Origin of the sequence: Maribacter sp. 1_2014MBL_MicDiv (genome assembly GCF_001865655.1) — a bacterium.
GTDB classification, from domain to species: domain Bacteria; phylum Bacteroidota; class Bacteroidia; order Flavobacteriales; family Flavobacteriaceae; genus Maribacter; species Maribacter dokdonensis.
Genome location: NZ_CP011318.1, coordinates 2,710,562 through 2,825,904, shown reverse-complemented (window position 1 = coordinate 2,825,904; position 115,343 = coordinate 2,710,562). Strand labels below are relative to the sequence as shown.

Below are 115,343 nucleotides of genomic sequence, written 5' to 3'. Positions count from 1 at the left end.
AATCTACCTGAGATCTGAATCTTAATACCTTCGGCATTCATACGCATTGCTGCAGCGATTGCCATCTTTATCGCTCTTCTAAAAGAAATTCTACTTTCTATTTGACGAGCTACACTTGCTGCAACTAAATTAGCATCAAGTTCTGGTCTTTTTATTTCAAAAATGTTGATTTGAACCTCCTTATTGGTGATTTTTTTCAACTCTTCTTTTAACTTATCAACTTCTTGACCACCTTTACCAATAATGATACCAGGTCTTGCAGTTGTTACTGTTACAGTTATAAGTTTTAAGGTACGTTCAATTATAACTCTTGAAACACTAGCTTTAGAAAGTCTCGCATGAATATACTTACGTATTTTATCATCCTCAGCCAATTTATCTCCGTAATCGTTTCCACCGTACCAGTTAGACTCCCAACCTCTGATGATTCCTAGACGATTTCCTATTGGATTTGTTTTCTGTCCCATTCTAGTTTTCTGTTATATTTTTTGACCCCAAAACCAATGTAACATGGTTTGAACGTTTTCTAATTCTATGCGCTCTACCCTGTGGAGCAGGACGCAATCTTTTAAGCATAGCACCGCTATCAACTCTAATCTCAGCAACTACCAAATCAGCATCCTCTAAATTTGCATCTTCGTTTTTTGCCTGCCAATTAGCCAAAGCAGAAAGTAATAATTTCTCTAACTTTCTTGAAGCTTCTTTTGGATTGAATCTTAATATAGCTAATGCCTGCTCTACCTTTACACCACGAATTAAATCAGCAACTAAGCGCATTTTTCTAGGTGAAGTAGGACAATTGTTCAACTTAGCGAAAGCTACTTTTTTCTTCTCGGCCTTAATTCTTTCGGCCATCTGTTTTTTACGAACTCCCATAGCTTACTTTTTTCCTTTGTTTTTTGCACCAGCGTGACCTCTAAAAGATCTAGTTGGCGAAAATTCCCCAAGTTTATGTCCTACCATGTTTTCTGTTACAAATACAGGTACAAATTGTTTTCCATTATGAACCGCTATAGTCATCCCAACAAAATCAGGAGTAATCATAGAAGCTCTTGACCAAGTTTTAATTACCGATTTCTTACCGGATGATACACTTTGCTGGATTTTCTTCTCCAAGCTATAGTGTACGTATGGTCCTTTTTTTAGTGAACGTGCCATTTCTTTCTACTTTTTTATTTCTTTCTACGTTCTATTATATACTTATTGGTGCTCTTGGTCTTCGTACGAGTTCTGAAACCTTTAGCAGGTATTCCGTTTCTCGATCTTGGATGACCACCTGAAGCTCTACCTTCACCACCACCCATTGGGTGATCGACAGGGTTCATAGCTACTGGTCTTGTTCTTGGCCTTCTACCCAACCATCTACTTCTACCTGCTTTACCAGATACCAATAATTGATGATCAGAGTTTGAAATAGCCCCAATGGTCGCAACACAACCAGAAAGAATTAATCTTGTTTCACCAGATGGCATTTTTACAGTAACAAACTTACCATCCTTTGCCATTAATTGAGCAAATGTACCAGCACTACGCGCCATAACAGCACCTTGACCAGGTCTTAACTCAATACATGAAATTATAGTTCCCAAAGGAATCTCGCTTAATGGAAGAGCATTTCCGATCTCAGGAGCTACAGTAGCACCCGCAGAAACCTGCTGACCTACTTGTAAACCATTTTGAGCGATTACATAACGCTTTTCTCCATCTACATATTCCAAAAGAGCAATAAATGCAGTTCTGTTTGGATCGTACTCAATAGTTTTAACAGTAGCAGTAACATCTTGCTTATCTCTCTTAAAATCTATTACACGATACCTTCTTTTATGACCACCACCTTTTTGGCGCATGGTCATTTTTCCTTGACTGTTTCTACCTCCGGACTTTTTTAACGGAGCAAGCAAGCTTTTTTCCGGCTTATCAGCAGTAATGGCGTCAAATCCGTTTACTACTCTAAAACGCTGCCCTGGAGTGATTGGTTTTAATTTTCTAACTGACATTTCTTGTCTTTATAGATTACTGTAAAAATCGATAATATCACCTTCTACAACATCAACGATCGCTTTTTTAATTGCATTCGTCTTACCATGTTGCACACCAGTTTTTGTATATCTGGATTTTCTTGAAGGACCGTAATTCATAGTACGAACCTTCTTCACAGAAACACCATAAGTAGCTTCAACCGCATCTTTAATCTGCAATTTGTTAGCCTTAGGGTCAACTACGAATCCATAACGGTTGTTCAACTCGCTATCAGCAGTCATTTTTTCCGTTATAATTGGTTTTATCAACACACTCATGATATTATTGTTTATTTAAATTCGATTCAATTCCCTCTAAAGAGCTCTCTAACAATACCACACTATTAGCGTGAAGAATTTTGTAAGTACTTAATTCTGAGTTAGTTACAACTTCTGACCCTTTAAAATTACGCGAAGACAAATATACACCTTTATTTGAATCACCCAACACTATTAAAGACTTTTTATTCTCAAGACCTAAGGTCTTTAAAACACCAACAAAATCTTTAGTTTTTGGAGTATCAAAATCGAAGTCTTCGACTACTAAAATTGCATTTTCTTTAGACTTTAAAGTCAATGCAGATTTTCTTGCCAAACGCTTTAAGTTTTTATTCAACTTTTGGCTATAATCCTTAGGTCTAGGACCAAATATTCTACCACCACCTCTAAATACCGGCGATTTAATACTACCTGCTCTTGCAGTACCTGTACCTTTTTGTTTTTTAATCTTTCTTGTACTACCAGCTATCTCTGCCCTTTCCTTAGCTTTATGCGTACCTTGTCTTTGATGTGCCAAATACTGCTTAACATCAAGGTAAACTGCATGCTCGTTAGGCTCTATAGCGAAAACATCATCAGAAAGGTTTGCCTTTCTACCTGTGTCTTTTCCTTTAATATCTAAAACTGCTACTTTCATTACATCTACCTTTGTATGGTTACATAAGCATTCTTATGGCCCGGAACACAACCTTTAACTACTAAAAGATTTTTTTCTGGAACTACTTTTAAAACTCTAAGGTTTTGAACCGTAACACGATCCGTACCCATTCTACCGGCCATTTTCATACCCTTGAATACTCTTGCAGGATATGATGCAGCACCAATAGAACCTGGAGCTCTAAGTCTGTTATGCTGACCGTGCGTTGCTTGACCAACACCACCAAAACCGTGACGTTTTACAACACCCTGAAAACCTTTACCTTTAGATGTACCTATTACATCTACAAACTGTCCTTCAGCAAAAACATCAACACCAACGGTGTCACCTAATTTAAAATCACCTTCAAAATCTTGAAACTCAACGACTTTTTTCTTAGGAGAAGCACCTGCTTTTTTAAAATGGCCTAATTCAGCCTTATTAGCACGATTTTCTGCCTTGTCATCGAAACCAAGTTGAAGGGCACTATACCCGTCTACCTCTTCGGTTCTGACTTGGGTAACTACACATGGTCCAGCCTCAATAACGGTACAAGGAATGTTCTTTCCGTTCTCGTCAAAAATACTAGTCATGCCTACTTTCTTTCCTATTAACCCAGACATACTTATTTATATTAATTATTACTTATTAAATTCTTATCAAAAAAATAGGGTCAAAATAATTTAACCCTAAATTATTTTTATCCGTTTTTCCCTCGCACGCAGCTTAGGACATGTAGCCCAACTCTATAAAAAAGATGGACGATGATTATACCTTAATCTCTACTTCAACACCACTTGGAAGCTCTAACTTCATAAGTGCATCAATAGTCTTAGATGAAGAGCTATAAATATCCAACAATCTCTTGTAAGAACTTAATTGGAATTGCTCTCTAGATTTTTTGTTCACGTGAGGTGAACGTAAAACCGTAAATATCTTTTTATGCGTTGGTAAAGGAATTGGTCCTGTTACAACAGCACCGGTAGTCTTTACCGTTTTTACAATCTTCTCAGCAGATTTATCCACTAAATTATGATCGTAAGATTTTAGTTTTATTCTAATTTTCTGACTCATGTCCTAAATTTATGCTGTTATACCTTTTGCTGCTTTAATAACTTCCTCCGAGATATTAGAAGGAGTTTCCGCATAATGTGAAAATTCCATTGTTGAAGTTGCACGACCTGAAGATAAAGTTCTCAATGAAGTAACATAACCGAACATTTCAGATAAAGGAACAGTACCTTTAACCACTTTTGCTCCAGCTCTATCACTCATATCGCCAATAGTACCTCTACGTCTATTTAAATCTCCAACGATATCACCCATATTTTCTTCAGGAGTAATAACTTCCAATTTCATTATAGGCTCCATAATTACAGCACCGGCAGCTTTACCCGCAGCTTTGTAACCCATTTTAGCAGCCAATTCAAACGAAAGTGCATCTGAATCCACAGGGTGGAAAGAACCATCCTTAAGTACAACTTTCATTGAATCCATTTCATATCCAGCTAAAGGACCATTTTGCATAGCAATCTGGAAACCTTTCTCTACAGATGGTATGAATTCTTTTGGAATACGACCACCTTTAATTTCATCAACAAACTGCAATCCATCACCTTCGAAATCATCATCAGCAGGTCCCATTTCAAATACAATGTCACCAAACTTACCACGACCACCAGATTGCTTTTTATAAGTTTCTCTATGAGCAGCAGTTTTTGTTAACGCTTCTTTATATTCAACTTGAGGCTCACCTTGACTAACCTCTACCTTAAACTCTCTTCTTAAACGGTCAACAATAATATCTAAGTGAAGCTCACCCATACCAGATATAATAGTTTGTCCTGAAGCTTCGTCCGTTTTAACCTGGAAAGTTGGATCCTCTTCAGCCAATTTAGCCAAAGCCATACCTAACTTATCAACATCCGCCTTTGTTTTAGGCTCAACAGCAATACCGATTACTGGCTCTGGAAAGTCCATACTCTCCAAAACAATAGGATGCTTCTCATCCGACATTGTATCACCGGTTTTAATATCCTTAAAACCAACAGCCGCACCAATATCTCCCGCTTCGATAAAATCGATAGCATTTTGTTTATTGGAATGCATCTGATAAATACGAGAGATACGCTCTTTCTTACCTGATCTATTATTCAATATATACGAACCAGCATCTAGACGACCTGAATATGTTCTAAAAAATGCCAATCTACCCACAAAAGGATCAGTAGCAATTTTAAATGCAAGTGCAGAAAAAGGCTCCTTTACACTTGGCTTACGCTTTTCAACAACGCCAGTATCAGGATTAGTACCAGCAATATCGTCCTTATCTACAGGAGAAGGCAAATATCTACATACCGCATCCAACAAAAACTGAACACCTTTATTCTTAAATGAAGAACCACAGATCATAGGTATAATTGCACGATCCATAACAGCCGCTCTTAAAGCAGCATGTACTTCTTCTTCAGTAATAGAGTCTTCATCCTCGAAGAATTTCTCCATTAACTCCTCATCATACTCAGCAACAGCTTCAATCAAGGCAGCTCTATACTCCTTAACCTCTGCTTTCATATCTTCAGGAATATCAATAACATCGAAAGTAGAACCAAAGTTGTCATCATGCCACACAATAGCCCTATTCTTTGCTAAATCTACAATTCCTTTAAAATCAGCCTCTTCTCCAATTGGCAAAACAATAGGAACTGCATTTGAACCCAACATTTCCTTAACTTGCTTACAAACCATAAGGAAGTTAGAACCCTGACGGTCCATTTTGTTTACAAATCCAATTCTTGGAACTTTGTAATTATCCGCCAATCTCCAGTTTGTCTCTGATTGAGGCTCAACACCATCAACAGCACTAAAAAGGAATACCAAACCATCCAATACACGCAAAGAACGATTTACCTCAACGGTAAAATCAACGTGTCCCGGAGTATCAATAATATTAAAGTGATAATCTTTAGTATCAGCTAATTCCTTAGCATTTTCCAATGGAAACTTCCATGTACAGGTTGTTGCAGCAGAAGTAATTGTAATACCTCTTTCTTGCTCCTGCTCCATCCAGTCCATAGTTGCAGCACCATCATGTACCTCACCTATTTTATGACTAACACCCGTATAAAAAAGAATACGTTCTGTAGTAGTAGTTTTTCCAGCATCAATATGAGCTGCAATACCAATATTTCTTGTAAATTTTAAATCTCTTGCCATGTCTATTTAGAATCTAAAGTGCGAAAATGCTTTGTTTGCCTCAGCCATCTTGTGCGTATCGACTCTTTTCTTAACAGCAGCACCTTCTTCTTTTGCCGCCGCTAAAATTTCTCCAGCTAGCTTTTGCGCCATACCTTTCTCATTACGCTTTCTTGCATAACTAATCAACCATTTCATAGCAGTTGATATCTTACGGTCCGGTCTAATCTGCATTGGAATTTGAAATGTTGCACCACCAACTCTTCTACTTCTCACCTCAACATGGGGCATAACATTACTTAATGCATCCTTCCAAAGCTCTAAAGCTGTTTTTTCTTCATCGGTCTTTTTAGCATCTACGATATCTATTGCATCGTAAAAAACACCAAAAGCAACTGATTTCTTACCATCCCACATCATCATATTGACGAAACGCGTCACCAACTGATCATTAAATCTTGGATCTGGTAAAAGTGGTCTTTTCTTTGCCTGTCTTTTTCTCATTACTTCGTTTTAAACAAGTTTAATTACTTCTTAGGGCGTTTTGCACCATATTTAGATCTACGTTGTGTTCTACCGGCCACACCTGCTGTGTCCAATGCACCACGTACAATATGATACCTAACTCCTGGTAAATCCTTAACTCTTCCGCCTCTTACTAATACTATCGAGTGCTCTTGCAAATTGTGACCCTCACCAGGTATGTAAGCATTTACTTCCTTACCATTGGTCAACCTAACCCTTGCTACTTTTCTCATAGCTGAATTTGGTTTCTTTGGCGTGGTAGTATAAACACGTGTACAAACACCTCTTCTCTGAGGACACGAATCCAAAGCAGCCGATTTACTCTTCTTAGTAATCGTCTCTCTTCCTATTCGTACTAATTGTGATATTGTTGGCATACTATAATAATATATAAAAATTACCCCTACTTTAAGGGTCGGCAAATGTAGTCATATTTCGGTAAAATTCAAATCATTATGAATTTATTTTTATTTTTTTTCAATTCAACAGAATTCAACACAAAATTCATTGGTTAAAACTGTCTTAATATTTTAAAAACTTCAAGTAAAAACCCATACAATTTTCACTTTAAATTAAATGCAGGTTTTTTAGACTTTTTCTGAAGAATTATGAATATGATAAAAAAAACCGTGTTGAATTATATAACTTTAAATATGGATCGTGTTTAATATGTAACTCCGAATTTTATAACAAGTTCTTAAAGTTTTATTAAAATTATCTTGCATTATTAACACATTATTGTGAAGTTTGTCGCTAGCTAATTCAAATAATTTAAAAATGAGAACAAAACTAAATGGATTGTTAACGCTACTATTGGCGTTAGTTGTGCATATTTCTTTTGCACAGCAAAAAACAGTATCCGGTACGGTTACTGATCAGGGAGGGCTTCCTTTGCCCGGGGTTAACATTGTAGTTGAAGGCACCACAACTGGTACTCAAACAGATTTCGATGGTAACTATTCCATTATGGCCTCACAAGGCGAAACATTATTATTTACTTACATTGGTCAAAAAGCCGTTAGAAAATCGGTTGGTGCTGGCAGTACAGTAAATGTGCAAATGGAAGAAGATGCACAAGCGCTGGAAGAAGTAGTTGTAACCGCTCAAGGTATTAAGCGTGAGAAGAAAGCTTTAGGTTTCGCAGTATCATCTGTAGACGAAGAAGATTTGGAATCACGTGCTGAAGGTGATGTTGCCCGTGTATTATCAGGTAAAGCATCTGGTGTACAGATTACTTCCGCAGGTGGTATGTCTGGTTCTGCAACGAATGTTGTTGTTAGGGGATTAAGTTCCTTTAGTGGTAGTAACCAGGCCCTTTTTGTTGTTGATGGTGTACCATTTAGTAGTGATACTAATGCACAAGACACAAATGGTGGTGGTTCTAACTTCTTAACCGGTAACACTGGTTCTTCAAGATTTTTAGATTTAGACCCAAACAACATTGCAAAAATTGAGGTATTAAAAGGTCTTGCGGCAGCAACACTTTATGGTTCACAAGGTAAAAATGGTGTTATTTTGATTACCACTAAGGCAGGTTCTTCTGTAGGTGGTAAAAAGAAAACTGAAATCACAGTAAACCAATCTTACTTTGTTAATGAGTTTGCTTCTTTACCTGACTATCAAGATGAATATGGTAATGGTTTTGATCAAGCATTTGGATGGTTCTTCAGTAACTGGGGACCAAGTTTTGAAGAAAGCGGCCTTTCAGGTTGGGGAAGACAATCTGCGATTGACGAAAATGGCACTTTAGAGCACCCATATAGTAGTACTGCAGTTGCTGCTACTCGTGAAGCTTTTCCTGAATTACAAGGAACAAGATATGACTGGAAACCTTACGATTCTGTAGAAGATTACTTCAAACCAGGTTCTGTAAGCTCTACTTCTGTTAACATTAACGGTGCATCAGAAGATGGAAATACGACCTTTAATGCGAACTTTGGTTACTTAGATGATGAATCTTTCGTACCTGGAAACGGTTTAACAAGAGCTAATGTTTCTTTAGGTGGTAGATCTAAATTATCGAATAAATTCACAGTTTCAGGAGCTATGAACTACTCGAGAACAGATTACAGTTCACCTCCAATTGCAGCGAGTGAAGGTAATGGTACTACAGGTCTTTCAATTTTTGGAAACATTTACTTCACACCTCGTAGTGTTGATTTATTAGGATTGCCTTACCAAAACCCAATTGATGGTTCTAGTGTATACTATAGAAATGGTAACGATATCATTAACCCACGTTGGACTGAAAATAACGTAAAATACTCTCAGTTAACAACACGTGTTTTCTGGAATGCTTCTGTACAATATGACATCAATGATAACCTAAACATGACCTATAGAGCAGGTTTAGATTATTATAACGAAAGAAATGAACAATACTCTAATAAGGGTGGTGTTGCATTTACAAGTGCAATATTTGGTTTCTTGAATACCTATGATAACAATAATACGATTTGGGACCACTATTTAGCCCTTAATGGTAATTATGATTTATCTGAAAAATTAGGTTTGTCATTCAACGCAGGTGCTACAACAAGATCTACAACTTTTGATCAGCAGGGTGTTGCTAGTACAGGTCAAATTGTATTTGACATACAGAGACATTTTAACTACTCTAACCAATCCCCTATTCAATATTCTGAAAAAAGAAATATTGCTGGTTTATTAGGACAGGTTACTTTGGACTACGACAACATGTTATTCCTTACAGCATCTACTAGAACTGACTGGGTTTCTAACTTAACTACAGAAAACAACAGTCAAACATATCCAAGTGCTAGTGCATCTTTCTTACCTACTGCTGCTTGGCCTGGTATTAAATCTGAAAAAGGTCTTAACTTCTTGAAATTAAGAGCTGGTTTAGGACAGTCTGCGACTTTCCCAACTGCTTATCCAACTGTTAGTGTTGTTGAGCAAAATACGCAAGTATATGGTGAAGGCGGTGAAGTTACAACCAACCAGGTTGCAGCTTTTAAAGCTAATCCTGACTTAAAACCTGAGCTATTATCCGAATTTGAAGTAGGATTTGAATCTAAATTCTTTAACAATAGAGTTTCTTTAGATTTCACATATTTTGACAGAACTACAAAAGACTTAATCGTAAGAGAACCTCTTTCTCCTTCAACCGGTTTTACTTTCACGCAAAGTAACGTAGGTAAAATAGAAGGTGATGGTATTGAAATAGATTTAGGTGTTGACTGGGTAAGAGGTGACAACTTCAACTGGAACACAAGAGCTAACTTCACTAAAAATAAATTTATAGTAACTGAGCAAGAGCAAGATATCATTATCTATGCTGGTAGTTCAACTTTATCAGTTGGTGGTAACGCCGCAATTAAAGGTGAGCAGTTAGGTGTTATTGTAGGTGATGCAATTGCAAGAGATGCAGATGGCAACTTCTTAATTGATGATGGTGGTGATTATGTAACTACAGAGGTAGATGCTAATGGTAATGTTCCAATTATTGGAAATCCTAACCCAGACTATATTATGAACATCATAAACTCTCTTTCTTACAAGAATTGGAATTTAGGTTTTCAATTTAGTCATACCAAAGGTGGTGACATAGTTTCTAACACTATTGGTACATTATTAGGTAGAGGTTTAATTACTGAAACTTTAGATAGAGAGAACACTTATATTTTACCTGGTGTATCTCAGAGCACTGGAGAAGTAAACAATAAGCAGATCAATAACTCTACTTACTACTTCAATAACATCTTATTCGGACCTACAGAATTAAAAGTATATGATGCTTCTGTAGTACGTTTACAAGAACTTTCTTTAGGATACACTTTCCCTGCAAAAGCATTAGAAAGAACTCCTTTCGGTTCATTGACGATCACTGCCCAAGGATTTAACCTTTGGTATGATGCTTACAACACACCAGATGGAGCTAACTTCGATCCAAACATTCAAGGTGCTGGTGTTGGTAACTCTCAAGGTTTTGACTTTATCAACGGTCCTAGTTCTAGAAGATATGGAGTTAGTATTAAAGCAACCTTTTAAAAATTGCTAATCTTAATTAATAGAAATATTATGAAAAAAATAATTAAATATATAACCGTTGTTTTTGCAGCTGGAGTGTTATTCAACTCTTGTGAAACAACAGATCTAGATCTTAGGACTAGCCCTAATGATCTTGCTGCTGATCAAGCAGATCCTAACCTATTATTGAATTCAATTCAATTAGCATATGTTGCTAACATGTATACAATAAATGATATTGGTTCTGAATTAACTAGAATTGATTACATGCTTGGTCGTAACTACTTTAACACATACCCTGGTGATACGTTTGATGACATCTGGGAACGTTTGTACAGTAGTACAGATGGAAATGGTGATGTTTTTAGCACTGCAGTTGACCTAGGTATTTTCCCTAATGTTGACAACTTGCAAACTATAGATGCTGAAAGTGATATTGATTACTCTTTCCATATTGCGGTAGGTCAAACGCTAAAAGCTCATATGCTTTTATTGTTAGTTGATTATCTTGGTAAAGCGACATTGAGTGAAGCAGGTAATCCAGTAGATTTCCCTGCTCCTATGTTAGATGATGGTCAAGATGTTTATACAGGAGCGTTAGCTCTTTTAAGCGAAGCAGAAGCATTATTTGCAGCTGACCCTTCTACCCAAGGTGGAGAAGATTTCTTTTATGGTGGTGATACTGAAAATTGGATTAAATTAATTAACACCATTAGATTAAAAGCTGCTGTTACTACCGGTGACACAAGTACATTTAATTCTATAATTGCTGGAGGTGAATATATTGCTGATTCTGCAGATGATTTTCAATGGCAATATGGAACTAGAGAATTACAACCAGATACACGTCACCCAGATTATCAAGATGATTACACCACTAGTGGTGCAAACATTTACCAAAATAATTGGTTAATGAACAACATGATGGTGAAAAACGATCCTAGAATCAGATATTATTTCTATCGTCAAGAAAGCGCTACTCCTGGTGCAGCGGGTGAACCAGCCAATGAAGAGCTATTAGCTTGTTCTTTAGCTACACCACCGGCACATTATGACGGTTTCATCTATTGTTCCGTACCTAACGGATACTGGGGTAGATCTCATGGTAACAATGAAGGTACTCCTCCAGATGGTTTCCAAAGAACGGCTGTAGGTGTTTACCCTGCAGGAGGTCGTTTTGACGATAGCAGCTTTGATGTTGTAGGTCTTGGCCTTGGTGGCGGAGGTGGCGGTATAGAGCCGATCATCTTAGCATCTTATGTTGATTTCTGGCAAGCTGAAATGGCTTCATCTGCAGCTGAAAAAGCAACTTTCTTAGAGTCTGCAATGACCAAGTCTATAGCTAAAGTTCAAAGTTTTGGATCATTGGATTCTGGTGCAGATTTATCTGTAGCCCCTTCTGATGATGAAGTAACTACTTACATCGAAGATACGGTTGCGGATTACCTAGCGGCAACAGGAGATGATCAAATGAATATTTTATCTGAACAATACTGGATAGCACTTTACGGTGGTGGTGTTGAAGCATATAACTATTATAGAAGAACTGGCTTCCCTACTACATTGGCTCCAAACTGGGAGTTAAATCCAGGTGCTTTCCCAAGATCATTTTTGTATCCTCAGACAGAGGTTATTACAAACTCAAATGTATCGCAGAAATCAGATTTATCAACTCAAGTATTTTGGGATACAAATCCAGCCGGACCAGCATTCCCATCTGCTAACTAAAAAATAAGAAAATGAAAATAAACAATAAAATATTAGGCGCTATTCTAGGTGTTTCTACGCTACTAATATCATCATGTGATGATGGTGACAAAGTTATTGACACTGTTTTTGACGAAACAACTAGAGGTGCAGTTCTTAGAACAATTGAAGCAGACGGTATTTTTGATCGTTTTGATACTTCAACTACCTATGGGTTTACATTTGAAGAGCAAGATTACGAAGATGGTGATCTTTTGGAGAAAGTAGATCTATATATTAGCTTTGAAGATAATACTGAAGCTAATGGTGATTCCACTGTAGACGAAATTCTAATTGAAACTTTCTTACCTGCAGATTTTACAGATGGTGAATTTGGTTTACCTAGAGCTAGTTATGAAACCACTTTAGCTAACGCACTTTCTCAACTAGGTTTAGTTGAAGGTGATTTTGACGGTGGAGACGCTATTCAATTCCGTTTAATTTTAACTTTAACTGACGGAAGAACCTTTACCAATGATGATAGTACAGGTACAATTACAGGTTCTTTCTTTAATGCACCTTATTTCTATGCTCCTATCATAAAATGTATCCCTCCAGCACCAGTTGCAGGTGAGTACACTATTGAAATGGAAGATAGTTATGGTGATGGATGGAACGGAGCTTCTATTGATGTTGTTATTGATGGTGTTGAAACATCTTACACTCTTGATAGTGGAGCTGCCGGTTCTCAAACATTTACAGTACCAGAGGGAACAGCTGAATTTACTTTAGCATTTTCTTCAGGTGACTGGGATGGTGAAATTACTTATGAAATTATTGCGCCAACTGGAGAATTAGCCCTTTCTGACGGCCCAACGCCAGCTGTAGGTGTTCAAACATTGAATATCTGTGGAGGGTAGTCTTAAATAATATTTCATTCATTAATATAGCTGCCTTATTTAAAAATTAAGGCAGCTATTTTGTTTACAACAACATATAACTTCCCCTTATGAAATTTGTATTAGAGTTCAATAGAATAAAAAAAATGACGAAAATTCTAATTTTGTCATTACTCCTAATAATGCACTCGTGCTCTGAACAAACAAATAGCAACTCAAATGAAATTGCTGTAAATAAAAAAGAAACAACAAAAATTTTTGAAAAAATCACCAGTGAACATAGTGCTATAGACTTTAGCAATAACTTAATTGAGAATGTTGAAACTTATGAAAACGTTTTTAATTTTGATTATTTCTACAATGGGGCTGGCGTAGGCGTGGAAGATATTAATAATGACGGTTTATTAGATATTTTCTTTTCCGGAAATCAGGTTGACAATAAATTATATCTAAATAAAGGGAATTTTAAGTTTGAAGACATCTCCTCTACCGCCGGTATCAACATTAATAAAAAATGGTGCAACGGTGTTACTTTCGTAGACATTAACAATGATGGGTGGCAAGATATATATGTATCACAGGGCGGTCCTAACAATAGAAGTAATAGAAACAACCTCTTATATATTAATAACCAAGACTTAACTTTTACGGAAAGTGCCACAGAGTATGGTTTAAACGATCCAGGAATTTCTACACAAACTGCATTTTTCGATTATGACAACGACGGTGACTTAGATTGCATAGTCATGAACGAAAACGAATTATATGGTTTAGACCCAATATCCCTATTAAAAACAGTAAATACCACCAAAGAATCTAAGTATTTCAATAGCAGCCATTTTTACAAAAATGTCAATGGCAAATATGTAGATGTCACAAAAGAAGTAGGACTAGAAAACCCGATATTCGGTCTAGGTCTTTGTGTATCCGATATAAATTCCGATGGTTATTTGGACATTTACCTTTCAAGTGATTACTACCTGCCCGATGCTATATACATCAATAATCAAAAAGGCAAATTCACAAACCAAGTCAATCAATTAACACAACAAATTTCATTTTACGGTATGGGCTTGGACATTGGCGATATCAACAATGACAACTTACAAGATATATTTGTATTAGATATGGCTTCGAACGACCATTTTAGGGCTAAAACCCTTATGGCATCTATGAGTACAGAGAGATTCGACTTCTTAACAAAAACAGCCGGATTTCAACATCAATACATGTTCAACTCCTTACAGCTTAATCAAGGTAAAAACCATTATTCCAACATCTCACAATTAACCGGTATGGCGAGCTCTGATTGGAGCTGGTCTGTTTTAATGTCGGACTATAATAACGATGGCACAAAAGATGTATTCATTACCAACGGTTACCGCAAGTATGCATTAGATAATGATTTTCAGAACAAAGTATATAACGCCAAAATAAAATATAGAGGAAACATACCCATTAATTTAAAGCAACAACTTTACAATGAAATGCCTTCTGAAAGTCTTAGCAATTTAATGTATCAAAATAACGGAAACTTAGAATTTCAAGAAGTAAGTACTGAGTGGGGATTAAATGAACTTACCTTTAGCAATGGTGCCGCACAAGCTGATTTTGACAACGACGGTGATTTAGACCTAGTGATCAACAATATTGACCAACTAGCGTTGGTATACAAAAATAACACGGTTGAAAACCAATTAGGCAATTTCTTGAAAGTTACCACTTCGGCTTCTACACCCGAATCTTTTGCCAAAGTAACCATTTCATATGCTGAAAAACAGCAATTTAATGAGATAAAAAGAGTTAGAGGGTACATGTCTTCACAAGAAAACGCTGCCCATTTTGGTATTGGTACAACAACCGTCATTGACACAGTTAAGGTAGAATGGCTTAGTGGAAAAATATCATACAAATACAATATAAAAGCCAACTCATTTATAACGTTCTCCGAAGATAAAGCAGTAGTACCAAACGTGAAATCTTCACTAGCGTTTAACTCATTTTTTTCTCAAAAAAACGCTACTGATTTTAACTTGAATTACAGTCACCAAGAAACAACATACGACGATTTTGAACAAGAAATTCTACTACCCTACAAACAGTCTAACACTGGTCCATTTATAGCTAAAGCGGATGTCAATGGTGATGGTAAAGAAGATATTTATGTTGGTGGAGGCTCTAGGCAAACAGGTACCTTATTTTTACAAACTGAAAATGGTTTTATCAAGAACCCACAGCAATCTTTTGAATTAGACAAGGAAAAGGAGGATGCCGAATCCGTATTTTTTGATTTTGATAATGATGACGATCTGGACCTATATGTAGTTAGTGGTGGTAACGAATATGGAGAAAGCTCCTCATATTATGCAGATAGACTATATATAAACGACGGAAAAGGAAATTTTGAAAAATGTGACACACCAATTTTACAATCTTTTCCAAAAAGTGGTAAATCTGTAACCATATTGGATTTTGATAAAGATGGCGATAACGATATTTTAGTAGGTAATAGAATCATACCACACAACTATCCAAAATTCAGTGCATCCATATTATATGAAAACGATAATGGTGTTTTAAAAAATGTGACAAATACCATTGCCCCGGAATTAGAGAATTTTGGACTGATCAATAGTATTATCACAACAGACTTCAACAATGACGGATGGCAGGATTTTATTGCCGTGGGGGAATGGACGCCAATTGGTATGTTTGAGAACAAAAATGGAAAATTTCAACGTCTATCATCAGAAAACTCAGTGCTAAAGACTAAAGGATGGTGGTTTAAAATAAAAGAAACCGATATTAACAATGACGGTAACAAAGATTATATAGTAGGTAATGTAGGTAGAAATATAAAGTTTACTGCCAGTGAAGAAAAACCATTTAAAATATTTGCAACTGATTTTGATAATAATGGAATAAACGACGTTGTGTTAAGTAAGAAATACCATGAAACTTATGTTCCTGTTAGAGGTAGAGAATGTTCATCTCAGCAAATGCCTTTTATCAAAGAAAAATTTTCAACCTATAATGATTTCGCACATGCAACTATGGAGGATATTTATGGAGAAAAACTTAAAGATGCGTACACAAGCGAAGCTACAGACTTTAACTCCATAATATTGGTGAACCAAGGAAATAATACTTTTGAAAAAGTTACCTTACCTAATGAATCTCAATTATTTCCCACTTTAGCAATTTTATTGTTTGACCTGAACAACGATGGTTTTGAAGATTGCGTACTATCTGGTAACATCTATGAAACAGAGGTTGAAACTCCAAGGCTTGATGCCATAACCGGTTTGGCATTAATTTCCAACGGAAAAGATGGATATACTACCACCTCCATAGGAAAAACAGGTATGTATCTTAGAGGAAATGTAAAAAGTATGGAATCATTAAAATTCAACGAAAAGACGATAGTTGTTGCAGGTTTAAACAACGATAAATTGAGAACTTTCGAATTAACAAAAAATTAAACATACTGACTATAAGATGTTTAAAAAAAATATCTAAATTAAACATCTTAAACAACCATACCATGAGAAAAATTTTAATGTTAGCTATTACAGCAATAGTTAGTACAACTTTACAAGCTCAATATTCTGGCCAAGTACCAACAAATATGGGAGGAGCTAGTCAAAATGCGGCCGCTGGTGCTGCTATAGCCAACTTCTTAGGGCCAGTTAATGAAGCCTACCAAAAAAGAAGAGAAATAGACTTGGATAAATTTCAAGGCTCACCCTACACATCCAATACGTTTGCCCCAACCATCTTAAAATATAATGACGAAGTTGTTGGTAATATTTATTACAGGTACAATGCTTTGAACGAAGAAATAGAAATTAAAAAAACCTCTTCTGAAGACGAACCGTACAAAGCCTTAGTTAAGGACAAGGAAGTTAGTTTACTTATCAATGCAAAATCTTTAAGTTTCAAAACTTTTGTTACTGAAAAAAATGAAACTATAAATGGCTATTTAACCTTGCTACAAAAAGGAAGTACTTACGATTTGTACCAAAGAACACTTGTTAAATTTACCGAAGGTCAACCTGCACAAAATTCATTTGTAGCAGCAGTTCCTAGTAGGTTTACTAAATTTACAGAATATTATTTTCAAAAAGATGGGGTAAATAGAATTGATCAGATACCTCAAAAAAATAAAAAGCTTTTAAAATTAATAGATGCCTCTAAAAGAGAAGATTTAAAAATCTTTTTAAAGGAGAACAATCTAAATATTAAGAACGAGCGAGATTTAGCAAAAGTTTTTGACTATTTAAACAGTTAAAATTTAAATCTTAAGATTAATGACCGCCCAACAATAGTTGGGCGGTTTTTATTTACCTTTGCTCCATGCAAAAAACCACTCAAATTTATGGCTTAAGAGCCATCATAGAAGCTGTTAACTCAAATGAGGAAATAGATAAGGTATTTCTACAAAAAGGTCTTAAGGGAGATCTTATGAAAGAATTGGAAGGTTTATTGCGACGTAATGAAATCAATATGGTATACGTACCTGTTGAAAAATTAAATAGACTTACCAAAAACAATCACCAAGGTGCCGTTGCCAATATCTCCCCTATTTCATTTCATACCCTTGAAGATTTAGTAGAAAAAGCAAGCGAAAAAGAGGGCCCTGCCCTATTTCTATTGTTAGACCAACTTTCTGATGTTCGCAATTTTGGTGCTATTATTAGAACAGCGGAATGTACCGGTGTTGATGGTATTATCGTTCAAAAGAAAGGTGCTGCTCCTGTTACGGCAGATACTATAAAGACCAGTGCCGGGGCTGCCTATAAAGTTCCCATTGCAAAGGTTGACCACTTAAAAGATGCTGTGTTTTATTTACAAGCATCGGGAATAAAAGTTGTATCGGCTACAGAAAAAACAGATGACTCCGTTTATGATGTACCCTTCAAAGATTCTGTTGCCATAGTAATGGGAGCGGAAGACCGTGGTATTACACCATCAATTTTAAAGGCTTCAGATTATAAGGCCAAACTTCCTTTATTAGGAGAAATTGGATCACTAAATGTGTCCGTGGCATGTGCAGTATTTTTATATGAAGCTGTTCGCCAACGTCTATAATTTTCATACTTCACTACTTTTATCATCAACGTTATCTTTATAGATGTAGTTGATTTTCAGTGTTTCTTCATTGACTTCAGCATCGTCTTTTGGCAACTCCCTAAAATTTCCATTTTCATCAAAATGTTGTAAAAAAAGGTCGTCATCTTCATTGTAATCATCTTTTTCCCAATCAAACTTAGTTGTTTTAGGAATATGTGCTTTAACTACTTTCGCTAAAAACAAACCGGTAATAAAACCGGCTAAATGCCCTTCCCATGACATACCTTCTTTAACCGGGAATAAATACCAAAGCATACTACCATAAATAAAGACTACAATTAAAGAAAGTGCTACAAGTCTAAAGTATGAGCTAAAAATTCCTTTAAAGAATATGAAACTGGCTAAAACATAAATAAGTCCGCTTGCACCAATATGATAAGATGTTCTACCTATGACCCAAGTCATAAAGCCAGATAAAAGAATGCCATAAAAAATGACTTTCCAAGCCACACTTCCATAAAAATACATTAGTGCCGAGAGCAATATTGCCAAGGGTATGGTATTGTTATACAAGTGTTCTAGAGACCCGTGAATGAACGGACTAAATACTATGCCACGTAAACCGGTTAATGTTCTTGGCATTACCCCAAGTTCATTAAAATTAACACCTAAGGAAAGTTCTACCCAGAATACCGCCCATATCATAATCATTGCCAAAAGTGGTACGGCAACAACATTATTGGAAAACTTAAAATGTGCCATTTCTGACATAGGCTACTTTTTATTATATAAATTACAATTATACTACCAATCTATACTAATTGGTCATATTGTCATTTCAATACTTACTTAACGATCAATTGGCTATTAACTTTATAATCTCTTTTAAGATTATCATATTTTTGTAATATGAACGAACCTTTAGCTGAACGTGTACGCCCTAAAACATTAGACGAATATATTAGTCAACACCATTTGGTGGGTGAGAAAGGCTCGCTTACGCATCAAATTAAAAAGGGTTTTATTCCCTCTTTAATTTTATGGGGACCTCCTGGCACAGGAAAAACAACTTTGGCCAATATCATAGCGGAAGAAAGCAAAAGACCTTTTTATGTTCTTAGTGCTATTAATAGCGGAGTTAAGGACATACGCGAAGTTATTGATAAAGCTAAACAAGCCGGTGGTCTATTCACTGCAAAAAATCCGATTTTGTTTATTGATGAGATACACCGTTTTAGTAAGTCTCAACAGGATTCACTTTTAGCGGCCGTAGAAAAAGGTTGGGTCACATTAATTGGTGCCACTACCGAAAATCCTAGTTTTGAAGTAATACCCGCTTTACTCTCTCGTTGCCAAGTATATATTTTAAATGCCTTTGGAAAAACCGACTTGGAAAACCTCATCAAAAGGGCAATGGAGAAGGATTCGATATTAAAGTCTAAAAAAATAGACCTTAAGGAAACCGAAGCTTTATTACGAATATCTGGAGGCGATGGCAGAAAACTATTAAATGTTTTTGAATTGGTAGTTAATTCTGAAGAAAGCGACACCGTTGTTATCACCGATGAATTGGTACTTTCCAAGGTTCAGAAAAACACCGTATTATACGATAAGACAGGAGAGCAGCATTATGATATTGTTTCTGCATTTATTAAATCTATACGCGGTAGTGACCCTAATGGAGCAGTATATTGGTTGGCTCGTTTGATAGAAGGTGGTGAAGATATTAAATTCATTGCGCGTAGAATGCTCATCTCTGCCTCTGAGGATATTGGTTTGGCAAACCCTACGGCTTTGGTCATGGCGAACACCACTTTTCAGGCGGTTACAACTATAGGTTATCCAGAAGCACGTATAATACTTAGCCAATGCGCTATCTATTTAGCAACGTCGGCAAAGAGTAATGCCAGTTATATGGCAATAGGCAAAGCACAACAGACAGTTAAGCAAACAGGTAACCTATCTGTTCCTCTACCTTTAAGAAATGCACCTACAAAGCTAATGAAAGATCTTGGTTATGGTCAAGAATATAAATATGCCCATGATTACCAGAACAATTTTGTGAATGCAGAATTTTTACCGGATGAAATTACCGGTACTACATTTTACAAACCTGGTAACAATGCGAGAGAAAAAAACCTTAGCGATTTTCTAAAGAACAGATGGAAAGACAAGTATGATTTTTAGAACTTAATATTCAGTTCTTCTTTAACCAAAGTATCGTTTTCATAATATTCAAAAACCCAAGTACCATCTTTTTGGTAAACCATACCATTCTTAGAATCGGTCTTTGCCATAAAAACATTTTCCGTAGAACTGTTCATTAAATTCATTCTCACTTTAGGCGAACTATCTACCAATTGATATCCGGTTTCAGTAGCTTGTGCATACCAAATATCTTTAATTGCAGACTTATTAACCTCTAAACTCTTAAGAGCCGGCTTATCCATTACCGCCTTTTTAATATTAGATGCTACGGGAGTACGATCTTTATAATACTGTGTTTTCTCAGTTTCTTCTGAAACAACGGTAGCTTCTTTTTTAACCGGCATATCTGCCATTTCTTTTTCTGCTTCTATTACCTTTTTGGCAGAAGATGGGTCCAACTTTTTAACATCATTTTTGTAACTAACAGTAATAGCCTCATTCTTTTCATTTTTACCACTGTATGAATAATTCATTCCATTAAATGAACGCATAGATTCCCTAACAGCTTCATTGTAGGCTACTTTATATTGCTTTTCTTTACTAATGCCCTGCATACTACTGTACACAATGTTGTCATTACAATCAATCAAATTGATGATCGTTTTGGTAGAAAACATAGTACTATCATCTTGCAGATCAGCAATTACACCTAAACATCTGTTGAATTTTAAATCTTCCGGTAATTGATCGTCATATACTGTGGTAAAACCTTTACCCGTAAAAAGGTATTTTATCAATGTACTTGTTTGATGCTCGTTCATGTTCTTGAAAGCATCAAACTTTTTTGGAACAATAATATACTTGTAATCGTCCAAGTTTGCTTGGGCAAAAGTTGCATACCCAATGAATGTAAGAAGAATTGTAATAACTGTTTTCAAAACGACATAAAATTTAAATTCAATGTAATATATGAAAAAAGCATGCCAAAAAAATAAAATAGAGGTAAGAAGATGAACTATTTTCCACTACCCCATGAAATGATATTTAAACCAAACTGAAAAGAGGCATAGTTACTATCGGCTATATTATTATAAGATAATAAGTTGTCTGCCATTATGTAAAAATTAACGGGTCCGGCCTGTAGATTCATCCCTAAGCCTAAATTAGTATAACTAAATTTATCTACAGTATAAGTACCCTTAAATGCCAAAATATTACCTATTCTACGTGTATAAAACCCAGTTAAAGCCATTTGTGGTCCCCTTGGCCTATTGATCATATAGAATTGTCCCCCAAAAGAATTTCTATACTTTGTTCTCAATTCTCCTCCACCAGAAGATCCCGCCGTACAATCACAATTCTGCAGTCCACTATTGCCAACAGGTTCTCCAAAATCATTTCTAATAGAGGCATATAGCTTTGTTGGTCTAAAAGTGATATAGTTTTTAGTATTTGTATCAAATGGCACAGCAGCTTCAACTTCATCTACCAAATCTTGCCAAAAATCCCTATCCAGACTGGCAAAATTTTCTAAAATATCTATCTCTATACCTTCAACAGTGGTATTTCCTTCTAAACTATAACTTTTAGGATCACTAGAATGGTATATAAAACCTAGATCTAACAAACTTCCTGTTACCGTAGTTCTTTCACTCAAATGGTAAGTAAACCCAACATCAATTCCTACACCTAAGTCTCCACCAAAAAGCGCCCTATTTATAATTTCATTGGTAAGTAAATCATCATCGCTTGCATTATCCAAATCTTGAAAACCAGAGGTCTGTAAAAGCAGATCGGCATTTAAGGTTGATGATATAATATTATTCTGACCTTCTATGTTTCTTAAGGACCCACTGTTACGCGTTGAACTGTAATCCACAATACCAGAATAAATTTTTCCCCTAGCACCTATGGTTAAATAACGGTCTACCTTTTTGTTTATCCCAAAATGTAAAACGTTTACCAAAGACCCACGGGTTTTTAGGTCTCCTAAATTATAACGTCTCCCTAGCTGCCCTGCATTGCCGTCAAAAACTAAAAAAGCGTAGTCTTGGGGCCAGTAAGTAATATTATCCATTTCCAAATACCCTCCAATAGAAAAGAAGTAATTAGGATTTCTACCTCTAAAACCGCCCGTAAGATATTCTAATTGAACTGTTGTGCTAAACTCATCTCTTGGACCAAGACTATTTAAGGCACGCTCCCTAAATTTTACATTAACGTCCAAACCATCATCTGCAAAGAGGTCATGAACAGAAATACCGTTAGACCCAAAATTACCGGAAATACCGGATAGCAAGGGTACACCTGCAAACCATTTAAAATCTGATTCAACACCAGGGTTTAAGGAAAGTGATTGAGGTATTTCGTTAAAATCATAGAGCAGTTGTTTATTTTGAGCTCTGACACCCACTACAAAACAAATAGCAACAACAAAAAGGCAATGGTTGAATCTCATTGCAGTTCTAATGTAAATTGTGCACTAGAACGAAGCTCTATTGCCGAGTCTGGAATATCGGATTCACTGCTATTATCCCCTAAATTAACAGCAGTCAATCTTATTTTAGATGTTGTTCTAATGATATCCAAACTTTTACCTGTTGGACCGTATGCCACATCTCTGCTTAAAACAGAAGTTGGTGCCGGATCCATACTAAACACTTCGGTATCTATAACCTTTTCATTTACATCTAAAAATTCAAGTCTTATTTCAATAGGTTTACTTGTTGTATTTTCCAGCTCATAGGTTAACACACCGGATTTTACCCTCTCAGTAAAAAAAGGTTCTTCAAACGCATCAAAATTAAAATCTTGGGTAAAAAAATTGAGTCCGGATACTCTATTGATCAAAGTCTCTTGAGCCTTTACGTAAAAAATACTAGCTTCATAACTAGGAACAATGGCCAGCTCATCTATTTGATCAAAGTCTTGATTTTCAGAACAAGAGGTTAATATTAGGAAACCTAATAATAGCATATATATAGTGCGTAACCCTTTCATCGACCCTACGAAGTTTAAAATAAGACAGAAATCTGTACTATTAGTAACTCTATAAAAACGATTTTATTTCTTCCAAATCATAAATAATAGGTGACAGATCATGCTTTTTTTCTTTATGCGCATTAAAATGAATGGTATAAAAACCCAAAGCTTTTGCCCCCATGATATCCGCCTCTAGACTATCTCCGATCATAATTGAACATTCAGGTGTGGCACCTGCCTTTTTTAAAGCTAAATTGAAAATGATAGGATTTGGTTTTTTGACTCCCGCCATCTCAGAATCTATAATTTGGTCAAAAAAATCATAAATCCCAGAATTTCTTAGTTTCCTTTCTTGTACCTCTTGAAAACCATTGGTAATGATATGTAGCTTATACTTAGGTCGTAAATAGTTCAATACCTCAATAGTATTAGGAAACAAAGCATTAAATGAAGACAAGTGATTAATGTATTCTTCGGATAATAAATGAATGACCTCATCAGAAGCCGGGTAATCCAATTCATCGAAAACAGATTTTAATCTTTGGTAGCGTAATTCTGCTTTGGTTATCTTCTCTTCACGGAAAAGTCTCCAAAACTTGAGATTAGCAGGTACATAAACTGCTAAAAAATCATGCAGTTCTATATCGATATTTTGCTCGTTAAAAATTTTCTGAAATGTATTTGCAGAGTTCTTGTCAAAATCCCAAAGGGTATGATCTAGATCAAAGAAAACATTGGTAACCCTATTGTGGAACATATTGTTGTTTGATTATTTCGGCATATAAAGACATCCAATCCCTATCTTCTTTATTTCCTAAGACCTCATTAGAGAACATTGTAATAAGCGTACCATTTACTTTACGTACCTCATTAGTCAAAGCTTTTACCTGACATAAAACATCGTTGTCCTTTTTAATTTTTGATAATGAAATATCATGTATAGCAAACGGATGTATTTTTATTGGCTGCTTTACCTCTAATGGTATATCGTAAAACTGAAATGCCGTGCATGTTCCGGCCCTAAACCCAAGTTCAAAGGTATATCCCATGGTATAATCATTTGTAAACTCGGCTGCAATTAAATTACGATAGGTTTGTGGCACATCTACCCTATTATATCTCATTTTAGAATTGTTCACTGGTCTATTTATGACCTCTTCCAAATTTGCCTTTTCTTTCTTCAACAGCTCTAAATCCGAAAATGAACTATAACTCGCCGCCATGGAAACGGGCACATAATCTGCCACGTACTTTATAAGCGACTTAAATTTCATACTATTGGTAGAAACATTTTTATCGTACTTGGAATAATCTGCAAATTGAAAAAAGTAATTACATTTTACCTTGTATCTTTTATGTAAATCTATGAGCTCTGCATAATTGTCATAAGGATCTTTTTGTCTGTTCAATCCTACCGCAATACGCTCGTAAACACGTTTAAATTTCAACGTCCCCAAATCCATCAACATACCCACCAAACCACGTACAACGCCCCGGTTTGCATAACAATGCGATGTAGCTACATCAATAACGGATATAAAGTCATAAGATTTGTGTTTAAATTCCAAATCTTCAAAACGTTCCTTTAGTGCTTCTAATAATTTATAGGCCCAAATATCAACAACTGGTTTTAAAAGAAAACCATTCTGGTAGGCTACACTATCTTTTGGAGAAAATCTGCCATGAATATCCTTTACGTGTGGCAAATACTCTTCATACCTAGAAAGCATAAAAAAACTGGCAGCAAAAATATCGAAAGGTAAAGTACTTTTATCACCTGTCTGAAAAAAGCAAGGTGTACCTTCCCAATCACCAATGTTCAATTGAACATCGTTAATGCCTTGCTCAAACAACAATTCATTACTACGAACAAAAAATTCATTCTGTAAGGGCTGTTTTGTATACGTGATTTTTGCCCCCGTATGTTTAATAAAATCTTCGACTTTGGTGGTGAAATCAATCTCAATCCCCAAAATAACCACAAAGATATGCCTCATAACATAGGTAAGGCGCGGTGTTATTTTATGTGTGTAGATCAATAACATTTATAGCATATTTTCATCTGCAAAGCTATAGTAACTTTTTTGGGTAATGATCAAATGGTCCAACACTTTAATATCTAAAGTTTCACTGGCCGTTTTAATCTTTTGGGTAATCTGTTTATCTGCTGCGCTAGGTCTCAAAGTACCCGATGGATGGTTATGGGCTAATATTATAGCAACCGCACCTAACTCTAACGCCTGTTTCATTACAATTCTCACATCTACAAGAGTACCTGTTATTCCACCTTTACTTAATTGAGCCTTATGTAACACTTTATTGGAATTGTTGAGAAAAAGAATCCAGAATTCTTCATGTTCCAATTCTCCCAACATAGGATGTAAAATATGGTAAGCGTCTTTACTACTACCTATTTTCTCAATTTTAGGAGCATCTTCACCCCTTCTTCTTCTACCCACCTCTAAAGCTGCCGCAATACTTACTGCTTTGGCTTCGCCAATACCTTTGAAAGCCATTAACTGCTTTATGGACAATCTACCCAATTCATTTAAATTGTTATCCACCGATGCCAAAATACGTTTTGAAAGCTCAACTGCGCTTTCTGACCTACTACCCGAACCTATCAAAATAGCGATCAATTCTGCATCGGACAAAACAGCACGGCCTTTGTTGACCAGCTTTTCTCTTGGCTTATCATCATCTGACCAATTTTTTATGGAGAACGAAACGGATTTATCCTGCATTGGCTAAAGATACAGAACAAATTATTTTATGCTAAATTTATACATCAAATTAAAATCATGAAATCCTTATTAACAAAAGAAGCTTACGAAGAAATTAATCAAAGAATTGATCTTCTAACCCTAAACTCAGAAAAAGGATGGGGTAAAATGAGTGTTGGTCAAATGTGTTGGCACTGTCAATACCCTCTACAATTGGCTATTAAAAACAAACCTAACAATTCAAAAGGAAATTGGTTCATAAAGACTTTCTTCAAAAAATCATTGTACAATGACAAACCGTGGAGAAAAAATATGCCTACAGCTCCACAATTAAAAGCTAAGGAAGATAAAGACTTTGAAACGGAGCATAAACTATTAAAAAAATTGGTGAGCGATTTTTATGCCGTAAGAGACAGAGAAGAATGGCACCCACACCCAGCTTTTGGTACTTTTACAAAAGAACAGTGGGGTCAAGTTCAATACAAACACCTTGACCATCATTTAAAGCAGTTTGGAGTATAACTTGGTTGTTGAAAAAACTCAAGTTCAAGTTCAAAAATCAAGTTCAATTTCAATCTCAAAAAAAGACTTTGTACTTCCTCCTTAACTCAACAACCCGTGCAATTTGTTTAAATCGAATCCGCCATAATTACCTGAACTCATTAATAACAGCGTAGTATCCTTGTAAGATTGTTTTTCTAAATAATCATGAAATGATTTGGCGTCTGTAAAGATTTTTAAATCGTTGCGTTGAAATGCTTCTGATATTTGATCAGCGGTCACCGCCTCTAATTTCTTTATGGCTACAGATTCTGGCAAGAAGAAAATGACCGCTTCATCTGCAGCATCTAAGGCGCCCTTATATTCCTTTAAAAATTCTGGATTAAAACTGCTGTAAGTATGTAATTCCAAACAAGCTGTCAGTTTTCTATTTGGGTATTGTTCTTTAACTGCTCTGGTAGTTGCCGCAACTTTACTTGGTGAATGTGCAAAATCTTTATACGCAATACTGGTTGCTCCCTCTGCAATTTTCTCCAATCTTTTAGATGCGCCTTTAAAAGTAGTTATGGCCTCATTAAAATCTTCCTCATCTACTCCCATATTCTGGCATATCCATTTTGCCCCCGCTAAGTTGCTTAAATTATGTTTACCAAAAACCTCAATTGGCATTGGCCCCTCATTAGTTTCTAAAAGGGTTTCTCCGTCTTCTACAGTATATTCTGGTGTGGAATATGGTAATTTTCTAATGGCATTTTCAGAGGACTCTACTACATCTTTTACAGTATCATCTTCAACATTATAAGTAATAGAACCACCGTTTACAATACTATTTACAAATATTTTAAACTGCTCTACATAATTTTCAAAAGTTGGAAATACATTAATATGATCCCAAGCAATTCCACTTAGTAAGGCAATATTAGGTTGATACAGATGAAATTTAGGTCGCCTATCTATTGGAGATGACAGGTATTCATCGCCTTCTAAAACGATAAAATCATTATCCTCTGTTAAATGCACCATGCGATCAAAACCATCTAATTGTGCACCTACCATATAATCCACATCAATATCATGAAAATTAAGTACATGTAAGATCATTGAGGTAATGGTGGTTTTACCGTGACTACCACCAATTACTACCCTAGTTTTATTTTTTGATTGTTCATATAAAAATTCAGGATAAGAATAAATGGTAATGCCTAAATCTTGGGCTTTCAACAGTTCAGGATTATCTGCTTTTGCATGCATACCAAGTACAATTGCATCTAGATCCATAGTGATTTTTTCAGGAAACCAACCAAATTCATCAGGTAACAATCCTTTAGCCGCCAACCTAGATTTAGAAGGTTCAAAAATAACATCATCACTTCCTGTAATAATGTATCCTTTATGTTTCAAGGCCAACGCTAAGTTATGCATGGCACTTCCTCCTATCGCAATAAAATGTATTCGCATTCCTAAATTTTAGGTGGCAAAGATACGTATTGTCCAATTAAAACTATGGAATACCTACAAGCTAAGGCCAACGGTTACATGTAAAAAGTATAATCATATATCGATGAAATACACATAATTTTAACACTTTCTAACAGTTTTAGTAGTATTCACCTTACATTTTAAGTGTTTTACAACAAATAATTTCCTACATATAGGAACAAAAATACCTTAGCAGTTATCAAAAACATATTCAGCAACCAACCCCCTGTGAATGAATAACCTAAAATTCAAGCTCTTAACATTTCTGTTTCTCTTGACCGGCATTCTAAGCCAAGTTCAAGCTCAATGCGCCGGTGAAAATGCAACAGTTGAAGTTTGTGAAAAAGACGCTGACGTTGCTAATCGTAATTTTGATTTATTTTCTAGATTAGGTGGCACACCTAATTCTGGTGGTACATGGGCAACCAACAACCCCGAAAATTTTTATGCCCTAAACCAAAATACGGGTATCGTAGACCTTTGGCGAATTAATAATTATGGCACCCATTCTTTTGTTTACACCAAAGCGGATTGTAACCAAAGTGCAACGCTAACCATTGTTCTTGGAGGATACCCCGGCGAAGATAATATAGATGGTAGCGCTAATGCGTGTGGTGATGACAGTAGTGTAAACTTACATGGTTTTTTAGGCAGTAATGTAGACGGTAAAGTACAAGATTTTAATGGCTTGTGGGAAGAAGACCCTGCAACTTTTACCGGTCAATTAAATGAAAATTTATTCAATGCAAGAGAAGCAGGACCCGGAATATACAATTTCACGTATACGGTACCTGATGTAAATGGTTGTTCAGGAAGAACCTCAACAGTAATATTAGAGGTGCATCCACCACCAAATGCAGGTACGGCTCCCGTTCTAACCTTTTGTGCAGGAGATGATCTATCGGCTTACACCGCATTTGATCTTAGCGAACATTTAATAGGCGAAGACCCTAACGGAACCTGGACAGAAAATGGAACCAACCAATTAAGTGACCTTAATGATACTATCATTAATATTGAAGAAATATATAACAATTTTGGGTATGGAGATTTTACCTTCAATTACACCGTTTTCCCTAGCCATCCGGTTTGTGAAAAAAGAGTGTCCGAAGTAAGCATAAGAATATTGCCCATTTTAGATGGCACAATTGCTGCTGATGATATCTGTGTAGGGGAAAGCTATGTTGTTGAACTAGTTTATGACAATACGCTTTTACACAATGGCGATTTTATACTACAGTATCTCGTTAACAATAACGTAGGCGAATCGCCAACAACTTTGATTGACGGCAATGGAAGTTTTGTAATTGACCAAGGTTTGGTGCCTCTAAATGAAGAGGTTTCCTTAGAAGTTATTGGTATAAGAAGTGTAACGCCTCCCCGAGATGTTTGCCCAAGAGTTATAGTACCACCTACCACTTTTTTAGTAACAAGTTCAGATATTACTGCTGAAAATATATGCATACAGACAGAAAATACCATTCAAATTATTGAAATTCTTGATGCTGACGGCAATTTTGCAACTGGCAACTTCTCTACGACGTACGCATTGACAACTCCTGATGGAAGTACCACAAGTTCTCCAACATTTGAGCTTGAATTCACCAATGGTAATGCTTCATTTATAGTGCCTGAGAGTAATTTCACTTTGGACGGGGAATACACTATTAGACCTACTATTTCAGGCATTTATGCAACAAGTTGCCCATTGGTAGATACTTTTACAGTTACCCCTTTACCCGATTCCATTCAACTGGACCTCATTGTAGATAACAGTTGTGATGCAACACAAATAGATGTTTTGGTAGATGCACCTACACTACCCAATGGTACATATACGATAACCTATGATGTTACCGAATTAGGTTCCAACACCGTACTAACCACGAATACGATCAACTTTACAGGTGGTACTGCCGCCTACCAAATAGACGTTGATGCCTTACCTACCGGTAATTATACCGCAAGTGTACGCAGTATTCAAAACGATACCACCCCTTGCCGATTGGACTTTGAGTTCGAAGAGACCGAAAATTTTTCCCGCGGAGGTGTTCCAGATGCCCCACAAGCCGTTGCCAACCAGATATTTTGCATTAGCGAATATCCTGATGGAGCTACATTAATAGATATTGAGGTTACAACAGATGGAGATGTATTATTCTATGATACCGAAACGGACAATAATATTCTGCCCATTTCTACGGCACTGGTAGATGGTGAAGATTATTATGTGACCAATAGTGATCCACTCACCAATTGCGAAGGTACCGATCGGGTTCAAATTACGGTAAGCTTTAGTAATCCCGATGCTCCAACGGCAAGTACGGTTAATCCGCTATTTTGTGCGGAAACGAATCCGACCCTTTCCAACATATCTATTGATATTACCGCAGGTAGTTCTATTACTTGGTTTGATGCCGCTAGCGGTGGAAGTGAATTAGCAGCATCAACTATTTTGATTGACAATCAATCCTACTTTGCAGCAACTAACCGTAACGGTTGTAACAGTTCCGATCGTTTAGAAATAATCCCTACAGTGATTACTGTTACCCCAACATCTTTAACTTCAGATATGTTACAGGTCTGTGGACTGGATAATCCGACCATAACAGACTTAAGATCATTAGAAAATGAAACCGACTATGAAGTACGTTGGTTTATTACCGAAAACGGCGGTTCGCCATTACAAGATGATAACTTGTTACTAGAAAATACCACGTACTACGCAGAAAATTATGATTTACTAACCGGATGCTCTGCTGCAACAAGGGTTCCCGTTACCATAGATTTCAGTGATTGTGACCCCGAAAATTATGATTTTTTCATCCCGGACGGATTCTCACCGAATGCCGATGGCAAAAACGATACTTTCTTTATTCCTAATATAGAAACCATATTCCCCAATTTCACATTAGAAATATTGAACAGGTACGGCTCCACATTATTTAAAGGTGATATTTCAAATCCTGCCTGGGATGGTAGCAACGGATCGTCAACAGCACCTAACGGGGTATATTTCTACATTATTAACTATAACAAAGGTAATGCCGCAACTATTCAAGGGCGTCTATACTTAAACAGATAACCCATGTACAAAAAAATTACAAACACAACTTGGGGCATCTGCATAGTTATGCTTCTGTTCTTAATAAAACTGCAAGGTCAACAAGATCCGCAATATACCCAATACATGTACAACATGAACGTGATAAACCCTGCATATACCACCAATGAACCAGGAATGCTGAATTTTGGTACGTTATACAGGACCCAATGGGAAAATGCGGTAGGCGCACCACAAACCCTAACCTTCTTTGCCCATGCACCGCTATCCAAAAAAATTGAAATGGGCACCTCTATAATATCAGATGATATAGGAGACGGATCTTTAAAGGAAAACAATATCTATGTAGATTTTGCCTACATTTTGAAACTCGATGAAAAGAGCAATTTAAGCTTAGGATTAAAAGGGGGTATTACCACATTTGAAACCAATTTCAATGGCTTTAGGTTACCAGAAGTACAAGATGATCCAGCATTCAATGAAAATCTCAATAACACCTACCCTAATATTGGTATTGGAGCTTTTTATAATCGTGACAAGTTTTATGCCGGTCTGTCCATACCCAATTTACTGACATCTAAACATATTGAAAATAAAGATGGTATTACACGTTTGGGCGCAGAAGCCATTCATCTTTTTGGAATGGCCGGTTATGTGTTTGACGCAAATTCTAATTTAAAATTAAAATTATCTATTTTAACAAAAATGGTATCCGGCGCACCTGTAACAGCAGATTTTTCGTTCAACGCGCTGTTCAATAACCGTTTAGAAGGAGGAATTTCTTATAGAACAGATGACTCGGTAAGTGCCATGTTCAATATTTCCATAATACCCTCACTACGTATAGGTTATGCTTATGACTATACCTTATCAAATTTAGGGGCATTCAATAATGGCTCACATGAAATATTTGTATTGTTCAACTTAGACCTTTGGGGACTTAAAAAGGGCTATGATAAATCTCCTAGATTCTACTAATATGAAAAAAATACAATTATACCTCATCATTTGTATCGGCATTTTTCAAACAGCTTGGTCTCAACAAGACTTAAAACGTGCCAATGATCTGTTTACCAAAGCCCACTACGCAGATGCCATTTCCTTGTACGAAGCTGCACTGCCCAATAATAAAAATAGTGAGGTTATTAAAAATTTGGCAGATAGCTACTACCATACCTTTGACCTTAAGGCTGCTGCACGTTGGTACCGTTACTTAATTTCAAATTATGGTAATAAGGTTAACGAACAGTATTATTTTAAGCTAAGCCAGTCATTGAAGGCTATTGGCGAATATGAAGAAGCCTATAATGTTCTAACCGATTTTTACACCAAGGAAAGTAATCTAGAACATCTAGAGAAGTTAAAACAAGATATTACATATCTAGAAAATGTAAGTGCCATTGGTGATCGCTTTGCCATTGAAAACAGTAATTTCAATACTACTACCTCAGAATTTGGGGCTATGCAAATTGGCAATGCTATTTGGTATACCGCAACACAGAAAAAAAACAATCAAAAAACCTATAGGTGGAATAATCAAAACTATTTGGATATCTACACCCATGCCATTGACAAGGAACATTTAGGGGATAGTATTAGTATAAGTTTATCCAATACGATAAATACTAAATTACATGAAGGGTCTTTTACTGTCACTCCTGATGGAAAAACCATGTATTTTACCCGCAACAATTATAAGAATGGAAAACGAAAGACAAATGTTGAAAAGGTTTCAAATTTAAAGATCTACAGTGCTCAATTATTGGACGGGGAATGGAAAAATATTACTGAATTACCTTTTAACAGTGATGACTTTTCAAATGAACACCCTGCTATTAATAAAGAAGGTTCCAAGTTATATTTCTCTTCGGACAGACCTGGCGGTTATGGTTCTTTTGATATTTACGTAGTGAATCTGCAGTATGATAATTCCTTTAGCACACCAGTTAATTTAGGCAGTACTATTAATACGGACAAGAAAGAACAGTTTCCCTTTATTGCCAGTGATGGCACCCTCTACTTTTCATCTAACGGGCACCCGGGTTTTGGGCTTTTGGATGTATTTATATCTACAAACGAAAAGGGTATTTTTCAAAAACCTGATAACTTAGGCCTACCCGTAAATAGTGGTTATGATGATTTTGCATATGTTTTGAACAGTGTTGGCAATTCTGGCTATTTTGCGAGCAATAGACCCACAGGTAAAGGAAGCGATGACATCTATAGTTTTAAAGAAACCAAAGAATTAAAGATAGCCGACTGCCAGCAATTTATTACGGGCATTATAACCGACCGCACTACCCTACAGCCTTTAAGGGATGTTACCGTTGATTTATTGGATAGCGAAAATAAGATCATTGAATCCCGCATTACTGCAGAGGACGGTGCGTTCAAATTCAATATTGACTGTGAAAGCATATATACCGTAAAAGCTTCAAAAGCTGAATATGAAGGTAATTCAAAAAATATTCTTAGTTCAAAGAAAAGAAATGCCGAACATGATGCATCAATGGATCTTTACTCCGTTCATGAAAAGCAAAAGGCAGCCGCTTTGGCTCTGCAAAAGAAACAAGAAGCTAAAAAATTACGTGCGGAACAATTGGCAATCAAAAAATTAGAAGCTGAGAAGAAAGCCCAGTTAATGGCAGAAAAACAAGCCAAGGAAAAAGCTGAACGCTTGGAGCAAGAGAGAATCGTTGAAAAAGCAAAAACAGAAAAAGCCTTGGTGAAGAAAATTGAAGATGCCATAAAGACCGAAGAAGCATTGGTCAAAGAATCCAACCGAACAATTATAAAAACAGAAGAAATTCATTTTGATTATAGTCTTTGGTATTTAAGAAGAGAATCTAGAGAACGCTTACAGACGGTGATTGAAGTAATGAAAGAAAACCCAGGCATTATAATTGAAATTGGCACACATACAGATATTAGGGGAAATAGCACATACAATAAAGACCTATCTCAAAAACGCGCAGATTCTGCAAGGGATTATTTAGTTAAAAATGGTATTGCATCTGCCAGGATAGTATCTAAAGGTTACGGCGAATCAAAACCCATTGTGGTTTGCGCCACTGAAAGCGCGTGCTCAGAAGAAGATCATGAATGGAACAGAAGATGCGAATTTGTGGTTATAGGATGGGACTATACCCAATAGTCATAATTAAAATCTGATCCAATTTTTCAATTCCAACATTTACAATTGAAATTGATTCATGTATCTTTAAGTGCTTAAAACTTAAATTATGAATCTAAACCTTGCAGATATCAAACCTGTAGAAATAATGCCAGGATTTCATGGTAAATTAATCCATACAGATCAAATAAGCATGGCATTTTGGGAGGTTAAAAAAGGAGCCGAAGTAACCAGTCATTCTCATATGAACGAGCAAATTATGCATGTTATGGAAGGTGAATTTCAGTTTACATTAGAGGGCGACACAAAAGTCTGCCACCCAGGCGATATCGTAATAATACCCCTAAATAAACTCCACAGTGGCAAGGCATTGACAAACTGTAAATTAATGGATATCTTTTGCCCTACAAGAGAAGAATATCGTTGATAATCCACTCATTTTTGAATTCCAATGAACATATCCCTAAAACATAAAAAAGCTTTAGTTGGTGGTAGCAGTGCCGGTATTGGCAAAGCTATTGCACAACAATTGGCAGCTAGCGGCGCGAGTGTTACCTTAATGTCTCACAGCGAAGAAAAATTACACCACATAGTTACACAACTACCTACAGACCAAGGACAACTGCACCAATATCTTGCGGTAGATTTCAATAATTTTAAAGATTACAAGAAAGTAATCGGTACATATTTTGAGAACAATACGGTTGATATATTGGTAAACAATACCCATGGACCTGCCGCCGGAAGTGCTACCGAAAAAAACATTGACGATTACCAAAATGCCTTTGACCTATTGTTCAAAACCGTCGTTTATACAACGGAATTGGCTTTGAAATCAATGAGGAGCAATAATTGGGGGCGGGTTATCAATGTGGCTTCAGTTTCTGTAAAGGAACCTTTGGCATACCTGGCATTGTCCAACTCCATAAGAGCAGCGGTTGTCACTTGGGCAAAAACCTTGGCTACAGATGTTGGCAAACATCATATTACGGTAAATAGTGTATTAACAGGATACTTCAATACCAACCGGATTGCACAGTTAAACGCTAAAAAAGCGGAGCAGCTTGGTATTGATCAAAGTGAAGTTCTTAAAGAAATGGAATCAAGGGTAGCCGTAAAACGAATTGGAGAACCAGAAGAATATGGTTATCTGGTAGCATTTTTAGCATCTAATGAGGCGGCATATATTACCGGTACCAATATCCCTATTGATGGCGGACTTTTAAAATCCCTATAAATATTACATGAGTAGCATTTAGAAAATTCTCACCTAAAACATCATCCTTGTTAGCATAGCTATTTTCTTTAAAACACCTCACCCATATTGTAGCACATTAAAAAACCTTATCTTCCTACTAGGTAATACGTATTGTGACCTCTAAATACATACATTAAATTAAGCAAATAGATGAAGAAAATAGTACTTACAATGTTCGCCCATATTCTCATATTTTCTTGCAAAACAAATCAAGAAAATAAAGAACGACAGCAACCGGATGGCGAAAGACCAACTTCTTCTCAGTTAATTTCAGAAATGGATGCCAATAAAGACGGAAAATTATCTATGGATGAAGTTAAAGGACCAATTGCCAATGACTTTGAAAACATAGACAGTGATAACGATAATTTCATATCGCTTGAAGAACTTGACAAAGCAGAAAAGAACCGAGAGAATAGACCTCCTAGGCAAGAAGAAAGCAATGCTGATTTATCAAATGAAATTGAAACTTCCGCAAAGGTAGTACCTGTTAACACAGATTATTTTATAACCGAAAATATTATTGGCGAAATTCAAGAGAAAACAGTGGAACTTAATGGTATTGAAACCTTATGCTATATCATTAAAACCCACTCTCAGGCAACGGAGCATCAAATGGGTCCTTGGTGCCCATGGCATATAAGCGATGGAATGGAGAAAGCTGGAATTTGGTTCAAAGATGATAAAGTTTACGATGTATCAGGACACTTTATTGCCAATCTAGACGAATTTTATAGTGATGACAAATGGTTGCTTTACAGAGAAGACGGCACCATAAAAGTTACTGAAACTGAAGAAGCTTGCTTAGCCGCCGCCAAACCAGAAGTAGATGATGATTACCACAACTATTGTGTGGAGTGCTTACCAGAGTACTTTAAAGACCAAGTGACAACTTTTGTTATACCCGCAACACCAACTTACTTAAAATCTATTCAGAATTTTGGTCGAGGAGGAATAGGAATAGCTTTTAACGGCGTAAACTATGATCCACCTGCGCCTACTCACGCTATATTGGCAGCACATACCATTGCACCTCTAGATGATCATGGCGGGCATGTAAATCCGCATGGCGGCTATCATTATCACGCGGTAACCGGCTCAACAAAAGAAATTGTACAAAATGATACCCACGCTGCAATTATTGGTTATGCCATAGACGGTTTCGGCATTTATACGTTATTGGATAAAAATGGAAATAAGCCTAGCGATTTGGATGAATGCGGCGGACATTTTGATGATATTAGAGGGTATCATTATCATGCAGGTGAACCAGGTGGAAATCAAATTATTAAATGCCTACACGGATTACCAGGATATACAGAAATAAAAGAATAATAGTTTGGATTAGATTTCAGTTGTAGCATTTAATTTTTAGCGCAAAGAAATTTAATTACTTTAGTAATCGTGGTTTTACATATCCTCTTAGAATAAACTTTAAGAATTGAAGAAAGTACACGTAAAAAAAGGAACAGTTCTACAGCGTAAAGGAGATTTAAGCTCCAAAGTATACCTAGTTGAGAGCGGTTTACTACGCAGCTACACTATTGATGCTAAAGGAAAAGAGCATATTTACATGTTTGGACCGGAGAATTGGATAGTAGCGGACAATTGTCAACTAAATGAACCTTGCCAACTATTTATAGATGCCATTGAAAACTCAATAATCAACATAACCACCAAAGAAGAGTTACTAAAATCAAGTCCTGATTTAAAAGCTTTGGCTAAACGATTAAGGGTAATGCAAAATAGAATTATCATGTTAATGAGTTCCAATGCAAAAGAAAGATATGAGCATTTTATTACAACCTATCCAAATGTTACACAAAGAGTTCCTTTAAAAATGATCGCCTCATACTTAGGAATTACACCTGAAGCTTTAAGTCGTGTTAGGCATCAACTTTCCCAAAAAAACGGCTAATATAATTTCTTGATGTACATCAATGCATAGGCTATTAAAAGCTATGACCTTTGCTGTAAACCAATATAGAAATTAAAATGACCCAACAAAAGAACAACAAGGCATTGAATATAGGATTATGGATTGCCCAAGGATTATTAGCTATTATGTTTATAATGGCAGGTGTTATGAAAGCCACCCAGCCAATAGAAGAATTAGCTGTATCACTACCATGGGTTGCATCATCACCCGTAAGTCTAATTCGTTTTATTGGTATAAGTGAACTCCTAGGTGGATTAGGGTTATTGATTCCTAGTATTTTTCGTTTTAAACCATTTCTAACTATTTGGGCAGCTTTAGGTTTGGCTATAATTATGGTTTTAGCTGCTATATTTCACGCATCTAAAGGTGAATATTCTGCTATAATCACAAACATCTTAATCATGGGCATTGCCTTATTCATAGCTTGGGGCAGAAGTAAAAAAGCTCCCATCCCATCAAAATAAATGCTTGTGCATATTTGTTTAGATCATAGAAACAGATTTAAATGAATGGTCATAGTGCTATTATAAAAAACTACAAAATACAGGTTATTACTTTTAGATAATAACCTGTATCATCCTTGTGGTATATTTTCATTTCATCATTAAAAAGAACTGCTTAAATTCCCATCTAAAATTCACTACTTTTAAAATAGGCTATGCTATTAAACCTATTATATGAATGAAATCAGAGATTTTATTGATAAGATTTCTAAAATGAACAATACTGACTGGGCTTTTTTTTCTTCTAAACTAAAAAAAGTCAAGTACAGCAAAAACACAAAGATTTTAGAATTGGGAAAAATAGAAAGGCATTTATATTTTATTACCGAAGGAATTATTCGCCTCTATATACCTAAAGAAAATACTGATATCACCTTTGGTTTTTTGTTTGAAAATGAGTTCGTTACAGGTTATGATTCACTTTTAACAGAAACGCCATCAGCATATGAAATAGAAACTTTGACGGAAACGGAAATGTGGCAAATTAATAACATGGATTTACAGGAAGTCTATGCGCATACATCTGTTGGCAATATTATAGGTAAAAAAATGGCAGAAAACATGTATTTGATAAAGTCTAAAAGAGAACTTTCTCTTTTAAGCAAAACAGCAGAAGAGCGTTATTTGGATTTATTTAATGAAAGACCAAATCTGCTGCAACACATACCTTTAAAATATATAGCTTCCTATATTGGAGTTACTCCGCAAGCACTGAGCAGAATAAGAAAACGTATTACTTAACCTAGGTTCATTAATTCCAAATACGCTTTCATGACCTTTGTGTTTTAATAAATATAAAGAATCATGAAACCACTACTTGTCCTTCTAATAGGTTTTGCCATTTCATTAGTTGCGATTAAAATCATTACAAAAACTTATGACTATAAACTAGCAGCTAGAATTGCTATGAGCTTAATGCTCCTTTTTACGGCATTTGGTCATTTTGTCTTTACAAAAGGGATGACCATGATGATACCGGAAATTATCCCCTACAAAGAATTGATCGTGTATGCCACGGGTTTTGTTGAGCTTTCACTTGCCATAGGAATATTAATACCCAAGTATTCTTCACTAGGTGCGTGGGTATTGATTATATTTTTCATTGTATTATTACCTGCCAATATTTATGCAGCTATACACAATATCAACTATCAAAATGGAACTGTTGATGGTCACGGTCTTTCTTATTTATGGTTTAGAATTCCGCTACAAATTCTGTTTATTTTCTGGACATACTGTAGTACAATTAGATTTTAAATAATGGTGTTGTATCTATGTAGTTCTAGCTAAAATCCCTTTTATAAAACTTCAAATACCATAAACAAAATCAACGATAGCGAAAGCTGTAACATATTTACTAATTTAGAATGACCATTTTATTTGAACCAACATTTCAAAGAAGCTAAATGAATATGCACAATTTATACCACCACCCTATTCTTTCCCTATTCATCATGATCTTTATGAGCATGTTTGGCAATCAAACTTTAAAGAACCAAGACCTAGTAATATCGTTTATTGAGGCTAGAAATAATTATGATGTTGAAAAGGTGAACACTTTGATCCATGATCATTATTATGAACTTTTTATGGATGGAAGTAAAGAAATAGAAAGTAAAGAACAATTGATGGACAGAATTTTATGGGGCAAAGAACTTGATTCGCATATATCATTATTGGACATTAGCGTTAACAAGGACACAATTATCACCATTGAAGAGAACACCAATTTTCTTGACGTGGCACTACAGAGGAAACCTAGAAAATTCAAAATTACCTATAGCTTTTTAAATGGTAAAATAAAGAATTAAAGTATTGATACTTTGAGCGGGCATCAAAGTATCATAAAATTTAATGCTCTCAAATACCAAGAATTCATAGCTTATTGCCAACAGCATAATCTAACGTACCATGGGAAATCTTTAAACAAAGAATTTGGGGTACAATTAAGAAAAGTACTTGAACAGTATAAAAGCGTAAATCAAAATAAACCGTGAATTAGTTACAGAAGGATCAAATACAGGAAAGCAGCAAGTAAACAGCCAATTAACGGACCTACTATTGGCACCCAAGCATAGCCCCAATCACTACTACCCTTAATGGGTAACAATGAATGAACAATACGTGGTCCAACATCTCTAGCAGGGTTTATGGCATAACCTGTAGTACCGCCTAGGGACAAACCTATAACCCAAACCAAAAAAGCAACGGGCAGCGCTCCTATAGAGCCCAATCCGATAATTGTACGTGAGTCTACATCACCAATAATATCTAATTCAGGACCCGCAAAATAGAATATTACAAATACCAGAACAAAAGTTCCGATCACCTCACTAATTAAATTGGAAAAAGTATTTTTAATAGCTGGTCCCGTACTAAAACAAGCCAACTTACCACCTTCATCATTTGTAATATTAAAATGATCTTTATAAAACACCCAAACCAAAAACGCCCCCAACATGGCGCCGATCAGTTCTCCTGCCATATATTCAGGAACAAGGTCCCATGATACTTTGCCGGCTACGGCCAAAGCAATAGTTACCGCGGGGTTTAAGTGCGCCCCACTGTATGGACCTGCAACAACAACACCAACAAACACCGCCAGTGCCCAACCCGTGGTAATAACTATCCAACCAGAGCCATTGCCCTTAGTACCGTTCAAAACCACATTCGCTACCACTCCGTTACCTAAAAGAATAAGTAACATAGTGCCTATAATTTCCGCTATTAAAATTGACATATCTAAAAAGTTGGTTAATGGTCAGTTTTTATTCTTCAATCCAATGTTGTGCGCATTTTACAGCTTTGTTCCAGTAATAGAGCATATTCTCTATTTTCTCTTTTGGAGCTTCTGGAAAAAACTCTTTATCAATGCTCCATTGCGATTGTATATCGTCTATACTGTCCCAATACCCAACGGCCAAACCTGCAAGGTACGCTGCACCCATTGCCGTCGTCTCTAAAGTTTTTGGTCTAATAATTTTAAAACCGAACAAATCTGATTGTATCTGCATTAATAGGTTACTGGCACTTGCCCCACCATCTACACGAAGTTCAACACTTTCCTCTCCTGAATCTGCCTCCATGGCCTTTACGATATCATAAACTTGAAATGCAATACCTTCAATGGTTGCACGTGCAATATGTGCATCTGTTGTACCCCTTGTAATACCCATCATGGCTCCTCTGGCATATTGGTCCCAGTGCGGAGCGCCCAATCCAGTTAAGGCCGGCACAAAATACACTCCACCGTTGTCTTCAACCGTTTCTGCCAAATGATTGATTCCAGGTGCAGTTTTAACCATTTTAGCACCGTCTCTTAACCATTGTATTGCAGCCCCACCAACAAAAACACTCCCTTCTAGGGCATATGTAATTTCTCCGTTAATCTTCCAACCTATGGTAGTAAGTAAATTATTTTCAGAGTACACCGCTTTATCACCAGTATTCATCAACAAAAAGCAGCCTGTACCATAGGTATTTTTGACCATACCCGGTTTAGTACACATTTGACCGAACAAAGCTGCCTGCTGATCGCCCGCAATACCTGCTATAGGAATTTTTGTTGAGAACAATGTTGTAGCCGTTGTTCCATAAACCTCACTACTTTGTTTCACTTCGGGCAGTACTGATTTGGGAATGTTCAAAAGGGTAAGAAGTTCTTGATCCCACTCTAACGTATGAATATTGAACAACATGGTTCTACTTGCGTTAGAGACATCTGTAATGAACATTTTACCTCTGGTCAACTTCCAAATCAACCAAGTATCTACAGTACCAAAACAGAGTTTTCCTGCTTCAGCTTTTTCCCTAGCACCCTCTACATTGTCAAGAATCCATTTAATTTTTGTTGCCGAAAAATAAGCATCAATGACCAGACCTGTTTTCTTTTTAATTAAATCTACATGACCATTATCCTTAAGTTCATCGCAATACTTGGCAGTTCTTCTATCTTGCCAAACAATGGCATTATAAATTGGTTCACTGGTTTCACGATCCCAAACTACAACTGTTTCTCGTTGATTGGTAATTCCTATTGCTGCTATATTATCACCGGTGATACCTTGTTTTGCAATTACCTCCGCCGCTACAGATATTTGTGAGGACCAAATTTCATTAGGATCATGTTCAACCCATCCTGGTTTTGGAAAGATCTGCTCAAATGGTTTTTGAGAAACCTTTACAATTTCACCGGCATGATTAAACAAAATGGCACGTGAAGAAGTTGTACCCTGATCTAATGCTAAAATTAATTTGGTATTCATTGAGTTGTTGATTTTAAGTTAATTCAATTGTAAGTTGACATCAATTGAATAGTTATTTTAAATAATATAGTTGGAAGTTACCTTCTTGTAATCTTCTACTTGTTTGGCTTGCCATTCGGAGTCTTTACCTAGTTCGCTCGCCATAATTTCCGCCACTCTTGGGGCCATCCTAACACTTTCCTTGGCATCCAATAACTGGCAACGGGTTCTACGGGCAAGAAAATCTTCTACATTAAGAGCCATTTCATTTTGAACGGCCCACACAACCTGTCCTTCTATTACACCCAATGAATTGCTAAGAGTAGTGTTCCACCCCTTTTCCTTGGAAAGTTTTAACAAAGGTTCTTCATCACTACCATAAAAGTATAGGGGGTTATTTAAGTCTACATCTTTTTTGTAACCATGAATTTTAAGGTTTTTGGTTTTAGTAGCAATATGTTTCCATTGCTGGTTCCTTTCCGCTTTATCAACCAAATCTTCGCCCATTTTTCTAAATGTGGTCCATTTTCCGCCAACAATGGTCAACAGACCGGAATCTGATGAAAAAATTTTATGGCTGCGCGAAATCTCTTTTGTTTTATTTCCGTCCTCACTTGGAGCCGCTAACGGTCTTAACCCCGCAAAAACACTTAAGACATCGCTTCGTTTTGGGGCTTTTGTCAAATACCTGGTTGCAGTGTTTAAAATAAATCCTATTTCATCTTCTAAAGCTATAGGTTCCAAAGATTCTTTTTTCACGGGAGTATCGGTAGTACCAACAATGACCTTATTATGCCAAGGCACTAAGAACAACACTCTACCATCATCTGTTTTAGGAATAGTAATGGCATCGTCACCAGGTAAAAAAGACTTATCCAACATGAGATGAACACCCTGGCTTGGAGCAATTGTTTTTTTAGACCCGGGAGCATCCATTTGCAACACATCATCAGCAAATACCCCAGTAGCGTTCACCACCTGTTTTCCCTTGATTTCAAAAGATTCTTTGCCTTCCTCATCAAAGACCTTAACTCCGGTAACTTTACCGTTGGCATCTTTCAACAAACCTTCAACAGCACAATAATTAGCCACAACAGCGCCTAATTCCACAGCACTTTGCAAGGTATTGACCGCCAAACGAGAGTCGTCAAACTGACCATCATAATATAGCACACCTGCCGATATTTTATCAGGATTTATTAAAGAGATTCTCTCTAAGGTCTTTGTTTTGGATAAACGTTTAGACCTGCCAAGACTTAATCTACCCGCTAACAAATCATAGAATGTTAAGCCAATAGTATATAGAATTTCATCATATAGGCCATGTGTTGGTATCACAAAAGATTGGGTTTTGGTTATGTGAGGGGCATTTTTTAACAAAAGACCTCTTTCTACAACCGCCTCCCGCACCAAGCCTATGTTTCCTTGAGCCAAATATCTCACTCCGCCATGCACCAATTTTGTTGCTTTACTGGATGTTGATTTAGTAAAATCCGATTTCTCCAACAAAGCGACCGAGTACCCTCTAGCCGATGCCTCTAATGCTATTCCAATTCCCGTAGCACCGCCACCAATTATAATAAAATCATAAGTATTAGGCGTAACCTTCAACTTACTAATCATTTCTTTTCTTTTCACAAAATTTCCTTTTGTTACGTTTTATATCAAAATTGACGCTAAAAATACAATAAATAGAAACAATTCAAAATAAAATATTATTTAAATGTTACTAGAAACGGCATAAAACAACTCATTTAAACAATTATGAAGTATAAAAATTACGAACTATTCAATTATTTCTTGATTCAAACAATACAAGCATAGACTCTTACTCCTCTACGCTAATTTTGAAATAAAGTTTCGTTTTGTTACCATTATGAATCTTATTCATAGCCACCCTTTTACATAAAAGCTTATATATTTGTATAAACCGAAACCCACTTACGTTGAATATTGTAGACCGCCATAAATTAATTTTAAGCAAACTAGAAGAACAAGGTTTTGTAAAGGTGAATGACCTTAGCAAGGAATTCAACGTATCTCTAGTGACCATTAGAAAAGATCTTAAATTATTAGAAGATCGAAAATTACTTTTTAGATCTCACGGTAAAGCCATACCTGCCAACCCATATATTGTTGAAAATTCGGTTAATATTAAAGAGAAATTTCATCAGGAGGAAAAAAATAAAATTGCGATCGCCGCAGCTTCTAACCTTGAACCTAATGATTGTATTATAATAGCCTCAGGTACATCAGTAATAGAATTTGCCAGGCATATAAAACCAATTGAAGGCCTTACCGTTTTAACCGCATCTTTAAACACGGCATTAATATTGGGGGAACACAATGAAATAGATGTTATGCAACTTGGTGGCAACATAAGGTCCAGTTCATCTTCGGTAGTGGGGCCAATAGCAGAGAAAATGCTTACCGAGTTCACCTTTACCAAATTATTTTTGGGAGTTGATGGTATTGACCTTGAATTTGGGCTTACCACTACAAGCTCTATGGAAGCATCTTTGAACAAACAAATGATAAAAGCTGCACAAAAAATTATTGTACTGGCAGATTCATCTAAATTCAACAAAAAAGGATTTGGTAGAATTTGTGGAATAGATGAAGTTGACCACATTATTACGGATGCCGGTATTGACGAAAAGACAAAAGCAAGACTCATTAAATTAGGTGTAGAACTTACTATCGTTTAAAAACGAAGGTCATGAAACTTATTCCATCAGAAAAAATTGAGCTAACTACGGCATTTACTACAGCTGAAATAGAGAAACTTCTAATGGAAAACATTAGAGAGCATAAAAGCTATAAAGTCAGCTTTAATAAAGAAGATACCAAGAGTGGTTATTTCATTGGTCACGTTTACCCTAATGGATTTAGCTGTAAAAAATTTACGTACCAACGAAATTCATTTCTACCCCAAGGGACGAACGTAAAAATCAATCTAAAGATAGATTCATTTATAACTATATTTCTTTATTTGTTCAATACAGTAATTTTCTGTGTGTTTCTTGTTACGCTTTATATGGTAACCACCCAAAGTAGTGCGCCATATATTGCTTCGATTCCATTGGCTATCTTACTCACATTTACGGCATTGCCCCATATTGGTTTTCAATTGGAAAAAGAACATACAATTGCTGAGCTAAAAAAAATACTAACCTCTTAACATCCATATTAAATCATAAAAAAACGCCAAACATTTCTATTTGGCGTTTTAATTTTGGAGTATTGCTCAAGGAGCAAATTTAAAAACGTTATTTTAATTCATAAATAGCTATAGTGCTAGATACCTCATGAGTTGCTATCATTAAATAGTTACCTGTAGGGCTATCATCTTTATCAACTACGATTATACCTTCTGGCGAAATATCAGTACCATCATAAATCCAAGTAACAAAAACAGGATTGAATGGATTTGTAATGTTGTAAGCCAAAATTCCGCTTGTTCTTTCCAATCCTACGAACAACAAAGTTTCATCACCTACTTTTAAGGTTACTACCGCTTCGGGCTCAGCTCCTTTATCATCTGATCGTTCATCTACCTCGCCCTCATCTTGATTGAATACTGAAGGCGCCAATGCCAATGTTCTTCTGGCAATTTCAGAACCAGAGTCATACACTAACTGACCATTTGCATCCCAAATAGAGAAGGAACGGGCACCATAGGTATAAATTTGCTCGTACAACCCATCATTATCTTCATCTCCGTTTGCAGTAGTAGTTTTTAGACGACCCAAATTTTCATCTTCTTGCAACATATCAAAATCTGGATAAAAAGCAGGGTCTAAATCTAGGTCCTTTACACGCACCTCTTCAGAGTATCCATCATAATCCCTAGCATCTCCTTCATTCGCAGAAACCACATAACCATTTCCATTTGCCGTGAAATAATCTATAGCATCTGGCATATAAAAACCTAAAACATTCCAGTTCTGTAAATTCCCAGGAATACCATCATCATTAGAGGCATCAATTTCATTCCCTGAAACATTGTGATTTTTTGTACCTAAACCTACAAGACCGGTAATGGTCTTTGAAGCTAAATCTACAATGGCCATACCATTGTTTTCTTGCAAACTAATGTAAGCTGTGGCAGAATCATCTGAAATGGCAACATACTCCGGCTCTATATCTTGCACAAATGTTGACATACCGTGATTTCCAAAAACTCTGAATCCGTTTCCGGGATCTGTTTGTCCGGTAAAATAAACTTGAGTTACCGTTTCGGTAGCTACCTCAACAATTGTGATTGAGCCTTCTGGATCTACCGTATAATCATCATTTGGTTCGCCCTCATTAGCAGAAACGATATATTCACCATCAGGAGAAAAAGCAACCATATCTGGCAATGCACCCGCCGGGTAAGACACTAATAAAGATTGAGTATCTGTAGCGTAGGTTTCAATAGTTCCATCGGCTTGCTTATCCATATTCTCAACGGCAACAGCCAACACTCCATTATGAACCGCCACTGAATTTGGATTTCCAGCCAATGCAATTGAAGTCCCTTTAACCGGATTTGAAGCATCCGTCAAATCTAACACCGAAACCTCATTTTCTTCAGGGTTAACAATGAACAATTTATTTGTAGCGGCATCAAAAGCGGAGATTTCTGCAAAAGCTTCATCATTTCCATTGGTGAAAGTTCCTATTTTAGAAAAGCTCAGTTGATCGATCGTGATTGGAAATTCGGCATCCATTCCGTCAGCTCCATCTTCCCCGTCGGCACCATCAACACCATCTACTCCGTCAACACCGTCAACACCGTCCATACCATCATCTGCACAAGAGGTAAATAAAATAGAAATTCCAAGAATTGCTACACAAAAAGGTCGTAATACATTTTTCATTTTAATACAGTTTGGTTTTAAGTATCAAAACAAAAAGATCAATGTAAAGTTCGAGTTAACTGAGGCGGAAATAATTATTATGAACACATTAAGTTCATGTAAACAAGCACTTTTACTTTGTAAAATTTATGGTAGGAACGGTGTTTAAAAATTAAAGCCTACACTGAATATGACACGGTTACCATCTTCCCCATGATAAAAACCTAAGTTACCGGTTAGTGCACTAAAGCCCGAAACCCACACAGAGCCACCGTAGTCATTATGCCATTTTGAAGAAGTATCGTTCTCCGTCCACACTCGTCCATAATCAAAACCTGCACTTACACCTAATTGAAGCGGAATAAAATTGGTCTTAAATCTCGTTAAACCCACCCTTACATCAGTACTTTGATAAAAAGCGGTTTTACCATTAAACCGCTCATTTCTATAAGCCCTTAAACTCTGGTTGCCTCCTAAAACAGCACCGTGATAAAATTCATAATTCTCACCTATTACCGTTTCGCCCGCAATTTTAGTTGCTATTACGGCAATACCACTGGGATGTAGCGGATACGTTAATTTCAGTGTAGGTTTTATATAACCAAAACGATTATCAAAACCATTAATACTAGATCTGTAACCAGTAATAACATCTGCCTCCATAGCCCTATTTGGAAACGCCGGATCGTTTTGGTTTTTATAATTATAACCTAACTCAGCGGTGACATATAATTGATCTTCATATACATCATTATCAGATGTAAAAGCCTGCCCTACAAAACGATCATCATCATTTGACACATCAAAAGATTCTAATGCGGTCCTCACATAAAAACTGTTACCCCTATGTTTATGCACTAAATAAGGAGAGAACTTCCACTGGCGCATGCGCACCCTATTGAAATCTCTATCAAGGTCACCATCAAATGCAGAATTATTTCCTTCTCCAAAATAGTTCATTGTAAAATTGGGACTGGCATAGCGAAAATCGAAACCTAAATTCCAATTGTAAAATACATGACCAAATTCAACATTATAATCGATCGCAAAACCATCTGTAGCAAAAAAATACTCGGCACCTATGGTATGTTGCGTCTCAAAAGGATTATTGACCAACCCATATGTTGTAAAACGATTTTTTAATCCGAATCTGAATCCGGTATCGGCATCATAACCTATACTTGGAAACACAATATTTTCATGATACTTTCTCTTTTGGTAATCATAATTATTAACGTCATAAGAATCTGTAAGCCATTTTCTAGATTTTGAATTTACTATAGTGTTGTTCTTACTTTTATAATCATAGAGTTTTACCTTTTTGGTATTCTTAAAATCATAGGTATCATTTTTCTTCCCTCCCATTATCTTAATATCTATAGGCTTTTCACCATTACCTTCTACAGTAAACGTATCATTACCATCAAGACCATAGACCCAAATCTCATTCGTATGCTTATTGTTATATGAATTTTGAAAAACCACCGAATCTTTTGCTATAGCTATTTCGGTAATGCCGCCTGGCTTACGGGTAATCAAGAACTCATCATCATCTTCGGTACCAAGAACTACCTCAAAATTGCTTAAATAATCGTAATATGATTTGGCAATAGATTCTAGTCCGTCTCGGCGTAACCTTAAATTCTTTTTAATCGTTTCTATACTTTCATCTTGAGCTTCTACGGGCAAAGTTTCAAATGCCGATTCTATGTCAGCATCAGACAGGTTCTCTTGAATAAAATCTACCTGAGATTTCCAATCTTCCCAATTTGCTTTTTTTATAAAAGTTTTATCCAAGGGATATCCTGAAAAATTGAACCACTTCGCATTTTTGATATCGGCATCGTAGCTTTCCATTTTTCGCAGTAATGGAAAACTAAACTTTAACAAAGAAATTATTGGTCCGTCATACTTTGGGAAAGCTTGATCCCAATCGCGAGGTATTGCCTCATATCTTTTTTTGCCATCGGCCGTTTTAAATTCTGCCCAGCGCCATTGATCTTGATGGCGATCCCAGTTACCCACCAGCATGTCAAATAATCGCGCACGTATAAAACTAGACTCATCAACAAAAGCGTTTTTTGACTCCCTTAGTTCCATACGTAAATCCGTAGTACTTAAAATATCATTGGGCTTCCCAAAGGTTTCAAAGGTTTTATTCTCATCGCCTACATGCTCCTCTAACATAAAAAGTGCATCGCCATAATCTTCATTATAAATACCCAAGCCTTTTTGTTTGGGTACATAATAGATTTTTGGATTTGCATGTAGCACGCCCAAAGACTCAGAAAGTTCATTCATGGAAAACTGCGCATAAGGGTGGGCAGTGGTATAAAAATCTAATAAATAACGCTCAGCAATTGTGTTTTTAAGGTAATCTTCAACATAATGGTTATCTATGGCGGTTGTCTGAAGAAAACGAACAGCACTTTTACGTAAAGCCCTTAGCGTGTACTCATGTTCATTATCATCGATCAATCGTAATGATCTGGATTGTGTACCGCCTCCTTCTGAAATAGGTTTTACATTACCTGGTAGTTCTTCAATATCCAATACCGGAGCTGAAATTTCTTTGCTGTAAAGATTTCTAAAATGATCTCCCCACAGAAATTTATAGAACCCTGTTTTATCGGTTTCCTCTTTTGTATAAATCGATGCTTTTGTAGTTGCACCATATGCTTTCTTCGGATAGGATATCTCATCTGCGGAAAGTCGCTCCCTTTTAATGGTTTTTGTAAAGATTGATTGAGAAGTATTGTCCGTTACTTTAAAAAATTCTACTTGAGAACTACCATCTTTAAATACCGTCAATTTTGCATATCCTTGCTTTTCACTCTCAAAATGCTCTTCTTTTGGGGCTCTAGCCTTATCTATTTCACCTATTGCACCACTGATGATCTGTGGAATACCATCATCTTCCAAGTACTGTAGATTACGGTCTTTACCAGAAACGAAAATAACATCTTCAAACTGACTAGCAATAGTTTCCATTCTACCACGCAGTTGTCTATTTTGGCTATTTTGATATGACTCTGGTGTAAAACCACCCATTTTATCAATAACCGAAACCTTTGTATTGCTCATCACCGGTTGGTAGACCGCTACGATTACGGTTTTACCCTGACTATCTTTTAAATCATCTTTAAATTCTGCCAAGAATTGATCTCTAGTCTTATGCTCACATTTTTCATTAATATATGGGTGAGCGTCCCAATCTTCTAAAAACCATTGAGAATCTACCATTTCTAGCACCACATCATTATTTATTGTTTCCTTTTCCAATGGGCAACCATCATTAGGCCAAAATTTAGCCTTGCTATTATCTTGTAAAAAAGATTCTAGGTCATCTATACTCTGCGGCGCATCTTTCAACCATTCATTTTCTCCAGGGGTCAGGATTACGTTTCCATTAAAATTATCCCATAAGTTCATCAATGGTTGCAGATTATTTTTAACTTCATTTTGCTCATCATCATGAGAAGAAAACCCATCCTTATCCAATACATTACCAATTAACAACAAGGTAGCTTCATTATCATTTACCGAGGCGTTATTGATTTGTTCCAGAATTTTTTGAGCTTCGTTAAAAGGTACATTTCCAACATTCGAGGTGATATAAAAAGAATGCGAAACCTCTTTTTTTGAATTAGAATTCTCAGGTTCTGTCCATTGCGAGAACGAATAGGAAAAGCAACATATAATGAAGGAAAATAATAATAGTGAACGCATGTATACCAAGGTTTGTTAACAATCTACAAAGTTTCGGTTTTGATGATGTTCATCTCAGACCAAATAGAAAATATCCAAAAAAAGGAAGAGATGATTTAAAATACCATCGAATACCATCTAAACTGTAGAATTTTTGATTTAGTTTACCAGAATTCAAAGTTAGATATTGACTGATATCATGCTAACCCAAAACATCTTTTAAATGACTTTAAAAATCTGCTACGCCTGTACGTTATAAAAGTCTTATATCATTCTTACAGATTAAAGGCAGAAGTATCTTTAACAGAATCAAGAACAAAAGAACTATGTATGGTAGAAATACCATCTATAATGGAGAGCTTTTCATTAATAAAGCTATGAAATGAAGAAATATCATTTACCGCTATCTTTAATAAATAATCAAAATTACCAGATACTTGGTGGCACTCCATAATATCTGGCAGCAACAATATTTCCTTTTTAAAGTTATCTGCAAGTTTCTTTTGCTGCTTGGAAAGGGTTACTTGGCAATAGGCTATAAGTTCTTTTCCTATTTTGCTTCTATCCACTAAGGCTACATATGATTTTATAATCTCTTGCTGTTCCAGCTTTTTGATCCTTTCATAAGTTGGTGTAACACTTAAACCTATTTTAGAGGCTATTTCTTTGGTGTTTTGCTTAGCATTTTGCTGCAGTTGCATTAAAATTTTTCTATCTGTAACATCCATAGTAGTTTATTATTCTATCTAACAAGATAATCCAAGTTTAAACAGTATTAAAAATCTAAAAATATCAAATAAAAAGATATATACACTAATATTTAATAATATAAAGAATCACAATACCATTAATTGTAATTTTACAGTGATAAAAATCCATATTTAAAAAATTAAAATAAATGAATAACGAACAAAAGATAGATGAGCTGTTGACCAAGTTAATTCAAGAAAAAGATAGAGTTATTGGTTACCCGGTTGCAAAAGACTTTGATTATTCTAGGCTATATGAATTTTTAAAACACCCCATAAACAATGTTGGCGATCCCTATGAGGACAATACATACAAAGTACAAACCCATGAAATGGAACGGGAAGTAGTAGACTTTTTTGCCCAACTTTTTAGGGCAGACCCAACCGATTTTTGGGGCTATGTTACCAATGGAGGATCCGAGAGTAATTTATATGGTTTATACTTAGCAAGGGAATCTCACCCAAAAGCCATGGTTTATTTTTCTGAATCTACCCACTACAGCGTAAAGAAAAACATACACTTGCTTAACTTACCAAGTATTACCATTAGAGCCCAAGAAAACGGTGAACTAGATTACGAAGATCTTGAGAATACGTTACAACTGAACAGAGATAAACCTGCCATTATCCTTACCACCTTTGGCACCACAATGACAGAAGCCAAAGATGATGTATCTGAAGTAAAGAGAATACTGAAGAAATTGGCTATTCAAAATCATTATATACATTGCGATGCTGCCTTGGCCGGTTCTTACGGTCCATTTATTGACCCCCGCATTCCTTTCGATTTTCAAGACGGTGCTGATAGCATTTCAATTAGTGGTCACAAGTTTATTGGTTCCCCGTTTCCTTCTGGAGTAATCATTGCAAAGCGTTCATTAAGAGATCGTATTGCAAGGGGCATTTCATACATTGGTTCTTTAGACACTACCATAACCGGTTCTAGAAATGGCCATAGTCCATTATTCTTATGGTATGCCATTAAAAAAATGGGCGTAAAAGGGTTAGAAGCACGGTACCGACATAGTTTAGAGACCGCCGAATATTGCAAGGAAGAATTACAGAAAATAGGAATTAACGCCTGGACCAATAAAGGTGCCATTACCGTTGTACTGCCCAAGGTGTCCGAGACCATTAAAAAGAAATGGCAACTGGCTACAGATGATATTACACATGTAATTTGTATGCCCAATGTAACTAAGTCTCAAATTGATGAATTTATAAAAGATTTGGTGGTTGAAAATAATCTAAAAAACAACCTACCTCACAAAGAGTTTGAGTTACAGGTATAATTAACCTGATTCCATATACCCCATTTCACCGAAATTTGAAATGGGGCTTAACTTAAAAAAGATAAAACATTATCTATGTACGTGCACACTTCTTAACGTGAAACAAGCATAATATTTGTGTTTTGCTCAAACAGATATTTCTAGTGATAAATTCTATAACATTCCATACTTAAAATAAGTCGTTTAAATATTTAGAATAAACATTCCAATCGTTGTACATTTGCAACGTGAATAAAAAAGAATCGATCATATCATCGGCTTTACAATTGCTAACTGAAAAAGGAGTGCATAACACACCTATGTCTGCCATTGCTAAGGCTTCAGGCACAGGAATGGGAACTATTTACAACTACTTTCCTAACAAAGATGCTTTGATCAATGACATTTACACCAGAATTAAAAATGAAGAAAAAGAAGTATTCTTAAATTTTGAATCTGACAATCCTATCAAAACTCAATTCGAGAACTATTTTACCTCTATTATTACCTTTTTTGTTCAAAATTCAACCTATTTTCAGTTCATGGAGCAATTACAAGCTTCTCCTATAATTACCCTTGAGAGTAAAGAAGTTGGTAAAGTGGCGGTAGCACAAGTAGTAGAACTCTTAGAAAAAGGCAAGCAAGACCGCATTATTAAGGACATTGAAATAGAAGAATTACTTATGTTCATTGGTGGCTCAATACTTTCTTATTTACGTTACCATTTTAATCAGTCAAAAAAAACATCTCCCGAGCATCAAATGATAATGGTTTGGGATGCTATCAAGGAATAAAAAAATTTATCAATTAATTGGAATGAACATTCACTCCAGAATAAATTAAATAATATGAAAAAAAATGTATTAATTACGGGAACATCAACAGGAGTTGGCTTTGAAACTGCTATTCTTTTTGCTAAGAACAATTACAAAGTATACGCCACCATGCGTAATCTTAAAAAAGCTGACAACCTGAAAAAGAAAATAACAGAGGAAAATCTTGATATTGCCATTTTACCGCTAGATGTCACAAAACTAAACTCTATTAAATCTACCGTTGAAACCATTATTGAAAAAGACGGAAAAATAGATGTATTGGTAAATAATGCAGGTGCAGGTTTTGCAAAAACTACTGAACAAGCCAGTGAAGAAGAAATTAGATGGGTAACGGAGGTGAACTACCACGGAGTGGTTTTTTGCACTCAAGTAGTTTTGCCTTATATGCGGAAGCAAAAAAGTGGACAAATAATCAGTATCACCTCTGTTGGCGGCCTAGTAGGGCAACCATTTAATGAATTGTATTGCGGAGCCAAATTTGCGGTAGAAGGCTTTATGGAAGGCTTGGCGACGTACGTAAGCGATGCATTCAATATCAAGATAAGTTGTGTTGAACCAGGGGGAATTGCAACTGAATTTATGACTTCTGCGATAGAAAAAACCGCTGTAGAGGGACAGTTTGCCACAGGTGAATACCTACCTATTTTTGAAAGATATATGGCTGGCAACCAAAAACGTGCAGGTGAAAGCAAAACGTCCGTATACCAAACCGGTTTAGAAGTTGCAGAAGTGATATTAGAAGTTGCAAAAAATGAGCATCCACCATTACGTATAAGAACTTCTCAATGGGCAGAAGATTTCTGTAATTTAAAAACAAAAGCAGATCCAGATGGCACAAAAATAGTTCAACAGATTAGAGCATCTTTTCTGTAATAATTAGATCAAGAATAATACAAATATTAAAAGCGCAGATCATTTTAGTCTGCGCTTGCTATATTAATGATATTATTTAGAATGCCAGATAAACTGCTATAATACGCGAAGCGGTTTGAAACGAATCTTCATCAACCGGAACCATTTGCATTCCTGTTTTGAAATTTTTATCCAAAAATTCCCCTTCATCATTCCATTGCATTATAATACCTGGACCGTCGCTGATAGTTCCTTCTTCATCAACTTCAATAATCTTATCTCCCTCTTTATCTATAAGTATGTTTGTACTTGTTAAGGTCGCCAACAAACCTCCACTTGTATTGTAAATAGTACCATTGACTTTTATAGCACCTACAACTTGGTCCCTAACCGTAACCAAACCATTCTTACTCACAGCAATTAACACTTTACCACTTTCATTTTGTAATTCAAAACCAGAAGAAGTGAATCTTTCAGAATTACTACACGAAAATAATATAATCGAAAAAAGTAAAAAACAGCATAATTTTCTCATAAACGGTAAAATAGAAAAAAGAACAACAGTTAAAATGCTACGCATACCCACATTTAATCTTTAAGTTACCATGGACACCAACAATATTACAATTTCTAACTGTTCAACTACTAGAGCCAATTAAAAAAACCTTTACACTTCAGAGTATGTACTAGCTCATTTACCAATCCTATTTATATCTTCACTAAATTTTCAAGTAATAGGTACTAACTAATCGAAAGCAACAGTTCACTCATTTTTCATTGCATTTAAAATTACCTTGGCACAGTTTTGTATTGTAATTTTACTATGATGAAAAAACTATATTTAATCTTAACTGTATTCATGTTTTCACAATTTGGTAATGCCCAGGCAAATAACTCGTACGATCAACTTTGGCAACAGGTAGACAAACATGAGTTGGAGAACAGGACCAAATCTGCACTACAAGTTGTAGAAACGATTTTTTCAAAGGCAAAAGAAGAAAACAATTATACGCAAACCATTAAGGCATTATTGCATAAGTCTGCTTATGTAATGACACTTGAGAAAGATGCTGAACTGAACATAGTAAATGAGTTTAAATCTGAAATTGTACTAGCAGATGCCCCTACCAAACAAATTCTGCATAGTCATTTGGCTAACTTATACTGGCAGTATTTTCAATACAACCGATACAAATTTTACAATAGAACAACCACCGAAAGCAAAGTTGACCCAATAGATTTTAGAACATGGGACCTTGACACCCTTTTTAAGGAAATAGACGAACATTTTTCGGCCTCGATAATGAATGCAGAAAAAACCCAAAGTTTACCTATTTCAGATTTCGACGAAATACTACATATTCAAGAAAAAACCAGAATATATAGACCTACACTTTTTGATGTATTGGCACATACCGCCTTAAATTTTTATACATCAAATGAAAATAGCATTAACAGGCCACTTAATACATTTGAAATAGATGACCCTAAAATTTTGTGTGAGGCATATACTTCTAGTTTTTTGAAGTTCAACGACCTCAAAAATACATCGTTACAAGCCAAAGCTTTAGGCATTTACCAGGAACTAGTAGCTTTTCACTTTGGTAACCCCGATATTAATCCCTTGGTAATGGTAGATATTGCGCGCCTGTTGTTCATTCATAAAAATGCCGTTTTCACCAACAAGGACAATTTGTTTCTAGAGGTACTTCAAAACTCTGCAGAGAATATTAAACATAGTCCGCTTTCAGGGTTATATTCCTATGAAATAGCAAAACATTACCAAGAAATAGGGCAAACATACAATCCATCTACCAGTACTGATCACCAATGGAAACTAAAGCAAGCTGTAGATTTGTTAGATGGTGTAATTGCCAAGTTCCCAAACACCCTTGCCGAACAAAAATGTATTGCCTTAAAATCTGAAATCCAAAAACCCAACATTCAATTAACTACCGAAAAATATTTAGCCAAGAACACTGTAGGTCGTATTCTAGTCAACTATAAAAATGTAGAAGAATTAGACCTTACAGCTCGGAAAATCACCCAAAAGCAAATAAACAAATTAGATGAGCTTTATGACACTGCCAACAAACAAAAATTCATCAATGCTTTACCTATAGATACTTCATGGACTGCTCCCTTAAAAACAGAACATGATTTTCAAATGCACGGCATTGAAATTTCTTTACCATCATTAACGAACGGCAATTACGTAATTACTGCAACATCTAAAGATGAACTGGGTAATTTCTTTAGTTTCACAACCGTACAAGTTACCGACTTAGCTATAGTTGAGACACAGACAGGCACCCACAACCATTATCAAGTTATTAATCGTAGCAACGGAAAACCGATCTATAACGCAGAGGTTGTGCTCGCGTATAAAAAGAATTATAGAGACAATATAAACTCCAAAACCTACCATACAGATAAATACGGTAAAATTATAGTAGCAAAAGGTAAAGACAGTTGGGGCCAGATTGATCTTACTGTCAAAAAAAATAATGAAACTGCCTATTTTAAGAATTACTATTTAAATAGGTATTATAGCCAAAACAAGTCTAGCACTAGGCATTCTTGTTTTTTATTTACCGATAGAAGCATTTATAGACCAGGACAGCCTGTGTATTTCAAAGGTATTGCCATACAACAAGAAAACGGAGTTTCTCAGGTTTTACCCAACAAAGAGATTGAAGTAGAACTGCATGATGTAAACGGACAAAAGTTAAAGACATTAAAGCTAACAACCAATGAATATGGTTCTGTCTCAGGAGAATTCATTTTACCAAACTCCGGTCTTACGGGCGGCTACTCCCTAAACACCTATTCAGATATATTTGACCTATCGGGCTACGCTAGTATTTCTGTAGAGGAATACAAACACCCTAAGTTTGAAACCAATTTTAAACCTGTTACAGAAACCTATAAAGTAAATGACAGCGTAGTAGTAAAAGGTGAAGCAAAAGCGTATGCAGGCAGCGTTATTTCTGGCGCAAAAGTGGTGTATCGGGTAAAGCGAATAGTGAACTTACCTAGATGGTATTACTGGTCAAGACCTTATTTTAATATCGCACCTCAAGAAATAACCCATGGTGAAACCATTACAGATGTAAATGGCAACTATGAAATAAAATTTATTGCTGCTCCAGACAATAGTATTGACAGATCTAATCTACCAACATTTAATTTTGAAGTTACTGCAGATGTCACTGATATTAATGGTGAAACAAGAAGTACGACTACCCATGTTGCCGTTGGATACCATTCCTTAAACGTTACTTTACAAGTACCGGAATTCTTTGACAAAACAAAAAAAGATAACAAGATCAACATCGCCAGCACCAATTTAAATGGTGAATTTGCAGCTACAACGGGCAAAGTAACATTATACAAACTACAAGCACCTGGTCATGTTTTAAGACCAAGACCCTGGGCAGCACCTGATTATAGCGGTTTTACCAAAAAGGAATTTAAAGAACTCTACCCACATGACGCCTTTAAAAATGAAAACGACCCCAGTCAATGGGATAAAGAAAAGGTAATCTGGTCATCTAATTTCAATACGGCCGAATCAAAAGAAATAGCTTTTGGCAAAACAAAAAATTGGAAATCAGGCAAATACAGACTAGAGCTAAGTGCAAAAGATAAATTTGGACAACTAGTAAAAGATGTTGCCATTATTACATTTTCTGGTGAGGAAAATGTATTGGCAGACAACCAATTGTTTCAGGTCAAAGCCGATAAACATCAATATGATATAGGAGATACCGCAAAGGTCACTTTTCTTTCAAGTGCAAAGAATTTGAACGTAACCGTTGTTATAGAAAAGGACCAGAAAATTACAGATGTAAAAATCCTTGCGCTGAACAACGATTCCAAAACCATTTCCATACCCGTAACAAAGGATGATTTAGGCGGATTCAACGTAAATTACAGCTACGCTTTTGCCAATGACTTTACCACGAACAAGCAGACCATTTCAGTACCTTACCCTACAACAGATCTTCAAATAGAAACCATTACTTTTAGAGATAAGTTAGCCCCTGGTACAGAAGAAACATGGTCATTTAAAATCAAAGGACCAAAGGGCGAAAAGGTAAGTGCAGAACTTTTAGCCAACATGTTCGATGTTTCTTTAAATCAATTCAGACCACATTATTGGAATTTTAATCCATTAAGCAAACCAAACTATTATTCAGAAAGCAGAATCAATGCACAACATAGTTTTGCCACAAGTAGTTTCTATACCCAATTAAATTATGAAGGTGTAAGCTATCCTAACTTGTCATATGATTCCTTTGACTGGTTTGGGCTAAATTTTGTCACTGGCGGCATGTTCTATGAAACACGGTCTACCGCATTGGCATACTCAAAATCTCCAATGAGAAAGGCTCAAATAGCTAGTGACGCAGGTTTAGATGAAATGGTGGTTACGGGCTCAGCTTTAGCATCGGAATTATCTGGAGCAGTTGCCGGCGTAGAAACAGAGATATTGGAACCAACAAAAGAAACGGATTTAGATGCGGTATCCATTAGAAAAAACCTTCAAGAAACGGCATTTTTCTTCCCAAAATTATTAACGGATAAAGATGGTAATATTTCGTTCACGTTTACCACTCCCGAAGCGCTAACACGTTGGAATATTCAATTATTGGCACACACTAAAGCTTTAGAGAGCAGCATTATTAATTTAACCACCGTTACTCAAAAGGAACTAATGGTAACACCAAATGCACCACGCTTTTTACGTGAAGGGGATACTATTACCATAAGCAGTAAAATATCTAACTTAACCAATAAGAACCTTAAAGGAATAGTACAATTAGATTTAACCGATGCGTTGACAGGTACAGATATCACAGCGCAGTTGTTAACCAACGCTCAGCAACAAAATTCATTTTCTATAGATTCTCTTGGTAACACTCAAGTATCATGGAACCTAAAAATTCCTGAAGGGCTACAAACGGTTCAATATAGAATCATTGCAAAAGCAGGTGATTATTCAGATGGTGAACAAAACATGTTACCGGTACTATCCAACAGAACCCTAGTTACCGAAACTTTACCTATGTGGGTTCGTAGTAACCAAACGAAAACCTTTACCCTTGACAAATTGAAAAACACGTCTTCAGCAACTTTAGATCATCATAAGTTAACTTTAGAAATGACGTCTAATCCTGCTTGGTACGCAGTACAAGCGCTACCGTATTTAATGGAGTATCCGTATGATTGCAACGAGCAGACCTTCTCTAGATATTATGCGAATACATTGGCAAGCCACATTGCCAACAGCAACCCTAGAATTCGTGAAGTATTCGATCAATGGGTAAATTCAGATGCATTATTGAGCAACCTAGAGAAAAATCAAGTATTGAAATCGCTTTTAATTCAAGAAACCCCATGGCTCAGAGATGCACAATCTGAAACCGAACAAAAGAAAAGAATAGGGTTGTTGTTCAATTTGAACAAAATGAAAAATGAGCAACAATCAGCATTGAACAAACTTGTAGAGAATCAGAATTCTAACGGAGCTTGGTCATGGTTCCAAGGCGGTCCGGACAACAGGTATATTACTCAGCATATTGTCACAGGTATGGGGCATTTGAACAAATTGACAGACTCAGAAGCCAACGACACCAATGATTTGTCAATTTTATTCAATTCCAAATCAGAAATGATTGAAAAAGCTATTGAATATCTTGATGACGAGTTCGTAGCTGAATACGAACAAATGAAGAAATATACCTCCAGTATTGATGATGACCATTTAAGTACCCACCAAGTACATTATTTATATATGCGTAGTTTTTTCCCTGAAATAGAAACTTCTAAAAAGGTGCAGGAAATTACAGCTTACTATACAAAACAAGCACAGCAATATTGGACTTCTAGAGGGTTATACGCTCAAGGCATGTTAGCATTGACCTTACATCGTATGAACGATACCTATACAGCTAATAAAATAATACGTGCTTTAGAAGAAAACAGTATAACCAATGATGAGTTGGGTATGTATTGGAAAAGTAACACCAGTTCTTGGTTTTGGTACCAAGCACCTATTGAGACCCAATCATTACTCATAGAAGCATTTTCAGAAATTAAACCAACAGATGTTGAAACCATTGACAATCTAAAAATTTGGCTATTAAAAAATAAGCAAACCAATCAATGGAGTACCACCAAAGCTACTACCGAAGCTGTTTATGCTTTATTATTACAAGGCAGCGATTGGTTATCCGTAACCGATGCCGTAGCTGTAATTATTGGCGGAGAAAAACTAAAGCCTACCACTTTGGAAGATGTCAAAGTAGAAGCTGGCACAGGGTATTTTAAAACCACGTGGAACGGTAATGAAGTTGCACCAAAAATGGGCGAGGTCCAAATAACTAAAAAAGGAAATGGTATTGCTTGGGGCGCATTGTTCTGGCAGTACTTTGAAGATTTAGATCAAATAACAAGCGCAAAAACACCGTTGCAATTGAAGAAAAAAATCTTTTTGAAAAAGAATACCAATTCTGGAGAAGTACTCTCTGAAATTACCGATAAAACCTCATTACAGGTGGGCGATTTGGTACGTATACGTATTGAACTAAAATCTGACAGAGACATGGAATTTATTCACATGAAAGATATGAGGGCAGCAGGTTTTGAACCGGTGAACGTAATATCTAGATACAAATGGCAAGATGGGCTGGGTTATTACGAAAGCACCAAAGATGCCAGCACCAACTTCTTTTTTGACTATTTACCTAAAGGGGTTTATGTATTTGAGTATGATGTAAGGGTCAACAATGCAGGTAACTTCAGTAATGGCATAACCACCATAGAAAGTATGTATGCACCAGAGTTTAGCAGTCATAGTGAAGGTGTTCGGGTATCTGTTGAAGATTAACCTCATTACGAACATAGTGAAGTAATCTGCTTGTTGGCTGACTAAAACTTATTCGTGACCATTAACAGACAGATTGCTTCGTCGCGAAAAACTCCTCGCAATGACGTATTGAAAAAAAAGGGCGCTACTATGTAGCGCCCTTTTATATTATAATAATTAATAAGTTACCAAATACTTACTCTTTTCTCTGGAGCTAAGTACATGTCATCACCTTCTTTGATATCAAAAGCATCGTAAAATGCCTGAATGTTCAACAATGGTTGAGTAGCTCTAACCAAACCTGGAGAGTGTGGATCCGTTTTGATCTGCGTTCTTAACGCTTCATCTCTACTCTTAGTTCTCCAAACCGTAGCCCATGACATAAAGAAACGCTGCTCTGCCGTAAAACCATCAATATCTTCAGGACGCCCATTTTCAGCGTAGTATTTCTGTAAACCATCATAAGCACCTAACAAACCACCTAAATCTCCAATGTTCTCACCTAAGGTAAACTTACCGTTTACATATACATCTGGTAAAACCATAACACTGTCATACTGCACCGCCAAAGCATCGGCTCTTTCTGTAAAAGCTGCCAAATCAGCTTCTGTCCACCAATTCTTAAGATTTCCATCGGCATCAAAACGAGAGCCGCTATCATCAAATGCATGAGAAATCTCATGCCCTATAACAGCGCCAATACCACCATAGTTTACGGCTTCATCTGCAGTATAGTTATAGAAAGGAGGCTGTAAAATTGCTGCAGGAAAAACAATCTCGTTATTCAGCGGATTAAAATATGCATTTACCGTCTGTGGAGACATTCCCCATTCCGTCTTATCCACTGGCTCACCAATTTCTGAGTAGTTCTTTAATTCTCCCCATTTATTAACAGCGGTCATATTCTCAAAATAAGACTTATCGGCAGAAACTTCCATTGTAGAATAATCTTCCCATTTATCTGGGTAAGCAATCTTAACAGTGAATTTATCTAACTTTTCTATAGCCTTTGTTTTTGTAGAATCGCTCATCCAATCTAAAACAGCAATACGCTCTTTGAAAGCATCGATCACGTTGGCTATCATTAACTCTGCCTTCGCTTTTGCTTCTGGCGGAAATTTAGCATCCACGTACAACTGACCCAAAGCTTCACCAACAGTACCATTTACGGTTGCCAATGCACGCTCATCTGCTGGGCGTTGTTCCTTAGCCCCTCTTAGGTATTTGCTATAAAATTCCCAATTGGCGGTTTCAATTTCAGTAGTCAGTTTACCGGCTGCGCTGTTGAACGTATCCCATCTAATCAATGTCTTAATATCTTCAATAGGTGTTGTTTTCAAAAACTTGTCCAAAGCTTCGGTATACCTCAACTGGGTTACCAAAAGGGTATCGAATTTTTTGGTGATTCCTAAATCGGAAATCATCTTTTTCATATCAATTGTCGACATCATCTCGTCAACTTCAGCAACAGTTCTTGGATTATTGTAGTTTCTAGCATCTCTACGCTCTACTTTATTTAAGCGAGGTTCTGCCAATTGTGTCTCCAATGCCAAAATCTTATCCGCTGCTTTATTAGCATCTGCTTCAGAGTCACCCAATTTCTGCAACATTTTAGAAACGTGTTTTTTGTACTCTTCACGAATTTCAATAGATTTTTCATCTTCCTCCAAATAGAAATCACGATCCGGCAACCCTAATCCATTAGCTCCTAAATAAACGGCATTCATGCTACTATTATTTAAATCTGCACCAGCGCCAATATTAAGGAAAGGAGAAGACACCGCGGCATTGGTGGCCAAAACGGTCTGTAAATCTTTTAGATTTTTTATCGATTCAATTTCCTTAAAAGCAGGTTCCAAAGGAGAAATACCTGCCTTGTTTCTAGCTGCGGTATCCAACTTTGTATCAAAAATGGCCAAAGCCTTAGCTTGATCGGTATCTGCAGCGTAGTTACCACTCTCTTTAGCTGTAGCCAATATTTTCAACACATCGTCATCTGTAGATTTACGAAGTACACTGAAGCCTCCCCAACTTGTTCTATCATCAGGAATTTCAGTAAACTTCATCCAATTTCCGTTGACGTAATTATAGAAATCTGATTTAGGGTTTTGGGTAGTATCCATATTGGCAAGAACAATACCAGGGATTTTTTCTGCCTCGGCAGTTGGTTTAGCCTCTTCTTTACAAGAAGCCAATGCTACCAGACCGGCAGCAAATAAATAAACTTTTTTCATTTTGTGAGTTAGTTTTTAAACGTGTCGATGTATAAGACGTAAATTTTGAGTTTTGTTACAAAAACAACACGATTTTATTTTTACATATAAAAAAATAACTACCAATTCACAACATTAATATTTGATTTCTAGCAATTTATCTATAAAAAAAGAATTGAAAAATACGAGAAAAATCTTCTAAACTCACTGAAAACACCACTTTACTCATTATGAGTTTTATAAGAATACCCCTAAACCTACTTTAGAACTATAATTAAAACAACCGCATTATGAAAAGCACATTAACAATTTCAGTAAAAGAACCCTGCAAAGAAAAATTTAGTAATTTTAGTACAACTGAAAAAGGAGGATTTTGCCAAAGCTGTGAAAAAGAAGTTATAGACTTCACCAAGTATTCAGATAAAGAACTTGTACGTTACCTAGGCACTACAAAAAAGAAAACTTGTGGAATGTTCAAAGCTTCTCAACTGAAAACCTATGAAACCAATTCTTTACACGTTATGAACAGTACAATGATACATAAAGGCATAGCTATGATGGGTTTTTCATTATTAGCTCTTTGCGCAACAAAAGTTAAAGGTCAAGAATCTGTGGGTATTCAGTCCCTAACAGAAGTGGTTTCCACACATATAATGGGCGATATTTCATACGTTGAGACAATACAGGAAAAACATACAGTGACAGGTACCATAGTAGATGAAGCCAATGAGCCGTTACCGGGTGTAAATGTTGTTCTAAAAGGTACAGCAATTGGTACACAAACAGATTTTGATGGTAATTTTGAATTTCCCCAACAACTGGTAGAGAATGATGTATTGGTCTTTAGTTTTATTGGTTACGAAACCAAAACTTATAAAATAAAGGCTAATGAAAACGCTAATATTAATCTGAACATTTCTTTTGACACTTATGATGTTGAACTAATGGGCGAAGTGGTTATAGGCGGTGCATATTCCAGCAAAAGAAATATTTTTCAGAAAATTGGAGATATTTTCAGAAAATGAGAATTAGCCAATTGCTATTCATATTGTTATGCACTATAACGTGCATTGCCCAACGATCAGATTTTCAGGAAATCGATTTTACTAAAGCCGATAGTATTGCGTTGAAATACAAAGGTGCAAGTCTAAAAAACATACCTGTACTTACCCACAATCTAACCTCTTCTTTACAAACCGATGTAGAAAAGATCAGGGCAATCTATACGTGGATAGGAACCAATATTGAAAATGATTATTCTTCATACCTAAAAATAAGCCACAAAAGAAAAAGGCTTGCTAAAGACAGGCAAGCCTTTCTAGATTGGAACACTGGCATTACACCAAAAATATTCAAAGCCTTATTGGAATATAAAAAAACTGCCTGTACAGGTTACGCTTATTTGGTTAAGGAAATGACGAACCTGGCAGGATTTGAATGTGATATTATTGATGGCTACGGACGAACTCCCACCTTACTTTTAGAAGAAGATAGCGCCCCTAATCATTCATGGAATAGGATAAAAGTGAATAATAAATGGTATTGGTGCGATGCAACTTGGTCAGCAGGGGAAACTATTATTCTTAACGGTGAACCTATGTTTAACCCAGATTACTTTGATGGATATTTTTTTGCGGAACCAGAATTATTCTCTAAAAACCATTTCCCATAAATACAGCTAAGCAAAACACTATAAATACCACAACGTTCAAATCATTTATAAATGCACCAGTTGTGTATAAAGAAGCTTTTATAGAGCCAATAATTTCAATTGCACCAAAGAACATGCGTAACCAAATTACCAAGGGAACCAGTGTATCGTTCAAATTGAAAGTCCCGGACGATTTCAATGAAAATATACATCTTCTGTTAAATAAAGGAGGAGGTCAAAAAGTTATAAAACCCACCATTACCAAAGAGGAGCGCGAAATCATTTTACAACATACGTTTGATAAAAAAGGAAGCTATGATGTACATATATCTACCAAAGACTATCTTGTAGCAACCTATGTAATCAAAGTAAAATAAAGCACTTTAAGGCAAGCCCATGAGGCATTCAAAGAAAACAAACTTTTAAATTTGAGGCAAGCCTCGGGGTATTATACCCTTTGGCGGCGCCAATAAAATTACTCCGGTGGATACTTACTAAATATCTTATCTACTACCGCTTGTAGTTTTTCTGATTTTTCTTGAGGTGAATCCCCTTCACGAAACAGACTTTCACTTATTGCCTGCCAAATAAGAATATCCTTGTTCGCATCAACAAAATCAATTTGCAGTTCGCGGGTAAGTTTAGGTCCACCTACAGGTATGCCTATGGAAACACCACCACCTACTCTACCGCCTCCGCCGCCAAGGCCTACATCAACGTTGTTCCCAGATTGAGATCTAAAAACACTACTTTTAATATTGATAAAAACATCTGGCTCTTCCGCAAACATGTAACCTTTTTCACCGAGGGTGGCATCTAGGGCATCCATGAGTCTTTTTTCGTCCAATTCGCTTAAGCCGGTTTCCATATCACCAAAATAGTTATAAGTAGAATAGGAAGAAAAATCGGTTTGGCTATCATAATCATAATTAACCCTTGCCACACCGCAAGAAGTCAAAACAACCAATAAAGCACCAATTAAAATTGTTCTCATAACAAGGTATTTTCTTAAAATTAAAGAAATTAAAAGATTATTATGTGATTTCACACATGTATTCGATTAAATGTGCTTTCTAAAAATATAACCGTTCTAGTACTATATTCCAAAACCGCTATTCGTCTTCCTTTTTATCTACAGATTTAGTTAAGGCTGAAGAAATAATTCCCGTTGGAATAGCTACGATACCTAGACCGATCATAAGAATAAAAAATGTAAATACCTTACCTCCAACTGTAACAGGGTAAACATCTCCATATCCCACGGTTGTAAGAGTTATAATTGCCCACCAAAGACTGTCAAAAATTGAGGAAAAATTTTCTGGTTGCACTTCATTTTCAAAATAGTAAATACCAACAGCAGAAAAATAAATCAAAATCAACGTAACTATTAGGAAAAGCAATATTTCTTCTTTTGCCAATGCTATAGCTTTTGTAAAGTGTTTGATAGCTCTATTGTATCGCATCAACTTTAAAATACGGAATAATCTTAAAAACCTAAGTGCTCTTAACGATCTTAAATCAATACCCAACGCTAAATAAAACGGGAGTATGGCCAAAAAATCAATAACGCCATAAAAACTGAATACAAAGTTTAATTTATGATCGGCCACATAAATTCTCAGTAAATATTCTATTGAAAAGATTATTACACAAAAAACTTCTATTGCTCTTAACACTTTCCGGGTAGTTACATCTAAATCCGGAATGGTTTCATAAGAAAAAGAGATAATGGAAATAAAAATCAAAGCCTGAATAAAATAGGCAAACACCCTACTTTTTCTAATATCATTAATTTCAACAATATTTTTGAGATACTGTTTCATCAATAATTATTCTGCGTTAAGCATAGCCCAAAGTTTATCTTTTAATTCTACTATACCCATTTGGGCAACTGAAGATATGAACATAAAAGGTGTATCGCCAAACTCGGTATTGAGCTCTGCCTTCATTTCGCTCATTAATTCATCGTCCAACATATCACTTTTAGAAATACAGATAAGTCGTTCCTTATCTAACAATTCCGGATTATAGCGGCGCAATTCATCCAACAAAATTTCATATTCCTTACTGATATCTTTACTGTCTGCAGGAATTAAAAACAATAAATTAGCATTACGTTCTATATGTCTTAAAAAATAATGGCCCAAACCTTTACCTTCTGCGGCACCTTCAATAATACCAGGAATATCTGCCATTACAAAACTTTTGAAATCACGGTACTCCACAATCCCCAAGTTTGGTTTTAAGGTGGTAAACTCATAGTCCGCAATTTTTGGTTTTGCAGAGGTAATTACAGATAATAAAGTTGATTTCCCCGCATTTGGAAAACCTACCAAACCAACATCTGCCAATACCTTAAGCTCAAGTAAAAACTCGCCTTCTAAACCATCTACACCTGGCTGTGCATATCTTGGTGTTTGGTTGGTGGCCGTTCTAAAATGCCAGTTACCTCTACCGCCCATACCACCTTCCAAAAGTATTTTTTCTTCGCCATGTTCCGTAATCTCAAAAAGGATTTCTTTGGTTTCAAAATCCTTTATTACAGTACCTAATGGCACATCTAAATAAACATCTTCCCCATCTGCACCGGTACTTCTGCTCTTACTACCATGTGCCCCATGACCTGCCTTAAAATGCTTTTTGTATTTAAAGTTCACCAATGTCCAAAGGTTTTCATTACCGCGAACAATAATGTGACCTCCACGACCACCATCACCACCATCCGGACCACCTTTGGTAATAAATTTTTCACGGTGCAAATGCACAGATCCCTTGCCTCCTTTACCAGAAGCCAAACTTACCTTAACATAGTCTACAAAATTACCTTCGGTCATTAGTATCTTTTCAGTTCAAAATCCTTGCCGATTACATTAAGACAAGGTTCTTATTATTTTATATCCTCTATCACTTTGGTTAAACGTTCGGTAATTTCTGCAATTGTACCTATTCCGTTTACACTATGAAATTTACCCTGCGCTTCATAGAACTCCTTTACAGGTGTGGTTTTTTCGTTGTATTCGTCAAAACGATTTCTAATCTTGGCAACATCTTGATCATCACTACGACCGCTTACTTTACCCCTTTCCAAAAGGCGCTCTATTAATATTTCATCATTTGCCTCTAAAGCAATAGTGGCGTTAATGCCCATATCTTTAGACTCTAAGAAATTATCAAGTGCTTCGGCCTGTGCAGCAGTTCTTGGGAAACCGTCAAAAATAAAACCATCGGCATCTGGGTTTTTCTCCACTTCGTCCTGTAGCATTTTAATAGTAACCTCATCTGGCACCAACTCACCTTTATCAATATATGATTTGGCCAAAGTACCTAACTCCGTTCCATTTTTAATATTGAATCTAAATACATCTCCAGTAGAGATGTGCTTTAAATTATATTTTTCCTTTAAGAATTGTGCTTGTGTGCCCTTGCCGGCTCCTGGCTTACCAAAGAGTACAAGATTGATCATATGTTTTTGGTTTAATTGGTATACTTCTTTTAAGTTTCTTCCTTGCTCGTTGTAATCTAGCCCATATCCTACAATAAAACTATCTGGTATGGCCAGTCCGAAATAATCTATGGCGTACTCCCCTTTGTAAACATCTGGTTTATAAAAAAGACTGGCGATTTTAAACTCTTTTACCTTCGTCTTCGAGAACAAATGCACAAGTTGCTGCAAGGTACGCCCGGTATCGATAATATCCTCTAAAATGATAACACTTCGTCCTTCAATATTATCGGGCACATCCAATAAGGTTTCCACTATGCCCGTTGAAGTTAAGCCTTGGTAGGAACTCAATCTTACAAAAGATACTTCACATGGATGCTCATAAGCCTTTAAAAGGTCAGAAACGAACATAAAAGACCCGTTTAGAACACCAACAAAAATAGGCACCTCATCTTTATAGTCTGCCGCTATTTGATCAGCCACAGATTTAACGGCCTGCAAAATTTCAGACTCGCTTAGAAAAGGTTTGAAAAACTTATCGTGAATTTGTATCAATTTTCATAGATTATCAAGGTTTGCAAAGATAAGGTATTGCCTTGTGTTTTTAATTAGAAAGGAATTGGTTTCTAAGATTTAACCGTATTTTTGTAACACTTAAGGCATTTTATTACTTGCCAAAAGCACAATTATATGAATTATTTTTCTTCAGATTTCAAATTAGGCATTTTAGGAGGTGGTCAACTTGGCAAAATGATGCTTTACGAAACCCGAAAATGGGATGTATTCACAAAAGTTTTAGACGCATCGGCAGATGCCCCAAGCAGAATGTCATGCAATAAATTTGTACAGGGCAGTCTTTTAGATTTTGATACGGTCTATAATTTTGGAAAAGATGTAAACATACTAACGATAGAAATTGAAAATGTAAATTTAGATGCCTTAGAAAAATTAGAAGATGAAGGTGTAAAGGTATACCCACAGCCTAAGGCTTTGCGTATTATTCAAAATAAAGCAAAACAAAAATTGTTTTATGTGGATAACAATATACCTACCGCAGATTTTCAGCGCTTTGCCTATTTGAGCGAAATTGAGGATAGTGTTGGGAACGGAGGATTAAAATTTCCTTTTGTTTGGAAAGTAGCTCAATTTGGATATGACGGACAAGGTGTTAAAGTAGTTAGAAGTTTAGCCGATTTAGAAGGATTACCTACCGGCGAATGTATTGCAGAAACCATGGTGCCGTTTAAAAACGAATTAGCCGTAATTGTTTCTAGAAATGCGGAAGGAGAAATAAAAACCTACCCTGTGGTAGAAATGGAGTTTCACCCAGAAGCCAACCAAGTGGAATATGTAATTTGCCCTGCACGTATTAATGATAAAGTTGCAGATAAGGCAAGGGCTTTAGCACTTAAAGTAGCCGACAAAATAGGCTTGACAGGATTACTTGCCGTTGAAATGTTCCAAACCGAAGATGATGAAATTTTGGTGAACGAAGTAGCCCCAAGACCTCACAATAGTGGACATTACAGTATTGAAGCAAGCTATACCAATCAATTTGAGCAGCACATAAGAAGCATTCTTGGTCTTCCATTAGGAAATACAGACAGTAAAGTAGCCGGGGTTATGGTAAACTTAGTAGGTGCCGAGGGCCACACGGGTAATGTCGTCTACAAAAATATAAACGAAATTTTAGCTATGGAAGGTGTTACCCCGCATATTTACGGAAAAGCACAAACAAGACCATTTCGTAAAATGGGTCATGTAACCATAGTTAACAGTGATCTCAATAAGGCAAGATCTATTGCCGAAAAAGTAAAGGAAACAATTCAAGTGATTTCAAAATAAATAACATGAGTAAAGTAGCCGTAGTAATGGGCAGCACAAGTGATATGCCCGTAATGCAAGATGCCATAGATATTTTAAAAGGTTTTGATATAGAGGTAGACGTAGACATTGTATCTGCCCACAGAACACCCGAAAAATTGTTCGATTTTAGTAAAAACGCACATACCAATGGCTATTCGGTAATTATTGCAGGTGCCGGTGGTGCTGCACATTTACCAGGTATGGTAGCATCAATGTCCCCGTTACCTGTTATAGGCGTACCTGTTAAAAGCAGCAATTCTATTGACGGTTGGGACTCTGTACTCTCTATACTTCAAATGCCAGGCGGTGTTCCAGTTGCTACCGTAGCATTGAACGGAGCAAAAAATGCAGGTATTCTAGCCGCCCAGATCATTGGTAGCTCAGACAAATGTGTATTGGACAAAATCATTCTTTACAAGGAAGGTTTAAAGCAGAAAGTAATAGATGGCGCTAAAGCTGTAAATGGCAATACTTAAAATATTAGGAATGCACTAGCATTGTTATTAATTAGCCAACATTTCACAAAGCAAAACATATGAACAAACCAACCATTGTTTGTATTTCTATAGCTATTTTATTAACGCTCATTCTCTTTATTTATAAACGTAGATTTCACACTAAATACTTAAAACTGTTATTTCGCTTTTTTAGTACATTTCTACTCTTATACTTACTTATTCAATTTTTAGTTTTTATTCGTTGGGAATATTTTGTTCCATCAAACACAACTAATGATATTGCTAGAAATTTTGCTTTTCTTACAGGAGCTGTTTTTTCATTTACGATATCATTCGTAATTTTATTAATTGATTTTCTCATCAAACTTCTGAGAAACAAAAAAACTTAACATACGGCAATGAATCCATTATTATCCCCATTTGACACCGCTCCATTTTCAAAAATAAAAAACGAGCATTTTAAGCCAGCATTTTTACAATCTATAGAAGATGCAAGAGCGGAAATAGATGCCATTACAGAAAATACAGATGCACCAACATTTGAAAACACCATTGAAGCCCTAGAATTTTCGGGTCAGCAATTGGATCGCATTTCAAGTGTATTTTTCAATTTGAATTCCGCAGAAACTAATGAAGAGATTCAAAAAATAGCTCAAGAAATTTCTCCGCTTTTATCTGAATTTGGCAATGACATTACTTTGAACGAAGCACTTTTTAAAAGAGTTAAAGCCGTGTACGACCAAAAGGATAATTTAGAACTTACTGTTGAGCAAAACACACTTTTAGATAAGAAATATAAAAGTTTCAGTAGAAACGGTGCTAACTTATCTGAAGATAAAAAGAAACGTTTACGTGAAATAGATGCCAAACTAGCGAAATTGAAATTGACATTTGGCGAAAATGTACTTGCCGAAACCAATAAGTATCAGTTACACCTGACAGATGAGTCTGATTTAGATGGTTTACCGGAAGGAGCAAAAGAAGCTGCTGCACAATTGGCAACTTCAAAAGGCAAAGAAGATGGTTGGTTGATTAGCTTGGATTACCCTAGTTATATTCCGTTTATGAAGTATGCCAAAAACCGCGCATTACGAAAAGAACTTTCATTGGCTTTTGGTAGTAAAGGTTTTCATAAAGATGAATTGGATAATCAAGAAAACGTGCTGGAAATAGCAAAACTACGCTTTGAAAGAGCCAATCTATTAGGCTATAAGACCCATGCCGATTTTGTACTGGAAGAACGTATGGCAGAGACGCCAGAAAAAGTACATTCCTTTTTAAATGAATTGTTAGAAAAAGCGAAGCCAGCCGCAGAACGTGAGTTTAAACAATTAGAGGATTTCGCCAAAAAACTAGACGGAATTGAACGACTTGAAAAATGGGACAGTAGTTATTATTCCGAAAAATTGAAACAAGAGCTTTTTAATTTAGACGACGAGAAACTAAAGCCATATTTTAAATTGGAAAATGTCATCAATGGCGTTTTCAAAGTAGCTGAAAACCTATTTGACCTTCAGTTTGAAGAGGTAAACGACATTGAAAAGTATCATGACGAGGTTAAAACCTTTAAAGTTTATGATGTCAACAAGAACTTCATTTCATTGTTCTATGCCGACTTCCACCCCAGAGCAGGAAAACGTGGTGGTGCTTGGATGACTTCATTTAAAAGCCAATGGAAGCGTAACGGAGAAAATGTGCGTCCGCATATATCCAACGTGTGCAATTTTACACCCTCAACAAAAAGCAAGCCTTCGTTACTGACTTTTAACGAGGTTACTACCTTATTCCATGAATTTGGACATGGCTTACACGGCATGTTGGCGAACACTACCTACCCTAGCCTATCAGGAACATCTGTATTTTGGGATTTCGTAGAATTACCTAGTCAGGTTTTAGAAAACTGGTGCTATGAAAAAGAAGCTTTAGAACTATTTGCCAAGCATTACGAAACTGGGGAAACCATACCGATGGTACTGGTTGAAAAAATAAAAGAATCCGCAACTTTCCAAGAAGGTATGCAGACGCTACGTCAGTTGAGTTTTGGGTTATTGGATATGTCATGGCACGGAATAAACCCAACAAGCATTACCAATGTAAAGGCTCATGAAGATGAAGCATTTAAAGATACCAGTCTATACCCAGACACCCCTGAGACTTGCATGAGCACAGCTTTCTCTCACATTTTTCAAGGAGGATATTCATCTGGTTACTATAGTTACAAATGGGCAGAAGTGTTAGATGCAGATGCATTTGCCTATTTTAAGGAAGAGGGAATTTTCAATAAAGAGGTTGCCACCAAGTTTAAAGACCATGTGCTTTCACAAGGAGGCACAGAAAATCCTATGGTGCTTTACAAAAGATTTAGAGGTGCTGGACCTAAAGTTGAGGCATTATTAGAACGTGCCGGCCTACTTACCAATTAACATACTGAAACACTTTATAACAGCTATTAAAATATATAATCAACATGTATTTTAATAGCTGTTCTTTTACCAACATGTGCATGTAGTAGGCTGGAAAACATGTACTTTAAATATATGTGCATTAAGGCGTGCAGCCTTCTAAAAAGACCTAATAATTATAAAAACATACTCTATTTCAAATATTTAAGCATAAATTGTAAGTATCAATACCAGAATTTACAACTACCGTTTATACCATAAGTCTTAGTCGGCCATTATTAAACACTTTTTGAAATGGAGAAAGAGAACACTCTTTTAGAAAAGAACCAACTATTTTCAGCAACCAAAAAAGTTGCTCAAATTGGTATATTTCAGTTAGACTTAACATCCAATTCCGTTTATTGGAACGATGATTTAAAAGAAATTCACCAAGCCCCTCTTAGCTTTTCTCCATCATTAGAGGAATTGTATGGCAATTGCACTAACGTTTTTCAAAAAGAACTCCTTTTCAATTTGCATAAAGAAGCTATTAATGAAGGCATGCCATTTGAAATATCTTATGTAATTCTAACAAAACAAGGGCAAAAACGCAATTTGCGTACTACTGTTCAACCTATTTTCAAAGCTGGGCGTTGCACTAATCTTCACGGAACCACGGTAGAGGTTTCTCAATTTGAAAGTTCAAATATTAAAACGGTTCAATATACAGAGCAATTAAATACCGCGGAAATTCTAGCAAATTCAGGATCGTGGAAATGGAACATTATCACAGATGAATTAATTTGGTCCGATAATTTCTATACTATTTTTGACCACAAAAGAGATACTCCAATATCATATGATGTCTATTTGAATTATGTTCACAAAGAAGACAGAAAAAAAATTTCCGCCAAGTTTGAAAGTGCATTAAAGAATAAAATATTTCCAGAATCTATATACCGTATTGAATTAGCAGATGGCACTATAAAGACCCTTAACTCTTCAGGGAAGGTCATAATTAATGAAAAAGGCGATGTTGTTTCTTTGATGGGCACCTGTCAAGATATTACAGAGCAGGTAGCTAAAGAACAAGAATTATCTGAAAAAAAACAACAATTAGAACTTTCTGAAAGCATTAATAAAGCAGGTTCATGGCTATTTACAATAGCGAATGGAGAATTTAAATGGTCAGACAATCTGTATACTATTTTCAACCTGGCTATAGGTGAAAAAATGAATTTTGAAAAATTAAAAAAATTCATCCATCCAGAAGACATAGGACTCATTAATGAAAAACTTGAAGAAATAATCAAGGAAAAGAAATCACACACTTTTACACATCGTATAATTCTCGATAATAATACTATTAAAATTGTCAAAGTAGTTTCTGATGCCTTAACTAATGATAGCGGAGAAGTTGTTGAGCTAATAGGAACCACACAAGATATAACCAAGAGATTAGATGTTGAAAAAGAATTAAAGGAAAAAAATCAGCTGTTAGATTTTGCCGAGAATTTGACAACTATGGGTTATTGGAAATACAAACCGGAAACGGATGATGTGTTTTGGTCAGACAACTTATACACCATATTTGATATTTCAAAAGAGAAAAAGATAACTTTTGATACTTATTTTGATAAAATTCATCCAGCGGACAAAGACATTATAAAAACAAAAATAGACCAATCTATTAGCGAACATAAGTTCCACGATTATACCCATAGAATTATTACGGACAATAACATCATTAAGACCGTTCAAATCTTAGGCAAAGCCACTTATAATGCACAAGATGGTTTACAAGAGCTTTTAGGCGCCTGCTTAGACATTACAGAAAACCAATCCAAAGAATTGGAACTTGCTCAAAAAAACCATCAGCTGAACAGTGCTGAAAAAATGGCCAAAATCGGTTATTGGCATTGGAATACCGCCTCTAATGAAGTGTATTGGTCAGATAATTTACATGCTATATATGATCACGATAAAAACAAACCCCTAAATTTTGAAACCTATATAAGTTATATACATAAAGATGACCGGGAAGCTATATCCACAAAACTTTCCAATGCAATGGTTGCCGGTGATTTTCCAAATTCCACTTATAAAATTCAGTTAATTGATGGCTCAATAAAAACGATAAAATCCATTGGCAAAATAGTTAGAAACCAAAATGGGGAAGTTCTTGAAATGTCAGGAACATGCCAAGATATTACAGAAACCATACGAAAAGAAACTGAGCTAATTCATAAAAACCAACAATTAAGCTTAGCTGAACAAATGGCAAATTTAGGGTCTTGGCAATGGCTACCCGAAAAAAATATTTTTAAATGGTCCGATAATCATTATAGAATATATGGCTATGAACCAGGAGAACATATTGATTTAGAAAAGTCATTGGCAAAGATTTATCCGCCAGATTTAGAAAAAGTCAAACAAGTTTCAGCTGAAATATTAAAAGGAATAGAGCACCATCATTTAACCTATCGCATTCAATTAGACAGAGACACCATTAAGGTATTAGAGGTTAGAGGAGTAACTAGAACAAATGAAAATGGTGACTTAGAAATTACTGGAACAACTCAAGATATTACCCGCCGAGTAAAAGCCGAGCAAGAAATCAACGAAAAAAACCGTTTACTTTCTGTATCTGAAGGAATGGCAATGATGGGATCCTGGAAATGGAATCCAGGCACTGGGGTCTCAACTTGGTCAGATAATCTTTACCAGATCTATGGTATAGATTTACACACTCCAATTACAATTGAATTATTTTTATCTAGAGTACACCCTAATGATGTGGATAAAGTTAATAATCACATTGCCAAAATTCTAGAAACACGCAAAAGTGAAAAAATATTAACCTTTCGTATTATAAAAGGTGTTAACTCAATTCGATCTTTAGAATTAATCGCTGAAGTCATAGAAGATAAACATGGAAATATTTTAGAATTAATTGGATCCACACAAGAGGTAACCGACAAGGTTAAAGCCCGTAAAGAGATTAAAGAAAAGAATCAACTTCTATCCTATGCTGAAGAAATTTCCAACATGGGATCTTGGCATTGGGACTTAGATCGGGATATTTTAAAATGGTCAGACAATCTGTATAAAATTTACGGTTTAGAAGTAAACACTATCATTAACATAGAAAAGTTTTACTCGCAAATACACCCAGACGATATAGCCCAAGTTAAAGCATTAATAACAAAATCTATCAATGGTGACGAGAATATTAAATTATTATCATTTCGTATTATTTTAGACGATGGCACAATTCGCTCCATTGAATCACGAGCCGAAACTAAAAAAAATCATTTAGGAAAGGTCGTTGAACTGGTAGGCACAGCCCAGGACATCACTGAAAAGCTAAAAATTGAAAAAGACATATTGGAAAAAAACCATATGTTAAATTTTGCAGAAGAGCTGGCAATGATCGGGTATTGGCAATTAAACGTCGCCAATGACTCTTTTATATGGTCCAATAATATGTATAGAATTTTTGGTTTTGAAATAGGCATAGATGTTAATTTTGATTTAATTCTATCGCATATTCATCCAGATGATAAACAGATATTAATTCATAAAAAGGAAAACACCATCTCGACCAATTCCCTAGAAAAATTCACCCAAAGAATTTTGCATCAAGATGGCAAAATTCGATTCAGTGAAATAATAGGCAAAGTAATTAAAGATTCATACGGTAAAGCCATAAAAGTTATTGGATCGTGTAGAGATATTACAGATGAAATTTTAGCACAAAAAAAGATCTTAGAAACTAATAAAAACCTAGAGGAATCTACTGTAAAACTTACTGCACAAAACAAACAGTTAGCAGAGTTCAATCAAATTACATCACACAACTTGCGTGCTCCAGTAAGTAATTTAAATGCTTTACTGAAGCTTTATACCAAAACGCAAAGTGAAGGTAAAAAAATCGAAATATTTGAAAAATTTGAAATTGTAATAGAACGCCTTACCGAAACCTTAAACGCTCTAGTAGAAACCATTACCATAAAAAAGAATGGTGTTGAAATCATGCCTAAATTAGAATTTGAACAAGTATTGCTCAAAACAAAACAAACACTAGTAGCAAATTTATTAGAAACTAAGGCTAAAATAACTTATGATTTCTCTAAAGCTAAAAACGTAGATTACAACCCTATTTATTTAGAAAGTATATTCTTAAATTTAATAAGCAATGCCATAAAGTACAGATCACCTGATAGAGTTCCGCAGATTTTTATCACCTCAAAAAAGGATAATAATAGAACTGTATTAGAGTTTAAAGATAATGGCTTAGGTATAGATTTAAAAAATCATGGTAATAAGTTATTTGGACTTAACCAGGTTTTTCATAAGCACCCAGAATCAAAAGGAATAGGACTATTTATAACTAAAGCACAAGTATTGGCCATGGGAGGATCAATAACCGCAGAAAGTGACGTTAAGATAGGTTCAACTTTTATTATAACACTAAATTAAAAACGAAATGAAAAATAATATAAATGTATGTATTATAGATGATGATGATGTTTTTCAATACACCATTTTACACACCTTGCAAGTACATAAATCTGTTAACCATATTATTCCTTTCACAGATGGTGCAGAGGCAATGACATTTTTAAAAGCCAACATCAATAATGACCAAGAGTTACCAGACGTCATATTTTTAGATATAAATATGCCCGTAATGGATGGTTACGGGTTCATGCAGCAATACGAAAATCTAATTCCCAACCTAGCCAAAAAAATAACGGTATATATATTATCATCATCCGTAGACCTTGTTGACTTTGACAAGACTAAGAAGATCAACCAGGTAACAGATTATATAGTTAAACCAATTAGAGATAACCAATTGACCAGAATTCTTGCTGAACTTTAAATCTCAATAATTATGCTGACACTATAAAAAGACTCAGTCCTTACTGGAATAAGCATCATATCCACCCTGTAGGTCTACAACATTATTAAAGCCCAATTCTACCAATCTTGCTTGAGATTTTAAACTTCTACCTCCCTTTTTACAAAAGACATAAACTTTTTTAGTCTTATCAAGTTTTGTCACTTTTTCGTCAAAATCATTAGAAAGCCAGTTGATATTGATTGAACCATGTATACTACCTTCTTTATATTCTTGTGGCGTTCTAACATCTAACAGTATTTCCTTAGCGCTATCAAATCCATTAAACTTCGATATTGGTTGCGACTCTATTTGTGCTAAAACACAATGACTACTGACAATTAGAACAAATAATAGTATATTTCTCATGATTAAAGTGTTTGTTACCAAAAGTAAACATTATACCTAAAATTATTTTACTTTTGAAATGCAGAAAAAAAATGGAAATACAAAACCTCAATCCAGACAAGTGGGTAGATCTCTATGCAGATTACCTTTTTAATTACGCCGTAACTAGGGTAAGCGATGCTGAAATTGCAAAAGATCTTGTTCAAGACACTTTTATTGCCGGATTAAAATCTGCTAAAAACTTTAAAGGTGATGCTGCTGAACGCACATGGTTGATCGCCATATTAAAGCGTAAAGTTATTGACCACTACCGAAAAGCAAATTCAAAAAAAGGAAAGGCCGAGGTACGTATGAGCTACAGCTCACAAACCGATGCCGAAGGAGATTGGATCGAAGAGCGCATAGCCGATCCCAATAGTAATTTTGAAAATGACCTACTTGAAAATGAAGAACTAGGTCTTGCTATTCAAAATTGCATTTCCAAATTACCTAAAAAACAAGCCGAGGTTTTTACCATGAAAACTATTCAAGGTATGGAAACTGAAGATATTTGTAATGCTTTAGGAATTAATGCGTCTAACCTTTGGGTAATGATACATAGAGCTAGAACTAGCTTAATGGGTTGTTTAAATCAAAATTGGTTTTAATTATGATGATTTCGTGTGAAAAGGCTGCAAATATTTGCAATAAAGCCCAATATAAAGAAGCGACTTTTTGGGAAAAAATAAAGTTGAAGTTTCATTTACTTATGTGTAAAACCTGTGCAAAACACAGTAAAAACAATACAAAATTAACATCGCTCTGTAATCAAGCAAGGATAGCTGTTTTGTCTGATGAAGACAAGAAAAAAATGAAAGAAACCTTCAACAAAGCTAAATAACCAACCTCTCTACAAAAATAAATAACAGCCACCAGAATAAAGGTATTGCCTCTACCCAAAAAGAAGAGAAATATTTACCCTGCTCCTTTTTTGTCTTATAAATTACAAGAATTAGTATTGAACATACTAGAGTCATTGCCAACATTCGGTTTATGTCCAATTCCGTTTTTAAAAATGAAGCACCATAAAAGAGTGCAATCCATACATAACCTATAATTTTTGCTCCTTTAACGCCTACCCTCTGTGGTAAGGTCTTTAACAGCAAGCTATCATATTTTAAATCTCTTATTTCAAAAGGAATCAGAAGTATTAGCACAAACAGAAATCGCTGAACCGTTTCTACCTTTATATTCCACGAAATAGTATCAAGCATTGAAATAGCCGGCAGTATTACGGTTGTACCTGCCCAAACGGCAGCGACAATTAAAATCTTCAGTCCGCTTAAGCTTCTAAAGTTTTTATGTCTGGGCAGGACCGGAAGCGCATAAAGACCCGTAATTGCAGCTAACACCAGTAATCCTATAAAAACCCTTTCAGAAAGAAACAACAATTGATAGCCAGCAACAAGCAAACACCCAAGACTAAAAAATTGAATGTTTTTTTGATAGGTATTGGTAACTAGAAAATACTTTTCTGCCTCTACCCCAAATTTTACAAAATTATAGCACGCTATTGACCCAAAAAAGATAAAAAAATAAAGCTCTGGCGGTACGTTTATGTTTAAGGTCAATGCAGTAACATGAACTAAACTAAACACCCCTAAAGACACGTGAATACTAGCATCTAAGTAAAAATCAAAAATCTTTTTGATTATGGTCATTGAACAAAAATAGTTAAAGTGTTTATAACCCTTGGTTTTGGTTAAAAACTTTCACCATTAGACGTCCAACCAAGCACAAATTAAACACATAAAAGTGGTAATTTTGCACTTTATATAACAATCGTATCTATGAAGACTGACGTGTTTGCTCTACGCCATATCGGCATAAGGGAAGAAGACTTAAACAGTATGTTCAATACTGTAGGTGTTGAAAATTTGGAACAGCTTATTTTTGAGACCATACCTGATCATATTCGTTTAAAGGAGCCCTTAAAGCTTGACCCACCAATGAGCGAACATAAGTTTCTTGCGCATAGTGAGGCTTTGTCCAAGAAAAACAAGGTGTTTAGAACATACATCGGTTTAGGTTACCATGAAAGTTTAATACCGTCGGTGATCAAAAGAAACATTCTTGAAAACCCAGGCTGGTATACAGCCTATACTCCTTACCAAGCAGAAATTGCACAAGGCAGACTAGAAGCGCTTTTAAATTTCCAGACCATAGTTTCCGATTTAACGGGTATGGAACTGGCAAATGCCTCTTTACTGGATGAAAGCACCGCTGCAGCAGAAGCTATGACTATGCTTTTTGACGTTAGAAGTAGAGAGCAGAAAAAAAACGCAGTAGTAAAGTTCTTTGTTTCGGAAAAAATATTACCACAAACGTTGTCCCTACTAAAAACGCGTTCAATTCCACTAGGTATCGAATTAGTAATTGGCAAACATGATGAGTTTGATTTTAGTTCGGATTTTTACGGTGCATTGTTACAATACCCAGGGAAATATGGTCAAGTCTATGATTATTCCTCATTTGTATCCACAGCAAAGGAGAACGACATTAAGGTAGCTGTGGCTGCCGATATTATGAGCTTAGTTCTATTAACACCTCCAGGTGAATTTGGGGTAGATGTTGTAGTAGGTACCACCCAACGCTTTGGTATTCCTTTAGGTTATGGCGGACCTCACGCAGCATTCTTTGCCACGAAAGAAGAATTTAAAAGAAATATTCCCGGTAGAATAATCGGTGTCACCAAAGATACCGATGGCAAACCTGCGCTAAGAATGGCTTTGCAAACTAGGGAACAACACATAAAAAGAGATAAAGCCACATCAAATATATGCACCGCTCAAGTATTATTGGCGGTTATGGCAGGTATGTATGGCGTGTACCATGGTCCAAAAGGATTAAGATATATTGCATCTAAAATTCATGCTACCGCAGTTACTTTAACAGATGCTCTTGAAAATTTAGGCTTGTATCAAGTAAATACTGCTTATTTTGATACTATCACGGTTAAGGCAGATTCACAAAAAGTTCGCCCCATCGCAGAAGCCAATGAAGTTAATTTCTACTATGTGGATAACGACACTATTTCAATTGCGGTAAATGAAGCTACTTCACTAAAAGATCTTAACCAAATTATTTCAATTTTTGCCGAAGCTGTAGGTAAAAAGTCATCTGAGATCACAGAACTATTAAGTTCCACATCAATACCTGAAAATATTGAACGCAGCAGTTCATTCATGGAGAACAAGGTTTTTAATTCCTATCACTCAGAAACAGAATTAATGCGCTACATTAAAAAATTGGAGCGCAAAGACTTGGCCCTAAATCATAGTATGATTTCTTTGGGTAGTTGTACCATGAAGTTAAATGCGGCTAGTGAAATGCTACCGTTAAGTTCATCTAACTGGGGCAATATCCATCCATTTGTACCAGTAGACCAAGCAGAAGGGTACCAAACCATTTTACGTGAACTTGCCAAAGACCTATCTATAATAACAGGATTTGCAGATACTTCTTTACAACCAAATTCTGGCGCACAAGGTGAATATGCAGGATTAATGGTCATTAGAGCATACCACGAATCTAGAGGAGAAGCTGAAAGAAATATTTGTCTTATACCTTCATCTGCCCATGGTACCAATCCGGCATCGGCGGTTATGGCAGGCATGAAGGTCGTAGTTACAAAGACCGATGAAAAAGGCAATATAGATGTTGCCGATTTAGAAGAAAAAGCAAAATTACATTCAGATAAATTAGCCGCATTAATGGTTACTTATCCTTCTACTCATGGCGTTTTTGAGTCGTCTATAAAGCAGATTACTAAAATAATACATGACCATGGCGGCCAAGTCTATATGGATGGTGCAAATATGAACGCCCAAGTTGGGTTGACCAATCCTGCGACTATAGGCGCAGATGTTTGCCACTTAAACCTGCACAAAACGTTTGCTATTCCTCACGGCGGTGGCGGTCCTGGCGTAGGTCCTATTTGTGTTGCACCCCAGTTGGTTCCTTTTTTACCTAGCAACCCTGTTATAGAGACCGGAGGAAAAGATGCTATAACAGCTATTTCTGCTGCACCATGGGGCAGTTCCTTGGTATGCCTAATATCTTATGGATATATTAAGATGCTAGGGGAACAAGGCTTAACCCAATCCACAAAAATTGCCATTTTGAACGCCAATTATATCAAACATAAACTTGAAGGTAAGTTTGATGTGCTGTACACAGGCGAAAAAGGACGCGCAGCCCACGAAATGATTTTGGACTGTAGACCTTTCAAGAAAAACGGAATAGAAGTTACGGATATTGCCAAGCGACTTATGGATTATGGTTTTCATGCTCCAACAGTTTCTTTTCCTGTAGCTGGTACGGTTATGATAGAGCCTACCGAAAGTGAAAACCTAGCGGAGTTAGATAGATTTTGCGAAGCTATGGCATCCATTCGTGCAGAAATAGATGAATCTAGTGCTGGTGAGCCCAATAACGTGCTTAAGAATGCACCGCATACATTAGAAATGACAACAACAGATGAATGGAATTTTCCATATTCAAGACAAAAGGCATCTTTTCCATTACCTTATGTAGCCGAGAATAAATTTTGGCCATCTGTTAGAAGAGTTGATGATGCATATGGAGACCGTAATTTAATATGTACATGCGCTCCTATTGAAGCATATATGGAAACGGAATAACTCTCTAATCACCATATTTTAAAGCCTTTTCTAGATTTTGAAAAGGCTTTTTTAGTTGCATCATTTTGAAAAATAATGAACTGACCATCGTAAAATTTATTATGCATGCATATAATTTTTACGCCATTTCATTATATTTCAATTACAATTCAATAATTACAGATGAGCATATCAATTACGGGTACGGGTAGCTATATTCCCGAACTCAAAGTTTCCAATAAAGATTTTAATGACCACCATTTTTTAAACCTAGACGGCACAGCGTTCAAGCAAGATAACGAGGTCATTATTAAGAAATTTAAAGCCATTACCGGTATTGAAGAAAGAAGATATGCCCCAAAAGAGTATAACGCATCGGACCTTGCATTTTTTGCAGCAGAAAAAGCCATAAACAATGCACAGCTAGACAAAGAAACCCTAGACTATATTATTGTTGCGCATAATTTCGGTGACCTAAAGGAAGGCTATATACAAGGTGACACTTTACCTAGTTTGGCCACAAGGGTGAAACATAAATTAAAGATCAACAATCCCAAATGTGTGGCCTATGATCTGATCTTTGGTTGCCCAGGTTGGTTAGAAGGTATGATTCAAGCTAACGCTTTTATAAAAAGTGGTATAGCCAATAAATGTATGGTAATAGGTGCTGAAACGTTATCAAGAATAGTTGACGACTACGATCGGGACTCCATGATCTATGCAGATGGTGCAGGAGCCACCATAGTTGAAAGATCAGATGACGGAGGTGAAATTATCGCCCACGAATCTGCCACCTACGCCAATGATGAAGCCAATTTCCTTTTCTTTGGCGACACCTATAATAAAGAAGATGAAAAAAAGGCATACTATATTAAAATGTACGGTAGAAAAATCTATGAGTTTGCCGTTACCAACGTACCATCAGCAATGGCTTCATGCTTAGATAGTAGCGGTATAAAAATTGACGAAGTAAAAAAGATTTTTATTCACCAAGCCAACGAAAAAATGGATGAAGCCATAGTAAAACGCTTCTACAAAATATATGATAAAGAAATGCCGGAAGGCATTATGCCAATGAGTATATCCAAGCTTGGCAATAGCTCAGTGGCAACCATACCAACACTATTTGATATGGTTAAAGCAGGTAAATTAGAAAATCAGGAAATTAAAAAGGGAGATGTTGTTATCTTTGCTAGTGTTGGCGCCGGAATGAACGTCAATGCAATGGTATACAGAATTTAAACATGTACGAAAACAACTTTCCGAACAAACGCTATAAACATACTCTTCAGTTTTTACGAAAACATATTGACCCCTCTGAATCTATTCTGGATTTAGGGGTCGAAAATCCGTTTACTGAGATAATGCGCCAAGATGGTTACCACGTTACTAATACCAAAGGCGAAGATTTAGATTTCAATTTTGATGCCGTTACCAAAACAAATGCAGATGTTCTAACAGCTTTTGAAATTTTTGAACATCTTTTGGCCCCATTACACTTATTGAACAATACAACTTCCAAAAAATTAGTGGCCAGTATACCATTGAAACTATGGTTTTCACCAGCATACAGAAGCAAGACCGATAAATGGGACCGACATTACCACGAATTTGAAGATTGGCAATTTGATTGGCTTCTAGAAAAAGCAGGTTGGGAAATTCAAGATTCTATGAAGTGGACCAATCCTGTAAAGAAACTTGGTTTTAGACCATTTTTAAGGCTATTTACGCCAAGGTATTATATTGTGTACGCTACACGAAAATAAGGCACCTATAAACTATGGATTACTACGTGGTGATACCCATACATAATGAAGAGGATTTTCTACCGAAAACCTTAGACTCCGTTCTGGAGCAAACATTAGCACCCAAGAAAGTAATTCTTGTCAATGACAATTCTACTGATAATACTGAAAATATCATAAATGAATACACACATAAAAGTAGTGTTTTCAAAAAAATAAATTCACTATCATCAGCTCAGCATATGCCAGGAAGTAAGGTGGTAAATGCTTTCAACAAAGGTTTGGAACAGCTTGATGAAAATTACAACTTTATAGTAAAACTAGATGCCGATCTAATTTTGCCCTCCAATTATTTTGAAACCATCAGTAATCATTTCAAACTAAAGAAAAATTTAGGGATTTGTGGCGGATTCATTTATGAGCAAAAAAATAACGGAGAATGGGTTTTAAACCATCCTATGGACAAAGACCACATTAGAGGTGCCATAAAAGCATATTCCAAAGATTGTTTTAAGGCAATAGGAGGCTTAAAAAATGCCATGGGCTGGGATACCGTAGATGAACTATTAGCGCGATATAACGGCTTTACATTGCACACGGATGATGAACTCAAGGTAAAGCATTTAAGATCCACAGGAAAAGCCTATAACGCCAAAGCTAAAAGGTTACAGGGAAAAGCAATGTATAGTATGCGTTATGGAATTATAATCACAACTATTGCCTCTTTGAAAATGGCCTTGAAGAACAATTCCATTAAATCATTCTGGAATAATATGGCCGGCTACAAAAATGCCAGTAAAAACAACAATAATTATTTGGTCACAGAAGAAGAAGGTAAGTTTATCAGAAACCTACGCTGGACAAATATTAAAAGAAAAATAGGAGTATAAAAAAAGCCATCTAAATTAGATGGCTTTTTCTTTATTATCATGATTTCTATTTAGAAACCTAATTGTTTTTTAACATCTGGTAAAAGATCTTTACCTTTTGCAACGATCAAACCACCGCCTGCTTGTGCATCAATTACGTAGTCGAACCCTTGCGCTGCGGCAACTTTTTCAATAGCAGCTTTCGCTTTTTCTGAAATTGGAGCAAACAATTCTGCCTGCTTCTTTTGGAATTCTTGCTGAGCAGCTTGTTGCGCCTCACCAATATTCTTTTCATAGCCTTGTAACTCTACTGCTCTTTTATCATTCTCTTCCTTTGACTTAGAAGCTGCTTCATTTTGATATTGAGTAAATTTGTTACGCAATTCTGTCATTGAAGCTTGAATATCGGCATTATAAGTTTCTTGTAATTTCTTAAGCTCTGCTTCTGCAGCTTTCATTTCTGGCATTGCAGACAATAATTGAGTAACATCTATGTGAGCTACTTTACTTTGGGCATTTACAAAACTTGTCGTTGCTACGAACAACAATAAGGCTACCACAATTTGTTTTACTTGTTTCATGAGTGTAATTTTAATTCAATTTTGAGTGTTAATGTGCGGTCGTTAAACCTATTTAAATAGTACCGTTATCATCTTTTTCGGTATCGCTATTTTCTTCTTCTTTATTATCGTTTCTTTCCTTTAACTTTTCTTGTCTTTTAGCCTCGCGCTCCTCCAATAATTTCTTTCTTCTTTCCTCGTAGGCTTTTTTACGCTCTTCACGTAATTTCAATTGTTCCGCTTTGGCATCTGCTGCACTTTTCTCCCTAGTTTCAGCAGCTTGTGCCGCTTTATCTAAACGCTCTTGCAAAGCTTCACTAATTTCTTCCTCTTCTTCGCCCTCAAATTCATCTAATCTACTACGATCATTTGACTTTTTAGCAGGTTTGCTAATTTTTCTTGTTCTAGCAATACCCCTAAGCACTAAATCACTAATATCATGCCTTTTTTCGGAATACAACATTACAACATCCGCAGATTTATCAAAAATAAAATCATACTTTTTATTAGCTCCAATTTTCTGAACTTCATTGAACACTTGATCTTGTATAGGCTGAATCAACCTTCTTTTTTGCAACACCAAGTCCCCTTGAGGTCCAAAACGATCTTGTTGGTACTCGATCATTTCACGTTCCAAAATCTGAATTTCTTCTTCCCGTTCTTCTATAAGTTCAGGTGTTAATAGCACTTTCTCTGCCATTAAATCCTTTTTCATTTGCTCAACAATACTCTGCTTCTGCTCTACTTCAACTTTCCAACGTTGCACTTTAGTCTCTAACTGTTCTGTTGCCTCTCTGTACTCCTCTACATTTTGCAAGATGTACTCCATATCCACATAAGCCATTCTTACACCACGTTGGGCAAAACCCTGTATTGTCATACATATGACCGATACAACTAATAGAACTTTTCTTTTTGTACTCATTGTTAATCTCGTTTAATCCTATAGAAAATATCGTGCCAAAATTACTAAATCTTTTAAAATTAAAGGATTAGCAAAAAGCACAATGATAATAATTCAATGAAAATTAAAACTGTTGACCAATGATGAAGTGCGTTTGCCATCCGCTTGGCCCTTGCCCTGCAGAAGTTGGCACAAGATCTTCGTCAAATCCGTAACCAAAATCAATACCCAACAATCCAAATGCTGGCATAAAGATACGCAGCCCCACACCGGCCGATCGTTTTAATTCAAACGGATTAAACTCTTGAAAATTGTTGAAGGCATTACCACCTTCTAAAAATGCTAGTCCGTAAATGGATGCAGACGGCTTCAGAGTCAAAGGATATCTAAGTTCTAAAGAGAATTTATTATAGATCAAAGCACCATCGGGTGAAGTTGCCCCTTCAGAATAAGGTGTTATAGATTGATTGTCATAACCTCTTAATTGTACTACATCTCTACCATCTAATGTAAAGTTTCCTAAACCATCACCACCAACATAAAAACGTTCAAAAGGCACATCTCCTACAGCACTATTATAATTACCAAGGAAACCAAATTCAGCATTACTACGCAACACCAATTTATCTACCAAAGTAGTATACCAATCTCCTTTAAATTTAACTTTGTAGTATTCTAACCATCTAAATCTTTCCTGATCTAAATCTTCCAATTCTGCCTGTTCCGTACTAGTTCTACTTGCAGCAGGAATACTTTCTATTTCATTAGATCGATCTTGTAATGATCTATAATCTTTGTTACTAAACAACGACCATGGTGGTGTAAATTTGGCGGACATTTCAAATGTTGATCCGGACATAGGGAATATTCTACTTGGTCCTTGTGAGCTTCTAGAGATACCAAAAGTATACGCTAATGAATTTGCCTTACCATCACCAAAGTTGAATAGACCAATATTATAGTTCCTAAAATCATATAACTGGTAACTTAAGGAATGTGAAATGGTAAAGAAATCATCTGGCCATTGTACACGTTTTGCTAAACCAGCAGTAATACCCGTAATAGAAAATTGTTGATCCTTATCTATATCAATATCACCACTACTATCATAAGAGGCAGCAAATTGCTGTGTTCTAGACATACTAAGGTTAAAACGTACCGGCTTTTTACCACCCAACCATGGCTCGGCAAAGTTTAAGCTATAGACTCTATACGTTTGACTGGCCTGTAAACGTAGCGCAAATGTTTGACCATCACCCATAGGTACCGGCTTATATTTTTCTCCTTTGAATAAATTCTGAATAGAGAAATTACTAAAAGATAATCCTAAAGTACCAATGAAGCCACCGCCACCATAACCACCTTGTAGTTCTATTTGACTTGACCCGGATTCTACCAGACTCCAAGCTAAATCTACAGTACCCTCATTAGGATTGGCGTTCAATACATCTGGAGTAATTTGTTCAGCATCGAAAAAGCCCAACTGACCTAACTCACGAATACTTCTGATAATATCTGCCTTATTATACTTTTGACCTGGTCTTGTACGCAGTTCACGATAGATAACATGGTCATTTGTCTTATCATTACCAGAAACGGTTACATGGTTTAAAAACGTTTCTTTACCTTCTATAATTCTAATTTCAAAATCAATAGTATCATTAGCGGCAGAAATTTCTACAGGATTAATGGTCGAGAACAAATAACCATTATTTTGATACAAACTAGTGACATCATTAGGGTCCGGTTTAGAATTATCCGCTATTCTCTCACGCAATAAAACACCATTATAGGTATCTCCCTTTCTAATACCCAATACTTGATTCAATTGACGATCGGTATAAACGGTATTACCCACAAAATCAATATTACCAAAGTAGTACTTATCGCCTTCTTCCACTTTAATCTTTAAATCGATATTGTTTTCATCGACTTTAATAATAGAATCAGAGATTACCCTAGCATCGCGATATCCATTTTCAGCAAACTTATCAATCAAAAGACCAAGGTCCTCCTCATAATCTTCTTCAATATATTTCGATTTTTTCCAAAAACGACCTAATTTTTTCTGCTTTGTATTCTTTAACGCTTTACGTAATTTTTTATCGGATAATTGCTCATTACCCTCAAAACTAATACTACGAATCTTTACTTTATCACCTTTATTAACGTTTACCACCATATTCTGGGTATTGGTATCCGTTGTATCCTTAGAAGTGGCTATAGTAACCTCGGCATTTAAATAACCTTGCTTCTTATACTTATTAGTAATATAGTTTTTTGAATTGGAAATTAAACTTTCAGTAATTTTCTTTCCTTTTTTTAGATCCGTATCCTTAATAAGACTTTCTACCTTACCTTTTTTAACACCATAAAACTTAACATTGGTCAAGGTAGGTCTTTCAATAATATTCAACTCTAAGAAAACAGTATTCTCCTCTATATTGGTAATGAAAATGTCAATTTCACTAAAAAGTTCTAGACCCCAAAGTTTTTTAATGACTTCACTAATTTGTTCTCCTGGCAACGTTATAGGCTGCCCTACTCTTAAACCTGTATAGGTTTTAACCGTTTGCTCGTTATAACTTTGAAGACCAGTTACATCTAACCCTCCTAAAATATAACTTTTGCCATCTTCATAGGATTGATCCTGTGCAGCTGCAATAAAGGTGGTTAAAAATAAAAGGGTGGTTAAAAATTGGTTCAAGGATATGAACCTAGTCATATCTTTAAGTGAGTTGTTCGCTAGTTTTTCCAAATCTTCGTTCTCTGTTCTGGTAGTTTTTGATGGCCTCCACTAAGTGATGCTCTCTAAAATCAGGCCAATATACATCAATAAAATATAACTCCGCATAAGCTATTTGCCATAATAAAAAATTACTGATCCGATGTTCTCCACTAGTACGGATAAGTAAGTCTACGTCAGGCAAATCATGCGTGTAAAGATGGCTATTTATAATGTCTTGGTCAATGTTTTCAACTGAAATTATATTATTTTTAACTTTGGTACTGATCTCTTTGACCATAGACTGTAGCTCTTCGCGAGCCCCGTAACTTAAGGCAAGGGTCAATGTCATCCCTGTATTTTGCTTAGTTTGCTCCATTACATCTACCAACTCCTTATAAGCTTTTGCAGGCAATGCATCTATGTTGCCAATAGTATTTAAACGTATGTTATTTTTGTTAAAAGTTTTAAGTTCTTTCTTTAAAGATGAGACCAAAAGGCGCATAAGTGTTTGCACTTCTATCTTTGGTCTGTTCCAATTTTCTGTTGAAAATGTATAAAGTGTAAGAAAATCTATTTTTAATTGAGCGCATTGTTCTACAACTATCCTAACGGTCTTCACCCCATGTTCATGACCAAACACCCTTAGTTTACCACGTTCTTTTGCCCATCTACCATTACCGTCCATAATAATAGCAAGGTGCTTTGGAACATTCAGCTTGTCAATTTCGTTACTATCGCTCATCTTTATATTTACTCAAAACAGTCCATACAAGGCTTTCTGCCAAAAGTATAGGTCAAGGTTAATCCAGAAAAAACATACCAGTCATCACTAAAAATATTTCCGAATTGGAATTCCTCAAAGTTAGAACCTTCTGGATTACTACCATCTAAATTATCGGTAAAGGTATACCTAGCCCCTATTTCGCCTCCAAAAATAAGAAACTGATTGATACGATACTTAAAACCAACGGTCATTGGCACCGCAAAACTACCTTCTTTCTGATTTATTTCTTGAAGAACCCCACCATTAAAATACTGGTAATCATATCTAAAGTAAGTAAGACCGGTATATAAATAAGGTGTAAATGCCGGACCCAGTTTGTGCAAATTATATTCAACAAAATTAAACTCTAGCCCAACCGACCCTTCTAAAATAGAATTATCTATGACATAACCTCTTTGCTGCCTTGCCGTGGAACTAGATTTATTGTCATCTGCAGTGAATTTACCGTACGTTAAGCTCCCTCTCCAAGCATATCTTTTACTGATATTCCATTTGAACAATCCGCCAAAAGCAATATCGGAAGGTAAAATATAATTTGTTCTACCTACATCACTTATAGTATTGGCTCCACCAGCAAAAATACCTACTTCATATGTCTGCGATCGCAAACCCGAAAATGAAAGTAAAAGGATCAATAACGTTATATAACGCATAAAATGGGTTTTATGATTATTGGCACTATAGGGCTCTAAAAAACGGGTACCATAATTTTTATGTTCTCAAAGGATAAACAGCAATTGAAAGTATTTATTGTTCTAAAGGAGATTCAATTTCGTCTATCTTCACCCCAAAGCAGCTTATTTCTTAAGGTCTTTAAAAAACTTTCTGAAGTATATTCTATCATTTTAATTGTAAAAGGAGCTTTGCTAATGGTTATCTCTTCACCATTCTCCAAAGAAGCTATTCTAGAGTCTAAGGACACCAAGTGGTTATCTTCCCTACCCGAAACCTTTAACCGAATTACCGTATCATCTGATATTACCAACGGTCTTGCATTTAAGTTATGGGGAGCAATTGGCGTTAACACCAATGATTTAGCAGTAGGCACAATGACAGGACCTCCGCAACTTAATGAATAACCTGTTGAACCTGTTGGTGTAGAAATTATTAAACCGTCTGCCCAATAAGAGGTAAGGTATTCATTATTTAAATAGGTCTCCACTGTAATCATAGAGGTAGTGTCTTTTCTGCTGACCGTAATTTCGTTCAAGGCAAAATTCAAATCCCCGAACTCAACATCCAACTTCTTGGTATTCAGTTGAACCAAACTACGTTCTACCACAGTATACGCCCCTTGCTTAAATTCTTGTACTACTTTACGAACATCTTCTTTCTTAAACGTTGACAAAAATCCCAGTCTACCTGTATTTACACCTACTATAGGTACACCTAAGTCTTTAACAAATGTTGTAGCTCTTAATATGGTACCGTCACCACCAAAACTCACGAACATATCAAAAGTGGCATCCAAACCTTTTTCCATAGTAAATATTGGAAATGTTTCAGATTCATCATGCAACTTATATAGTTCGTAAAAATCTTTCTCTATGGAAACTTCTGCAGATACTTTGTTCAACTCATCTAACAGTTCAATGAGATATTCAATAGCATTATCTTGATAGGTTTGACCGTATACCGCTACTTTCATATTATACATTAAGATATTTATCCAAGTAATCTGATCGTTTTTTCAAATCCTCAAGAAACTCATCATCACTATTACCAAATAAAATATGGTAATTATAACGCCTAAATGTCTGTACTACCTTATTATAGTTATTGGCAGTAATCTTTAAGGTCACCTGTACGATATCATTTTGGGTATCGGTAATAAATCCACCAATGAGTTTGGCATTATTACTCTCTACAATTTGTGCAATTTCACTAAAGGAATAATCCTTAATACCTGTAGCCACTACCAAAATACTACCTGGATCTGTAAAGAAAGGGGTATCAATAAACTCGGCAACAATATCGGTAAGGCAATAGTAACCTACCACCTCTTCTTTTTCGTTCAAAATAGGCAGTAAATTAGCCTCGTTACGGGCAAAAACCTCAAGAACATCAAGCCAATTGGTTTCCCTACGGGCAAAAAAACTTTGAAGCTCATACCTAAAGTCTTCTATTTTTGAGTCCGGCAATAAACCGTCCGCATCAATCTCGGAAAATAAACCTAAAAACCTTCCATCTTCCAATATAGCAATATGGGAATAGGTAGTGTCTTGAAAAAACTCCAATATTTTTTCAGAAGTATCCTTGATATCGAATACCGGTAAGTTCGTAATGATATGTTCTTCAATATGCATAAGCCTATTTATAACGCAAAATAACAATTAATAATATCAAAAGGCGTGCCTTATTTGTATTTTTGATGCTCTTAAAAGGTAAATAAGACACAATGACAAAACTTAGCGTTAACGTTAACAAAATTGCAACTCTTAGAAATGCCCGTGGCGGTAATGTTCCAAATTTACTCAAGGTAGCTACAGACATAGAAAGTTTTGGCGCCCAAGGTATAACCATACACCCAAGACCAGATGAACGGCATATTAGATATCAAGATGCCAGAGATCTAAAAAAAACGGTACAAACAGAATTCAACATAGAAGGCAACCCAATATCAAAATTTATTGATTTGGTAATAGAAGTAAAGCCAGAACAAGTGACGTTAGTACCGGACTCCGTTGATGCAATCACCTCTAATGCAGGTTGGGATACCATAAAACATAAAGAATTTTTAACCGATGTTATAAAAACGTTCAAATCTGCCGGAATCAGAACATCTATTTTCGTAGATCCGGACCCAAAGATGATAGAAGGAGCACAAGTTGTTGGTACCGACCGAATAGAACTTTACACGGAAAGCTATGCCGTTGATTATGAAAAAAGCAAGGAGAAGGCCATACTACCTTTTGTAGAAGCTGCAAAAAAAGCAAATGAACTAGGTTTGGGCATCAATGCAGGTCATGACCTAAGCTTGGACAATATTGAATATTTTGCAAAAAATATTCCTAACTTACTAGAGGTATCCATTGGCCATGCGCTAATTAGCGAAGCACTTTATTTAGGGCTGGACAATGTAGTAAACATGTATTTACAAAGATTAAAATGAAACAGATATTACATTCTGTAATTTTAGGCGAAGGCAAACCCCTATGTATTTTACACGGTTTCCTGGGCATGCTAGATAATTGGAAATCATTAGGAGCTCAGTATGCAGAAAATGGGTTCTGCGTACACCTAATAGACCAAAGAAATCACGGCAAAAGCTTTCATTCACCAGATTTCAACTATGACATTTTAGCCAACGATTTTTTAAATTATTTAGATGCGCATACAATTGAAACCACTGCTTTAATTGGACATTCAATGGGTGGTAAGACCGCCATGCAATTTGCATGCACCTATCCTGAGCGTATTAGCCAATTATTAATTGCCGATATAGCACCAAAATACTATCCTCCACATCATCAAGATATCATTAACGGTCTAAATGCCATTGACACTACTAATTTAAAATCCAGAAAAGATGCCGACGAACAATTAAAAAAGCATTTAGCAAACCCTGGTATTCGTCAGTTTTTATTAAAAAATCTTGATAGGGATGAAAATAAAAAACTACGTTTTAAATTTAATCTAGAGGTTTTAAGTGAAAAAATGGAAGATATTGGGGACAATATCAACAGTACGGATAGCTTTGACGGACCCACTTTATTTCTAAGAGGAGACAACTCTGAATATGTCACTAAAAATGATTTTGAAACCATACAAAGACACTTTCCAAAAGCTACTGTTGAAAGTATCGATAATGCTGGGCATTGGCTACATGCGGAAAACCCAGAACAGTTCTTTGAAAAATCAATGAACTTCTTTGACCAAGGCTAAACTTTTAACCCTATAAAATATACTCCTATGAAACTAATTTTGAGAATCCTTTTAAGTGCAATTGCCGTCATCATCTTAGCAAATGTATTACCTAATGTATCCGTAGATAGTTTTATGACCGCGGTCATAGTTGCCGTTGTACTCAGTATACTGAATTTACTGGTAAAACCTATATTGGTAATCCTAACATTACCGGTAACGGTAATAACTTTTGGTCTTTTTTTACTAATCATAAACGCTTTGATCATTCTTTTGGCAGATAACCTCATTGACGGTTTTGCTGTCGGAAACATTTGGTGGGCATTGATTTTTAGCCTCTTGCTATCATTTTTACAATCAATCTTTTTTTCGTTGTTAAAAGAAGACAAGTCATAGTTGCTTGTGATTTGAAATTCAATACTTTAAAAAATTGGTTGACTTTGCAAAATGTAGTATTTTTGCATCCCATTTTACACATGCAAATAGATATTAAGGAATGAATATTACGAAAGAGCAGATAGACGATTTAAATGCAGTAGTTAAAGTTGCTATCACAAAAGAAGATTACCAAGATAAGGTAGACACCATTTTAAAGGATTATAAGAAGCAAGCTAATATTCCTGGTTTTAGAAAAGGCCAAGTTCCTATGGGGCTTATAAAGAAGCAATATGGTAAAGCTGTATTGGTAGATGAGGTCAACAAATTATTACAAGACAATCTTAACAAATATCTTACAGAAGAAAAATTAGATGTTCTTGGTAACCCATTACCAAAACAACAAGACAATTTTGACTGGGACCAAGATGAATTGGCGTTTGAGTTTGAATTAGGGCTTGCACCTGATTTTGAGGTTTCCTTGAAGACCAAAAAAGCAATAACCCAATACAAAATTGTAGCTGACGATAAAATGGTCAACGAGCAAGTTGAGCGTATTCAAAAACAATACGGTAAACTAGTCAGTAAAGATGAGGTTAGCAAAAACGATGAAGTAAGTGGTACTTTTTTCAATGAAGCTGAAGAGATCGATAGCAAAACAATGATCGAAACGGACAAATTGAAAAGCAAAAAAGCTTTAGATGCTTTAAAAGGTAAAAAAGTAGGCGATGTTGTTACACTAAAAACCAAAGGTCTATTTAAAGAAGATCATATGCTATCTAGCGCTTTAGGTATTGACAAGCAAAAAGCCGAAGCATTGGATACCGAAGTTACCTTTACTATATCGGAAATTAACGAAAGAGAAGCTGCAGAATTGAACCAAGAGCTTTTCGATAAGCTTTTTGGTCCTGATAGCGTAAAATCTGAAAAGGAATTAAAAGAGCGTATTAAGGAAGATTCAGAAAAGCAATTTGAGCAACAGGCAGATCAAAAATTATTGAACGATGTTACTGAATACTTTATAGAAAACACCAAATTTGAACTACCTACAGGTTTCTTGACCAAGTGGATTCAAATGACCGGTGAAGAACCATTATCTAAAGAGCAAGCAGCTGAAGAGTATGCAAAATCAGAAAAAGGATTGCGTTACCAACTAATTGAAGGTAAAATAATTCGCGATAATGAGTTGCAAGTTCAGTTTGACGAATTGAAAGAATTCTCTAAAGGATTTATTCGTTCTCAAATGGCACAATTTGGTCAATTAGATCCAAAAGAAGAGGAGTTAGATTCTATAGCTGCCCGTGTTTTAGGTAACCAAGATGAAGTAAAAAGACTGTCTGAACAATTGATGAGTCAAAAATTATTGAATCTTTACAAAGAAAAGGCAAACCTTAAGACTAAGGAGGTTACCTATGAAAATTTCGTGAAAGAAGTTTACGGATAATTCCAAACAATAAATTAAGTATCTTTACGGTGCCGGAAATATAATTTTCGGCACCTTTTTTTACTCAAAAATATAGACATACAATTTATGGATTACGGAAAAGAATTCAAGAATTTCGCTATAAACGACCAAGGAATCAGCAGCACATATTACGATTCTATAATGAGCAGCATGTACCCAACGAACATGACGCCGAACATTATTGAAGAACGTTCTATGAATATTGTGGCAATGGACGTTTATTCGCGTTTAATGATGGACCGCATCATTTTTATGGGAACCGGTATCAATGATCAGGTTGCCAACATTATACAAGCACAATTATTGTTTTTGGCCAGTGTAGATGCCAAGAAGGATATTCAAATTTACATTAACTCACCTGGAGGCAGTGTGTATGCAGGTTTAGGTATTTATGATACCATGCAGTTTATCTCTCCAGATGTAGCAACAATATGTACAGGTATGGCAGCATCAATGGGTGCCGTATTATTATGTGCAGGAGAAAAAGGAAAACGTAGTGGTTTACAGCATTCACGTGTTATGATCCACCAACCTTTAGGTGGTGCACAAGGTCAAGCCAGTGATATTGAAATTACGGCTAGAGAAATCTTAAAATTAAAAGATGAGCTTTACCAGATCATTGCTGAACACTCTGGTACAGATATCGAAAAAGTACGTGAAGATAGTGATCGTGATTACTGGATGAAGGCAGATGAAGCTCTAAAATACGGTATGATAGATGAAATTTTGGTAAGGGAGAAGAAATAATTTCGACTAACTTATTCAAATTAATAGATGATTTTTAAACCAAAAACGATTTTAAATCGTTTAGGTATAGAATTGAGAAGATAGATAATGGCAAAGGAAAATTTAGAGTGTTCATTTTGCGGCAGAAAAAAACCAGAGACAAACTTGTTGATTGCTGGTCTTGACGCACATATTTGCGACCGTTGTATTGAGCAAGCACATGGTATTGTAGCAGAAGAATCAAAACAAACGAAGACCAACGATCTTTCTTCTGAACTTGTTTTAAAAAAACCACAAGAGATCAAAGAGTTTCTTGACACTTTCATAATTGGTCAAGAACGTACCAAAAAGGTAATGTCTGTTGCAGTTTACAATCATTACAAAAGATTATTACAACCTTCTTCAAAAGAAGATGATGTAGAGATACAAAAAAGTAATATTGTTATGGTTGGTCAGACCGGTACAGGTAAGACCTTAATGGCAAAGACTATTGCCAAATTACTAAATGTACCGTTAGCTATAGTTGATGCTACCGTATTAACCGAAGCTGGTTATGTTGGTGAAGATGTAGAAAGCATTTTGACCCGTCTTTTACAGGCAGCGGATTACAACCTAGAGAAAGCGGAAAGAGGTATTGTTTTTATAGATGAGATTGATAAAATTGCACGTAAAAGCGATAACCCTTCCATTACAAGAGATGTATCTGGTGAAGGTGTTCAACAAGGGTTATTAAAACTTTTAGAAGGCACAACGGTTAATGTTCCGCCTAAGGGAGGAAGAAAACACCCTGATCAAAAGTTCATTGAAGTCAATACCGAGAATATTCTATTCATTGCCGGTGGAGCTTTTGATGGCATAGAACGCGCCATTACCAAAAGGTTAAACATGCAAGCCGTTGGGTACAGCGCATCAAAATCCGACAGTACTTTAGATGATGACAATTTATTACAATATATCATCCCTAAAGATTTAAAGGATTTTGGACTTATTCCTGAAATAATTGGTAGACTACCGGTTCTTACACATATGAATCCGTTAGACAAGAAAACGTTAAGAGCAATTTTAACCGAGCCAAAAAATGCAATCATTAAACAGTATGAAAAACTGTTTGCTATGGATGATATTACTTTTAGTATTACCGACCAAGCATTGGACTACATTGTAGAAAAAGCTATTGAATATAAGCTTGGAGCTAGAGGCTTGCGTTCTTTATGCGAGGCTATTTTCACCGATGCGATGTTTGAAATGCCTAGTTCAGGTGAAACCAATTTTAAGGTAACAAAACCATATGCCGAAGAAATGTTATCTCATGATACCATTAAAAAATTAAAGGCCGTTTCATAATTACCAATGTATATAAACAAAAAAAGGCGAAGATTTTCATCTTCGCTTTTTTTATGCATTATATTCTTTTATAAGATAATTACACCACCTTTTTTTTAACCTGTGGCGCAATCTGTGTTACCTCTTGCAATAAGTCCATACAGACTTTTTTAATGATTTTCTCATCGGTATAAAGTGTATGCCCATAACCTGGCAATACTTCCATTTCAACACCTAGTTTATCACCCCATTCTTCGCTAGGTCTAAACTCGTCATTGGCACCGTATACCAACTGAAAAGGAATATTAGGCCTATCGTTCATTTTTCTGATTCTAGTTGGAGAAACACCATATAAAGATTTAACAGGCAAACCTTTTTTTGCAGCTTCCCAAACTATGGTAGCACCTGTACTAAAAGCTAAATAGTAGCAAGCCTCCGTTTCTTTCTTTAACAAATGAGACACAGCAGTGTCCGTACCACCTTCAATAAAGGCATTATGTACATTTTCTTCTGTTTGGATCAAAATATCCAAATTTGCCAATTGTTGGCTATCATAAAAAGTAATATCAAAATACTGTTGTAGATACCCTAAATAAGACGTAATCCACAATCCTTTTTTAGCGCCCCACATATCTGAAACGATCACTAATTTTTCTGCCATAATAATAGTATTTATAGTATTGGTTAAGTTTTGCTTCAGCAAGTTGTATTAATTATCCTACCAATCCCTATTTAATTGTCTACAGGTTAATATTATCGATGTAGTTCCTAATTTTAGGATTTATAAAAAATGAAACATCAGCGTTTAACTGAAAACAAAGTTTACATTAACATCAGCTAATTTAGAGCAAGTGTTGCCAAAAAATAAAATTTTGTTGTGATTGGACTAATATTTAGTGTGTATAGAGCAAATTACTTGTTCATGAGCAAAAGCTCATCTAAATAATCCCTTTTATTAGACAATCTGGGTATCTTATGCTGCCCGCCAAGTTTGTCATTTTTCTTCAACCAATCATAAAAAAGATTTTTTCTGGCTTCATGAATTATGGGAGCATTCAAAGTAATATTATGAAGTCTCTTTGCTTCATAATCAGAATTAAGAGATTTTAATGCATTATCAAAAATCTCAACAAACGCTTTAAAATTTTCAGGTAGTTTTCTAAATTCCATGATCCACTCATGTGCACCTTTTTCTTTATTGACCATAAAAACCGGTCCGGCAGTGTAGTCCATTATTTCTGCGCCGGTTTTTGCACATGCTATTTTTAAAGCTTCTTCGGCATTTTCAATTATAAGCTCTTCGCCAAATACATTAATATGATGTTTTGTTCTACCGGTAACTTTAATACGATACGGGCTTTTTGAAGTAAAACGTACCGTATCTCCTATTTTATATCGCCACAGACCAGAATTGGTCGTTATAACAATGGCATAGTTTTTACCAAGTTCAATATCCCATAACGGTATAGCTTCTTCATTTAATTCGCCATATATGTTCATAGGTATAAACTCATAAAAAATACCGTAATCTAACATCAGCAGTAAATCGTCTGCACCATTTCTATCCTGAATGGCAAAAAAACCTTCAGAGGCATTATAAATTTCGTAATATCTAAAATTGCTTTTAGGAAGTATCTTTTTGTATTGCTCTTTGTATGGGTTAAAATTTACACCACCGTGAAAATAAACCTCAAGATTTTCCCACACCTGAAATAAATTATCCTTACCTGTTTCCTCTAGCACTTTATTCATAAGCACTAACATCCATGATGGCACACCGGCCAAACTAGTTACGTTTTCATGAACACTTTCATGAATAATGGCCAAAAGCTTACTTTCCCAATCGCTCATTAACGACACCTTGTTACTAGGCGTACTGCTATACTCGGCCCATAAGGGCATGTTATCTATTAGTATGGCAGATAAATCCCCAAACAAAGAACCATTATCCTCGTATAACTCTTTACTACCACCTAAACGAAGGCTTTTACCAGTGAACAGTTGTGAATTTTCATTGTTATTTAAATAAAGACATAAAAGATCTTTACTGGATTTATAGTGACAATCTTCCAAAGCCTCTGCGCTCACCGGTATAAACTTACTTTTAGCATTGGTTGTTCCACTACTCTTGGCAAACAATTTAACTTTGGTTGGCCAAAATAAATTCTGTTCCCCTCTCCGGGTACGTTCAATTATAGGCTGAACTTCCTCGTAAGTAACAATAGGCAATCTTTCTTTAAATTGATTATAAGATTCAATAGATTCAAAATCATAGGTTCTACCCACCTCTGTATCTTCTGCAAATTCCAACAACTGCAACAAAACCTCTTCTTGGACTTCTTCGGGATATTTTAAAAAAAGTTCAATCTGGTGAAATCGCTTTTTAAGCAACCAAGAGGCAATAGAATTAAATAGGGTAATTGGCATTTATAGGTATCTTTGTCTTGCTAAAAGTAGCGTATCTAATTATCATTTTCAAATTGACAAATCAATAAGCTAAATAAACATGCAATACGAAGGAGTACTAAGAAAAATGCAGACCGAAATAGGAAGTCCAATTCAATATTATATGCTTTTTGAGTCCGATTTCCTAAACGTGAACCAAGTACTTGACAAATCGCTGAAAATAGAATTTATAAAACACCAATGCCTTAACTGCGGTAACGACAGACCTATATATAGACAAGGCTTTTGTAGAACATGTTTTTTTGAAATACCATCTGCAGGCGACTGGATCATGCGACCAGAGCTGAGCAAAGCCCATTTAGATCAAGAAGATAGAGATCTAGCTTATGAGAAAAAGGTACAACTACAGCCTCACATTGTTTATTTAGCCAATTCTAGTAATGTTAAGGTTGGTGTCACCAGAAAAGCACAAGTACCTACCAGATGGATCGATCAAGGTGCGCACGAAGCTATTGAAATCGTAGAGGTACCTAACCGTTATTTGGCAGGAATTACCGAAGTTGCCCTAAAAGACCATGTTGGAGACAAAACAAACTGGCGAACCATGCTTACCAATAATGTCGTGGACGAAAATCTACAAGAATGGCGAGAAAAACTCAAACAATACATACCAGAGGAAGCATTGCCGTATTACCTAGAAACCAACAAAGAGACGGAATTAGAATTTCCTGTGTTGCAATACCCAACAAAAGTTATAAGCCTTAACCTTACTAAAACCCCTTCTTTTGAAGGCAAATTAAAAGGTATAAAAGGTCAGTATTTAATTTTTGAAGATAATACTGTATTCAACGTTAGAGGAAGCGAGGGTTACTATGTTGGCTTAACCATTAGTTAGTACTATCTTTTTTCTTACTTCCGAATAGGCCTCCTAAAATATCCTTAGCTTTTTCCTTCACCGCTTCTTTCTCAATTTTAGCAGGGGTAGAATCTTTCTTAACGGTTGTTGCTGTATCTTTTTTTGTAGCTAAAATTCCGCCTAGAATATCTTTTGCGCTTGTTTTGGTCGAAGACGTTTCACCGCTTACAGAATCTTGTGCAGCCTTATTTCCAGAAATTAGACCACCAATAAGATCTTTGGCCTTATCAGTACCTTTATTTATCAACTTTTGCTTTTCAATCTCTATTAATTTACTAGTAAGCGCCTTTACACCTGATGTTAGATCGGTTGTAACAGTTGGGCTGTTATACGCCCCGCCAATACTAGCAACAACGGGAATAGTTAGATCGGTTAAAGAAGCATCATCAATTTTAGCTATAAGTTTGGTAACATCAGACCCAAGATACTTTGCCGGCACCTGTAAAGATGCTTTATAATTCAATTTTTGATCAAAAGAATGGTTACCATCTACATTAATAGCAATATCCTTATAATTCAATGTAAACGGCTTCACCGCAACTACACCATCTTTAAAAGACAATGATGTTTTAATATCTTTTAAATTCAACTGATTTACATCTATAAAATTCAATTTAGAAACAAGAGTGTTTAATACCGGCGCAGATTCAGTATTTACTTCTTCTGTCATGATATCGGCAAATAAATCGCCACTCAGGGACAGTAGGTTCGGCAAAAGATCATCTGTCAAATTCCCTGATAAAGAAATATCCGAGGTTAATTTTCCATTCAACATTTGAGCTATGGGAGCTATTGCTTTAAAAAGATCTACGGAAGCAAAAGTTTCTTGAATACCCAATTGATTTAGATCTAGATTCATGTTAAAAGTAGGAGTTTCCGTTTTAGTAGACACTTGTCCATTAAACCCTATTTTCCCACCAAACATTCCGGCAGACATATTACTTAGTGTTGCCGTTTCATCTTTAATTTTTAAAACACCGGTTACATCGCTTAAGACGATATTATCATATATCACTTTTTTAGCATCTGCATTGATTGTAGCGTCCAAGAATGAAGGGATTTTAATTTTTTCTTCTTCAACCGTATTTCCTCCAGTTGATTCATTTTCACCTGTAGAAGATGTTATCTCTGTCTCGGCAACCATAAAATCGCTTAAAGCAAAAGTATTAGACTTCAAGTTAAAATTACCTTCTACCTTTTCATCGTTGAACATGAAACCTAAAAGGTTGTTTATAGTTCCTGTTGCATCAAAATCCGTTGTACCTGTAGTACCATTCAGGTTGTTTAAGGTAACTGTCTTAGGGTTAAAGGTTAAACGTGCCGCCTTAAACTTTACCGGATTTGCAAGTTCGTCTGAGTTATATTCAAAATCTGTTAAGCTCAAATCTCCTGTAGTACTCGTTTTCTCATATTGCTCTTTTTCTACTGAAGCCATATCAAAAGCAGTTGTAATATCAGCCTTCAACATTCCTTTTAGATTATATTCAGCTGGTACCGGATATGCTTTAGAAATATTGGCCAAGTTCATATTTCCATCCATATGTGCCTTAACCTTTGTATTACCCATAAGCTCGGTAATATTGGAAGTAAGGTTAAACTTATCTTCATCTATCATGAACGATGCTTTGTTGATATTAACGTAAGTGTCTTCAACAATTCCTGTTTTATTGTCTATCTGAACATCAAAAAACACATTTTTAACCGCTTTAGGTAAATCTGGATATTTAAAAGATGCATTATCAGATTTAAGTTCTATGTGAAATTTGGGAATATGGGTTTCATCCACCACTCCGTTAAAATTACCATTTACAGCAAAATCACCTGTTGTGGTCACATTTTCAATATTCTTAGAATAAATTTCCGGTATTACAGCTAAGAAATTTTTAAAATCGGATGACGGAGTTTTGAAAGTTAAATCAACTTCTTGGCTGGTATCGTTCAACTTAACAAAACCATCAAACACCAATGGTAATTGATTGATTAAGGCCTCATTCTTTAAAAAAGAATACTTGTTCTCATTTAAATCTATACCAATCAGTGCATCTAACTTGATCTTATTCTTGTTTAAGTAATTAACACTATCCATTTCCAAAGAAATAAGAGCGTTGGTATGCGTATCCAATTCAGAAGTTGCCAATGACAGGTCTCCTGTACCATTATGTTGAAAATCATCCAATTTAAAAGCTATACCTGTAGAATTATCGGTATAATAAATTCTTGAATTGGTGATTTCATAAGACTGTAGATCAAAAGAAAAACCATCTGTAGAAGTAGGTTCTTCTGCGGTTGTTGTAGCTTCAGAAGCAATGGCAATATCATAATTTACATTCTCTTCTTTATCGACTACAATATTGACCAGAGCCCCCTCTAAATTGATATCATTAATGGCAATAGCATCGCCAGTACTTTTAAACAACTGCATTATCCCCATGGTCAAATCCAAATTATTTGCCTTGAACAAGGTGTCACCTTCAAATGGCGCCTTATTAATTAACACCACATCTTTGAAATTCACTTCTGCATTTGGAAAGCTTTTGACCAAACTTAAGTTTGCCTCAGAAAAATCCAAAGTTGCATTTACATTATTATTCACATTATTTTTAATAATGTCTCCAATTTTAGCCTCTAAGAAAAAAGGTGCCGCTATCAATACAATTAAAATTAGCAATAGAAATACACCTACAATCTTCAATATTTTCTTACCCATAGTATAATTTTATACCGTTTAGTTTACTGTTCTTATTCTAATACGTCTAAATCCAATTCTTCATTTGGCTTTAGATTAAAACGTTTTCTCATTATATATACGAAGAAATAGAGAAAAGGGGTGTCTATAAATGCTATAAAAATCTTAAAAATAAATCCGCTCACTACAAGTCCGAAAAAAAGATTCCAAGGCAATACTTTAAACACACATAATAATGCCACAACGGTAAACGTATCTAGAAATTGTGACAGGAAAGTTGAAAAATTATTACGCAACCATAAATACTTCCCTTTTGTCAATTTTTTCCAAAAATGATAAATGGCAACATCTACATATTGCGCCAACAAATACGCAATCATAGAAGCCAAGACCGCTATTGGCGATAAAGCAAAAACCTGTGTAAATGTAGTATCATCTATAGGCGAGGATGGTATAGCGGGGGCAACCTCAGCTACCAATATTATACCCATGGAAAAGAATGAAGCAAAGATACCTGCCGTAACAATTTGGTTAGCCATTTTTCTACCGTAAATTTCAGATATGAGGTCTGTAATCAAAAATGTAATCGGGTAAGGCAAAATACCCACGGATATTTCAAAAAGTGACACACCAAAAACAGTGAAATCCCCGAAGGGATCCCAATAAAAAAATTTTTGAAAAATCAAGTTGGAGACTACTAGGGAAGTAATAAACAAAGCCCCTAAATACAGATAAATACGGTGTGCTAATTTTCTATCCTTTAAGGTCATATACTTATTTAATATCTAAAGCAAACGGCATTCTTGCCTGTACCCCACTTTGCTTTTTAAAAGATTGTAATTCCTTAAGTACTTGATAAGCCTCTTCCCCTATTTCATCTTTTAAAAGGTTCTCTTTTATTTTTACGCTTGCACCTTCCAAATCTTCCATAAAACGCTCAAAGCCACTTTTATATTTAGGAAATTTTTTAACTCCGTAAGTATCTATTTCTGCCATTTCTGCCGCTGCAGATATAGCATCGTCCAAATTACCCAATTCATCTACTAATCCAATTTCCAGAGCCTCGGTACCGCTCCACACCCTGCCTTGTGCCACACTATCCACCTGTGCCATTGTCATACCTCTACCTTGCGACACTCTTTGCAAAAATGTTTCATAGGTTTCCTCAATACTTTCTTGAACCTGATTTTTAAAACTTTCTTGCATTGGTTCAAAAAGGGAATATTCTACTGCATTCTTGTTGGTGCCAACCTGTTCTGCGTTTATACCAACATTGTCTGCCAACTCAGTTAAATTGGGCACTGTACCAAATACACCAATAGATCCTGTTATTGTAGTAGGTTCGGCGAAAATTTTATTAGCTCCCGCAGCAATATAATATCCTCCAGATGCTGCCACATTACCCATGGAAACTATTACCGGTTTCACTTTTTTTGCCAATTCCACCTCTCGCCAAATAATATCGGAAGTCAAAGCGCTACCCCCAGGTGAATTCACACGCAACACTATAGCCTTAACCTTGTCATCTTCACGCGCTTTAATCAAAGCCTCATTAATTATACCTTGGCCAATGATATTTGGGCCACCTTCACCATAAAATATTTCACCCTGCGCAAAAACTACAGCTATTTTATCATCACCAGATTTCAAAGTCTTTTTATTGGAATACTTTACATAATCATCTAAAGAACTATAGTTAATCTTATCATCCTTCTTTATTTCCAGCGCATTTGCCAATTTATTTTCATATTGATCATAAAATATTACATCATCTACCAACCCAGATAACTTTGCAAAGTTAGGCGTTCTACCACCTAAAGTATCTGCAATGACGTTCAGGTTAGATTCAGAAATAGAACGTGTTTCTGAAATATCGGTCACCATTGAATTCCAAAGTGACTGCAACAAAGCGGTCAATTGACTCCTATTTGCCTCACTCATATTATTCTCCAAATAGGGCTCAACGGCACTTTTGTATTTCCCATGGCGTATAACTTCCATCTTAACGCCAGATTTTTCTTGAAGTTCTTTGTAATAAAGCACCTCAGTGGAAAGTCCTTTGAAATCTAAAACTCCTACCGGGTTTATAAAAACAGAATCTGCGACACTGGCCAAATAATAATCTCTTTGCATAAAGAAATCTGCGTATGCGTATATAAACTTACCCTCCGCTTTGAAATCCTCTAAAGACCGTCTAATTGCCTGAGTCTGTGCCAAACCGGCGATAATAAAATTATTATTGATACTGATTCCTTTTATACGGTCGTCATTTTTAGCCACCTCAATAGCATGGATAATTTCATCTAAACCTTGTGATTCTTCAAAAATACCCGCAAACGGATCAAGCTCATTGCTACCGGTATAATCAGATATTGGTCTTTGTAACTGTAACTCAAGAATAGAATTGTCTTTTACCGCAACAGCATCTTCACTACTGCTTACAAGGCTTACAAATATTAAAAACATTACGAACAAAATACCAAAAGCAAATAGAGAACCTAAAATAGATGCTAGAAAATTTCTTAAAAACTTCATTTAAATCTTTCTTTTAAATAGTTAACAAAGATAACTAATGTGAATATGTTTTAGTTATTTTGTTCTAACATTATGGGAGTATACAAAACAGCACTTTTATCAATAGGAAGTAATTTGGGTAACCGCCAATTATTATTACAAAAGGCCATTTTTGAAATTGGCAAGGTTGCCGGCGAGGTAAGACAAGTATCTGCCACCTATGAAACCCCTTCTTGGGGTTTTGAAGGCGAAGATTTTTTCAATGCCTGTTTAGAACTACAGACCTTACTTACACCAGAAGAACTACTTGTTAAGTTATTAGCCATTGAAACAGTTTTTGGAAGAGAAAGAAAAAACAGCGACGCGTACGAGAGTAGAACATTGGATATTGATATTATATATTATGAAAAAGAGGTTATAAATACCGAAACGCTTACAATACCGCACCCAAAAATGCAAGAGAGAAAATTTATTTTAAAACCTCTTGCCGATATTTCACCCCAGTTTTACCATCCTATCTTTAATAAAGACACCCGCAATTTATTACAAGAATGTAAGGACAAGAGCACCATTACCAAACAAGTTCCCAAGCTTTTTAAAAATAGACATACGTTTTTTGCCAGTTTACAATATGTAGCTATAGAAGGTAATATTGGTGCTGGAAAAACAACCTTGGCCACAAAAATTGCTGAAGATTTCAATGCAAAATTAATTCTAGAACGATTTGCCGAAAACCCTTTTTTACCTAATTTTTATATTGACCAATCCAGATATGCTTTTCCATTAGAAATGTCATTTTTAGCAGACCGCTATCAGCAATTCACAGAAGACACCAATCAATTAGATCTTTTTAAAAGTTTCATGGTAAGTGATTATGACATTTATAAATCCCTAATATTTGCCAAGGTCACCCTACAACAAAACGAGTTTGACCTATATAGAAAAGTATTCAACTTCATGTACAAAGAAGTTAAAAAACCTAAAATTTACGTTTATCTGTATCAAACTACAGAACGACTATTACAACAAATCAAGCAACGAGGAAGAGACTACGAACAGAATATTGAACTTACCTATTTAGAAAAAATCAATAGAGGCTATTTTGACTTTTTACGCACCTACCCTAAAGAAAACCAACTAATTATAGACGTTAGTGCCTTAGATTTTGTAAGTAGCAGCAATGATTACGAAACGGTTTTAACCAAGATTGAAGACTTCGCCCTGACCAATTTATATCAATAATAAATTACCGGATTTCTTGCGTAAATGAAAAGAAAATCTTTTATTGTGAAGGCATACGTGCAACTAACTAACTCAAACTATACTTAAAAACCTGGTCTACGACCAGGTTTTTTTATGCGTTAATTTTACTCCAGCAATCCCAAACTACGATACCCACACTAACCGAAATATTTAAGGAATGCTTAGTCCCAAATTGAGGTATTTCCAATACTTCGTTACTTGCCGTAACCACATTTTGAGCAACACCTTTAACCTCGTTTCCAAAAACTAGGACCTGCTTCTTTTCTTTTGCAGGAGCATAATCATTCAATTGAGTTGCATTCTCTGCTTGTTCTACAGAAATTACATGACATCCTTCATTTTTAAGCCTTTCAACCAATTCTATTGTATCTGGAACATATTCCCAATCTACACTATCGGTTGCGCCTAGGGCAGTTTTATGAATATCCTTATGAGGAGGAGTAGCCGTTATACCGCATAAATATATTTTTTCAACAAGAAAAGCATCGGCCGTTCTAAAAACCGAACCAATATTATTTAAACTTCTTATATTATCAAGTACAATTATAATTGGTGATTTACCTGCGCTTTTATATGCTTCAACATCTATTCTACCCAGTTCATCATTTCGTAATTTCCTCATAGTCCCAATTCAATTTCATTAGCACAATATGATCGTAAACTTATCCTCAAATATCAACAATAATTAAAATTTCAGGGATAAAACCATATTTTCGTGAAGGTGCAAAATTAATGAGATAAAGATAAAGTGGCGGAAAAAAGCAAAACAAAAAAGGTAACCCCTTTAATGAAGCAATATAACACCATCAAGACCAAATATCCTGATGCCCTATTGCTTTTTAGAGTAGGTGATTTTTATGAAACTTTTGGTGAAGATGCAGTGAAGGCTTCACGTATTCTTGGTATTATACTGACCAATAGAAATAATGGTGGAGAACGAACAGAATTGGCCGGATTTCCCCACCATTCATTGAACACATATTTACCCAAATTGGTTAAAGCGGGGCAACGCGTTGCTATCTGCGACCAATTAGAAGACCCTAAACAGACCAAAACCATTGTAAAGAGAGGAGTTACGGAATTGGTTACACCTGGGGTAGCCATGAACGATGACATCTTAAACTCAAAGACCAATAATTTTCTTTGTGCTATTCATTTTGGAAGGAAAAAAATAGGGATTTCATTCGTTGATATTTCTACAGGTGAATTTTTAACTTCTGAAGGCAGCGAAGAACAAATTGATAAATTATTACAAAATTTTTCACCTAATGAGGTATTGATATCTAAAGCCCATAAGAAAGAGTTTTTAGATGTTTTCGGTAAAAACCACCATCTCTTTTATTTAGAAGATTGGGTTTTCCAAGAAGATTATGCCTTGGAAAATCTTACCTCACACTTTAACACCAACACCTTAAAAGGTTTTGGCGTTGACCATCTAACCTGTGGGATTATAGCATCTGGGGTCGTTTTACACTATTTAGGAGAAACACAGCACAGACAATTACAGCATATATCAAAATTACAACGTATTGCTGAAGATGATTATATATGGATGGATAGGTTTACCATTAAGAACCTTGAACTCTATCATTCCACCAATGTAAACGCGGTGACGCTTTTAGATGTTATCGACAAAACGATATCACCCATGGGTGGGCGAATGATAAAACGATGGCTTGCACTACCCCTTAAGAACCTGCAAAAAATTACCCGGCGACAGGAAATTGTTTCTTACTTACACCAAAATGAGGTGACATTAGAAAAATTTCAGCACCATATTAAGCAGATGGGCGATATAGAGCGATTGATCTCTAAGGTAGCTACAGGAAAAGTAAACCCTAAAGAAGTGGTTCAATTAAAGAATTCGCTCGAAGCTTTAATACCTATCAAACAATTGGCTACTTCATCTGAAAACGAATCTTTGGCACTTACAGGGGATCAAATACAATCCTGCGACTTGTTAAGGGCTAAAATCAAAGAAATGCTTAGCGAAGAGGCACCTATAAACATTTTAAAAGGTAGCACTATAGCCCAAGGATTTTCAGAAGAGCTAGACGAACTAAGAGGTTTAGCCACATCTGGAAAGAACTATTTAAATAATATGTTGGAAAGGGAAACAGCTGCAACCGGCATTACATCCCTAAAAATAGCGTCCAACAATGTTTTTGGATATTACATAGAAGTAAGAAATACCCATAAAGACAAGGTTCCGGAAAATTGGACACGTAAGCAAACTTTGGTCAATGCAGAACGCTACATTACCGAAGAACTAAAAGAATATGAAGCAAAAATTTTAGGAGCTGAAGACCGTATTCTAACCTTGGAACAGCAGCTTTTCTCTCAATTGGTTGTGTGGATGCAAGAATACATTACCCCCGTACAGAACAATGCACACCTGGTTGCACAGTTAGACTGTCTTTGCGGATTTGCCCAATTGGCAAAAGAGAATGCCTATAACTGCCCTACATTGAACGACTCTACTGATTTAGAGATTACCGAAGGAAGACACCCTGTCATTGAAAAACAATTACCATTAGGAGAACAGTACATTGCAAACGATTTACAGTTAGACAGATCCAATCAACAATTCATAATGATCACCGGTCCCAATATGAGTGGTAAATCCGCATTACTAAGGCAAACGGCATTAATAGTGCTATTGGCACAAATGGGAAGTTTTGTTCCTGCGGAAACGGCTAAAATTGGCGTCGTTGATAAAATATTTACCCGTGTAGGAGCCAGCGACAACATTTCAATGGGCGAATCTACTTTTATGGTCGAAATGAACGAAACCGCCTCTATTCTTAACAACCTGTCTGAGCGTAGCTTGGTACTGTTAGATGAAATAGGTCGTGGTACCAGTACCTATGATGGTATTTCTATTGCCTGGGCCATATCCGAGTATTTACATGAGCACCCAGCAAGGGCAAAAACCATGTTCGCCACCCATTATCACGAGCTAAATGAAATGACCAATACCTTTGGCCGTATTAAAAATTTCAATGTAGCTATCAAAGAACTAAAAGACAACGTTCTCTTCTTAAGAAAATTAATCCCCGGAGGTAGTGAACATAGTTTTGGTATTCATGTAGCTAAAATGGCCGGTATGCCACAACAAGTAATTCAAAAAGCCAACAAGATTCTAAAAAAATTAGAAAACAAACATGTAAGTGGTGAGGTTACGGATAAGCTTATAAACGATTCTGACGAAATGCAACTTAGTTTTTTCAATTTGGACGATCCGTTATTGGAAGAAATAAAGGATGAAATAACCCATTTGGACATAGATACGCTCACACCTGTAGAAGCATTAATGAAATTAAATGAGATTAAACGTCTGTTAACCAAGGACAAAAAGGCGACATCATAAAATATTTAATTCTTTTACACTTTTTTACTTTGGAATTTACAGAATTGTATTAAATTTGCACCCGCATCTTTTAAGAGATGCACGTTCATAAACTTGCGAAAATAGCTCAGCTGGTAGAGCGCCACCTTGCCAAGGTGGAGGTCGCGGGTTCGAATCCCGTTTTTCGCTCTGCAAAATGTTGTTCAGCAACATTTTTAAAAAAACCAAGTATGCTCGAGTGGTGGAATTGGTAGACACGCCGGACTTAAAATCCTGTGCTCTTTGGGGCGTGCGGGTTCAAGTCCCGCCTCGAGTACCACAAACCCCTGAAATCAATCGATTTCAGGGGTTTTTTATTTTATGTACTTTACAAATTGAAGTCGAAAGTTATTTACTAACTTTAGTATTGAAATAGTTTACATGCTAAAAAAAATTCTCAAAATACTCGGATTACTTTTCATACTGTTAGTATTCGTCATTTTTACATGTAATATCATAATTTCAAACACCGCTGACGGAAAAACCTTTACCGACATCTCATCAACACCCAAGAACAGAGTAGGTTTAGTTTTAGGAACCTCAAACAAACTAACCAATGGCTCTCCCAATCCGTATTACACTTATCGTATAAATGCCACAAAAGCGTTGTACAATGCCGGTAAAATAGAATTTATACTTGTTAGTGGTGATAATGGCAGTATTTACTATAATGAGCCAGATACCTTTAAAAAAGATTTGATAAAGGCTGGTATTCCTGAGCGGGCAATTTTCTTGGACTATGCAGGTTTTAGGACTTTAGACTCAATGTTTAGAGCAAAGTTTATTTTTGGTTTGAACAATGTTACCGTAATCTCGCAAAAATTCCACAACGAGAGAGCTATTTATATAGCCAAACAAAAGGGGCTTAACGCTATTGGATTTAACGCTCAAGACGTTTCTACCAGTCAAGGCATAAAAGTGCAGCTAAGGGAATATTTGGCACGGGTAAAGGTATTTATCGATATGCTTTTAAATACCCAACCAAAATTCTATGGCACCACTATAGAAATAAAATAGCTTACTTTTAATCTTACCAACCAATCTTATAAGTAATGCCAAGTTTTAAAACAGTACTGAAAAATTTAGGTCCAGGAATCTTATTTGCCAGTATGGCCATTGGCACCTCTCACTTGGTACTATCTACTAAAGCCGGTGCCCAATATGGTTGGCTTATGATAATACCTATTATACTGGCCAACGTATTAAAGTATCCATTTTTCGAATTTGGAGTAAGGTACACTAACGTCACCAATAAAACATTGATAGAAGGATACCTAAACCGTGGTAAAGGTTATTTATGGTTCTATGCCATCATAACATTTGTTACCACTTTTACCATCTTAGCGGCATTGTACACCGTTACTGCAGGGCTATTCATAAACTTGTTTAATATTGGACATAGTTCTATTGCTATTGTAGCTTTATCGCTTTTCTTGATTATTAGTGCCCTTTTGATTTTTGGAAAATATAAATTCTTGGAGATTAGTTTAAAGTTTGTAATAAGCATATTGTTCATTGCGCTATTGGTTACAACCGTACTAGTGATTGTCAAAGGACCGGTTGACCATGCATTGGACTTTGAACCACTACCTATTTTCAATGAAGTAGGAATTCTTTTTTTAATAGGGTTAATTGGGTGGATGCCAACGACCGTTGAAGCTTCTAGCTGGATTAGCTTGTGGAGCATAGAAAAATGGAAAAATCAAGAAAAGCCAAGTTTAAAAGAATCTTTACAAGAATTTAATATAGGCTATATTATAACGGCAATTCTTGCGGTATTTTTTATGGTCATAGGATGGTATACATTATATGGAACCAACACCCAGCTCAGTAATAATGCCATAAGCTTTGCGGATCAAGTTGTTCGCCTATTTACTGAGCATATTGGCACTTGGGCCTATCTATTTATAGCAATTTCAGCATTTGCCACTATGTTTAGCACATGCATGACGGCACATGATGCATTGGCAAGGGTAAGTTTGGATATTATTTCCCTATTAAAACCAAAAGAGAAATGGTATAGCACAAAAAACGCTTACACCACAGGAATACTCATCTTGACCTTCATCAACTTTATTGTAATTGCCGCGTTTAGTGCAAACATGGGAAATTTAGTTGCTTTGGCCACTTTTGTATCTTTCGTTGTAGCGCCATTAGTAGGATACATGAATTTAAAAAATGTTACCAGTAGTGATCTAGACCCAAAATTTTGGCCCAATAAGCAGCTAAGATTTTTAACCTATGTAGGTATCTTGTTTCTCACCCTCTTTGCGCTTTACTATTTCTATATTATCATTTTATAGTAGGCAAGGTTTTTTTCCCTATTCTACTACAAAAAGTGTTCGTTCATTTTGTTTATGAAGAAAATCTAAACAATAAGCGCCATTGGTACAATTGTTTACAATATTCTCTTCTCCATACCCGGTAGCCTCAAGTATATTATGTGAACCCAAACCATTGTTCAACAAATAATGCTTAATGGTATTGGCCCTGTCTTGTGACAATCTTTTATTATAAGAACTACTACCCCTACTGTCCGTATACGAAAGAATTCTTAATCTTATTTGCGGAAAGCGTTCTACTGCGTCTATAACTTTTTTCAATTGCCCCTCTACTTGAGCATTCAAAGTTGACTTTCCCTTATCAAAATAAAACTTATCCAATTTAATAACTGTTTTCTCTTCCCGTTCCGTTACCAAATCTTCCATTTTGGCAAGCCCCATATTGTAAGAGGAATTTTGAATTTCCTCCATCCCTTCTTCAGAGTAGGTAGTGGAGAAAATAGAATAACCGTCACTCATTGCCTGTATGGTGACCTGAGACATCCATGGCACCTCGATTCTAAAACTTCCGTCCGAATTAGACACAACTTCCTTTAAAACATCTCCATTTTGACTCAACAGTCTTACCTGTGCTCCTTCTAAACCTGCTTTATTCCTTAGATTAACCACCTTGCCCCCAAGAGCAAATGTTTTTAACCCTGGTGATTTATCGAGCATAAAACCATAAAGATCATCCCCACCTTTTCCTCCTTTTCTATTTGAAGCGAAAAAACCGGACAATCCATTACCCTCCTTAGCCTTCTGGATTATAAAGCCGAAATCATCGGATACCGAATTGATACCTTCACCTAAATTTACAGGAATGGTATATGTTTCATTAGCTAGGATATTAGATTTATAAACATCCATACCGCCTAGACCATAAAAAACGTCGGAAGAAAAATATAGGCTTCCTTCATAGATATATGGAGCTATTTCATTTCCGGGCGAATTTATTCTAGGTCCCAAATTAATTGGAGCAGACATTATTTGACCATTATTGGTGTACATATAATATAGGTCTGTACCACCATAACTATCATCAAAATTTGCCGCAAAATATAATCGTTCAGTATTATCATCAAAAAATGGATAATAAAAAGAAGTACTTAAATCCTTTAAGATAAATCTAAATCTACCATTATCTGAAAGCGTACCAATGGCCAAAGC

At 35.9% G+C, this 115,343-nt stretch carries 96 protein-coding genes and 2 tRNA genes (2 of these 98 running past the window's edge); 51 read left to right on the top strand and 47 right to left on the bottom strand.

Features of this window, described 5'->3' with window-relative positions; all coding sequences use genetic code 11:
* The 11 genes from rpsC to rpsL all read right to left on the bottom strand — a co-directional run.
* A protein-coding gene (gene rpsC / locus YQ22_RS11800) for a 30S ribosomal protein S3 (RefSeq protein ID WP_058103826.1) crosses the window boundary here: on the bottom strand, positions 1-467 show its 5' portion. 250 nt of this gene lie to the left of the window's left edge; the window shows 467 of its 717 coding nt (coding positions 1-467); the start codon lies at positions 465-467; its stop codon lies beyond the left edge, outside the window.
* Position 468: 1 nt separating this feature from the next.
* Positions 469-876, bottom strand: coding sequence for a 50S ribosomal protein L22 (gene rplV, locus YQ22_RS11795; protein WP_058103827.1), 408 nt, complete (start codon positions 874-876; stop codon positions 469-471).
* Between the two features lie 3 nt (positions 877-879).
* Positions 880-1,158 (bottom strand): 30S ribosomal protein S19, encoded by a 279-nt coding sequence (gene rpsS, locus YQ22_RS11790; RefSeq protein ID WP_036152139.1) that lies wholly within the window; start codon positions 1,156-1,158, stop codon positions 880-882.
* Positions 1,159-1,172: 14 nt separating this feature from the next.
* A complete protein-coding gene (gene rplB / locus YQ22_RS11785) occupies positions 1,173-1,997 on the bottom strand; it encodes a 50S ribosomal protein L2 (protein WP_071341362.1) in 825 nt (274 codons plus the stop codon).
* A gap of 9 nt (positions 1,998-2,006) precedes the next feature.
* Positions 2,007-2,297 (bottom strand): 50S ribosomal protein L23, encoded by a 291-nt coding sequence (gene rplW / locus YQ22_RS11780; protein ID WP_036152136.1) that lies wholly within the window; start codon positions 2,295-2,297, stop codon positions 2,007-2,009.
* A gap of 4 nt (positions 2,298-2,301) precedes the next feature.
* Entirely contained in the window at positions 2,302-2,934 is a 633-nt protein-coding gene (rplD, locus tag YQ22_RS11775; protein ID WP_071341361.1) for a 50S ribosomal protein L4, read from the bottom strand.
* Positions 2,935-2,939: 5 nt separating this feature from the next.
* Positions 2,940-3,557 carry a 50S ribosomal protein L3 gene (gene rplC / locus YQ22_RS11770; protein WP_058103830.1) on the bottom strand — a complete coding sequence of 206 codons (618 nt, stop codon included), beginning with the start codon at positions 3,555-3,557 and terminating at the stop codon, positions 2,940-2,942.
* 145 nt (positions 3,558-3,702) lie between these two features.
* Positions 3,703-4,008 (bottom strand): 30S ribosomal protein S10, encoded by a 306-nt coding sequence (gene rpsJ / locus YQ22_RS11765; protein WP_007094989.1) that lies wholly within the window; start codon positions 4,006-4,008, stop codon positions 3,703-3,705.
* Positions 4,009-4,017: 9 nt separating this feature from the next.
* Positions 4,018-6,150 carry an elongation factor G gene (fusA, locus tag YQ22_RS11760; protein WP_058103831.1) on the bottom strand — a complete coding sequence of 711 codons (2,133 nt, stop codon included), beginning with the start codon at positions 6,148-6,150 and terminating at the stop codon, positions 4,018-4,020.
* 6 nt (positions 6,151-6,156) lie between these two features.
* A complete protein-coding gene (gene rpsG, locus YQ22_RS11755; RefSeq protein WP_027064831.1) occupies positions 6,157-6,633 on the bottom strand; it encodes a 30S ribosomal protein S7 in 477 nt (158 codons plus the stop codon).
* Between the two features lie 23 nt (positions 6,634-6,656).
* Positions 6,657-7,031, bottom strand: coding sequence for a 30S ribosomal protein S12 (rpsL, locus tag YQ22_RS11750; protein WP_036152127.1), 375 nt, complete (start codon positions 7,029-7,031; stop codon positions 6,657-6,659).
* A gap of 400 nt (positions 7,032-7,431) precedes the next feature.
* Between rpsL and YQ22_RS11745 the strand changes: the two genes are divergently transcribed.
* From YQ22_RS11745 to rlmB, 6 genes are all read left to right on the top strand, one after another.
* Positions 7,432-10,665: a SusC/RagA family TonB-linked outer membrane protein gene (locus tag YQ22_RS11745; RefSeq protein ID WP_071341360.1), complete on the top strand. Its 3,234-nt coding sequence runs from the start codon at positions 7,432-7,434 to the stop codon at positions 10,663-10,665.
* A gap of 30 nt (positions 10,666-10,695) precedes the next feature.
* Entirely contained in the window at positions 10,696-12,372 is a 1,677-nt protein-coding gene (locus tag YQ22_RS11740; protein ID WP_071341359.1) for a SusD/RagB family nutrient-binding outer membrane lipoprotein, read from the top strand.
* Positions 12,373-12,383: 11 nt separating this feature from the next.
* Positions 12,384-13,250 (top strand): hypothetical protein, encoded by an 867-nt coding sequence (locus tag YQ22_RS11735; protein WP_071341358.1) that lies wholly within the window; start codon positions 12,384-12,386, stop codon positions 13,248-13,250.
* Between the two features lie 89 nt (positions 13,251-13,339).
* On the top strand, positions 13,340-16,711 hold the full coding sequence (locus YQ22_RS11730) for a VCBS repeat-containing protein (protein ID WP_083414247.1): 3,372 nt from the start codon (positions 13,340-13,342) through the stop codon (positions 16,709-16,711).
* A 62-nt stretch (positions 16,712-16,773) separates the two neighbouring features.
* A complete protein-coding gene (locus YQ22_RS11725) occupies positions 16,774-17,520 on the top strand; it encodes a hypothetical protein (RefSeq protein ID WP_071341356.1) in 747 nt (248 codons plus the stop codon).
* Between the two features lie 65 nt (positions 17,521-17,585).
* Entirely contained in the window at positions 17,586-18,320 is a 735-nt protein-coding gene (gene rlmB, locus YQ22_RS11720) for a 23S rRNA (guanosine(2251)-2'-O)-methyltransferase RlmB (RefSeq protein WP_071341355.1), read from the top strand.
* Positions 18,321-18,323: 3 nt separating this feature from the next.
* Here rlmB and YQ22_RS11715 read toward each other — a convergent pair whose 3' ends face one another.
* Positions 18,324-19,073: a rhomboid family intramembrane serine protease gene (locus YQ22_RS11715; protein ID WP_071341354.1), complete on the bottom strand. Its 750-nt coding sequence runs from the start codon at positions 19,071-19,073 to the stop codon at positions 18,324-18,326.
* A gap of 138 nt (positions 19,074-19,211) precedes the next feature.
* Here YQ22_RS11715 and YQ22_RS11710 point away from each other — a divergent pair, with 138 nt between their 5' ends.
* A complete protein-coding gene (locus YQ22_RS11710; RefSeq protein WP_071341353.1) occupies positions 19,212-20,489 on the top strand; it encodes a replication-associated recombination protein A in 1,278 nt (425 codons plus the stop codon).
* Here YQ22_RS11710 and YQ22_RS11705 read toward each other — a convergent pair.
* From YQ22_RS11705 to radC, 6 genes are all read right to left on the bottom strand, one after another.
* Positions 20,486-21,388, bottom strand: a complete 903-nt coding sequence (locus YQ22_RS11705) for a hypothetical protein (protein WP_071341352.1) — start codon at positions 21,386-21,388, stop codon at positions 20,486-20,488. The two genes, YQ22_RS11710 and YQ22_RS11705, sit on opposite strands and share 4 nt — an antisense overlap.
* A 77-nt stretch (positions 21,389-21,465) precedes the next feature.
* Positions 21,466-22,908, bottom strand: coding sequence for a DUF5723 family protein (locus YQ22_RS11700; RefSeq protein WP_071341351.1), 1,443 nt, complete (start codon positions 22,906-22,908; stop codon positions 21,466-21,468).
* A complete protein-coding gene (locus YQ22_RS11695) occupies positions 22,905-23,426 on the bottom strand; it encodes a hypothetical protein (RefSeq protein ID WP_232231174.1) in 522 nt (173 codons plus the stop codon). The genes YQ22_RS11700 and YQ22_RS11695 overlap by 4 nt, the downstream gene beginning before the upstream one ends.
* A gap of 73 nt (positions 23,427-23,499) precedes the next feature.
* Positions 23,500-24,189: a YjjG family noncanonical pyrimidine nucleotidase gene (locus tag YQ22_RS11690; RefSeq protein WP_071341349.1), complete on the bottom strand. Its 690-nt coding sequence runs from the start codon at positions 24,187-24,189 to the stop codon at positions 23,500-23,502.
* Positions 24,176-25,477, bottom strand: coding sequence for a polysaccharide deacetylase family protein (locus YQ22_RS11685; protein WP_071341348.1), 1,302 nt, complete (start codon positions 25,475-25,477; stop codon positions 24,176-24,178). The genes YQ22_RS11690 and YQ22_RS11685 overlap by 14 nt, the downstream gene beginning before the upstream one ends.
* The gene (radC, locus tag YQ22_RS11680) at positions 25,478-26,176 is read right to left on the bottom strand and encodes a RadC family protein (protein ID WP_058103845.1); all 699 of its coding nucleotides are present in this window, start codon (positions 26,174-26,176) and stop codon (positions 25,478-25,480) included.
* A gap of 57 nt (positions 26,177-26,233) precedes the next feature.
* Between radC and YQ22_RS11675 the strand changes: the two genes are divergently transcribed.
* Positions 26,234-26,677: a DUF1569 domain-containing protein gene (locus YQ22_RS11675; RefSeq protein ID WP_071341347.1), complete on the top strand. Its 444-nt coding sequence runs from the start codon at positions 26,234-26,236 to the stop codon at positions 26,675-26,677.
* 81 nt (positions 26,678-26,758) lie between these two features.
* On the opposite strand, the gene YQ22_RS11670 is transcribed toward YQ22_RS11675, so the two are convergent.
* Positions 26,759-28,114 carry a UDP-N-acetylmuramate--L-alanine ligase gene (locus tag YQ22_RS11670; protein ID WP_071341346.1) on the bottom strand — a complete coding sequence of 452 codons (1,356 nt, stop codon included), beginning with the start codon at positions 28,112-28,114 and terminating at the stop codon, positions 26,759-26,761.
* Between the two features lie 253 nt (positions 28,115-28,367).
* Here YQ22_RS11670 and YQ22_RS11665 point away from each other — a divergent pair, with 253 nt between their 5' ends.
* The 11 genes from YQ22_RS11665 (at position 28,368) to YQ22_RS11615 (ending at position 39,843) form a co-directional block, all read left to right on the top strand.
* On the top strand, positions 28,368-31,220 hold the full coding sequence (locus YQ22_RS11665) for a gliding motility-associated C-terminal domain-containing protein (protein WP_071341345.1): 2,853 nt from the start codon (positions 28,368-28,370) through the stop codon (positions 31,218-31,220).
* Positions 31,221-31,223: 3 nt separating this feature from the next.
* Entirely contained in the window at positions 31,224-32,177 is a 954-nt protein-coding gene (locus tag YQ22_RS11660) for a PorP/SprF family type IX secretion system membrane protein (protein WP_083414246.1), read from the top strand.
* A gap of 1 nt (position 32,178) precedes the next feature.
* Positions 32,179-34,353 carry an OmpA family protein gene (locus tag YQ22_RS11655; protein WP_071342572.1) on the top strand — a complete coding sequence of 725 codons (2,175 nt, stop codon included), beginning with the start codon at positions 32,179-32,181 and terminating at the stop codon, positions 34,351-34,353.
* A gap of 88 nt (positions 34,354-34,441) precedes the next feature.
* Positions 34,442-34,759 (top strand): cupin domain-containing protein, encoded by a 318-nt coding sequence (locus tag YQ22_RS11650; RefSeq protein ID WP_071341343.1) that lies wholly within the window; start codon positions 34,442-34,444, stop codon positions 34,757-34,759.
* Positions 34,760-34,783: 24 nt separating this feature from the next.
* Positions 34,784-35,569: an SDR family oxidoreductase gene (locus YQ22_RS11645; protein WP_071341342.1), complete on the top strand. Its 786-nt coding sequence runs from the start codon at positions 34,784-34,786 to the stop codon at positions 35,567-35,569.
* 171 nt (positions 35,570-35,740) lie between these two features.
* Positions 35,741-36,925: a YHYH protein gene (locus tag YQ22_RS11640; RefSeq protein WP_071341341.1), complete on the top strand. Its 1,185-nt coding sequence runs from the start codon at positions 35,741-35,743 to the stop codon at positions 36,923-36,925.
* Between the two features lie 106 nt (positions 36,926-37,031).
* Positions 37,032-37,508, top strand: coding sequence for a Crp/Fnr family transcriptional regulator (locus YQ22_RS11635; RefSeq protein WP_071341340.1), 477 nt, complete (start codon positions 37,032-37,034; stop codon positions 37,506-37,508).
* 77 nt (positions 37,509-37,585) lie between these two features.
* Positions 37,586-37,993 (top strand): DoxX family protein, encoded by a 408-nt coding sequence (locus YQ22_RS11630; protein ID WP_071341339.1) that lies wholly within the window; start codon positions 37,586-37,588, stop codon positions 37,991-37,993.
* A 213-nt stretch (positions 37,994-38,206) separates the two neighbouring features.
* A complete protein-coding gene (locus YQ22_RS11625; protein ID WP_071341338.1) occupies positions 38,207-38,773 on the top strand; it encodes a Crp/Fnr family transcriptional regulator in 567 nt (188 codons plus the stop codon).
* Positions 38,774-38,836: 63 nt separating this feature from the next.
* A complete protein-coding gene (locus YQ22_RS11620; protein ID WP_071341337.1) occupies positions 38,837-39,289 on the top strand; it encodes a DoxX family protein in 453 nt (150 codons plus the stop codon).
* Between the two features lie 149 nt (positions 39,290-39,438).
* A complete protein-coding gene (locus YQ22_RS11615; RefSeq protein WP_156894564.1) occupies positions 39,439-39,843 on the top strand; it encodes a hypothetical protein in 405 nt (134 codons plus the stop codon).
* A gap of 191 nt (positions 39,844-40,034) precedes the next feature.
* Here YQ22_RS11615 and YQ22_RS11610 read toward each other — a convergent pair whose 3' ends face one another.
* The 3 genes from YQ22_RS11610 to YQ22_RS11600 are packed head-to-tail and all read right to left on the bottom strand — an operon-like array spanning position 40,035 to position 43,914.
* A complete protein-coding gene (locus YQ22_RS11610) occupies positions 40,035-40,772 on the bottom strand; it encodes an MIP/aquaporin family protein (RefSeq protein ID WP_071341335.1) in 738 nt (245 codons plus the stop codon).
* 28 nt (positions 40,773-40,800) lie between these two features.
* The gene (gene glpK / locus YQ22_RS11605; RefSeq protein ID WP_071341334.1) at positions 40,801-42,297 is read right to left on the bottom strand and encodes a glycerol kinase GlpK; all 1,497 of its coding nucleotides are present in this window, start codon (positions 42,295-42,297) and stop codon (positions 40,801-40,803) included.
* A gap of 57 nt (positions 42,298-42,354) precedes the next feature.
* Positions 42,355-43,914, bottom strand: coding sequence for a glycerol-3-phosphate dehydrogenase/oxidase (locus tag YQ22_RS11600; RefSeq protein ID WP_071341333.1), 1,560 nt, complete (start codon positions 43,912-43,914; stop codon positions 42,355-42,357).
* Between the two features lie 308 nt (positions 43,915-44,222).
* On the opposite strand from YQ22_RS11600, the gene YQ22_RS11595 reads away from it, so the two are divergent.
* Positions 44,223-44,984, top strand: a complete 762-nt coding sequence (locus YQ22_RS11595) for a DeoR/GlpR family DNA-binding transcription regulator (RefSeq protein WP_071341332.1) — start codon at positions 44,223-44,225, stop codon at positions 44,982-44,984.
* Positions 44,985-44,995: 11 nt separating this feature from the next.
* Positions 44,996-45,457 (top strand): hypothetical protein, encoded by a 462-nt coding sequence (locus YQ22_RS11590; RefSeq protein ID WP_071341331.1) that lies wholly within the window; start codon positions 44,996-44,998, stop codon positions 45,455-45,457.
* Between the two features lie 88 nt (positions 45,458-45,545).
* Here YQ22_RS11590 and YQ22_RS11585 read toward each other — a convergent pair whose 3' ends face one another.
* The 3 genes from YQ22_RS11585 to YQ22_RS11575 all read right to left on the bottom strand — a co-directional run bounded on the left by YQ22_RS11585 (position 45,546) and on the right by YQ22_RS11575 (position 51,556).
* On the bottom strand, positions 45,546-47,141 hold the full coding sequence (locus YQ22_RS11585; RefSeq protein ID WP_071341330.1) for a choice-of-anchor I family protein: 1,596 nt from the start codon (positions 47,139-47,141) through the stop codon (positions 45,546-45,548).
* Positions 47,142-47,285: 144 nt separating this feature from the next.
* Positions 47,286-50,849, bottom strand: coding sequence for a metallophosphatase (locus YQ22_RS11580; RefSeq protein ID WP_071341329.1), 3,564 nt, complete (start codon positions 50,847-50,849; stop codon positions 47,286-47,288).
* 254 nt (positions 50,850-51,103) lie between these two features.
* The gene (locus YQ22_RS11575) at positions 51,104-51,556 is read right to left on the bottom strand and encodes an Lrp/AsnC family transcriptional regulator (protein WP_071341328.1); all 453 of its coding nucleotides are present in this window, start codon (positions 51,554-51,556) and stop codon (positions 51,104-51,106) included.
* 170 nt (positions 51,557-51,726) lie between these two features.
* Between YQ22_RS11575 and YQ22_RS11570 the strand changes: the two genes are divergently transcribed.
* The 3 genes from YQ22_RS11570 to YQ22_RS11560 all read left to right on the top strand — a co-directional run bounded on the left by YQ22_RS11570 (position 51,727) and on the right by YQ22_RS11560 (position 54,557).
* The gene (locus tag YQ22_RS11570) at positions 51,727-52,869 is read left to right on the top strand and encodes a histidine decarboxylase (protein ID WP_071341327.1); all 1,143 of its coding nucleotides are present in this window, start codon (positions 51,727-51,729) and stop codon (positions 52,867-52,869) included.
* A gap of 227 nt (positions 52,870-53,096) precedes the next feature.
* Entirely contained in the window at positions 53,097-53,642 is a 546-nt protein-coding gene (locus YQ22_RS11565) for a TetR/AcrR family transcriptional regulator (protein ID WP_071341326.1), read from the top strand.
* 54 nt (positions 53,643-53,696) lie between these two features.
* Positions 53,697-54,557, top strand: a complete 861-nt coding sequence (locus tag YQ22_RS11560; protein ID WP_071341325.1) for an SDR family oxidoreductase — start codon at positions 53,697-53,699, stop codon at positions 54,555-54,557.
* Positions 54,558-54,633: 76 nt separating this feature from the next.
* Here the strand turns inward: YQ22_RS11560 and YQ22_RS11555 are convergent, their stop codons facing one another.
* Entirely contained in the window at positions 54,634-55,116 is a 483-nt protein-coding gene (locus YQ22_RS11555) for a hypothetical protein (RefSeq protein ID WP_156894563.1), read from the bottom strand.
* Positions 55,117-55,395: 279 nt separating this feature from the next.
* On the opposite strand from YQ22_RS11555, the gene YQ22_RS11550 reads away from it, so the two are divergent.
* Complete coding sequence (locus YQ22_RS11550; RefSeq protein WP_232231172.1) at positions 55,396-61,431, top strand: alpha-2-macroglobulin family protein; 6,036 nt, start codon at positions 55,396-55,398, stop codon at positions 61,429-61,431.
* Between the two features lie 164 nt (positions 61,432-61,595).
* On the opposite strand, the gene YQ22_RS11545 is transcribed toward YQ22_RS11550, so the two are convergent.
* Complete coding sequence (locus YQ22_RS11545; protein WP_071341322.1) at positions 61,596-63,644, bottom strand: M13 family metallopeptidase; 2,049 nt, start codon at positions 63,642-63,644, stop codon at positions 61,596-61,598.
* Positions 63,645-63,913: 269 nt separating this feature from the next.
* On the opposite strand from YQ22_RS11545, the gene YQ22_RS11540 reads away from it, so the two are divergent.
* From YQ22_RS11540 to YQ22_RS11530, 3 genes are all read left to right on the top strand, one after another.
* Positions 63,914-64,648, top strand: a complete 735-nt coding sequence (locus YQ22_RS11540) for a carboxypeptidase-like regulatory domain-containing protein (protein WP_071341321.1) — start codon at positions 63,914-63,916, stop codon at positions 64,646-64,648.
* Positions 64,645-65,295 (top strand): transglutaminase domain-containing protein, encoded by a 651-nt coding sequence (locus YQ22_RS11535; RefSeq protein WP_071341320.1) that lies wholly within the window; start codon positions 64,645-64,647, stop codon positions 65,293-65,295. Before YQ22_RS11540 ends, YQ22_RS11535 begins: the two co-directional genes overlap by 4 nt.
* Before the next feature lie 62 nt (positions 65,296-65,357).
* Entirely contained in the window at positions 65,358-65,651 is a 294-nt protein-coding gene (locus YQ22_RS11530) for a hypothetical protein (protein ID WP_156894562.1), read from the top strand.
* Positions 65,652-65,749: 98 nt separating this feature from the next.
* Here the strand turns inward: YQ22_RS11530 and YQ22_RS11525 are convergent, their stop codons facing one another.
* From YQ22_RS11525 to YQ22_RS18955, 4 genes are all read right to left on the bottom strand, one after another.
* Positions 65,750-66,268 (bottom strand): DUF4136 domain-containing protein, encoded by a 519-nt coding sequence (locus tag YQ22_RS11525; protein ID WP_071341318.1) that lies wholly within the window; start codon positions 66,266-66,268, stop codon positions 65,750-65,752.
* Positions 66,269-66,386: 118 nt separating this feature from the next.
* Positions 66,387-67,097, bottom strand: coding sequence for an ion transporter (locus YQ22_RS11520; protein WP_071341317.1), 711 nt, complete (start codon positions 67,095-67,097; stop codon positions 66,387-66,389).
* A 6-nt stretch (positions 67,098-67,103) separates the two neighbouring features.
* Positions 67,104-68,108, bottom strand: a complete 1,005-nt coding sequence (gene obgE, locus YQ22_RS11515; RefSeq protein ID WP_058103873.1) for a GTPase ObgE — start codon at positions 68,106-68,108, stop codon at positions 67,104-67,106.
* 53 nt (positions 68,109-68,161) lie between these two features.
* A complete protein-coding gene (locus YQ22_RS18955) occupies positions 68,162-69,271 on the bottom strand; it encodes an adenylate kinase (RefSeq protein ID WP_083414243.1) in 1,110 nt (369 codons plus the stop codon).
* Positions 69,272-69,406: 135 nt separating this feature from the next.
* Between YQ22_RS18955 and YQ22_RS11505 the strand changes: the two genes are divergently transcribed.
* The 5 genes from YQ22_RS11505 to YQ22_RS11485 all read left to right on the top strand — a co-directional run bounded on the left by YQ22_RS11505 (position 69,407) and on the right by YQ22_RS11485 (position 78,309).
* On the top strand, positions 69,407-70,561 hold the full coding sequence (locus YQ22_RS11505; RefSeq protein ID WP_071341316.1) for a 5-(carboxyamino)imidazole ribonucleotide synthase: 1,155 nt from the start codon (positions 69,407-69,409) through the stop codon (positions 70,559-70,561).
* Positions 70,562-70,566: 5 nt separating this feature from the next.
* Positions 70,567-71,058, top strand: coding sequence for a 5-(carboxyamino)imidazole ribonucleotide mutase (purE, locus tag YQ22_RS11500; protein WP_071341315.1), 492 nt, complete (start codon positions 70,567-70,569; stop codon positions 71,056-71,058).
* A 380-nt stretch (positions 71,059-71,438) separates the two neighbouring features.
* Positions 71,439-73,463 (top strand): M3 family metallopeptidase, encoded by a 2,025-nt coding sequence (locus YQ22_RS11495; protein WP_071341314.1) that lies wholly within the window; start codon positions 71,439-71,441, stop codon positions 73,461-73,463.
* Positions 73,464-73,736: 273 nt separating this feature from the next.
* On the top strand, positions 73,737-77,903 hold the full coding sequence (locus tag YQ22_RS11490; protein ID WP_071341313.1) for a PAS domain-containing protein: 4,167 nt from the start codon (positions 73,737-73,739) through the stop codon (positions 77,901-77,903).
* A gap of 7 nt (positions 77,904-77,910) precedes the next feature.
* Positions 77,911-78,309 (top strand): response regulator, encoded by a 399-nt coding sequence (locus tag YQ22_RS11485; protein ID WP_071341312.1) that lies wholly within the window; start codon positions 77,911-77,913, stop codon positions 78,307-78,309.
* A gap of 33 nt (positions 78,310-78,342) precedes the next feature.
* Here YQ22_RS11485 and YQ22_RS11480 read toward each other — a convergent pair whose 3' ends face one another.
* Entirely contained in the window at positions 78,343-78,696 is a 354-nt protein-coding gene (locus YQ22_RS11480) for a rhodanese-like domain-containing protein (protein WP_071341311.1), read from the bottom strand.
* 71 nt (positions 78,697-78,767) lie between these two features.
* On the opposite strand from YQ22_RS11480, the gene YQ22_RS11475 reads away from it, so the two are divergent.
* The gene (locus YQ22_RS11475; RefSeq protein ID WP_058103880.1) at positions 78,768-79,322 is read left to right on the top strand and encodes a sigma-70 family RNA polymerase sigma factor; all 555 of its coding nucleotides are present in this window, start codon (positions 78,768-78,770) and stop codon (positions 79,320-79,322) included.
* 225 nt (positions 79,323-79,547) lie between these two features.
* Here YQ22_RS11475 and YQ22_RS11465 read toward each other — a convergent pair whose 3' ends face one another.
* Positions 79,548-80,375, bottom strand: a complete 828-nt coding sequence (locus YQ22_RS11465) for a hypothetical protein (RefSeq protein WP_071341310.1) — start codon at positions 80,373-80,375, stop codon at positions 79,548-79,550.
* A gap of 129 nt (positions 80,376-80,504) precedes the next feature.
* Between YQ22_RS11465 and gcvP the strand changes: the two genes are divergently transcribed.
* The 4 genes from gcvP to YQ22_RS11445 all read left to right on the top strand — a co-directional run bounded on the left by gcvP (position 80,505) and on the right by YQ22_RS11445 (position 85,971).
* On the top strand, positions 80,505-83,357 hold the full coding sequence (gene gcvP / locus YQ22_RS11460) for an aminomethyl-transferring glycine dehydrogenase (protein ID WP_071341309.1): 2,853 nt from the start codon (positions 80,505-80,507) through the stop codon (positions 83,355-83,357).
* A gap of 162 nt (positions 83,358-83,519) precedes the next feature.
* Positions 83,520-84,578, top strand: coding sequence for a 3-oxoacyl-ACP synthase III family protein (locus YQ22_RS11455; protein ID WP_071341308.1), 1,059 nt, complete (start codon positions 83,520-83,522; stop codon positions 84,576-84,578).
* Between the two features lie 2 nt (positions 84,579-84,580).
* Positions 84,581-85,102: a methyltransferase gene (locus YQ22_RS11450; RefSeq protein ID WP_071341307.1), complete on the top strand. Its 522-nt coding sequence runs from the start codon at positions 84,581-84,583 to the stop codon at positions 85,100-85,102.
* A gap of 14 nt (positions 85,103-85,116) precedes the next feature.
* Entirely contained in the window at positions 85,117-85,971 is an 855-nt protein-coding gene (locus tag YQ22_RS11445; protein WP_071341306.1) for a glycosyltransferase family 2 protein, read from the top strand.
* A gap of 50 nt (positions 85,972-86,021) precedes the next feature.
* Here YQ22_RS11445 and YQ22_RS11440 read toward each other — a convergent pair whose 3' ends face one another.
* From YQ22_RS11440 to YQ22_RS11410, 7 genes are all read right to left on the bottom strand, one after another.
* The gene (locus tag YQ22_RS11440; protein WP_071341305.1) at positions 86,022-86,531 is read right to left on the bottom strand and encodes an OmpH family outer membrane protein; all 510 of its coding nucleotides are present in this window, start codon (positions 86,529-86,531) and stop codon (positions 86,022-86,024) included.
* A gap of 52 nt (positions 86,532-86,583) precedes the next feature.
* Positions 86,584-87,435: an OmpH family outer membrane protein gene (locus tag YQ22_RS11435; RefSeq protein WP_071341304.1), complete on the bottom strand. Its 852-nt coding sequence runs from the start codon at positions 87,433-87,435 to the stop codon at positions 86,584-86,586.
* A gap of 103 nt (positions 87,436-87,538) precedes the next feature.
* Positions 87,539-90,139: a BamA/OMP85 family outer membrane protein gene (locus YQ22_RS11430; protein ID WP_071341303.1), complete on the bottom strand. Its 2,601-nt coding sequence runs from the start codon at positions 90,137-90,139 to the stop codon at positions 87,539-87,541.
* Between the two features lie 4 nt (positions 90,140-90,143).
* The gene (locus YQ22_RS11425) at positions 90,144-90,884 is read right to left on the bottom strand and encodes an isoprenyl transferase (protein ID WP_058103889.1); all 741 of its coding nucleotides are present in this window, start codon (positions 90,882-90,884) and stop codon (positions 90,144-90,146) included.
* Between the two features lie 8 nt (positions 90,885-90,892).
* Positions 90,893-91,579 carry a type IX secretion system protein PorG gene (locus YQ22_RS11420; RefSeq protein ID WP_058103890.1) on the bottom strand — a complete coding sequence of 229 codons (687 nt, stop codon included), beginning with the start codon at positions 91,577-91,579 and terminating at the stop codon, positions 90,893-90,895.
* A 113-nt stretch (positions 91,580-91,692) separates the two neighbouring features.
* A complete protein-coding gene (locus tag YQ22_RS11415) occupies positions 91,693-92,574 on the bottom strand; it encodes an NAD kinase (RefSeq protein ID WP_071342570.1) in 882 nt (293 codons plus the stop codon).
* A 1-nt stretch (position 92,575) separates the two neighbouring features.
* Positions 92,576-93,232 carry a CBS domain-containing protein gene (locus YQ22_RS11410; protein ID WP_071341302.1) on the bottom strand — a complete coding sequence of 219 codons (657 nt, stop codon included), beginning with the start codon at positions 93,230-93,232 and terminating at the stop codon, positions 92,576-92,578.
* Between the two features lie 92 nt (positions 93,233-93,324).
* Here YQ22_RS11410 and YQ22_RS11405 point away from each other — a divergent pair, with 92 nt between their 5' ends.
* From YQ22_RS11405 to clpX, 6 genes are all read left to right on the top strand, one after another.
* Positions 93,325-94,038, top strand: coding sequence for a pyridoxine 5'-phosphate synthase (locus YQ22_RS11405; RefSeq protein ID WP_071341301.1), 714 nt, complete (start codon positions 93,325-93,327; stop codon positions 94,036-94,038).
* The gene (locus YQ22_RS11400) at positions 94,035-94,811 is read left to right on the top strand and encodes an alpha/beta fold hydrolase (protein ID WP_071341300.1); all 777 of its coding nucleotides are present in this window, start codon (positions 94,035-94,037) and stop codon (positions 94,809-94,811) included. Before YQ22_RS11405 ends, YQ22_RS11400 begins: the two co-directional genes overlap by 4 nt.
* A 27-nt stretch (positions 94,812-94,838) precedes the next feature.
* The gene (locus tag YQ22_RS18950; RefSeq protein WP_074672087.1) at positions 94,839-95,186 is read left to right on the top strand and encodes a phage holin family protein; all 348 of its coding nucleotides are present in this window, start codon (positions 94,839-94,841) and stop codon (positions 95,184-95,186) included.
* A 100-nt stretch (positions 95,187-95,286) separates the two neighbouring features.
* Positions 95,287-96,609, top strand: coding sequence for a trigger factor (gene tig, locus YQ22_RS11390; protein ID WP_071341299.1), 1,323 nt, complete (start codon positions 95,287-95,289; stop codon positions 96,607-96,609).
* Between the two features lie 87 nt (positions 96,610-96,696).
* On the top strand, positions 96,697-97,377 hold the full coding sequence (gene clpP, locus YQ22_RS11385; RefSeq protein WP_058103896.1) for an ATP-dependent Clp endopeptidase proteolytic subunit ClpP: 681 nt from the start codon (positions 96,697-96,699) through the stop codon (positions 97,375-97,377).
* 87 nt (positions 97,378-97,464) lie between these two features.
* Entirely contained in the window at positions 97,465-98,700 is a 1,236-nt protein-coding gene (gene clpX / locus YQ22_RS11380; protein ID WP_058103897.1) for an ATP-dependent Clp protease ATP-binding subunit ClpX, read from the top strand.
* A gap of 79 nt (positions 98,701-98,779) precedes the next feature.
* On the opposite strand, the gene YQ22_RS11375 is transcribed toward clpX, so the two are convergent.
* Together YQ22_RS11375 and YQ22_RS11370 are read right to left on the bottom strand one after the other, a co-directional pair.
* Positions 98,780-99,340 (bottom strand): alpha/beta hydrolase, encoded by a 561-nt coding sequence (locus YQ22_RS11375; RefSeq protein WP_058103898.1) that lies wholly within the window; start codon positions 99,338-99,340, stop codon positions 98,780-98,782.
* A 251-nt stretch (positions 99,341-99,591) separates the two neighbouring features.
* Positions 99,592-101,106: a GH3 auxin-responsive promoter family protein gene (locus YQ22_RS11370; protein WP_071341298.1), complete on the bottom strand. Its 1,515-nt coding sequence runs from the start codon at positions 101,104-101,106 to the stop codon at positions 99,592-99,594.
* A gap of 79 nt (positions 101,107-101,185) precedes the next feature.
* On the opposite strand from YQ22_RS11370, the gene YQ22_RS11365 reads away from it, so the two are divergent.
* Positions 101,186-101,980, top strand: coding sequence for a DUF2797 domain-containing protein (locus YQ22_RS11365; RefSeq protein ID WP_071341297.1), 795 nt, complete (start codon positions 101,186-101,188; stop codon positions 101,978-101,980).
* Here YQ22_RS11365 and YQ22_RS11360 read toward each other — a convergent pair.
* From YQ22_RS11360 to sppA, 3 genes are read right to left on the bottom strand one after another with little or no spacing between them, the layout of a single operon-like run.
* Positions 101,973-104,708: an AsmA-like C-terminal region-containing protein gene (locus tag YQ22_RS11360; protein WP_071341296.1), complete on the bottom strand. Its 2,736-nt coding sequence runs from the start codon at positions 104,706-104,708 to the stop codon at positions 101,973-101,975. The genes YQ22_RS11365 and YQ22_RS11360 overlap by 8 nt on opposite strands.
* Positions 104,709-104,740: 32 nt before the next feature.
* Positions 104,741-105,457 carry a queuosine precursor transporter gene (locus tag YQ22_RS11355; protein ID WP_071341295.1) on the bottom strand — a complete coding sequence of 239 codons (717 nt, stop codon included), beginning with the start codon at positions 105,455-105,457 and terminating at the stop codon, positions 104,741-104,743.
* A 4-nt stretch (positions 105,458-105,461) separates the two neighbouring features.
* Positions 105,462-107,222 carry a signal peptide peptidase SppA gene (gene sppA, locus YQ22_RS11350; protein ID WP_071341294.1) on the bottom strand — a complete coding sequence of 587 codons (1,761 nt, stop codon included), beginning with the start codon at positions 107,220-107,222 and terminating at the stop codon, positions 105,462-105,464.
* Positions 107,223-107,294: 72 nt separating this feature from the next.
* Here sppA and folK point away from each other — a divergent pair, with 72 nt between their 5' ends.
* Positions 107,295-108,443 carry a 2-amino-4-hydroxy-6-hydroxymethyldihydropteridine diphosphokinase gene (folK, locus tag YQ22_RS11345; protein ID WP_071341293.1) on the top strand — a complete coding sequence of 383 codons (1,149 nt, stop codon included), beginning with the start codon at positions 107,295-107,297 and terminating at the stop codon, positions 108,441-108,443.
* 112 nt (positions 108,444-108,555) lie between these two features.
* On the opposite strand, the gene YQ22_RS11340 is transcribed toward folK, so the two are convergent.
* A complete protein-coding gene (locus YQ22_RS11340; RefSeq protein ID WP_071341292.1) occupies positions 108,556-109,086 on the bottom strand; it encodes an RNA methyltransferase in 531 nt (176 codons plus the stop codon).
* Positions 109,087-109,251: 165 nt separating this feature from the next.
* Here YQ22_RS11340 and mutS point away from each other — a divergent pair, with 165 nt between their 5' ends.
* The 5 genes from mutS (at position 109,252) to YQ22_RS11315 (ending at position 114,155) form a co-directional block, all read left to right on the top strand.
* Entirely contained in the window at positions 109,252-111,834 is a 2,583-nt protein-coding gene (gene mutS / locus YQ22_RS11335) for a DNA mismatch repair protein MutS (RefSeq protein WP_071342569.1), read from the top strand.
* A 95-nt stretch (positions 111,835-111,929) separates the two neighbouring features.
* Positions 111,930-112,002: transfer RNA gene (locus YQ22_RS11330), tRNA-Gly, on the top strand.
* Between the two features lie 43 nt (positions 112,003-112,045).
* A tRNA-Leu gene (locus YQ22_RS11325) sits at positions 112,046-112,132 on the top strand.
* A gap of 101 nt (positions 112,133-112,233) precedes the next feature.
* Positions 112,234-112,869, top strand: a complete 636-nt coding sequence (locus YQ22_RS11320) for a SanA/YdcF family protein (protein WP_058103906.1) — start codon at positions 112,234-112,236, stop codon at positions 112,867-112,869.
* Positions 112,870-112,904: 35 nt separating this feature from the next.
* Positions 112,905-114,155 carry an NRAMP family divalent metal transporter gene (locus tag YQ22_RS11315; RefSeq protein WP_071341291.1) on the top strand — a complete coding sequence of 417 codons (1,251 nt, stop codon included), beginning with the start codon at positions 112,905-112,907 and terminating at the stop codon, positions 114,153-114,155.
* Between the two features lie 18 nt (positions 114,156-114,173).
* On the opposite strand, the gene YQ22_RS11310 is transcribed toward YQ22_RS11315, so the two are convergent.
* Positions 114,174-115,343, bottom strand: the 3' portion of a protein-coding gene (locus YQ22_RS11310; protein WP_071341290.1) for an OmpA family protein. 744 nt of this gene lie beyond the right edge of the window; only the last 1,170 of its 1,914 coding nucleotides appear in the window; the start codon falls outside the window, past its right edge; it ends in the stop codon at positions 114,174-114,176.

What these genes read in the sequence shown, in the direction of transcription:
- YQ22_RS11695 (WP_232231174.1), bottom strand. Translation starts at nt 23,426, where the DNA reads ATGCTATTATTAGGTTTCCTAATATTAACCTCTTGTTCTGAAAATCAA.
- YQ22_RS11415 (WP_071342570.1), bottom strand. Translation starts at nt 92,574, where the DNA reads ATGAAAGTAGCGGTATACGGTCAAACCTATCAAGATAATGCTATTGAA.
- YQ22_RS11575 (WP_071341328.1), bottom strand. Translation starts at nt 51,556, where the DNA reads ATGGATGTTACAGATAGAAAAATTTTAATGCAACTGCAGCAAAATGCT.
- YQ22_RS11615 (WP_156894564.1), top strand. Translation starts at nt 39,439, where the DNA reads ATGAATATGCACAATTTATACCACCACCCTATTCTTTCCCTATTCATC.
- YQ22_RS11520 (WP_071341317.1), bottom strand. Translation starts at nt 67,097, where the DNA reads ATGAAACAGTATCTCAAAAATATTGTTGAAATTAATGATATTAGAAAA.
- YQ22_RS11735 (WP_071341358.1), top strand. Translation starts at nt 12,384, where the DNA reads ATGAAAATAAACAATAAAATATTAGGCGCTATTCTAGGTGTTTCTACG.
- YQ22_RS11560 (WP_071341325.1), top strand. Translation starts at nt 53,697, where the DNA reads ATGAAAAAAAATGTATTAATTACGGGAACATCAACAGGAGTTGGCTTT.
- YQ22_RS11645 (WP_071341342.1), top strand. Translation starts at nt 34,784, where the DNA reads ATGAACATATCCCTAAAACATAAAAAAGCTTTAGTTGGTGGTAGCAGT.
- YQ22_RS11610 (WP_071341335.1), bottom strand. Translation starts at nt 40,772, where the DNA reads ATGTCAATTTTAATAGCGGAAATTATAGGCACTATGTTACTTATTCTT.
- YQ22_RS11505 (WP_071341316.1), top strand. Translation starts at nt 69,407, where the DNA reads ATGAATTATTTTTCTTCAGATTTCAAATTAGGCATTTTAGGAGGTGGT.
- rplD (WP_071341361.1), bottom strand. Translation starts at nt 2,934, where the DNA reads ATGAAAGTAGCAGTTTTAGATATTAAAGGAAAAGACACAGGTAGAAAG.
- YQ22_RS11550 (WP_232231172.1), top strand. Translation starts at nt 55,396, where the DNA reads ATGTTTTCACAATTTGGTAATGCCCAGGCAAATAACTCGTACGATCAA.
- YQ22_RS11440 (WP_071341305.1), bottom strand. Translation starts at nt 86,531, where the DNA reads ATGAAACAAGTAAAACAAATTGTGGTAGCCTTATTGTTGTTCGTAGCA.
- gcvP (WP_071341309.1), top strand. Translation starts at nt 80,505, where the DNA reads ATGAAGACTGACGTGTTTGCTCTACGCCATATCGGCATAAGGGAAGAA.
- rpsG (WP_027064831.1), bottom strand. Translation starts at nt 6,633, where the DNA reads ATGAGAAAAAGACAGGCAAAGAAAAGACCACTTTTACCAGATCCAAGA.
- YQ22_RS11490 (WP_071341313.1), top strand. Translation starts at nt 73,737, where the DNA reads ATGGAGAAAGAGAACACTCTTTTAGAAAAGAACCAACTATTTTCAGCA.
- rplW (WP_036152136.1), bottom strand. Translation starts at nt 2,297, where the DNA reads ATGAGTGTGTTGATAAAACCAATTATAACGGAAAAAATGACTGCTGAT.
- glpK (WP_071341334.1), bottom strand. Translation starts at nt 42,297, where the DNA reads ATGAATACCAAATTAATTTTAGCATTAGATCAGGGTACAACTTCTTCA.
- YQ22_RS11685 (WP_071341348.1), bottom strand. Translation starts at nt 25,477, where the DNA reads ATGTTATTGATCTACACACATAAAATAACACCGCGCCTTACCTATGTT.
- YQ22_RS11525 (WP_071341318.1), bottom strand. Translation starts at nt 66,268, where the DNA reads ATGAGAACAATTTTAATTGGTGCTTTATTGGTTGTTTTGACTTCTTGC.
- YQ22_RS11715 (WP_071341354.1), bottom strand. Translation starts at nt 19,073, where the DNA reads ATGTCAGAAATGGCACATTTTAAGTTTTCCAATAATGTTGTTGCCGTA.
- YQ22_RS11430 (WP_071341303.1), bottom strand. Translation starts at nt 90,139, where the DNA reads ATGACTAGGTTCATATCCTTGAACCAATTTTTAACCACCCTTTTATTT.
- obgE (WP_058103873.1), bottom strand. Translation starts at nt 68,108, where the DNA reads ATGACCGAAGGTAATTTTGTAGACTATGTTAAGGTAAGTTTGGCTTCT.
- YQ22_RS11740 (WP_071341359.1), top strand. Translation starts at nt 10,696, where the DNA reads ATGAAAAAAATAATTAAATATATAACCGTTGTTTTTGCAGCTGGAGTG.
- YQ22_RS11730 (WP_083414247.1), top strand. Translation starts at nt 13,340, where the DNA reads ATGAAATTTGTATTAGAGTTCAATAGAATAAAAAAAATGACGAAAATT.
- YQ22_RS11620 (WP_071341337.1), top strand. Translation starts at nt 38,837, where the DNA reads ATGAAACCACTACTTGTCCTTCTAATAGGTTTTGCCATTTCATTAGTT.
- sppA (WP_071341294.1), bottom strand. Translation starts at nt 107,222, where the DNA reads ATGAAGTTTTTAAGAAATTTTCTAGCATCTATTTTAGGTTCTCTATTT.
- YQ22_RS11420 (WP_058103890.1), bottom strand. Translation starts at nt 91,579, where the DNA reads ATGCGTTATATAACGTTATTGATCCTTTTACTTTCATTTTCGGGTTTG.
- rplV (WP_058103827.1), bottom strand. Translation starts at nt 876, where the DNA reads ATGGGAGTTCGTAAAAAACAGATGGCCGAAAGAATTAAGGCCGAGAAG.
- rplB (WP_071341362.1), bottom strand. Translation starts at nt 1,997, where the DNA reads ATGTCAGTTAGAAAATTAAAACCAATCACTCCAGGGCAGCGTTTTAGA.
- YQ22_RS11665 (WP_071341345.1), top strand. Translation starts at nt 28,368, where the DNA reads ATGAATAACCTAAAATTCAAGCTCTTAACATTTCTGTTTCTCTTGACC.
- rpsJ (WP_007094989.1), bottom strand. Translation starts at nt 4,008, where the DNA reads ATGAGTCAGAAAATTAGAATAAAACTAAAATCTTACGATCATAATTTA.
- YQ22_RS11450 (WP_071341307.1), top strand. Translation starts at nt 84,581, where the DNA reads ATGTACGAAAACAACTTTCCGAACAAACGCTATAAACATACTCTTCAG.
- YQ22_RS11485 (WP_071341312.1), top strand. Translation starts at nt 77,911, where the DNA reads ATGAAAAATAATATAAATGTATGTATTATAGATGATGATGATGTTTTT.
- YQ22_RS11690 (WP_071341349.1), bottom strand. Translation starts at nt 24,189, where the DNA reads ATGTTCCACAATAGGGTTACCAATGTTTTCTTTGATCTAGATCATACC.
- mutS (WP_071342569.1), top strand. Translation starts at nt 109,252, where the DNA reads ATGAAGCAATATAACACCATCAAGACCAAATATCCTGATGCCCTATTG.
- YQ22_RS11400 (WP_071341300.1), top strand. Translation starts at nt 94,035, where the DNA reads ATGAAACAGATATTACATTCTGTAATTTTAGGCGAAGGCAAACCCCTA.
- YQ22_RS11725 (WP_071341356.1), top strand. Translation starts at nt 16,774, where the DNA reads ATGAGAAAAATTTTAATGTTAGCTATTACAGCAATAGTTAGTACAACT.
- tig (WP_071341299.1), top strand. Translation starts at nt 95,287, where the DNA reads ATGAATATTACGAAAGAGCAGATAGACGATTTAAATGCAGTAGTTAAA.
- clpP (WP_058103896.1), top strand. Translation starts at nt 96,697, where the DNA reads ATGGATTACGGAAAAGAATTCAAGAATTTCGCTATAAACGACCAAGGA.
- YQ22_RS11655 (WP_071342572.1), top strand. Translation starts at nt 32,179, where the DNA reads ATGAAAAAAATACAATTATACCTCATCATTTGTATCGGCATTTTTCAA.
- YQ22_RS11455 (WP_071341308.1), top strand. Translation starts at nt 83,520, where the DNA reads ATGAGCATATCAATTACGGGTACGGGTAGCTATATTCCCGAACTCAAA.
- YQ22_RS11410 (WP_071341302.1), bottom strand. Translation starts at nt 93,232, where the DNA reads ATGCATATTGAAGAACATATCATTACGAACTTACCGGTATTCGATATC.
- YQ22_RS18950 (WP_074672087.1), top strand. Translation starts at nt 94,839, where the DNA reads ATGAAACTAATTTTGAGAATCCTTTTAAGTGCAATTGCCGTCATCATC.
- YQ22_RS11320 (WP_058103906.1), top strand. Translation starts at nt 112,234, where the DNA reads ATGCTAAAAAAAATTCTCAAAATACTCGGATTACTTTTCATACTGTTA.
- rpsL (WP_036152127.1), bottom strand. Translation starts at nt 7,031, where the DNA reads ATGCCAACAATATCACAATTAGTACGAATAGGAAGAGAGACGATTACT.
- rpsS (WP_036152139.1), bottom strand. Translation starts at nt 1,158, where the DNA reads ATGGCACGTTCACTAAAAAAAGGACCATACGTACACTATAGCTTGGAG.
- clpX (WP_058103897.1), top strand. Translation starts at nt 97,465, where the DNA reads ATGGCAAAGGAAAATTTAGAGTGTTCATTTTGCGGCAGAAAAAAACCA.
- YQ22_RS11650 (WP_071341343.1), top strand. Translation starts at nt 34,442, where the DNA reads ATGAATCTAAACCTTGCAGATATCAAACCTGTAGAAATAATGCCAGGA.
- YQ22_RS11745 (WP_071341360.1), top strand. Translation starts at nt 7,432, where the DNA reads ATGAGAACAAAACTAAATGGATTGTTAACGCTACTATTGGCGTTAGTT.
- YQ22_RS11630 (WP_071341339.1), top strand. Translation starts at nt 37,586, where the DNA reads ATGACCCAACAAAAGAACAACAAGGCATTGAATATAGGATTATGGATT.
- YQ22_RS11340 (WP_071341292.1), bottom strand. Translation starts at nt 109,086, where the DNA reads ATGAGGAAATTACGAAATGATGAACTGGGTAGAATAGATGTTGAAGCA.
- YQ22_RS11640 (WP_071341341.1), top strand. Translation starts at nt 35,741, where the DNA reads ATGAAGAAAATAGTACTTACAATGTTCGCCCATATTCTCATATTTTCT.
- rplC (WP_058103830.1), bottom strand. Translation starts at nt 3,557, where the DNA reads ATGTCTGGGTTAATAGGAAAGAAAGTAGGCATGACTAGTATTTTTGAC.
- YQ22_RS11425 (WP_058103889.1), bottom strand. Translation starts at nt 90,884, where the DNA reads ATGAGCGATAGTAACGAAATTGACAAGCTGAATGTTCCAAAGCACCTT.
- YQ22_RS11375 (WP_058103898.1), bottom strand. Translation starts at nt 99,340, where the DNA reads ATGGCAGAAAAATTAGTGATCGTTTCAGATATGTGGGGCGCTAAAAAA.
- purE (WP_071341315.1), top strand. Translation starts at nt 70,567, where the DNA reads ATGAGTAAAGTAGCCGTAGTAATGGGCAGCACAAGTGATATGCCCGTA.
- YQ22_RS11590 (WP_071341331.1), top strand. Translation starts at nt 44,996, where the DNA reads ATGAAACTTATTCCATCAGAAAAAATTGAGCTAACTACGGCATTTACT.
- YQ22_RS11555 (WP_156894563.1), bottom strand. Translation starts at nt 55,116, where the DNA reads ATGCGTAGCATTTTAACTGTTGTTCTTTTTTCTATTTTACCGTTTATG.
- YQ22_RS11670 (WP_071341346.1), bottom strand. Translation starts at nt 28,114, where the DNA reads ATGCGAATACATTTTATTGCGATAGGAGGAAGTGCCATGCATAACTTA.
- rlmB (WP_071341355.1), top strand. Translation starts at nt 17,586, where the DNA reads ATGCAAAAAACCACTCAAATTTATGGCTTAAGAGCCATCATAGAAGCT.
- YQ22_RS11435 (WP_071341304.1), bottom strand. Translation starts at nt 87,435, where the DNA reads ATGAGTACAAAAAGAAAAGTTCTATTAGTTGTATCGGTCATATGTATG.
- YQ22_RS11480 (WP_071341311.1), bottom strand. Translation starts at nt 78,696, where the DNA reads ATGAGAAATATACTATTATTTGTTCTAATTGTCAGTAGTCATTGTGTT.
- YQ22_RS11445 (WP_071341306.1), top strand. Translation starts at nt 85,117, where the DNA reads ATGGATTACTACGTGGTGATACCCATACATAATGAAGAGGATTTTCTA.
- YQ22_RS11355 (WP_071341295.1), bottom strand. Translation starts at nt 105,457, where the DNA reads ATGACCTTAAAGGATAGAAAATTAGCACACCGTATTTATCTGTATTTA.
- YQ22_RS11465 (WP_071341310.1), bottom strand. Translation starts at nt 80,375, where the DNA reads ATGACCATAATCAAAAAGATTTTTGATTTTTACTTAGATGCTAGTATT.
- YQ22_RS11360 (WP_071341296.1), bottom strand. Translation starts at nt 104,708, where the DNA reads ATGGGTAAGAAAATATTGAAGATTGTAGGTGTATTTCTATTGCTAATT.
- YQ22_RS11540 (WP_071341321.1), top strand. Translation starts at nt 63,914, where the DNA reads ATGAAAAGCACATTAACAATTTCAGTAAAAGAACCCTGCAAAGAAAAA.
- YQ22_RS11710 (WP_071341353.1), top strand. Translation starts at nt 19,212, where the DNA reads ATGAACGAACCTTTAGCTGAACGTGTACGCCCTAAAACATTAGACGAA.
- folK (WP_071341293.1), top strand. Translation starts at nt 107,295, where the DNA reads ATGGGAGTATACAAAACAGCACTTTTATCAATAGGAAGTAATTTGGGT.
- YQ22_RS11370 (WP_071341298.1), bottom strand. Translation starts at nt 101,106, where the DNA reads ATGCCAATTACCCTATTTAATTCTATTGCCTCTTGGTTGCTTAAAAAG.
- YQ22_RS11675 (WP_071341347.1), top strand. Translation starts at nt 26,234, where the DNA reads ATGAAATCCTTATTAACAAAAGAAGCTTACGAAGAAATTAATCAAAGA.
- YQ22_RS11405 (WP_071341301.1), top strand. Translation starts at nt 93,325, where the DNA reads ATGACAAAACTTAGCGTTAACGTTAACAAAATTGCAACTCTTAGAAAT.
- YQ22_RS11625 (WP_071341338.1), top strand. Translation starts at nt 38,207, where the DNA reads ATGAATGAAATCAGAGATTTTATTGATAAGATTTCTAAAATGAACAAT.
- YQ22_RS11660 (WP_083414246.1), top strand. Translation starts at nt 31,224, where the DNA reads ATGTACAAAAAAATTACAAACACAACTTGGGGCATCTGCATAGTTATG.
- YQ22_RS11365 (WP_071341297.1), top strand. Translation starts at nt 101,186, where the DNA reads ATGCAATACGAAGGAGTACTAAGAAAAATGCAGACCGAAATAGGAAGT.
- YQ22_RS11475 (WP_058103880.1), top strand. Translation starts at nt 78,768, where the DNA reads ATGGAAATACAAAACCTCAATCCAGACAAGTGGGTAGATCTCTATGCA.
- YQ22_RS11570 (WP_071341327.1), top strand. Translation starts at nt 51,727, where the DNA reads ATGAATAACGAACAAAAGATAGATGAGCTGTTGACCAAGTTAATTCAA.
- YQ22_RS11700 (WP_071341351.1), bottom strand. Translation starts at nt 22,908, where the DNA reads ATGAGATTCAACCATTGCCTTTTTGTTGTTGCTATTTGTTTTGTAGTG.
- YQ22_RS11315 (WP_071341291.1), top strand. Translation starts at nt 112,905, where the DNA reads ATGCCAAGTTTTAAAACAGTACTGAAAAATTTAGGTCCAGGAATCTTA.
- YQ22_RS11585 (WP_071341330.1), bottom strand. Translation starts at nt 47,141, where the DNA reads ATGAAAAATGTATTACGACCTTTTTGTGTAGCAATTCTTGGAATTTCT.
- YQ22_RS11535 (WP_071341320.1), top strand. Translation starts at nt 64,645, where the DNA reads ATGAGAATTAGCCAATTGCTATTCATATTGTTATGCACTATAACGTGC.
- YQ22_RS11545 (WP_071341322.1), bottom strand. Translation starts at nt 63,644, where the DNA reads ATGAAAAAAGTTTATTTATTTGCTGCCGGTCTGGTAGCATTGGCTTCT.
- YQ22_RS11580 (WP_071341329.1), bottom strand. Translation starts at nt 50,849, where the DNA reads ATGCGTTCACTATTATTATTTTCCTTCATTATATGTTGCTTTTCCTAT.
- YQ22_RS11495 (WP_071341314.1), top strand. Translation starts at nt 71,439, where the DNA reads ATGAATCCATTATTATCCCCATTTGACACCGCTCCATTTTCAAAAATA.
- fusA (WP_058103831.1), bottom strand. Translation starts at nt 6,150, where the DNA reads ATGGCAAGAGATTTAAAATTTACAAGAAATATTGGTATTGCAGCTCAT.
- radC (WP_058103845.1), bottom strand. Translation starts at nt 26,176, where the DNA reads ATGCAGGATAAATCCGTTTCGTTCTCCATAAAAAATTGGTCAGATGAT.